Raw genomic sequence first — 91,950 nt, forward strand, 5'->3', positions numbered from 1 at the left:
CGGGACCGCGGGAGCCGGGGCCGCGCGGACCCGAGCCAGCGCCGGCCTCCCCGCGCGCCCCGCCCGCTCCGTTGCCGGAGGGGCCGCCGCCGGCGACCGCACCGCTCACGACCGGAACGGGCCCGGCCGCCACCCGTGACGGCTGCACGTAGTTGAGACCGTAGAAGTCGAGCGGCTGGTGGATCGTGCGCAGGTCCTCCGGCTCCGTCTCGAGCAGCAGCCGCAGCTCGGTCTCGTAGGGTTCCGGCGGCACCGGGTAGCTCCCGAGGAGGACGGCGTCGGCGAAAACGCGGTTGTGCAGCAGGTCGAAGAGCGCGGCGGCGACTTCGTCTGCCTCTCTGTCGCTCGCCGGCTGCACGGGCGAGTACGCGTTGGCGATTCCGATGCCGCCGCGCACGTCGGCGGCGCGCAGGCCCTGGACGGCGAGGCCGTGGCCGAGGAGCTGATGGTGCGCGGCCGGCAGTGCGGCGAAGAGGCGGGCCTCGCCGGGGGCATCCGTGCCGAGGGCGTAGCCGGCGAGCGTCACGGTCGCCGGCTCGTCGAGAGTGACCCAGGCATCGACCCGGTCGCCGAACACGGCCCCGAGCTCGTAGGCGTAGTCGGCGAAGCGCGAGGCGGTGTCGCGGTTCAGCCAGCCGCCGCGCAGGGCAAGCGGCAGGTCGCGCTGGTGCAGCGTCGCCATCGGGCGGATGCCGGCCGCGAGCAGCCCGTCGACGAGCCGGTCGTAGAACGCGAGTCCGGTGCGCGCGAGCGCCCCGCGTCCGTCCGGCTGCACCCGGGACCACGCGAACGAGAACCGGTAGGCGTCGACGCCGAGCTCGCCCAGGAGGGTGAGGTCCCCGGGCAGCTTGTTGTAGTGGTCCGCAGAAACGGATGCGTTCGACCCGTCCACGATGCGGCCGGCGGTCGCCGTGAACGGGTCCCAGGCCGACTCGGCGCGCCCGCCGTCGCGGGCGGCGCCCTCGATCTGGAACGCCGAACTCGCGACCCCGATCGTGAAGCCGTCGGGGAGCCGGTCGCCGAGTTCGCTGGCGCGGTGCGGCCAGGCCCGGCCGGCGACCGTGTTGGTGTTGATCGGCTTGCTGCTCATCTCGGAGGACTCTCTGTACTGTGTCGGTCGGGTGCTGTGCGGTCCGTCGGGTGCTGGGCGGTCGACCGGTTCGTGGAGCGGCCGTGGGCCGCGGTCACCAGCCTGTCACGCGCGGCGCGAGAATTCGCACCCCGAGGTCGCCCGGCCGGCCGGTTACCGCCCGAGGACCCGTTCGAGGTACCGGTTCGTGAAACGGCGCTCGGGGTCGAGCCTGTCGCGTACGGCGACGAAATCGTCGAAGTGCGGATAGGTCTCGCGAAGGGATTCGGCGTCCCTCGTGTGCATCTTCCCCCAGTGCGGGCGCCCGTCATGGGAGCGCATGATGGCCTCGACGGCGGTGAAGTACTCGGCCGGTTTCTCCCGGTAGAAACGATGCACGGCGATGTACCCGGTCTCACGGCCGTGGGCCGTGGACAGCCACACGTCATCCGCGGCTGCGGACCGCACCTCGATCGGGAACGAGATCCGCCAGCCGGAGCGCTGGATGAGTTCGCGGACCTCGCGCACGGCAGCCGGAATCGCGGCGATCGGGAGCGCGTATTCCATCTCGTGAAAACGCACGGCGCGCCGGCTCACGAAAATGCGCGTCGAGGCATCCGTGTAATCCCGCCGGGCCATGAAACGCTCGGCCACCCGGTTGATCGTCGGCACGGACTGCGGGAGCACGGCTCCGATCGTGCAGAGTGCCCCGAAGACGCCGTTGGCGAGCAGTTCGTCGTCGATCCAGCGGGAGACCGGCGCGAGCGGCGCGCGCCCGGCGGCCGGGTTTAGCCGGGTGTTCGTCTTGGTGAGGGCCTTCTCGGTGTGCGGGAACCAGTAGAACTCGAAGTGGTCGGCGGCGCGGCTGCGCTCGTCGAAGGTGTCGAGCACCTCGCCGAGCGGCTCGGCCTGTTCGACGGCGTGCAGGAGGAAGTCCGGGACGCACTGGATCGTCACGTCGACGAGGATCCCGAGCGCGCCGAGACCGAGGCGGGCGGCGGGGAAGATCTCCGCGTTCTCGGTCTCGCTCACGTGCAGGAGTTCGCCGTCGCCGGTGACGAGGGTGAGGCCGACGATCTGGGTGACGAGTCCGCCGAAGGCCGACCCGGTTCCGTGGGTTCCCGTCGAGGTCGCACCGGAAATCGTCTGCCGGTCGACGTCCCCCATGTTGGCGAGCGCCAGCCCGTATGGCGCGAGCAAGCCGCGGATCCGGTGCAGTCGGGTGCCGGCGGCGAGGGTGACACGGCCGGTGGCCGTGTCGACGCCGACGATGCCGGAGAGGTCGGCCAGGTCGAGGAGCACGCCGGGGGCGACGGCGATGCCGGAGAAACTGTGCCCCGATCCGACGGCCTTGATCGGCATCCCGGATTTCGCGGCGGCGATCACCGCACGCTGCACGGCCGCGACGCTCGTGGGCCGCTCAACCCTGGCCGGACGTACGGACTCGCTGCGCGCCCAGTTCTGCCAGAGAGCACCGGTGTTCGTCACAGGAACGCCTTTCCCTCGCCGCGGTAGCTGGGCAGCATGTCGACGACCCGCCCGTCGTCCACCACTGCGAATTCTGTCACGTGTTCGCTGAGCTCCCCGGACTTGGTGTGCCGCAGCCAGACCCGGTCGCCGACGTCCAGGGCCGCGGCTCCGGGGCCAGCGAGCGGGGTCTGCACCTCGCCGGCCGCTTCCCGCGTCACGACGGCGAGCCCGGGCGGCCAGGCGAGGGCAGGCATCCGGTCGGCACCCGGCGGTCCGGATGCGACCCAGCCGCCGCCGAGGAGCGTTGCGGTCGCCGCGCTCGGCTTCCGCACGACGGAGAGGGCGAATGCCGCGGCGGGAGCGGGCGTGAATGCCGAATAGTTGTCGAAGAGGTGGCCGCCGAAGAAGCCGCTGCCCGCGGCGATATCGGTGACCGAGGCATCCGCGTGGGTGCTCTCGAGGGAACCGGTGCCGCCACCGTTGACGAATTCCAGGGGCGCGACCTCGCGCACGGCCGCGACGGCGGCGGCGCGGCGCACTCCGAGCTCGGCGATCGAGTGGCGACGCACCCATCGGTTCACGATCCCGGTGGTGAGCGCACGGGGGCCGCGACCGGCCGGCCGGTCACCGAGGCCGGCGACCTGCGATTCGTATGCCATCAGGCCGACGAGAGCGAAGCCGGGGCGCGCGACGATGGCCGCCGCGAAGTCCCTGGCCTCCGCGGCGGTATGCACCGGCGAGCGCAGCACGCCGAGGTGCCCGAGCACCGGGTTCTTCCAGCCGGCGTCGAGCTCGACGCACAGTCGGATGGTCTCGCGCCGGTGCGGGGGGATCACCGTGTCGATGAGATCGAGCTGGGCGAGCGAGTCGACCATCAGGGCGACCCGGGAGGCGAGCAGTGCCGAGCGGCCGAGGACCCCGATCGCCCCCCGGTCCACGCTCGGATAGCCGACGACGATGTCGTCGAGGGATTCCGCGAGCCAGAGCGCCTCGGCGAGGGTGTACGCGAGCACGCCCTGGTAGCCGGGCACGGCGAGGATGGCCTCGAGCACGCCACGGACGCGGATCGACTTCGAAGCAACGCGGATCGGGGTTCCGCCCGCGCGTCGCAGCATGTCGTGGGTGTTGTGGCGGAGCGCTCCGAGGTGCAGCGCCGCGACGGGCGTGTCGAGATGGCGAGTGGCCTCGGTCAGGGCCGGCCAGTAGCTCTCCGGTCGGAGCCAGGGCGCTCCGGTGGCGGGAACGCGCAGGTCAGGAAGCGTCATGGCGAGATCGGGCCTGTCTCACGGAGGGGCGGCGAATCCGCCTCGTGTCCGTCAGTATGCCCTACGCCCGCGTCCCGCGCCGGATAACAATCCCGTGCGGGATCGTGCCTGTTGCGCGTTGCACGTTGACAATCGGGGAGATGACCCCTGAAATGGAGGCAGGGGGGACCTATGCATCGCTCACGTTTCGCTTGCCCCGGCCCGCCGCAGGCCCGTCATGGTCGACGGCCGCGGCGGATGCCCATCGCGCTTCGTCACGCCCGGTCACCGATCCGGCTGGTCGCGCCGGTATTCCTCGTCACCGCGGCGCTTCTGCTCCTGAGCCTCGGCGGTTTCCTGCCGGGCACGGATGCCGCCCGCGCCGCGACCTCCCCCGCCCCGCCCCCGAGCGGGCCGGCCGCAACCCCGCTTTCGCCATCCCCCACGATCGACAGTCCTCCGGCCCATACCTTCGTCGGCCGCTCGACCACGACGGTCTCCGGCACTCGCGCGGCCAATCAGGAGATCCAGCTCCTCAACCCCGGTGAGGGCGACCCGCTCTGCATCATCGAAGCCACCCCGTCGACGGACTGGTCCTGCCCCGCAAACCTCCCGAGCGGGCAGAACGTCCGGCTGAAGGTCGTCGTGACAGGCGATTCGAGCCTCACCGCCGAGGAGACCATCGACGTCCTCGGTGAACCCGTCGTGACGGGCGGGCCGCTCGGCAACCCGGCGTCGAACGGAACCGTCCGGGGGTCCGCGTACCCGGGGGCATCCGTCGTCGCCACGGTGTCGACCGGCGAGAGCTGCCCGGCGACGGCAGACACGGGAGGGGCGTGGGCGTGCACCTTCCCTGACCTGCCGAGCAGCGGCATCCACACCGTGACGGCAGCGCAGCAGACCGGGTTCAGCGCGCCCTCCTGGTCGAACGACAGTGCAGCGCTCAGTATCCGTTTCGACTTCGACCGGCCCGCCGCTCCCGTCGTCTCGTCACCGACCGCCGGCGCGCGGGTGGCCCAGACGGGGTCGACGTACACGGGGACGGGTGAGGACGGCGCCACCGTCACCGTGTTCGCCGGCCCGTACTCGCTGTGCACCGTCGCCGTCGCCGCGGGAGCCTGGGCCTGCACCGCGACAGGCACGGTCGCCGCGGGCAACCACCTCGTGATCGCCGCCCAACAGGATGCCGCAGGCAACCAGAGCCAGGGAAGCCCCGGCCTCGGCGTCGACTTCGGTCCCGCACCGGACGCATCACCGTCGGCCACCCCTCCGTCGTCGTCGCCCTCTGCCGAGGCAGGGAGCAGCTCCCCGACAGCCACGGCTCCGGCGTCGGCGCCCGGCACACCGTCCGAGAGCGCCACCGCCACCCCGGCACCCTCGGCGACCCCGACGGCGGTCGCACCGGCACCACCGGGCGGCGGTTCGTCATCCGGACATGATCCCGCCCTCCCCGGCGGCTGGAACGACCCCACCCAGTTCACGAGCGCGGTACTGCCGCCGGGCGCGAACGCCGACTTCTCCTGGCTCGAGGCCGTACTCTTCGCCATCGGCGCCCTCGTGCTCCTCGTCATTCCCGCCCGTTTGCTGAGCGGCACGATCGTGCGGGCACGGGACGGCCGCCCGCTCTGGAACACGGCCGCCCTCTCCGGCCGCAACCAGGCGAGGGAGGAATTCGACAAGGCCCCCACCGTGATCGTGAACCGCTGGCTCATCGCGGCCGCCTCGGTCGCCGCTGCAGCGACGCTCATCATGCTCTCCGGCACCGTGTCGAGTCAGCCGGCCTTCCTGCGACTGCTGCTCGCGGTCATGCTCGCCCTCATCGTCGTCAACACGGTCGGAGCCCTCGTGCCGCAGTGGTGGAGCTCGCGGGTGTGGGGCGTGCCGGCATCCGTCACATTCCTGCCGCGGTACCTGCTGCTCGTCGCGGTGACCGCGCTCGGCTCGCGCGCGTTCGAGATCCATCCGGCACTGCTCTTCGGGCTGCTCGGCAGCGTCGCCGTCTCGAGCGGCCACAGCGCGATCCATCGCGGCCAGCTTGCGGCGCTGCGTGCCGGAAGCCTGCTCGCGCTCGCGCTCCTCGGCTGGCTCGTGCTCGGGATACTGCCGACCGGCGCGGATTTCGGGGACCTGCTCGCCGCCGAGGTCGCCAACAGCGTCGTGCTGACCGCGATCGGATCGGCGCTTCTCGTGCTCATCCCGATCGGCAGCACGAGCGGGCGCAGCATCGTCGCCTGGTCGCCGCTCGCCTGGATCGGGTTGACCCTCGCCGCCTTCACGATCATGTTCGCCGTGCTGAACCCCGTCGTCGGACTGTGGCACGGCGAGGGCAGCGTGACCCTGATGTGGGTCGCCTCCGGTCTCTTCGCGGCCCTCAGCGTCAGCGCCTGGGCATGGCAGCGCTTCGTGGTCCCTGAGCCCACCCGGTAGGCGACGACGTGTCCTCCGGCTTGGTATCGTCAGACTGTGCGCCTCGGAGTCATTGACGTCGGTTCGAATACCGTCCACCTGCTCGTCGTCGACGCCCATGCCGGCGCCCAGCCGGTCCCGATGGCTTCCGACAAGGCCGTCCTCCGGTTGATGCGGTATCTCACCCCAGAAGGGGCGATCAGCGGGGAGGGCTGCGCTGCCGTGCTGTCCGCGGTGCAGCACGCGGCCGACGTCGCGAGCCGGCACCAGGTCGACGACCTGCTCCCCTTCGCGACCTCCGCCCTCCGCGACGCCACGAACGGCCCGGAACTGCTCGCGACGATCGAGAGGGAGACCGGCGTCGCCCTGCAGGTCCTCTCCGGCGAGGACGAGGCCCGCCTCACCTTCCTCGCGGTGCGACGGTGGTACGGCTGGTCGGCTCGGGACATCCTGCTGTTCGACATCGGCGGCGGGTCGCTCGAGATCGCCGCCGGCGCGAACGAGACACCGGCGGTGGCCCTCTCTGTCCCGCTCGGCGCCGGGCGCACGACCGTGGGATTCCTGCACCACGATCCCCCGCTCGCCGAGGAGGTTGCGGCCCTGCGCGCACACGCGGCCGACGTGCTCGCCGAGGCCGTCGCATCCTTCGCCGGACAGCCTGCCCCGCACCACGTCGTCGGCTCGTCCAAGACGATCAGGTCCCTGGCGAAGCTCGCAGGGTATACCTCGGACGGTTTCGGTTCGGGTGAGCGGATGCTGCTCAGCCGCGCCCAGCTTGCGGACTGGGTACCCCGGCTGGCCCGCATTCCTGCGGACGCCCGCCCCGCCCTGCCCGGTATCACCGCCAACCGCACATTCCAGATCGTGGCGGGCGGGATCGTGCTCCAGGCAGCGATGGCCGCCCTGAAGGTGGACGAACTCGAGGTCTCGCCCTGGGCCCTCCGCGAGGGCATCATCCTCCGCTACCTCGACCGGCTCGGCTGACCCGCCGCCCGAGTGTGATTGACTCGCCCCATGACCGAAACAGGGCGCGACCGCGTGACGACGGATGCCCGCGCCCGCGGACTCGACATCGACATCGTCCCCCGGCCGGCAGCCGACAGCCTCGAGAGCGCCGCGCGGCTGCTCGGAATCGAGCCATCGGGCATCGTGAAGTCGCTCGTCGTCAAGCGGCACGACGGCGACTACCTCTTCGCGCTCGTGCCAGGCGACCGGCAGATCAGCTGGGCGAAGCTGCGCGCGCTCGTCGGCGTGAACAAGCTCTCGCTCCCGCACGAGGACGTCGCCCTGGCGGCGACCGGCTACTCCCGCGGCACCATCACCCCGCTCGGCAGCACGACCCCCTGGCCCGTCTTCGCCGACGAACGCCTGCGCGGCAACCGGGTCGCGATGGGCGCGGGCGAGCATGGCTACTCCGCATTCGTCGACGCCGACGCCCTGATCGACGCTTACGGCGCAACCGTGGCCGATATCACCGACCCGCTCAAGCCGCGGGCGTAACCACTCGCGCGTAACCGCCCGCGCCGGCGACGGCCGGCTGCCGGCTACAGCTCGGTGCGTTCGATGAGGTCGATCACGGAGATGTTCAGGTAGCGACAGATCCGCTCGAGTTCCTCGACGTAGAACGATTTCTCCCCGGTGAGCCGTCGACGCAGAATGGCCATCGAGATTCCGGTCGCCGCCGACAGCTCCTTCAGGGTCCGGCCCTGGTACCCCATCTCGCCGCGGATCTCCTCGGCGATCCTGGCGCTTCGGCGCGGCGCATGCTCGAGCATCGGTTCCTCCCGCATCGCACGGTGGCTGGGTGACACAGCGGCTGTCGCGGACATTCAACCGCCATCTGTCGCGCTCCGAAAGAGCCTCCGACCGGAAGTGGAAGAATCGGGTCATGCGCATAGCCGATCTGACTCCGGCGGACTTCGGTAGCGCATCCGCGCTCTGGGACCAGGCCGGACTCACCCGACCCTGGAACCCGCCCGAGCTCGACTTGCTGCGCGCGCTGGCCGGGGAGACATCGACCGTGCTCGGGCTGTTCGACGGGAAGACCCTCGTCGGAACCGTGATGGTCGGCCACGACGGCCACCGAGGCTGGGTGTACTACCTCGCCGTCGACGACACCCACCGCGGTACCGGACTCGGACGGCGACTGATGGTCGCCGCGGAGGATTGGCTCCGGGAACGTGGCGTCGTGAAGCTGCAGCTGATGGTCCGCTCGGCCAATGCGGCAGTACTGTCCTTCTATGATCGCCTCGGCTACGAGGATGCCGATGTCCAGGTTCGCGCGAAATGGCTCCGCTGAAGCGATAGCCTGTCATCGATACCCCTATGGGTATGCCGGAATCAGCAACGAACGGAAGGCACCTGTGTCCAACGAACCGTCAGCCGCCGAGACCTCGCTGGCCGGGCAACCCGCCCACGGACCGCTGCAGCGCAAGGTCGTCGGCGTACTCGTCGCGGGGCAGATTCTCGGCGGAATAGGCATGGGGGCGACACTCTCCCTCGGTGCCCTTCTGGCGGCTCAGCTCTCCGGGTCGAGCTCCTGGTCGGGCATGGCCGCCACGATGAGCACTCTCGGCGCGGCCCTCGTCGCCGTGCCCCTCGCCCGGCTCGCCCAGGCCAGGGGGCGGCGACTTTCCCTTGCGACCGGTTCGCTCGTTGCCGGCGCCGGCGCCGTGCTTGCGATCACCGCGGTCTCCGTCAACGTCTTCGCTCTCCTGCTCCTGGCATTGATGATGCTCGGCGCCGGATCGGCCGCCAACCTGCAGGCCCGATTCGCCGCCACAGACCTGGCGAGCCAGGCCTTCCGGGCCCGCGATCTGTCGATTGTGGTCTGGTCCACGACGATCGGCGCCGTTCTCGGACCGAACCTGTTCGGCCCCGGCGAGGTCGTCGGCGCCTTCCTCGGCCTGCCCCCGATGACGGGTGCCTTCGCGTTCTCCCTGCTCGCCACGGTGGGCGCGGCGATCGTGTACACGGTCGGGCTCCGGCCCGACCCACTGCTGACGGCGCTCACGTCCCGGGGGACGGATTCCGCCGCGCCGCGCCCACGCGGCGGCCTGGACATCCTGCGCTCCACCCCTTCCGCGCGCTATGCCGTCGCGGTGATCGCCCTGAGCCACGCCACGATGGTCGCCCTGATGTCCATGGCTCCGGTGCACCTGCGCGAGCACGGCGCCACCCTCACCGTCGTGGGGCTCACGATCAGCCTCCACGTCGCCGGCATGTACGCCTTCTCCCCCGTGTTCGGCTGGCTGGCCGACCGGGTAGGACGGATGCCCGTCATCCTCGCCGGCCAGGCCCTGCTGTTGTCGTCGCTCACGCTTTTCTGGCTCGCGGGAGACTCGAGCACCGCCATGACCGCCGGCCTGATCCTGCTCGGCCTCGGCTGGTCGGCATCCGTCGTCGCGGGCTCAGCCCTCATCGGCGAGGCGGTCGGGCTGAATGACCGGGCGGCCCTGCAGGGCTTCTCCGACCTGTCGATGAACGCGGCCGGCGCCCTCGGCGGCGCCCTGGCCGGTCTGGTGCTCGGCGCCGTCGGTTATTCCGGCCTCGGCCTGGCCACCATGATCCTGGTGGGCGTCGTCGTGACCTGGTCGATCAACCGGGCCGCCGGCGCCCGCCGCACTCCCGCTGCCTGAGCATGTCGTGTCTACCGGCTGCTCGGCTCCGCTCGCAGTGAGGGATAGCCGCCCGCCCAGCTGCCGAGCAGATGCGCCGACTGACGGTCATCAAGAGTCAGGAACACGCTCGCTCCGAACATGATGTCGCCGACCGCCTCCGGGTCATCTTCGACGAACGAACCGGCCAGGTCCCGGCAGGCCGACTGTTCGCGCGCGAAGCCGGCTTCGACGTGCACATCGAAGTACCGGGCCACACTGTCGTCGAAACCGAGCCGCTGGAATCCATCGGAGTACAAGCGGCTGGGAATCGCCGACGTCATCTCGAAGGCGGCCAGGTGCCCGACGAGCGCGGCGCGCAGGCGCCGGTTGAGCCCGAACATCGAGATCGCGTTGACGGAAGCGAGCGTGACAGCCGGCACCGCGTCGACGGATGCGACGTAGTCCCCCTCGAGCCCCGCCGCCCTCAGGGCATCCGCGAAGAGGACCGAATGCATCCGCTCGACCCGGCCGCCGCCGTATTCACCGGCAAGGATTTCGATGAGTGCCGACTTGGACCGGCCGGCCAGGCGCGGGATTCCCCAGGCGTACGGATCCGCCTCTCTGAGCGCGTAGACCGAGCGGTGGACGAGGAACTCGACGGCCTGCTGCCCGGTGGCCGCGCGCGCCACGTAGAGTGCCAGGCCTGGGTTGTGCTCGTGCCCGGTCAGGGTGAAGAGTGCACGGGCGACGTCGTCGCGGGTCGCCGCGGGAATCGGAGGCTGCGGCGCCGAGGCCCGCAATGCGGCCTCGAAACCGCGCTCGAGGACGACACGTGCGGCCAGGAGGGCGGGATGCCATTCCCACTCGTCGTCGCCCGGCACGACACCGTCGTAGTGCAGGCGGTACAGCAGGAACAGAGTCAGCTGCAGGTCCTCGTCGACCAGGATGTCCGGGACTCGGCCGAGGGCACGTGCGGCCAGCGCCTCGAACCCGGCCAGGCCGGACCCTCCCGTTTCAGTGGACTCGGAGAGCGCGGCGAGGAGCCGCTCGCTGACCGGGCCGCGGGCCGACAGGGCCGCACGGGCAAGGGTGGAGGGGAGCATGAAGCCTCGTTCCAGTACTGCGATCGAGTCGCGCCGGCAGGCCGGCGGGACGATTCAAACGCCCTCCACCGTAGAGAGGGGGCAGGCGTGGACTGTTCGCCGGATCGGAATTGGGAACAGTCACTGATAGGACGTACCCCGAAGGCGAATCGTCACGATCATCCGAATGTTGCTTCCTCACCGACGCGTCATGCTCTGCGATACAGTCAGGGAATGCTGAGTCGTGTTCCGTTCTGCCGCGATACCCGAGCATGAAGCCAGAAACGGGTGCGCCGTCGCGCGGCCTGGATCCCCGGCGCAGAGGAGTCCTGCAGCGCCGGATCCGCTGGATCGTCGCTATCACGATCAGCTACAACGTGGTCGAGGCCATCATCGCCCTCGCCGCCGGAACCGTCGCCACCTCGGCCGCGCTGATCGGGTTCGGCCTCGATTCCATCGTGGAGGTCCTGTCCGCCGCCGCGATCGCGTGGCAGTTCTCCGCACCCGATCCGGAGAAGCGCGAACGGGTCGCCCTGCGGGTCATCGCTTTCTCGTTCTTCGGGCTCGCCGCCTACGTGAGTGTCGACGCCACCCTGTCCCTCTTCGGAGTCCGGGAGGCCGTGCACAGCCCGGTCGGCATCGGGCTCGCCATGGCCAGCCTGCTCGTGATGCCGTTCCTGAGCTGGTGGGAACGTCGCACCGGGACCGAACTCGGCTCGGTTTCAGCCGTGGCCGATTCCAAGCAGACCCTGATCTGCGCCTACCTCTCGGCCGCTCTTCTGATCGGGCTGTTACTGAATACCCTGCTCGGCTGGGCGTGGGCGGACTCGCTCGCGGCGCTGTTCATCGCCGGCTTCGCGGTCCGGGAAGGAATCGAAGCGTGGAAGGGCGACACCTGCGCCGTTCCCGTGGCCGCACTGACCGGCGAACGCACGGTCGATCCCTGCGACTGAGCTCTCTCCGACAGCCGAAGGGACCGGGTCCCCGAGGGGTCCCGGTCCGGGCACTGCGTTCAGTCGAGGTCTTCGACGCCGAGGGCGAGTGCCTGCTCGCGGCGCTTGCTCATCGACGGCGCTGCGAGCGCTGCGATGATCGCGACAACGGCCACGGCGGCACAGACCCAGAAGCCGATCGTGAAGGCGTCGTCCAGGGGCAGGCCCTGCGAGGTGCTGTGCGACGTGATCAACGCGGCGATCACGGCTGTGCCGATGCTGCTGCCGATGGTGCGCGCAATCGTGTTGACGCTGCTCGCCTCTCCGGTCTGGTGGATCGGCACGCTCTCGATGATCGCGTTGGACATCGCTGCGAAGGCCAGGCCGATGCCGGCACCGGTGAGCAGGCCCGACACGACGACCTGCCAGAGTTCGGCGTGGTTGAGTGCGGGAATCACGAATGCGGCGGTCACGAAGAGGGCGCCGAAGACCATCGGCGGCTTCGGGCCGATCTTGCGCACGAGGATGCCGGCGACGGGACCGAAGACCACCATCATGAGCACGGTGGGGAGCAGGAACAGGCCGGCAGAGGACACCGACTCGCCGAAGCCGTAGCCCGTCACGGTCGGCAGCTGGAGCAGCGTCGGCACGAGGACGAAGGTGCCGAACATGGCGAAACCGAAGACGAGTCCCACCACGTTCGCCGTCCACACGCCGCGGATCTTGAACAGGCGCATGTCGATCAGGGGTTCCTTCACCCGCAGCTCGACGAACACGAACACGACGAGGGCGAGGGCGCCGAGGGCCAGGAGGCCGATCGTGCTGCCGGAGTCCCAGCCCCAGGACTGTCCCTTGCTGATCGCCAGGAGAAGCGAAACGAGGCCGACCGTCAGGATGACAGCACCGAGCACGTCGAGGTGGCCGGGTCGCTTGACCGGTGACTCCGGCATCCCGAAGATGACACCGAGCAGGGCGATGACGACGAGGATTCCCGGCAGCCAGAACAGCCACGGCCAGGACAGGTTCTCCACAATGGGTCCCGCGGCGACGATGCCGACCCCGGCACCGACGCCGAAGATCGCCGACAGCAACCCGATGGTCACCCCGACCTTCTCGTGCGGAAGTTCATCGCGCACGATGCCGATCGAAAGCGGCATCACCGCACCGGCCGCACCCTGCAGCACGCGGGCCACGATCAGGACACCCAGGTTGGGGGCGAGCGCCGCCAATACGGTGCCCGCGAGGAGCAGGGCGAGCACGACGATCATGATCCGGCGCTTGCCGACCATATCGCCGAGACGTCCCAGGATGGGCGTCAACACGGATGCCGACAGCAGATACGCCGTCAGGATCCAGCTGACATCGGCGGTCGAGGCGCCGAGGTCTTTCCCGATCGTCGCGAGTGCCGGGGCGACGAGCGACTGCAGGACCGAGAAGGCCAGGCCACCGAGGGACAGGTAGAGGACGATGAGCGTGCTGTTTCGGCTATGGGCGGGCGTCGGAATCGAGCCCGTGGCCGGCCGTTCGGTTGTTTGGGACATATCTCTCCGGATGCTATGTAAACAGTTGGCGACTTAGGCCAGCATAGCCATGATCGCCCGTAAGTCAAAGCATGTTTACATCGGTTCTGCCGGCCTGTACCGTGGAGGGGAACGAAAGGATGCCATGACACCGGGTATGCCGACCATCGATGCCGCCCCCTCCGAGTCCGACGCCCCGGGCGGCGTCCGGCAGCGCGACGCCGCCAATACGCGGCAGTGCCTGCTGCAGGCGGCACGGCGTCGATTCGCGCACGACGGCTACGCGGCGACGACGGTCCGGGACATCGCCACGGACGCCGGCGTGAACGTGGCACTGATCAACCGGTATTTCACATCCAAGGAAGGCCTCTTCGAGGCGTGCCTGACCCGTGCCGTTGAAGAGCTCGACCGCCCGATCCCGGAGAGCGACACCGTTGAGCTGATGCTGCAGACCATGCTCAGGCACCTCGCGGAGCTGCCGAGCGGTGAGCATCCGCTCGGGCTCCTCCTGCTCTTGCGTTCCTCCGGGGATGAATCGGCGGAACGGATCCGCCGTAATACGTTCCGTCATTTCGCCGAACGGTTGGCCGCGGCCGCCGGCTGGCGGCCGGATGACGCCGAAACCGAGCATCTCATGCTGCGCGCCCAGATCGCCCTGTCCGTCGGCTTCGGCATCGTGCTGTTGCGAACCACCTCGGGATTGGAGGCCCTGTCATCGGCCTCCGCAGGAGACCTGGCCGGTCCACTCGGCGACGTTTTCGCCGCACTCCTGGAGCCTGCACCCGACGCCCGCCCCTGACTGCCGCCGGGTGGGGTCAGGTTTTCCCGAGAAGGCAACAGCTGGGAACGACGGCTCGTTGCGAGGCTGTCACCGGGCTCGCATCACACTCGGTTCAATGATCAGGGCGCGTCGCGACCGGGAGCCAGACGCGCATCGTGGACGGGCCACGGTTCGCCCAGTCGAAGTAGGGAATGAGCTCGACGTCACAGGCGGCATTCTCAGCCGTGAACCCGCCGTCGTGGCCATAGGGCCAGTCAGGATTCGGCGATTGGGCTGACTGCGCGTGCACCCGCGCTCCCCGCACGGTCTCGGTCAGGCCGACGCGATCGTTGATGGACACGCCTGCGAGGTCGTGTCCCTCCCGGAGGTCGCAGGATTCCAGGCACATCACGAGTGGGCCACGCTCGATGGCGACCGTTCCGCGGACCGCGTCGATCGACGGATGCGGGTGGGTCACCCGCGGCGCCATCGGCAGGTCGAGCGTCAGTTGATCACCTGCGCGGAAGGCGCGGCTGATGGTGACCGTCGATCCGGAGCAATCGACTCGTGCCCCGTTGAACGTGACGACGGCGCGGCCGATGGCCCACCGTGGGATGCGCAGGGAGACCGATGATTCCGCTTCCGGCGCCTCGCGGATGTGAACCGAGACGGTACCGTCGAACGGGTAGCCCGTTCTCACCTCGAGGGCGATCTGGCCGGTCGCAAGATTCGTCGCGACGTCATAGTCGCCGTACTGGTGCAGTTGCACCCCGATTTCCGTTGCGGTTGCGAAGTACAGGTTGACGCTGGCCAGGGTGCGGGCGATGTTCGTCGGGCAACACGACACCTCGAACCAGGGAGCACGAAGGCTGGACTGCGCGCGCGCGTTGATTTCATCCTCCTCCGGCACGGTACCGTCCACGCGCTGGTGAAGGGTGTTGGTGTAGAAGAACGCCCGGCCATCGGCGCGCGGGGAGGCGAGGATGTTGTTGAGGAGTGTGCGCTCGATGAGGTCCGCGTACTTGGCGTCGCCGGTCTGCAGCAACAGGCGCCAGCTCAGCATCACCGATGCGATTCCAGCACAGGTTTCCGCGTAGGCGCGGTCCGGCGGCAGCTCGTAGTCTTCGCCGAATGCTTCGTCGAGATGGTGTGATCCAACGCCGCCCGTGATGTACGTGCGCCTGGCCACGGTGTTGTCCCACTGCGCGGCCACCGCGCTCGCGAGCGCCGAATCGTCGGTCTCGACGGCCACGTCCAGGGCGCCCGAAGCCAGGTACAGCGCACGCACCGCATGACCGCGGAGAACGGTGGCGTCCCGCACCGGCATGTCATCGAGGAAATACTCTGCTCCGAACCTGTCGGGTACGAGCAGGCCGCGCCCACGACGTTCGACGAGGATGCGGGCGAGTTCGAGGTAGCGCGGCTCGCCTGTCGCTCGGGAGAATTCAACGAGGGCGACCTCGATCTCGGGATGCCCGCAGACGGCGTCACGACCGTCCGGCCCGAACTCGCCGTAGACGTGGTCGGCGAGACGCCGAGCCACCCGCACGAGCTCGTCATCGGAACCGGACCGTAGCCGCGCGACGGCAGCCTGGATGAGGTGCCCGAAGCAGTAGAGCTCGTGTCCCCATTCCAGGTTCGAATAGCGCGGCGGTTGCCCGGAGCGCCCGAAGCTCGTGTGCAGGTATCCGTCGGCCTCCTGGGCCGACTCGACACGGGCGACCAGGGCGCGGTATCTGAATTCGAGATCGGCGTCGGGCTTTCGTCCGAGTTCCCAGGCCAGAGCCTCAAGCAATTTGTACACTTCGGAGTCGACGAACTCGATCCCGGCGTGGTCGCTGCCGAGCGCGCCGTTGGCGGCGCGATCGAAGTTCCCGATCCACCCGATCCGCTCCATCCACCGCTGGCAGTGGTCAAGGATGACTTCGGAGTTCAGGGTTTGCTTCTCCTGCCAGAATCCCCCGGTGAGAGACACTTCGTCCGGTCCGAGTGCCCGCAGCGCGCTCGTCGACGGCCGCACGGGGCCTCCGCGGAGTGTCGGGGGTGCGATAAGAGAAGGCATGTGTCGTGTTCTTTCGGTCAGTTGTCGGACGCTCGGATGAACGCTTCGTGCGCGAGCAGGAGGTAGGAGCTCGCGGTCCAGGTGTATGCACGGTCGCGGAGACCGTCGCCGCTCAGCGCGTCAAAATTCTCAGCGAACCCCGACCTTTCGCAGAGGCGGCGAAAGCGCTCGCTGACGGTATCCGCGAGTGTCGTGAAGCCTGCCCTGCGTAACCCGTCTTCGACGATCACGGTGGAAGGCGCCCAGATCGGGCCCCGCCAATAGCCGTCGGATTCGTACAGCGGTGATGAGGGCAGCTCGGTCGCCGGTCCCCAATCGGTGAGATGACCCGCGATGGAATCGGCCACACGCTCGCGCACCTCCACCGGCAGGAAATCCGCCGCGACGATCGTCAACAGGTTGAGGAGGCTCGTCGTGGAACTCGTGCGCCCGCTCAGCGGGGCGCGGGCCACGAAGTGCTCGCCGTCCCAGAGCTCGGCCAGCAGGGCGGTCGCCATGGAGTCACGCTGGCCGCGCCTGCTGGCTCCGTCGTCCCGGCCCAGTTCGTCGGCGAGCCGCGCGAGAGTGTCGAGTTGCAGAATCAGGAAGGCGGCGAGGTCGGGGGCCTCGATGACGCGGTCGCGGTCGAAGGTCGAGGAATTGTCCCAACCGCTGTCATTGCCGTGCTGGTAGTGCGCGAGCTCGTGCCCGGCGATGCGCCGGGAGTTGAGCCAGAAATCCGTCCAGGCCGACAACTGGTCGTATACGGCCGCCAGGACGTCCACGGGAATGGCGTCGGGCATCCGCTGGCGCAGCTTGTCGAATGCCCAACCGTGAATCGGCGGCTTCACGAAGTTGTACAGGATTTCTGAGTGCGTCACGGAGTCGGGTAGAGCGCCGGAGGAGTCCTGGTGGTCGAAGATGAGCCGAAACTGGCCGAGCGCAGCGCCGGGATCGCCGGGGGCCAGGGCCAGCGCGTTGAAACAGTGGTCCCAGCTCCAGACCTTGTCCATCCAGTGCTTGGACATCAGGATGGATTCGTGCTCGAGGAAGCCGAGCGGGCGAACCGTCGCCGACCACATCACGTAGCCGGCGAGCGCAGCGGTCGGCGTGCGCGCGTCGCTCCAGCCCGCCACACGGTCCAGGTACCCCGCGAAGTCCTGGCGGGTCGACAGGACGACCTGGTCGAATGAGAGAGCCGGGCGATAGCTCGGCCGGGCGGACTCGAACTCCTCGATCGCCACTTCCCAGCCGTCGGCTCCGGAAACGACGACGTCACGGACATGCGCACCGAGGGCCTCGACGCCGTGCACGTCGAGCTCGCCGCGCAGGCTGGTGACCCGGTAGCGGCGACCCGTTTCGTAGGAGGTGAAGACGGCGGCGCCGTCCATCGGGTCGCGGAAGAGGTAGGAGCCCGTGAACGGAGTCAGCCCCGTCGACGCATCGCCAATCGTCAGGTCGACGCCGCGACCGCGGATGCGCAGGCAGGCCACCCCGTCGAAGGCCGCATCGATCTTTCCTTCTGCCGCGGTCCACGACAGGAGTGCAGGCGAGGCCGTGACGGTCGTCTCCGTCCGGACGCCGTCCACCTGCGGCACGAGAATGAAGACCGCGTGCATTCCGTTCTGGTGGGAGACCAGATGCAGGTCCTGATGCACGGTGTGCAGCGCAACGACGGGCGAGATGTCGAACCACGCTCCCCTCGCGCTGAAGGGAATGTCACGCACATCGAAGGCCGGCAGGTCAGGCCCCGACGGGGTCGGGTTGGGTGTGGGGACGGTGATGCTCTGGCCTGGAATGAGTCAGTCCTTTACTGCGCCGGCGGTCACGCCGGCGGCGACGTAGCGCTGGGCGACGATGAGCAGGATGGCCGCCGGTATGGACGCGACGACTGCGGTAGCCATGATCGCGTTCCATTGCGAGGTGTTGTTGCCGATGTACTTGTAGATGCCCAGGGTGATCGGCAGGAATTGCCCGCTCCGGGAGAGGGTCGACGCGAAGATGAAGTCGGACCACGCCCACAGGAAGGCGAACAGGGAGACCGTGATCGCGGAGTTCCGGCTCACGGGCAGCACGATCGACCGGAAGGTGCGCCACGGTCCTGCTCCATCGACCGTGGCCGCCTGGATGAGTTCGTTGGGGATACCGGACATGAAGGCAGTGAAGAGGAGGACACCGAACGGAACGGCGATCGTCGAATCAGCGAGGATCAGGCCACCGACGGTATTGAGGAGTCCGCTGTTCAGGTAGATGGCGTAGAACCCCATCGCCATCACGACACCGGGGATCATCTGCGCGACCAGCAGGATGAACGTGAGCGGGGCAGCACCTCGCAAGCGCAATTTGGCGAGCGCGTAGCCGGCAGGCGCGGAGATGACGAGCGTGACGACAACCGTGCCAAGGCCGATCAGGAGACTCGTGCCGAGGTATGGCAATTGCTGCGAAAGCACCGCGGTGTAGCCGTCGAGCGTCGGTGAGAATGGGAAGAGGTTGGGCGGTGAATCGCGCAGATCGCTTGTCTTCGTGAAGGAGACGTTGATCATCCAGTACACGGGAAAGAGCATGACAGCGGTGAGGAGGAGTCCGATCGCGGTCTTCCACCAGGAGCGTCGATGAGACATTATTTCTCCGTCCTGTTCTGAATGCGCAGATAGATGAACCCGAAGATCAGGGCGATCAGGATCAGGACGTTGCCCACGGCTGCAGCCGGGCTGAAGTCGGGGTTGCCCGTTCCGAAGGCCTCCCGGTACGACCAGGTGGCGAAGGTGGTCGAGGAATCCCCCGGGCCGCCGGCCGTCATGATCCAGATGATGTCGACGACTTTCAGCGTGTAGATCAGCCCGAGCAGGATCGTGATCAGCGAAACCGGACGCAGCAACGGGAAGGTGATCCGCCAGAATTTCTGCCACGCGTTCGCACCATCGAGGGAGGCAGCCTCGTAGAGGTCTTCGGGAATGTTTTGCAGACCCGAGTAGAGGACGACGAGGTTGAACGGGATCCCCAGCCAGATATTCGCGATGATCACGGACGCAAGCACCAGATCGGGCGAGGTCAGCCAGTTCACGGGTGCGACCCCGATCACGCTGAGGGCCGAGTTGATCACCCCGTTGTCCGAGTTCATCATGGACGACCAGGTCGACGCGGACACGATCAGCGGGAGCAGCCACGGGACCAGGAACAACCCTCGCAAGACGCCGTTGAGTCGGAAGTTGTTCCGGAAGAAGACGGCGAGGATGAGGCCGATGCCGAACTGGAACGCGATTGAGACGACGGTGAACAGCGCCGTGTTGGTCAGCGCCTTGGCGAACGTTTTCGATCCGAAGACGGCGACATAGTTTTCGATGCCGACGAACGCGGCATTGCCCTGCACGAAGGCGCGCGGGGTGTAGTCGTGGAGGCTCAGTTCGATGTTCCGATAGAGCGGGAACGCGTAGAAGATGATGAGGTAGGCGATGAGAGGGGCGACGAAGGCCAGGGCAACCCACTGGCTGGTGCCGAAAGAAGTTCGCCTCGATCTTTTTTTCGGGGGGAGTGGAGCGGATGTGCCGACCGCCCCACCCGCGTCGGGGCGTGCGGCCCCGACGCGGGCAGGAAGTGTGGTCATGGTGGGATGCCCTTCGTGTTCTCGGTGGGAGGCTTCGGTCTACTTGGCGATAGCTGCTGCGGCAGCGGTCTGGGCTTCCTTCAGCGCTTCCGTGGGCGTCATCGCACCGCTCAGTGCGTTCTGGATGGCGGTATAGACCTGCTCTGAGATCTTCGGGTAGTTCGCACCGAGGTTGTCGCTGGTGCGCCCCTTGGCTGCCTTCACGGCGTCGACCCACACCGAGAGTTCCGGGTGTTCGACAAGCAGGGCGGCCTGGCCTGCCGTGGTCGCGGGGATGTAGTACGCGAACGTGTCGGCGGTCTTGACCTGGCCTGCGGTGGTGCTCATGCATTCGACGATCTTCTTGGACACGTCGTAGCGCGCCGTGTCCTTCTGGGTCGGGATGACCATGAATTCGCCGCCGGTCGGTGCGGGAGCCGCTCCCCCGGCCTCGGCCGGGATGGTGATGTAGCCGGTCTTGAAGCTGGCCTTCGCTGCGCTGTTGACCTGCCACGTGCCGTTCACCGCGAAGCCGAAGTCACCGGTGAGGAATTCCTCCCAGTTGGTGTTCTGCGAATTCGTGATGACTGAGTTCGGCGCGAGGCCCTGGCTGACCCAGTCGGTCCACAGTGTCAACGCAGAAATCGCCTGGGTCGAGTCGAGCTTGTTGAGGTTGGCTCCGGCTCCCCAGAAGAACGGCAGGAACTGGAAGGTTCCTTCTTCGCTCGCGAAGCCGGCGAAGGTGATGCCCTTGTGACCGGCGGTCTTGACCTGCTGCAGGGCTGCGGTGAGGCTGGCCCAGTCCGTGACCGTCGCAGGATTGACGCCCGCCGCGTCAAGGACGTCCTTGTTGTAATAGAGCGCGAGGGTGTTGGCGCCGACGGGAATGCCGTACGTCTTGCCGTCGAGGACACCGGCCCCGAGGAGATTGGGGTCGATCGCGGATGTGTCGAGCCCGATGGACTCCATGTCGTTCAGGGCGCCAGTGTCTGCCAGGGTCGTCACGGCCGGGTTGTCGAGGAGGATGACGTCGGCTGCGGTGCCCTCCTGGGCGGCAAGAAGGGACTGGTTGGTCAGCGACTGGGAGTCGTACGCCGTACGTTTGATGGTCACGCCGGCGTCGACACCGCAGGCATCGATGCGCTTGGCCCAGTCGGAGCTGGCGTCGTGCTGGGGATACGGATCCCACACTGTGTACTCGGTGCTGCCGGCACTGCTGGAGCTGCCACCGGCAGCCGAGCATCCGGCCATGGCCAGTGCGAGGGTCGCGACCCCGGCGACGGCCATCGTGCTACGTACGAACTTCATTGTCATCACGTTTTTCCTTCATTGGAATAGGGCAGGAATATCAGAGCAGAATTGTGAAACAAATAAAACTAGTTTCAATAGGGCGAGGCTAGCACTGAGTTTCCCGGTACGTCAATCGGAATTTGTCTCTTTTGTCAGTGAATTGCGGGGCACGCGGGGTACAGTCTTTTCTCGTAGGGTTTCACGCGACTCGGCCGAACAATGATCGGCCTCGACATCGGTTTCAGAGGCGAAAGGACACCATGGGCAAGACGAATGACGCAGTCACCCTCGCCGACGTGGCGCGTGCCGCCGGCGTGTCCATTGCGACGGCGTCCAAGGCTCTCAACGGCAAGACCGTCGTGCGCGAGGCAACCCGGCAGCACGTCGAGGAGGTGGCCCGGAGCCTCGCCTTCACGCCCAACCCGTTCGCCCGCGCACTCAATTCGTCGATCACGGGCACCATCGGCGTCCTGACCGCAGACCTCGCCAACCGGTTCGTCGTTCCGATTCTTCTCGGCGTCGAGGACGCCTTCGGTGCGGACTCCACGTCGGTCATCCTCACGGATGCCCGGAACGACTCCATCCGGGAGTCGCACCAGTTGCGCACCCTCATGGCGAAACGCGTCGACGGCATCATCGTCCTGGGCGACAGTGACACGTCCCGCCCTTCGATCACGGAACAGGTGACGGTACCGGTCGCCTATGCGTTCGCCGCCAGCCAGGACCCGAAGGACTCCTCATTCACGACGGACAATTCCCAGGGCACCGACCTCGCCATCGACCACCTCGTCTCCCGGGGCCGACGCGGTATCGTCGCGATCAGCGGCGATCCCACCTTCTCGGCGGCCGTCGAACGGCTCACCGGCGCCACCCAGGCGATGAAGCGGCATGGCCTGCAGCTCGTCGGCGGTGAGAACCTGTACGGCGACTGGAGCGAGGACTGGGGCCGTCAGTGCGTGCATGCCCTCATCGAGGCCGGGCACCACTTCGACGCGATCTTCTGCGCCAGCGACCAGATCGCCCGGGGCGCCATCGAGCAATTGCGCGATGAGAACCTCCGCGTGCCCGAGGACGTCGCCGTCGTCGGCTACGACAACTGGGAACTGTTCAGCGTGCATTCACGCCCGCCGATCACCACGATCGACATGAATCTCCAGGAGCTGGGCCGGGCGGTGGCACGCGAACTCATCGACGCCATCAAGGGACAGCCGCATCCGGGAGTGCACCGTGTCCCGGTGCGCCTCATCCCGCGCGCATCCACGACGCGGCTCTGACCCCGTCGTTTCGCACACCGGCGACGCCGCGCCCTGTCGGTACCGGCATCCGCTCAGATCAGGCCATGGCGGCGGAAGGCGTTCCAGACCCCGTCGTCGAGCACGGCGGTGGTGACCTCGTCGGCGTGGGACTTGACCTCGTCGGTGGCATTGCCCATCGCGATGCCGACACCGCACACCTGGAGCATTTCGATGTCGTTGCTGCTGTCGCCGATGCCGATGGCGGATGCCGCGTCGAGGCCGAGCAGGTCGAGCAACTTCAGGATCGTGCTGCCCTTGTTCACCCCGCCCAGGGTCACCTCGCCGCTGCCGCGACCCATGTGGGGAATGGTGCCGGTGATGACGTGGAAATCGTCGCCGAGCGCGTTCGAGACTCGATCGAAGGCCCGAAGGTCACCGGCCAGGAAGACCGACTTGGCGATGCCCGTGAATGACAGCGGCCGCACGTCTCCGAAAGCCTTCAGGACCGGGTGTTCCTCGGCCCCGGTGACGGAGGCGAGGTCGGGCCGGGGATCACCCTTTCGTTCCCTGTCGTCCTCGAGGTAGGTCGCGAAGCGCGAGCGCACCCCGGGGCTCGGGTAGAGCGTGTCGTAGGACTGGAGGTAGAAGTCGTAGCCCGCGGCCTCGTAGAACCCGACCATTCGCGCCACCGCCGGTTCGGGCATCGTGCGGGAGATCACGACGTCGCCGCCGACTTCGGCGAACCCGCCGCCGGCGCTGATCGCCCCGTCGAAGCCGATGTCCCGGATCGCCGGGTAGATCTCCACCGACGCCCGCCCCGTGCTGAGGTACACGAGGTGACCGTTCTTCCGGGCGCTGCGCACCGCCTCGATCGACGATGGTGCGATCGCCTCGCCGGAGTCGATGAGGGTGCCGTCGACGTCGAGGAAGGCAATGCGGGGGGAAATCATGATCTGCTCCAGACGAGGCCGCCTCCGGGACAGTGCATCCAGGAGGCAGCCGACGGGACGAACCCGTTTGGTTCTACGCTATCGGGTGAGGCTCGCACCATTGGATCGGATGACCTCGGCGTACCAGTCGAACGACTTCTTCTTGAAACGGTCGAGGGTGCCCGTTCCGTCATCGTTGCGGTCGACGTAGATGAACCCGTACCGCTTGCTCATCTGTGCCGTGCTGGCGCTGACGAGGTCGATGCAGCCCCAGGAGGTGTAGCCCATCACGTCGACGCCGTCGGCGACGGCCTCGCCGACCTGCACGAGGTGATCGTTGAAGTACTCGATGCGGTAGTCGTCGATGACGGTCTTCCGGCCGTCGACCGTGACGAGCTCATCCTTCGCTCCGAGACCGTTCTCGACGATGAACAGCGGCTTCTGCCAGCGGTCCCAGAACTGGTTCAGCACGATGCGCAGGCCGACCGGGTCGATCTGCCAGCCCCACTCGGATGCCTTCAGCGTCGGGTTGGCGACCCCGGGGAAGATGTTCCCTTCGCCCGTGACACGATTCGATGTGTCGGCGGTTTCCGCCACGCTCACGTAGTAGCTGAAGGAGACGAAGTCGACGGTGTTCTCCTTGAGCAGTGCCCGGTCGTCGTCGGTGATCACCAGTTCGACGCCCTGGTCGCGCAGGCTGCGCAGGTAGTACCCCGGGTATTCTCCGCGCACGTGGATGTCGCCGAAGGCGAGGTTGGTGCGCTCGGTGGTGAGCGAGGCCATCACGTCGTCGGGATCGGGCGACAACGGATAGACCGGCATCGCGAGGATCATGCAGCCGATCAGGGCGGACGGGGCGAGCTCGCGGGCGGCCTTGGTCGCGAGCGCACTCGCCACCAGCTCGTTGTGCACGGCCTGATACAGGTCGGTCCGGGTGAGCTGGTCCTTCGGTGTGTTGATGCCGCCAGACAACAGCGGGGCGTGCAGCACGGAGTTGATCTCGTTGAAGGTGAGCCAGTACTTCACCCGGGCGCCGTATCGGGCGAAGAGCACCCGCGCGTACCGCTCGTAGAATCCGATCAGGTCACGGTTGACCCAACCGTCGTAGGTCTCCGTCAGGTGCAGCGGGGTCTCGTAGTGCGAGATGGTGACCAACGGTTCGATGCCGTGCTTCTCGCACTCGTCGATGACGCGGTCGTAGAACGCGAGGCCCTCCTCATTGGGCTCCGCCTCGTCGCCGAGCGGGAAGATCCTGCTCCAGGCGATCGAGAAGCGGAAGGTCCGGAAGCCCATGTCGGCGAACAGGGCGATGTCCTCGGCATAGCGGTGGTAGAAGTCGATGGCCACCTGCTTGAGGTTGTCGTCCGTGGGGCCCGCGGTGCGCGGCGTCGTGATTCCCTGCGGCATGACGTCCTGGATGGACAGGCCTTTGCCGCCCTCGTTGTATGCACCCTCGATCTGGTTCGCGGCGGTCGCACCGCCCCAGAGAAAGCCCTGCGGGAATGTGACGGGTGTTGAATCGGTCATTCGTGTACTCCTTTTACTACTGACTACGTATTACGCAGATGGCCGGTGGAGGAGCAGCCGAGCCGCTCCTCCACCGGGACGTACAAACCGCCCTCGCTTACTTCGCGGTGGCCAGTTCTTCCTCGGCGATCGCCAGGAAGAGGGGGTCTCCGTGCGCTACCGGGCCCGAGGCTGGTGAGCCGATGGCCGGATACTTCTTCGGGTTCGTGATGATGACCGGCGTCGTGATGTCGTATCCGGCTGCCGTGATCGCGTTGATGTCGAACTCGAGAAGGAGATCGCCGGCCTTGACCTGCTGGCCCTTCTCCACCTTCAGGGAGAAGTACTTGCCACCGAGCTTGACCGTGTCGATGCCGACGTGGATCAACACGTCCGCTCCATCCGCGTGCTGCAGCCCGATGGCATGCCCGGTCGGGAATGCGGCTACGACGAGAGCGTCGAACGGGGCGTAGACGGCGCCGACACGGGGAATGATCGCAACACCCTTGCCGAGGTCGCCGCCGGCGAAGACGGCGTCGGGAACCTCGCTCAGTGCAACGGCGGTGCCGTCGAGCGGGCTCAGCACCTCGAGGTCGGTGCCGTCCACGACTGCGGCGGCCTCGTTGGCCGGATCCTTGAATCCGAGGATCACGGTCAGGCCGAACGGCACGATGATGGCGACGAGAAGGCCCAGAATCAGCATCACGGTGTTTCCGGTACCGAACAGGGCTGGCAGCGCCAGCAGCGAGGGCAGCACGAAGGCGTTCGCGGCGACGCCGCCGGCCGAGATCAGGGCTCCACCGAGGACACCACCGACGACTCCGAAGACGAACGGCCGCTTGAGCGGCAGGTTCACGCCGTAGATGGCCGGCTCCGTGATACCGGCGAGGAAGCCCGACAGGGTGGCCGGGGCAGCGAGCGACTTCAGGTTCGAGTTGCGGGTGCGCACCCAGACCCCGGCGACGGCCGCAGCCTGTGCCAGCACCGCGGCGAAGAGCGGCGCGGTGATGTAGATCAACCCGGTGCTCTGCAGTTCGGCGGTCATCAGCGGGACGAAGCCCCAGTGCAGGCCGAAGATGACGAAGACCTGCCAGAGGCCGCCCATGATGGCTCCACCGAGCCAGGGCACGACCGTGAAGACCCAGCCGATACCGCCGGCCAGTCCCGTGCTGATCAGGTTGGAGAGCGGGCCGATCACCAGGAAGGTGAGCGGTACCAGGATGATCACCATGATCATGGGTGTCACGAATCGGCGGATCGCGGCCGGCAGTGCGGCGTACAGGAACCGCTCTCCGTGACTCTGCAACCACACGATGACGATGATCGGGATGACGCTCGAGACGTAGCTGACCATCGTCACCGGGATGCCGAAGAAGGTGATGTCGGGCACGCCGTTGAGCGCGACGATCGAGGGGTACACGAACGAACCGGCGATGGCGAGCGACGTGAACTGGCTCGCGTTGAAGTACTTCGCCGCGGTGATCGCGAGCGCCAGCGGCAGGAAGTTGATGAAGGCATCCGAGAGTGCGTTCAGGATCGTGTACGTCGTCGTCGTGTTGTCGATCCAGGCGAACGTGACCGCTGCGGCCAGGAAGGCCTTCAGGAGGCCGGTGCCCGCGAGCGCCCACACCAGCGGGGTGAAGATCGCCGAGATCATCGCGATGAAACGGTTGACGAGGTTGCCCTTCGGGCCGTCCTGGGCGGCCTGGCCGCCGGAGGAGGAGGCGCCGCCGAGCTTCGAGATCTTCGTGATCTCGGCGAAGACCTCGGGTACCTCATTGCCGATGACGACCTGGTACTGACCGCCGGCCTCGGCCGTCGCGATGACGCCGGGGGTGGCCTTGACCGCCGCCTTGTCGACCTTCGCGTCGTCCTTGATGACGAATCTCAGCCGCGTCGCGCAATGCACGAGCGACTGGACGTTTTCTTCGCCGCCCACACCCTTGAGGACCGCAGCTGCGGTCTTGGAGTAGTCCATCGGTCTCATTCACCTTCCGCCGCGACATCGCGACTTCCATGCTCAGGAAGCGATCAATCGGTGTTTTGGGCAAAAAAAAGACCTGAACTCATTCATCGCCGTACTGGCGATGCGAGTTCAGGTTTTGCCCGCTGATGCGGTAACAATCCGAAAATGCTTCCACAGAGCGTCGTCGCCCTGCGGTCTCAACGTAGCACACGATCAGGTGGCGGCGCCATCCACCATCTGGTTCGCCAGTCGCTCGACGTGCACGATCACGTACAGGAGCTCTTCGTCGGTGAGGTCGGAGCCGGTGGCGGCACTGACGTACGACTTGACGTCGGCGGCGATGGCGTAGGAGCGGGGGTAGCTGTGTTTGGCGAATTCGAAGAAGGACGTGTCCGAGCCGCGCAACATCGACTTCGCCACCAGCCGCTGCAGGAGGAATTGGATGTGCAGGATGAACCGCGCGTAGTCCGGGCTCGCCGTGTCCAGGTGCACGCCGAGGCCGCCCTCGACCGTCGTCACCACGTGCTGCACCCGACGGAAGAGCAGTGCCGCGGTTCCATTGGGCTCGTCCCTGGTCGCGTTGAGGAGATGCATGGTGAGGAACACCGCTTCCTCGTCCGGGAGGGCGGTGTCCAGGCTGGCGCTGACCGATCGGGCCATTGCCGTCGCGGCGTCGAACTCCTGCGGATGCAGGACGCGTAATTCGGGCATCGACGTCGTCGGGATGCGGATGCCTTTCTGCATCCGTTCGAGCACGAATTGGATGTGGTCGATGATGGCGAGCGGCAATCGGCGACCGAGGCTTCGGCCCAGGGTCCGTTCCGCCTCGTCGACCGCCCGCGTGACCGCTTCGATGACCGGGTACGGCACGGACGCGAGGAGTTGGCGGGCATGGTCGGCTTCACTGCCCTGATCGAGGACGAAGGTCTTCTCGACCTTGGCGGGATCGATCGTGTCGCTGGGAAGCAGTTGGAATCCCAGCCCGCGTCCCATCAGCACGCGTTCCTGACCGGACTCGTCGATCGAGATGACGACGTTGTTGTTGAGCACCTTGTGCACCACCTTGTCCGGTGTGCGTGCTGCCCCGTCTTGCCTCGCCATAACGCTAGTTTAGGGCGCTCGCCTTTTCGCGGCCGCCGTGCTCGACGGACACGGGCGCTAACCAACCGTGCGGGCCGAGAGCACGCAGAATTCATTGCCCTCCGGGTCCGCCAGGACTACCCAGGGGACGTCTCGCTGGCCCACATCGGCACGGGTCGCCCCGAGGCCGAGCAGGCGCCCGACCTCGGCGGCCTGGTCGTCGGGGACGAAGTCGAGGTGGAGCCGGTTCTTCACGGTCTTTCCCTCGGGGACAGCGCCGAACAGCAGGGTCGGGTGCGCACCCTCGGCCGCGGCGAGTTCGAGCTCGTCGTCGCTCTCGCCGACCACGATCCAGCCGAGAGCCTCCTGCCACCATCGCCCGAGCCCCTTCGGGTCGCGACAATCGACGACGACTTCTTCCCAGAACAGCGACATGCCGGACACACTACGCCGGGCCGCGACCCCAGGTCCAGACGCAGGGCATTCCGGGTGCAGCCGTAGCGGTACCGCGCTCGGCTCAGGCGGCCAGGTGAAACGTGCTCGCGAAGCGACCGAGGAGGGCACGGCGACCACGCAGCACCTCGACGACCCCGGTCTCGATCGCGCGCTCCGGGCCGAGCTCACCGGAAATGAGCCGGCGGATGCCCGGACCAGCGGCGAAGGCGAGGTCGACGGGCCCATCACCGCGCGTCACATCGAGGGTGGAGCCGTCAACCCGGATCAGAAGCTCGGCATGACCGAACCGCGCTGCGTACGCGGTCGCCGGGAGCTGCTCCGCGACCTGCGGACGAAACGCGGTCCGGAGGTCCATCGTCATGGCGTCAGGGGTGATGACCTGCTCCTCCCGCGGATCGCCCAGGGATTTGAATCCCCACGCCCCGAGTGCGAGCACCACGGGCTCGAGCTCGCGGCCGTACGGCGTCAGCTCGTAGACGATGACGCGCGAATGAGGCACCCGTCGGATGATGCCCGCCGCCTGCAGCTCCTTCAGCCGTGCGGCCAGGATGTTGCTCGGGATCCGAGCGAGTCCCCCGGCGAGTTCGCCGTAGCGCCGCGGCCCGACGAGCAGGTCGCGGACGATGAGCAGGGCCCAGCGCTCTCCCACAAGCTCCAGGCCTCGCGTGACGCCACCGTATTGACCATAGTCGCGTGCGGCCATCGACCTCAGTCCTGCTGATTCGCGAAGGCTTCGGGGCCCTGAGCGGCTGCTACCGGGTCCATCCAGCCGAACTCGAGGAAGTTGCCGTCGGGGTCGTTCAGCTGGCGCTGGTACATGAAGCCGTAGTCCGAGGCCGGTTTGGGCTCAGAGCCTCCAGCGGCGACGCCGTCGGTGACGGCCTTGTCGACCGCCTCGCGACTGTCCAGGAAGATCGCGGTCGACACGGAGGGGTTCACGGCCGGATCTCCGATCGGAAGGTCGGTGAAGGTCTGAAAGTACTCGCGGACAAGGATCATAAAGTAGCTGTGGTCTTCTTCGACGACGACGCAGGCCGCGTTGTGGTCCGAGAAGGCCGGGTTGATGGTGAATCCGAGCGCCGTGTAGAACGCCTTTGCGCGCTCCAGGTCGGTCACCGGCAGGTTGACGAACATCGCGGTCATCGTGTCTCCTTGTAGAGGTTCCCATGTGGACTGACGTCATACTTGCAAAAAACAAGTGTGCTGTCAAGGCCTCTGTCGTGCCCTTCCGGACGCGAGCGCTCAGCCCGCCCCAGCGCACCCCGGTCTACCGGGGTGGCGGCGTCGTGTCGTAACGTAGGCGATATGACGATCTCGCCCGGATTTCAGATTCCTGATTTCACCCATCCGGGCGTCGTCGGGTCGCTGCCGCCACATCATGACTGACACCACCATCCAGGCCGTCGTGCCCACGAGTCACCCGATCCGACGCCTCCTCGCCGACTGGACCGTCACCGCGCTCGACGGCCCTGTCCCCCGGGCCGTGCGCCAGCACACAATTCCGGCAAGCGTTCCCGGGTCGGTGCACACCGACCTCCTCGCCGCGGGCCTCATCCCCGACCCGTACCTCGACGGCAATGAGCAGTTGCTCGGCTGGATCGGACTCACCGACTGGCGATACACGACGACCTTCGTCTGGCAGCCGAACAGCAGCACCCAGAGCGAGATCGTCTTCGACGGTCTCGACACGATCGCGACGGTTGAACTCAACGGCCACCGGATCGGCGTGACCAGGAATATGCACCGCCGTTACCGATTCGACCTGCGCACCCATCTGCGCGCCGGCCTGAACGAGCTCGCCGTCACGTTCTCCTCTCCGATCCGGGCCGCGGATGCCGCCAGCCTCGAACTCGGCTATCGCCCGCACGTGAACCACCACCCGTACAACGCGATCCGCAAGATGGCCTGCAGCTTCGGCTGGGACTGGGGCATCGACACGAGCACATCGGGCATCTGGCGCCCGGTCGCCCTCGAATGCTGGGCGACGGCGCGGATCGAGTCCGTGCGCCCGATCGCCACCGTGGACACCCTTGTCCGGGCAGACGGGACGGCCCGGCACTCGGGCACGGTCGCCGTGCACGTCGAGGTCGCCCGGGCGAGCGACGCAGATCTCATCGTGACGGCATCCGTCGGAGGCGTGACCGGCTCGGCCACTCTGAACGCGGGCCAGACGAGCGCGGTCGTGACGCTGCAGGTTGCCGAGGTGTCGCGGTGGTGGCCGCGGGGCTACGGCGAGCAGCCGCTCTATGCCGTCGACGTGACGTTGCACGATTCGGGCGCGGACGACGCCGAAGCACTCGAACTCGATTCGGCACACCGGCGCGTGGGCTTCCGTACCGTGTCGTTCGACACCGAGCCGGATGCCACAGGGACACCGTTCACGATCGCCGTCAACGGGCACCCGGTCTTCGTTCGCGGGGCCAACTGGATCCCCGACGACTCCTTTCCGCACCGGGTCGACCGGGACCGGTACCGGGACCGCATCGAGCAGGCCGAATTCGCCAACATCAACCTGCTCCGGGTCTGGGGCGGCGGCATCTTCGAGGCCGACGACTTCTTCGAGCTCTGCGACGACCGCGGCATGCTCACGTGGCAGGACTTCCTTCTCGCCTGCGCCGCCTACTCCGAAGAGGCGCCCCTGTTCGGCGAGATCGAAGCGGAGGCCCGCGACAACGTGGCCAGGCTGGCGTCGCACCCATCGCTGATCGTGCTCAACGGCAACAACGAGAACCTCTGGGGCCACGAGGAGTGGAACTGGAAGACGAGACTGGATGGCAAGACCTGGGGCGCGGGCTACTACTACGAGCTCTTCCCGCGCATCGTGGCCGAACTGGCGCCGCACATCGGATACACGCCGGGAAGCCCGTTCACCCCGGGCGGCATCGACGGTCTCGGCCGTGACGGAACACTCACGCCGAACGATGCGAACAACGGCACGATGCACATCTGGGACCTGTGGAACCAGCGCGACTACCCCGCCTACCGTGAGTACACGCCCCGCTTCGTAGCGGAATTCGGCTGGCAGGGCCCACCGACCTGGTCGACCATGCGCGCATCGATCAGCGACTCCCCGCTCACTCCCGAGTCCCCCGGCATGCTGGTGCACCAGAAGGCGATGGAGGGCAACGTGAAGCTCACCGACGGCCTGCTCGCCCACTACCCGTTGCCCGACGACATCGACGACTGGCACTGGGCGATGTCGCTCAACCAGGCCAACGCCATCGGCACCGCCATCGAACACTTCCGTTCCCTGCAACCGCACTGCATGGGCAGCGTCGTCTGGCAGCTCAACGACTGCTGGCCGGTCACGTCCTGGGCGGCCGTCGACGGCTATGGGCGGCCCAAGCCGCTGCTCTACGCGATCCGCCACGCCTACGCCGACAGACTGGTGACCATTCAACCGCGCGCGGGGGGAACGCTGGCCGCGGTCGTCGTCAACGACGAGGCTTCACCCTGGTCGGGCGAGCTCATCGTCCGACGCCTCACAGACGCGGGAATCGTGCTGGCCGAGCACGCGGAACGGGTCACCCTGCCCGCGCGGTCCACGGTGACCGTGCCGCTGCCCGCATCCGTCTCCGCGACAACGGATGCGGCAGCGGAACTCCTCCGGGCCGAGCTCAGCGGGGTGCGTGGCCACTGGTTCTTCGCCGAGCCCCGCGACACCCGGCTCGGTGCCCCGTCGTTGTCTTCGTCACTCGAACGGGTCCCGAACGGCTACCTGCTCACGGTGACGGCCGCAACGCTCACCCGCGATCTTGCCGTCCTGGTGGACAAGGTAGACCAGTCCGCCCGGGTCGACGACATGCTGATCACACTGCTCGCGGGCGAAAGTGCGGTGTTCAGCATCCGCTCCACGGTCGAGCTGGACTGTGCGACCCTGACGGCACCGACGGTGCTGCGCAGCGCGAACCAGCTTGTGCGGCCGAGATCCCGCCGACGAGGATGAGTGCCGCCGCTGGGACTCAGACCCACACTGTGACGATTTCAAGTCGTCTGCCTCTGCCATTGGGCTACGGGGCGCGTCCGAGTGCATCCGCGCTGAGCGAACTCAGTCCGAACAGACTCCGACGCTTCAAGCGCAGGTACCGCCGGAGCAGCCGCTTACCAGGCGGGCGTGGCCGGGACCCAAGACTGGCCAGGGCCAGCCCGAAGCAGTCGTCGGAACCGGGCATCCGCGGTCGTTCCGGAGCAGACAAGCACCCCTACTGCCGCGCGCCCAGCGCACTGAACGGAGCCGGGGCAGACGTTGGCCACCTGTCCTGGTGACGTCGTCGATCCAGGTGGATTCCGGCGAGCATACACCGGATGGAACCGCCGGCCAGTTCTATCGTCGGCACGTCCACGGGCACAAGACGGCAGGACTCCTCGAGTGTTTCCCGCTGGCGTTCCGTCAACGCCGTGAACGCCCGACGGGACAGCGCGAGGATCCTGCCCCGGTCTCCCTCGAGTTCGATGGCGTTACCGCAGAATTCCTTGATCTGGGCGGACGACAATTCGATGACGGTGCGGCCCGAAGACGTCAGACGCTCAACGACCTCGTCACGACGATCGCGCGAAGTCATGAGCTCAAGCCCGATCAATGCGAACCGGGTCCCCACACACATCATCACGTTGGTGTGGTAAATCGGGATACCCGAATCATCGACGGCGTCGAAAACCAACGGTTCGTAGCCGAAGTTGGTGCAGAAGCGTTCGAGGGCGACAGGATCCGCACGCTGTGACCTGGCCACATAGGCGACTCTGCTGACGTGGTCGAGTACCATCGCACCGGTGCCTTCGAGGTAGATCCCGTCGAATTCGAGGCCGGAGTAGTCGATCACGTCCTGCACGCGATAGTTCTGTTTGAGCAGTTCCAGGATGTCCTGGCGACGTTCCGTGCGGCGGTTGGGCGTGCGCATCGGATAGACGGCGATATGGCCGCCGGCGTGGGTGGAAAACCAGTTGTTGGGGAAGACGCTGTCGGGACGGCCCTCGTGCTCGTCCTCGAAGAGGTGCACGGTGATTCCATTGGCGCGCAGGGTCTCGGCCACGACGGTCACTTCGCCGTGGGCCGTGTGGTGATGTTCGTTCAGGTTCGACAGGTCGACGAGCGGCTGGAACGTGTTGTCATCGGCGGTTTGAGAGTTGGGCGTGAACCGGTGCGGACGGATGAGGACGACCGTGCCCGGTGACTGAACCGACACGACGGTCAGACCCTGGTGAAGACGTGGGCTGGAATGGGTAGACTCCCGGACACGCGGCTCCGGGAGCTGTTGGTCATTTCTGCGCACTGCACCACTCGGCGCCTCCTTCGATCAGGATTCCAACGCTACGGTGCGCGAATACGTCATCGATAGTGGATTTTCCCACTAATTACGATGAGGAATTGCACACTTTGCATACCCGAGCCGTACTCTATGCGTATGCCCCTGGATGACCTCGACCACAGGCTGATCAGTCTGCTCCGGGTGAACGGGCGAGAACCAGTCGCTGCACTCGCTCGTGAGCTCGGCGTGACCCGCTCCACCGTCGACAATCGATTGGCCCGTCTTGTGCAGTCGGGCACTGTCGTGGGGTTCTCCATCCGGGTGCGTGAGGACCAGGATCCGGGCGTGGTGCAGGCCATCTCGTTCATCGAGGTAGAGGGTCGGGCGACGAGTGACGTCATCCGGGCCCTGCGCGGCTATCCGGAGGTCAGTTCGCTGCACACGACCAACGGGGCCTGGGACCTCGTCGCCGAGTTGCGCACCGCTGACCTGGGCGAGTTCGACCGGCTCCTTGGACGAATCCGTTCCATCCCCGGTGTCCTCAACAGCGAGACCAGTCTCCTGCTCAGCTCCGTCTCCGAGCGTGCCGTCGGCGCCTGACCCGCCGATCGCCTTCGACGTCATCGTCGGTGGAGAGAAGCGTGTCGGCCTGGGAGAGTCCGCCGAGTCCGGCCTCAGTCGGAAGTTCGGTGCCGGATGATGGTGCCCCCGCTGGGACTCGAACCCAGACTGTGACGATTTTAAGTCGTCTGCCTCTGCCATTGGGCTACGGGGGCGCGTCCGAGTACATCCGGGCTGAGCGAACTCAGTCCGAACAGACTCCGACGCTTCAAGCGTAGGTGCTGCCGGAGCAGCCGCTTACTTGACGGGCGTGGTCGCCTCGGTCGCGGCATCCGCTGCCACGATCGCCGGTGCGGCGGCGGGAGCCTTGACCGGCGTCTTGCGCGGCGCGCGGGGCGCCGTGACCTTGGCGGCGGGGGCTGCCGCGGCAGCCGCTGCCGGCACGGTGACCGGTGCCGGGGGCGTGACCGCAGCGGATGCGGCCTTCGCCGGCGCCGCGGCACCCGCGGCGGGCTTCGGGCGGGAGGCGAACTCGACGAACACGGCGCGCGGGGTCTCGACGGCGGCGAGGGACACGATGTCGCGACCGAGGAAGAAGTTGTTCACCCAGCCCCAGACGACGCGCAGCTTGCGCTCCCAGCTCGGCATGGCGAGGCCGTGGTAGCCGCGGTGCGCGATCCAGGCCAGCGGGCCCTTGATGGCCAGTTTGCCGGACTGGAAGACACCCTGTCCGACACCGAGACCGGCGACGGCGCCCAGGTTCTTGTGGATGTAGTCCTTGGGGCCCTCGCCGCGGAGGACGGCGACGATGTTCTTGGCCATGAGCTTGCCCTGACGCACGGCGTGCTGGGCGTTGGGAACGCAGAAGCCGCCCACTCCCCCGCCACTGAGGTCGGGGACGGCGGTGATGTCGCCGGCGCCCCAGGCGTCTTCGATGATCTCGTCTGCGGTGCCGACGCGGAGGTCGGGGCGCACCTGCAGGCGGCCGCGCTCCTCGATGGGGAGGTCGGTGTGACGCACGATGCCGGGGTTCGCCATCACGCCAGCAGTCCAGACGATCAGGTCGGTCTCGAACTTCTCGCCGGTGGAGAGCTCGACGACACCGTCGACGGCGCTCGTCAGCTGGGTGTTGAGGTGGATCTTCGCACCGCGCTTGTCGAGGTTGTCGATGACCCAGAGGCTCGTCGGCACGGACACCTCTGGCATGATCCGGCCCATCGCCTCGACGAGGTGGAACTGGATGTCGTCGAACCCGATCTGCGGGTAGGACTTGAGCAGCGAGGTCGCGAACGAGCGCAGTTCGGCGAAGACCTCGATGCCGGCGAAGCCGCCGCCGATGACGACGAAGGTGAGCAGGCGGTCGCGCTCGGGTCCGGCGGGGAGCAGGGAGGCCTTGTCGAAGTTGGTGAGCACGGTGTCGCGGATGGCGACGGCTTCCTCGATGGTCTTGAGTCCGAGCGCCTGGTCGGCGACCCCGGGGATCGGGAAGGTGCGCGAGACGGCTCCTGCGGTGACGACGACGATGTCGTAGTTGAACTCATACGGCTCGCCGACCGGCGGGGTGATCGTCGCGGTCTTCGACGCGTGGTCGATGTGGGTGACCTTCGCGGTGACGACGTTCGTCTTCGAGAGGTGGCGACGGTGCGCGACCACGGCGTGGCGGGCTTCGATCGAGCCGGCGGCAACCTCGGGGAGGAAGGGCTGGTAGGTCATGTACGGGAGGGGGTCGACCATGGTGACCTCGGCCTCGCCTTTTCGCAGCCACTTCTCAAGCTTCCAGGCGGTGTAGAAGCCCGCGTAGCCGCCACCGACAATGAGAATTTTTGGCACGATAAGGGTCCTCCTACATGATGGAATATGCGAAAACTTACCGATTCGATCGATTTCGCTTGAGCCGCCGAAGAGCACCTATGCCGAACAGCGTTACTAGGATAGCAAACCCCAACAGAACGAGAAGCGGAACGGTGATATAGGTCAGGGTCAGCTCGGTCGGCAGCCAGGGACTCGCGGCGGTGTCGGTCGGCAGCGGCGGGTCGCTGCTCGGCACGGCGCGGGCAACGGGTGCGGCCGTCGGCGCGGCTGTCGGGACGGTGTCGATGCGCCGATGCAGGTGAATCCAGTCCTGGAGCAGGGCCGTCGGCGTCGGAGACGTCGAGGGCGCCACGGACGCGGTGACCGCGGCGGCCGCGTCGATCAGGCCGTTGCCGTAGACGGGGCTGGGGACGACGTGGCCGTTCGGGTTGGCGGTCGCGATCACCCGGTTCATCACCTCGGCGGCGTTGAGCTTCGGGTAGGCGGCGCGCACGAGGGCGACGAGGCCGGAGACGATCGGGGCGGAGGCGCTCGTGCCGCTCCACTGCACGTACCCGCCGTTCGGCACCACGCCGACGAGTTGTTCGCTCGGGGCGGCGACGGCGATCGTGATGCCCTGTGAGGAGGCGTCGAAGCTCGCGGTCTTGTTGCGGTCGACGCCCCCGACGGTGAGCACGCCGGGGATCGTCGCCGGGGCGCCGACCTCCGTGGTGCCGCTCCCCCGGTTTCCGGCCGCGGCCACGACGACGACGTCATGCTGGAACGCGTACAGGAAGGCGTCGTCCCAGCTCGACGGCCAGTCCAGGGTGTTCCGGGTCAGCGACATGTTGATCACGTCGGCGCCGTGGTCGACGGCCCAGCGGATGCCTGCCGCGATCTGGTCGTCGTTGCTGAGCTTTGCGCCGCTGCTCCCGAACGCGACCGACACCGCGAGAATGGACGCCTCGGGTGCCACGCCGATGACTCCTGTCCCGTCCGCGGAACCGCGGCCGGCCATCAGGGAGGCGACCAGGGTGCCGTGCTCGCTGCCGTCCCCCACGGGGGTCTGGCCGTTACTCGAGCCCAGGCCCGAGACATCCGTGCCACCGACGACGGCGCCGGCGAGTTCGGGGACGCTCGTGCTCACCCCGGTGTCGATCACGGCGACCGTCACGCCGGCGCCCTTGGTCGTCGCCCAGGCCTGCGTGAAACCGTAATCGTTGAGCCAGTACTCGAGGTCGCGCACCTGGTCGGCGTGCGCGGGTGCCGCGTCGCCGACGACGGAGGCGCCTCCCAGAACAATGGTCAGCGCCACCGCGAGCGCGGCGCCGAGGCGCCGCTGCAGCAGGGAACGGGTCACGCGTCCGCCGCGGAATAGTCGAGGCACTCGCAGACGGCCGGGGTCCAGGCTGCCCGCGCGAGCGCGAGGTCACCGATCGGGTTGACGCCCGGGCCTGCGGCGAGCGAGTGTGCGGCGAGGGCGTGCAGACACTTGACCCGGTCGGGCATGCCGCCCGAGGAGATGCCGGCGATCTCGGGTACGTCGCCGAGCATGGCGCGATCGGCGAGGAATCCCGCGTGGGCGCGGCGGTACTGGTCGTGGACGGCCTCATCGTCGGCGAGCAGCTGGTTGAACTCGTTCATCACCTGGGTCGCCTCGAGGAAGGAGAGCGCAGCGGTCGCGGCCGGGTGGGTCAGGTAGTAGAGAGTGGGGAACGGCGTGCCGTCGCTCAGCCGGGGTGCGGTGGCGACGACGGTGGGAGCACCGCACACGCAGCGCGCCGCGATGCCGACGGCGTCGCGGGCCGGGCGGCCGAGCTGTGCGCTGACGATCTTCAGGTCGTCGGCGGTGACGGGCGCGAACGGCGGCCGGGTCACTGGGTGGCCTGGGGGGCGAGGCCGGCGGTCATGACGGAAGCGAACATGGACGATACCCAATCGATGTCGGTGTTCTGGATGGCCGTGGTCGCGGCGGGCGCGGCGGCAGCGGCGGCCGGCAGCGGCAGGTCGTTGATAACGAGGAAGCTCACGTCGCCCGGCAGCACATAGGACAGCCGGGCGCGGGCCTGGGTCGTGACGTAGGTGCGGTCGTTCCAGCGCTCCCGCTCGGTCTTGAGCTGGTCGACGGTGGTCTGCTGGGCAGACACGTCGGCGGTGAGCCGGCTGATTTCCTGCTGCTGCTCACCGTAGGTGCGGAGGCCGGGGGCGAGCACGACGACCGCGAGGATGAGGATGCCCATCATCATGAGCGAGAACCCGGACAGGCGCAGGCCGCGAAGCCAGCCACTCATCGGGGTCTCGTCGAGGCCGAGCGCGACGGGCTGCCGTTCAGTGCGTTTCGCGGCCATGGCAACTCCTTTCGCCGGATCCTCGCCGGTTCTCACCGGATAAAAAACAGAGCTCTCGAAGCGCGGGATTCACCCCGCGCTTCGAGAGCTCCAGTCGAAACTAGGCCTTGAAACGGGGGAAGGCAGAGCGGCCCGCGTACACGGCGGCCTCGCCCAGCTCTTCTTCGATCCTCAGCAGCTGATTGTACTTGGCAACGCGCTCGGAGCGGGCAGGCGCTCCGGTCTTGATCTGGCCGGCATCCGTCGCGACCGCGAGGTCGGCGATGAAGGTGTCTTCGGTCTCACCGGAGCGGTGCGAGATGACGGTCGTGTAGCCGGCGCGCTGCGCGAGGGCAACGGCGTCGAGCGTCTCGGTGAGGGTACCGATCTGGTTGACCTTGACGAGGATGGAGTTGGCCGTGCCGAGGGCCAGGCCCTTGGCAAGACGCTCCGGGTTGGTCACGAACAGGTCGTCTCCGACGATCTGCACGAGGCCGCCGATTTCGGCGGTGAGGTGCACGTAGCCGTCCCAGTCGTCTTCCTCGAGCGGGTCTTCGATCGACACGAGCGGGTAGGACTTGACGAGGTCGACGTAGTACGCGGACAGCTCCTGGGCAGAGAGTTCCTTGCCCTCGAAGTGGTAGACGCCGTCCTTGTAGAACTCGGACGCGGCGCAGTCGAGTGCCAGGCCGATGTCCTTGCCGGGCGTGTAGCCGGCGTTGGTGATGGCTTCGACGATGAGGTCGAGTGCCGCACGGTTGCTCGGGAGGTTCGGAGCGAATCCACCCTCGTCGCCGAGGCCGGTGGAGAGGCCCTTCGACTTGAGCAGGGCCTTCAGGGCGTGGTACGTCTCGGTGCCCCAGCGGAGGCCCTCGGCGAAGGACTCGGCACCGAGCGGGACAACCATGAATTCCTGGATGTCCACGTCGTTGTCGGCGTGCGAGCCACCGTTGATGATGTTCATCATCGGGACCGGAAGGGTGTGCGCGTTCGGGCCACCGAGGTAGCGGAACAGGGGCAGGCCGGCCGAGGTGGCTGCGGCCTTGGCGACGGCCAGGCTCACGCCGAGGATGGCGTTGGCGCCGACGCGGTGCTTGTTCTCGGTGCCGTCGGTTTCGATAAGTACGGCGTCGACGATGCGCTGGTCGGTGGCGTCGAGGTCCTCGACTGCCGGGCCGAGCTCGTCGATAACGGCGTCGACGGCCTTGAGGACGCCCTTGCCGAGGTAACGCGACTTGTCGCCGTCGTGAAGTTCATAAGCTTCGAACGCACCGGTGGATGCGCCCGACGGAACGGCGGCACGGCTTACGGAGCCGTCATCAAGCAATACCTCGACCTCGACGGTCGGGTTGCCTCTGGAGTCGAGAATCTCGCGCGCTACTACTGCCTCAATGAGAGCCACAGCTATCTCCTGTTTCCTGTTATTTCCTAATGGGTGGGGTGTTGGTATGGGGGGAACGTGCAGGAAGACGACACTGTGTTCCAATCATGTAACAGTCTAGCGACGGAGGCTCCGAGCGCGGGAATCAGCCCGCGAGCGGGCGGAAGTCGAGCGTCGCGGCATCCGCTGTTTCATCGGTGACGAAGGCGTACCGCCCATAGCCCGCCTCGGCGGCGCGACCGAGCAGGGCCTTGAGGTTCTTGGTGCGGTGCTCGAGCCGCACCCGCAGGCCCTCGGCGACGAGTGCGGTCTTCAGGGCGACGAGGCGGCCGGGAGCCGCGTCCTTCTCGTGAATGAGCACAACGGCGTTCTCGGCGGATGCGCCGGTGCCGCCGAGCAGGTCGACGATGCGTTCGAAGCCGATCGAGAAGCCGCACGCGGGAACGTCGACGCCGAGGAATCGGCCGATCATGCCGTCGTACCGGCCGCCGCCGCCGAGCGAGTAGCCGAGATCGGGGTGCGCGATCTCGAAGATCGTGCCGGTGTAGTAGCCCATGCCGCGCACGAGCGTCGGGTCGAAGACGAGGTCGGCGCCGGGGAGCGCGTCGCGGAGGGCGAGCAGGTCGGCGTATGCGACCGGGTCGAGCCAGGCGGGTGCTGCGGACGCATCGGGCTCGCCGGCCGAGCCGAGCAGGTCCCAGCCGGCGGAGGCGATCGAGCGGAGGGTCTCCGCGATGCCGTCGGTGGGGATGCCGAGGCCGTCGAGTTCGGTGACGACGCCGTCGACGCCGATCTTGTCGAGCTTGTCGATCGTGATCAGGGCCCGCTCGAACAGATCCGCAGGGACCTGCCAGTACGCGAGCAGGGCGGTGAGGATGCGGCGGTCGTTGATGCGCACCGAGCAGCCGGTGAGGCCGAGGGCGTCGAGGGCGGCCATCGTCGCCGTGATGAGTTCGATCTCGGCGAGCGGGCCCGCCTCGCCGATGATGTCGATGTCGCACTGCACGAACTGGCGGTACCGGCCCTTCTGCGGGCGTTCGGCCCGCCAGACCGGGGCGATCTGGATCGCCCGGAACACCGTGGGCAGGGCGGCGCGGTGCGTCGCGTAGAACCGGGCGAGCGGGACGGTGAGGTCGAAGCGGAGGCCGAGGTCGGCGAGGCCGAGCAGGTCGCCGGACTCCGCGGCGGCGAGGGCGTCGGCAGGGGCGAGGCCGCGCTTGAGCACCGCGAAGCCGAGCTTCTCGTTGTCGCCGCCGAGGCCGGAGTGCAGCCGGGCGGAGTCTTCCATGACCGGGGTCTCGATCTCGTCGAAGCCGTGCGCGGCGAAACTGCGCCGGATCACGCCGAGCGCGTGCTCGCGACCGGCCTTCTCAGCGGGGAGGAAGTCGCGCATGCCGCGCGGCGGGGTCACCTGTGTTGCCATGGAATCCATTGTCTCAGGTCGGGCCGGGCGGCCCGGCCCGGTGGCGGTCAGTCGTTGTCGGCGGGGAGGCCGATGATGCCGGCATCCGAGAAGTCGGTCGCGGCATCCGCTGCACCGTCGAGCCCCGCGCTGTCGAGCTCAGCGGAACGGATCTCGTCCTGGAGCCCACGCACGGCGGTGCGCAGGGCGCGTTCGGAGTCGAGGCCGCGAGCCTTCGCCGCGGAGACGATTGCGAGCAGCAGGGGGCCGAGCTCGTCCTCGCTCTCGAGCGGGAGCGGGAAGTCGGCGCCGTCCGCATCGAGCAGCCCGATCTTCTGGGCGCGCCCGAGCACCTTGTCAGCGAGGGCGAGAGCGGGCATGCCCTGCGGGATGCCGTCGAGCACGCTCGTGCGGCCGGGCTTCTCGGTGGCCTTGAAACCGTCCCAGGCCGCGGCGACGTCGTCGGCGGTCGCGAGGTCGAGGTCTCCGAAGACGTGCGGATGCCGGCCCTCGAGTTTCCGGGTGAGGCTCGCGGCGACATCCTGCAGGTCGAAGTCCTCGCCGGCGGTGTGCGCGGCGAGGTCGGCATGGAAGAGGACCTGGTAGAGCACGTCGCCGAGTTCCTCGAGGAGTTCCTCGCGGCCACCGGCCTCGATCGCCTCGACCAGCTCGTGGCTTTCCTCGAGCAGGTAGGGCACGAGGGAGGCGTGGGTCTGCTCCATGTCCCAGGGGCAGCCGCCGGGAGCGCGCAGCCGCGCGACCGTCCGGACGAGGACGTCGATCGGGGTATCGGTCCGCGGGTCGATCGGGGCGTCGATCGGGTTGGCGTCGGTCACGACTTCCTCCTGGGGTTGGGGTGCTGCGTGGTCGTCGGTGCGGCCTTGGGTGCGGCACCCGGCGCAGCGGGCTCCTCGACGGGACGGGGGAAGATCGCGGCGAGCAGGGAGCCGGCCCAGGCGATCAGGGCGGCGTCGCCGAGCGGTTCGTCGTTGATCCGCGGCATCGGCACCATGATGGCCCCGGTTGCGACGGTGTACCGCGAGCCGGGGTACATCCGCTTCAGGCGCACCTGCATCGAGTCGGCGAGGTCGGCAGAGGCGACCCGCAGGTTGGAGCCCATCGCGACGACCTCGCTCAGGCCGGCCTGCTGGGAGAGCCAGCGCAGCCGGGAGACCAGGATCAGGTTCTGCACCGGTTGCGGGGGTTCGCCGTAGCGGTCGGTGAGTTCCTCGAGCACGAGGTCGATCTGGTCCCTGGCCGCGGTCGGCGAGCTCGCCGCGGAGAGCTTCTGGTAGGCCTCGAGGCGGAGGCGCTCGCTGTCGACGTAGTCCTCGGGGATGTGCGCGTCGACGGGCAGCTCGAGCCGGAGCTCGGTCTGGCCCTCTGCGACGTCGCCGCGGAAGGCGCTCACCGCCTCGCCGATCATCCGCAGGTAGAGGTCGAAACCGACCCCGGCGATGTGCCCGGCCTGTTCGCCGCCGAGCAGGTTGCCCGCCCCGCGGATCTCGAGGTCTTTCAGGGCGACCTGCATGCCGGCGCCGAGCTCGTTGTTCGCGGCGATCGTGGAGAGCCGGTCGTGGGCGATCTCGGTGAGCGGCTTGTTCTCGTCGTAGAGGAAGTATGCGTACGCGCGCTCCCGGCCGCGGCCGACCCGGCCGCGCAGCTGGTGCAGCTGGCTCAGCCCGAACTTGTCCGCCCTGTCGATGATGATGGTGTTCGCGTTGGCGATGTCGAGGCCGGTCTCGATGATCGTCGTCGAGACGAGCACGTCGAACTTGCGCTCCCAGAAGTCGACGACGACCTGTTCGAGCTGCGCCTCGGGCAGCTGCCCGTGTGCGACGGCGATCCGGGCCTCCGGTACGAGTTCGGCGATGTGAGCGGCGATCCTGTTGATGCTCGACACCCGGTTGTGCACGACGAAGATCTGGCCTTCGCGGAGCAGCTCGCGCCGGATGGCCGCGGCGACCTGCCGGTCGGAGTACGGCCCGACGAACGTGAGGATCGGGTGCCGGTCCTCCGGCGGGGTCGCGAGGGTCGACATCTCGCGGATGCCCGTGACCGCCATCTCGAGGGTGCGCGGGATCGGCGTCGCGCTCATGGCGAGAATGTCGACGTTGGTCTTGAGCTTCTTGAGGGCGTCCTTGTGCTCGACGCCGAACCGCTGCTCCTCATCGATGATGACGAGGCCGAGGTCCTTGAAGATGATCGACCCGGTCAGGAGCCGGTGGGTGCCGATCACCAGGTCGACCGTGCCGTCGAGGATGCCGGCGACGGTCTCCCGGGATTCCTTCTCGGTCTGGAACCGGCTCAGGGCGCGGATGTGCACGGGGAACCCGGCGAATCGCTCCTGGAAGGTCTCCATGTGCTGGCGCACCAGCAGGGTCGTCGGCACCAGGATCGCGACCTGCTTGCCGTCCTGGATCGCCTTGAATGCTGCGCGCACGGCGACCTCGGTCTTGCCGAAGCCGACGTCGCCGGAGAGGAGCCGGTCCATCGGGATGGGCCGTTCCATGTCGGCCTTGACCTCGTCGATCGTCGTGAGCTGGTCGGGGGTCTCCGCGAACGGGAACGCCTCCTCGAGCTCGCGCTGCCAGGGCGTGTCGGGCCCGAAGGCATGGCCCTTGCTCGCCATCCGTGCCGAGTAGAGCTTGACGAGCTCGACGGCGATGTCCCGCACCGCGTGCCGGGCCTTCGACTTCGCGCTCGACCAGTCGCTGCCGCCCATCTTGCTGAGCGCGGGCGCCTCACCGCCGATGTACCGGCTGACGAGGTCGAGCTGGTCGGTGGGCACGAAGAGCTTGTCGCCGGGGTGCCCGCGCTTGGACGGCGCGTACTCGAGCACGAGGTACTCGCGCTTGGTCTTGACCGGGTTGCGGCCGCCGCTCGACACCTCGCGCTGGGTCAGTTCGACGAACCGGCCGATGCCGTGGGTCTGGTGCACGACGTGGTCGCCGGTCTTGAGCTGCAGCGGGTCGACGACGTTCTTGCGCCGGCTCGCGAGCTTCTTCACCTGGCGGGCGTCGTAGCCGACCGTGCGGCCGTAGAACTCGGACTCGCTGACGAGGGTGAGCTTCGTCTCGGCGAGCTCGAAACCGTGGTCGACGGATGCCTTCAGCAGGTACGCGATGCCGGGTTCCGGTTCTGACGGCCATTCGGTCACGATCCGGGCGGGGAGTTCGTGCTCGGCGAGCACCGCGGCGGCTCGTTCGACGAGCCCGGCACCCTGGGCGAGCACGCCGACCGTCCAGCCGTCCTTCATCCGGCTGCTGAGGTGCCCGATGGCGCCCTCGACGCTGCCCTGGAAACTGGGGACCGCCTCGCCCTCGACCCTGAGGGTGAGGAGGTCGTCGATTTCGCGGTGCTCTGGCAGGACCGGGGCATCCGTCGGGGCGGCCTGGAAGGAACTGAAAGTCCACCAGACGTGCGCGGAGGCCGGCGCGCCGGGAGCGGTGTGCGTGACCGAGTCGCGCAGCCGGCCGAGGGTGAGGAAGTCGCCGGACTCGAGGTCGATCGGGGCGTCTGCACCCGCGGTCGCTGCGCTCCAGGCCGCCCCGAGGAACTCGCGGTTCGTCTCGGCGAGGCTGATCGCCCTGCTGGCGACGCGTTCGGGCGAGACCACGGCGACGGCGGCTTCGGCGGGGAGGTAGTGCGTGATCGGCACGAGCCGGTCGACGAGGGCGGGCGCGAGGCTCTCCATGCCCTCGACAGGGATACCCTCCGCGATCTTCGCGAGGAGGCCGGCGAGGCTGGGGAACTCGTGCTGCATCTCGCGGGCGCGCTGCCGCACGGCGGGGCTCAGCAGCAGCTCGCGGCTCGGCGGCAGACTCACCGAGGCGACCGGTTCTGGCAGGGAGCGCTGGTCGGCGACGGAGAAGGCGCGGATCTGTTCGACCTCGTCGCCGAAGAACTCGACGCGGGACGGATGCGGGGCGATCGAGGGGAACACGTCGAGGATGCCGCCGCGCACGGCGAACTCGCCGCGGCGGGTCACCATGTCGACGCGGGTGTACGCGAGTTCGACGAGCTGCACGGCGAGCGCGCCCAGGTCGTTGCCGCGGGCGCCGGCCGTGAGCACGATGGGCGCGAAGTCGGTGAGGTTGTCCGCGACGGGCTGCAGGGCTGCGCGCACGGATGCGATCACGATGAGCGGGCGGCGAAGGGCCGGGTCGATCTCCTCCCACTCGCGCATCCGCCGCAGTGCGAAGAGCCGCTTGCCGACGATCTCGGCACTCGGGCTCAGCCGCTCGTGCGGGAGCGTCTCCCAGGCCGGGAAACCGATGATCTCGGCGTCTTCGGTGAAGCAGTCGAGGTTGTCGTGCAGGTATTCGGACTCACGCCCGGTGGCGGTGATGACCAGCAGGGCCGGGGCCTTGCCGAGCCGGGCGCGCTGTTCGAGGAGCGCGGCGAGCACGGGAGCCCTGAGGCCTTCGGTGAGCGAGAAGTCGGCGTCGCGGCCCGCGCACGCGAGGGCTCGGTCGAACGTGGAGGCGCGCGAAAGTGTGGCAATTACGCCGTGGAGGGTCACCCGGCAATTCTACGCAGCACCGCCGACAGTCGCCTTTCCGGTCGACAGTCGCCGCCACACCGGTGACTCTCGACCGGAACGGCGATTCTCGCGGTCGGGACGGTCACTGTCGCGGACGGTCACTGTCGCGGGCGGGTCAGGGCGCGTGGAACTTCTGCTGGGCGACGGTGACGCCCTCCGCCGCGATCAGCTGGATCGCATCCGCTGCGTCTTCGAGCAGGTTCGGCAGGGTCTCGCGCTCGACCTTGGAGAAGTCGTGCAACACGAAGTCGGCCGGCGCCTGGCGACCGGGCGGGCGGCCCAGGCCGAGGCGGATACGCACGAAGTCCTTCGTGCCGATGGCCGCGATGATGTCGCGGAGCCCGTTGTGGCCCCCGTGACCGCCGCCGACCTTGATCTTGAGCGTGTCGAATGGCAGGTCGAGCTCGTCGTGCACGACGATCAGGCGATCCGGTTCGAGCGAGTAGAACCGCAGCAGGGCGGCCACCGGTCCGCCGGACACGTTCATATAGGTGTTCGGCGTCGCGAGCACGAGCCCGGGGCCCCCGGGGAAACTGCGCCCGGAAGCAACCGTCGAGTTGGTCTTGTGGGTCTTGAAATTCGCCGACAGTCGGTCGGCGAGCACGGCGGTCACCATGTGGCCGACGTTGTGGCGGTTTCCGGCGTAGTCGGGCCCGGGGTTACCGAGCCCGACTACGAGCCAGAGATTCTCGTCCAGGGAAATCCTCCTTGTTCGACGAGATCAGGCAGAAAGCGTGAAGCGAATGCTACTCGGCGGGGGCTTCCTCGACAACGGCCTCGGCGTCGGCGTCGGCAACGGCCTCTTCCTCTTCCTCGGCCTCGGGCAGGTGCACGCTGATGACGACGGCGTCTGCATCGGAGATGAGCACGGCACCGTCGGGAAGGACGATCTCGCCGGCCTTGATCTGGGCACCCTCGTCGAGGCCATCGACGTTGACAACGATGTTCTGCGGGATGTTGGTCGCTTCGACCTCGAGCAGCAGGCTCTTGATGTCCAGGTCGATGACGTTTCCGGCGATGATCTCACCGGTCAGGTGCACGGCGACGTCAACCTGGACCTTTTCACCCTTGCGGATGACGATGAGGTCGAGGTGTTCGATGATCTGACGGACCGGGTCCTTCTGGACGTCCTTGACGAGGGTCAGGTGGGTCTCGCCGTTGACCTCGAGCTCGAGCACCGCGTTGGCGCGACGCAGGATCAGGCCGATCTGGTGGGACGGAAGTGCAACGTGCACCGGGTCGGTGCCGTGGCCGTAGATGACGGCCGGAATCTTGCCGAGCACGCGCAGCTTGCGGGCCGCACCCTTGCCGAACTTGGTACGCAGGTCGGCATCGATCTTGTTGTCGATGACCTTTTTGTCCTTGGCCTCAGCCATGATGTGTCTCCTTGTCAGGCCGCTACGGCCCAGATCAGTTGCGCAGCCGATGGCCGCGCGTATGGGTGCTGGTTCAACTCGAACGCGTGTCGCGTGAGGAAAGGCCGTGAAGCATTTCGCCGCGTCGATAACGGATGCCGAGCGTGCGTGACACGCCTGGCAGCCCTCGCCGAAGTTCAACTGCTAAGTCTAGCGGAGTGTGCGGGAACCGCGCACCAGCATCCGCCCGCCCCCGTCGGGCAGGTGCCCAGCCCGACCGACTAACCTTGAACATGGTTCTAGACCAACCATTTTGAAGGAGCGAACGTGACCGAAACCGGTACAGCACAGGCAAATATTGGCGTCGTCGGACTGGCGGTGATGGGCTCGAATCTCGCCCGCAACCTCGCCAGCCGGGAGGGGAACACCGTCGCGGTCTACAACCGCTCGTACGTGCGCACCCAGACCCTCATGACGGAACACCCCGAGGCCGGCTTCGTCGCCTCGGAGACCATCGAGGACTTCGTCGCGTCGCTGAGCCGCCCGCGCACCGCCATCATCATGGTCCAGGCCGGAAAGGGCACGGACGCGGTCATCAGCCAGCTCGCCGAGCTGTTCGAGCCCGGCGACATCATCGTCGACGGCGGCAACGCGGACTTCCACGACACCATCCGCCGCGAAAAGGCGATCAGCGCGACCGGCATCAACTTCGTCGGCGCCGGCATCTCCGGCGGCGAAGAGGGCGCGCTCAAGGGCCCGAGCATCATGCCCGGCGGCTCCGCGCTCGCCTACGAGACCCTCGGCCCGATCCTCGAGTCGATCGCCGCCGTCGTCGACGGCGTGCCGTGCGTCACCCACATCGGCACCGACGGCGCAGGCCACTTCGTCAAGATGGTGCACAACGGCATCGAATACGCCGACATGCAGCTCATCGCCGAGGCGTACGACCTGCTCCGTCATGTGACCGGCCACTCCCCCGCCGCCATCGCCGACGTGTTCACCGAGTGGAACAAGGGCGACCTCGAGAGCTACCTGATCGAGATCACCGCCGAGGTGCTCCGCCAGGTCGACGCCGAGACCGGACTGCCGTTCATCGATATCGTCCTCGACGAGGCCGGCTCCAAGGGAACCGGCGTCTGGACCGTGCAGAACGCGCTCGACCTCGGCGTGCCCGTCGCCGGAATCGCGGAGGCCGTGTTCGCACGCGCCGTGTCGAGCCACCCCGAGCAGCGCGGACCGGTGCGCGCCTCGATCAGCGCCCGCCCCGAGATCGCCGTCGTCGGCCACACCTTCGTCGACGACGTGCGCCAGGCGCTCTACGCGTCGAAGGTCGTCGCGTACGCGCAGGGCTTCGACGAGATCATCGCCGGTGCCGCCAAGTACAACTGGAGCATCGACAAGGGTGCCGTCGCCACGATCTGGCGCGGCGGCTGCATCATCCGCGCCCAGTTCCTGAACCGCATCGTGGATGCCTACGCGAACGACCCGTCGATCCCGACGCTGCTCGTCGACCCGTTCTTCGCCGCGGCCGTCGCCGCCGGCGAGTCGGCCTGGCGTCGCGTCGTCTCGACCGCTGCGCTCTCCGGCATCCCGGTTCCCGGCTTCGCCTCGGCGCTGAGCTACTTCGACTCGCTCGCCGCGGAACGCCTGCCCGCCGCCCTCGTGCAGGGCCAGCGCGACTTCTTCGGAGCGCACACCTACAAGCGCGTCGACAAGCCCGGCGTGTTCCACACCCTGTGGTCGGGCGACCGCACCGAAATCGCCACGGAGGCCTCGACCCACTAGTCGCGGCATCCACCTCTCTCCGCGAGAGCGTAAAAAGTGCCCCTTCCCGCTGCGGGAAGGGGCACTTTTTACGCTCTCGCGGAGAATGGGAGCGCAATTTGCGATACTGGACCCCACGATGAACGACGACGACGGTAGCGAGCAGCACGAGCACCCCGAGCTCGCCGGGTATGAGCCGCACGACAGCGCGCGGCCGCTGCGCAGCAGGCGGATGCTGCTGGTGATGCGCCTCGCCGTCGTACTCGGGCTCGTGGCGCTGATCGTGCCGGGGATCCTCACGTCGATGCAGATCGCATCCGTCACCGCCACGAACGGGTGCTCCGTTGCGGTCGCTCACTACTACCCGCTCGCGGAGGGGTCCACCGCGCGCTTCGACCTGGCCGGGCCCGGCGGGTTCGGCTGGCAGTGTTACGCGATCGACGTGCACGAGCGGGAGACCTGGGTGATCTCGCTCGGCCTGATCCCCCGCGCGCCGGGGTTCGGCCCACCGGTCGTGCCGGCCTAGGCATCCGCTGCCCGTGCGCGCCCCACAGGGTGTCGCGGCGGTTAACGACGGATGCCCCGCTCGGGTGAGCGGGGCATCCGTCGGTCGGGGCAGCGTGGGTTACGCGGCGCCCTCGAACATCGACGTGACGGATCCCTCGTCGAAGACCTCGTGGATCGCGCGGGCCAGAAGCGGGGCGATCGGCAGAACGGTCAGGGTCGGGAAGCGCTTCTCCGGGGGGATCGGCAGGGTGTCGGTGACGACGACCTCGGTGATCGCCGGGTTCTGCAGCAGCTCGAGCGCGGGGTGGCTGAACACGGCGTGGGTCGCGGCGACGACGACGCCGATCGCTCCGGCGGCACGCAGTGCCTCGGCGGCGAGGACGATGGTGCGTCCGGTGTCGATCATGTCGTCGACAAGCAGGCAGACGCGACCGGAGACCTGGCCGACGATCTCGTGCACGGAGACGCGGTTCGGCACCAGCGGGTCACGGCGCTTGTGGATGATCGCCAGGGGGGCGCCGAGCTTGTCGCTCCAGATGTCGGCGACGCGGACGCGGCCCATGTCGGGCGACACCACGGTCAGCGTTGCGGGGTCGAGCTTCTCCTGGAAGTGCTCGAGCAGCACCGGCATCGCGAAGAGGTGGTCGACGGGGCCGTCGAAGAAGCCCTGGATCTGGGCGGCGTGCAGGTCGATCGACATAATGCGGTCGGCGCCGGCGACCTTGAACAGGTCGGCGACGAGGCGGGCCGATACCGGCTCGCGGCCGCGGCCCTTCTTGTCCTGGCGGGCGTAAGGGTAGAACGGCGCAACAACCGTGATGCGCTTGGCGGAGGCCCGCTTGAGCGCGTCGACCATGATGAGCTGTTCCATCAGCCATTCATTGATCGGGTTGGTGTGCGACTGGATCACAAAGGTGTCGCTGCCGCGCACGCTCTCGTCGAAACGGGCGTAGATCTCGCCGTTCGCGAAGGTACGTGCGTCGGTGTGCACGAGTTCGGTACCGAGCTCCTTGGCGATGTCCAGTGCCAGTTGCGGGTGTGCTCGCCCCGAAACCAATACAAGTCGTTTCTCGCCGCTGGCATTGATTCCAGGCACCTAGTCTCCGCTCTTAGCCGCGGCTTCCGCCGCGTCGGTTCCCGGGCGGTTGGTCTGAACCCAGCCGTCCATATTGCGTTGTGGGGCCACGGTGAGAGCCAAAGCTCCGGCCGGCACGTCCTTGCGGACGATGGTACCGGCACCGGTGTAAGCCCCGTCCCCAATCCTAACGGGCGCGACGAAGACGTTGTGCGACCCGGTGCGCACATGCGACCCCACGACGCTCGGCGATTTCGTCACACCGTTGTAGTTCGCGAAGATCGTCCCCGCCCCGATGTTGGAGTGCACACCGACCGTCGCGTCGCCGACGTAGCTCAGGTGCGGCACCTTGCTGCCCTCGCCGATGACGGCGTTCTTGGTCTCGACGAAGGTGCCGATCTTGCCGTCCGCGCCGAGAATCGTGCCGGGCCGCAGGTACGAGAACGGGCCGACGGATGCGCCGGCACCGATCACCGCGAGGGTCGCGTCCGTGCGCTTCACCTCGGCGTTCGCGCCGATCTCGCAGTCCACGAGGGTCGTGTCCGGTCCGACGACGGCGCCGGTCTCGATGACCGTCGCCCCGAGGATCTGGGTGCCCGGCTTGATCGTGACGTCGGGCGCGATCGTGACGGCGAGGTCGATCCAGGTCGTCGCAGGGTCCTGCACGGTCACGCCGGCGAGCTGCCAGCCGCGCACGATGAGCGCATTGAGCTGCCGGGCGGACTCGGCGAGCTGGGCCCGGTCGTTGATGCCGGCCACGAGCCAGGCATCCGCTACCGGAACGGCGCGCACATCGGAGCCGGACTCGCGGAGCAGGCCGATCACGTCGGTGAGGTACTTCTCGCCCTGGACGTTCTCGGTCGTGATGCGGGCGAGCTGCGCACGCAGTTCGGTGATGCCGAAGACGTAGACGCCGGCGTTCGTCTCCGTGATCAGGCGTTCCTCGGGGCTGGCGTCCTTCTGTTCCACGATGCGGTCGAAGGCTCCGGCTTCGTCGCGCACGATGCGGCCGTAGCCGGTGGAGTCGTCGGGGAAGGCGGACAGCACGGTCGCCGCGACGGCGCGTTCGCGGTGCGCGGTGATGAAGCTCGCGAGGGTCGCCGCGTTCAGGAGGGGAACGTCGCCGCTGACGACGAGCACGTCGCCCTCGAAGTCGGCGGGCAGGGCCTCGATGGCCTGCTCGACGGCCCGGCCGGTTCCCGGGACCTCGTCCTGGTCGACGACGATGCTCTCGGGCAGGTCGGCCTCGACGATGTCGACGAGCCGGTCGCGTTCGTGGCGCACGACGGTCACGACGTGCGCGGCGTTCAACGCGGATGCCGTCGCGAGCACGTGGCTGAGGATGGGCAGCCCGGCGAGGGGGTGCAACAGCTTGGGAGTCGCGGATTTCATCCGGGTGCCCTGGCCTGCGGCCAGGACGACGATGGCGAGACGGGAATCGGTCACGGGGTCCTCGTGCTTCTGTGTTGCCGGCCGGGAAGACCGGGTGCGGGCGCCACTGGAATGCAGCACTGGTAATGATCTACGGCTCCGCCGCCAGGACTCGAACCTGGACCTAACAGCTCCAAAGGCTGTCGTGCTGCCATTACACCACGGCGGAATTCGCCGGCCGGAGCCGACCAACGCTGATAAGTCTGCCAGAAGTATCGGCTGCGGCGCGCAGCCGGGCGTACCGATGACCCGTGCTGTGCAGGCGGATGCCCCGGCTGGCCGGATAATAGGACGATGCCCGGCAATGACGAAGTAGACCGCATCGTGGATGCCTGGCTGCGCGAGCGGCCGGACCTCGATTTCGCCCCGTTGCAGGTGCTCAGCCGGGTCGGTCGCCTCGCCAAGCACCTTGACCGGGCCAGGCGCACCGCGTTCTCCCGCTCCGAACTGGAGTCGTGGGAGTTCGACGTGCTGTCGGCGCTCCGCCGCGAGGGCGCACCGTACGAACTCAGCCCCAAGGCGCTGCTGCAACAGACGCTCGTGTCGAGCGGAACCATGACGAACCGGATCGACCGGCTCGTCGAGCGCGGCCTCGTCACCCGGCGCACCGACCCCAACGACGGCCGCGGCATCTTCGTCGTGATGAACCCCGACGGGCTGATCCGGGTCGATGCCGCGATCACCCGCCTCGTCGACGCCGAGGCCGAGCTGCTCGCGACGCTCACGGCCAGCGAACGCGAACGCCTCGCCTCCCTGCTGCGCAAGCTCAGCCTCGACTTCGACTGAGCTCGCGCGCACCGCAAGAATCGCGGCGGAGCCCTGACCGGGGTCGACGGCGTCAGAGCACGGACTTGGGGAAGCTTTTCCACGCCGACCGGAACCGGCTCTCGAGGTGCGCACCCCGGAACTGTTCGGTCGCGTGGAGGCGGCCGTACGTGAACGAGTTCTCGTTGTCGATGAAGGCGCGCATGCCGAGGGTGAGCAGCACCCCGCGGGCGACGACGCTGTCGTGGTGCTCGCCGAGGATGTCCTGGACCAGTCGGGCGGCGGCCACAAGCCTGGCCGCACGTTTCGGACTCAGGATGAGCGCAGACTCCGTCGTATACCGCAGGCGCTTGGCGATCTTGCGCACCTCGTGCAGGGCTGCGTCGTGATCGGGGCCCTGCGGCACGGTGCGAGCGTCGCGAACGGCCTTGCGCAGTCGGGCGCCATCACGCTTGACGAGACCAGGTACCACCGACTTGGCCGACTTCTTCGCGAGCGCGGTGAACGGCGGCTCCGCGATGAGGGCGTCGAGTGCGTCGAGCAGCCGGAAGTAGCGTGGGCTGTCGAGCACGACATCCGCCGCCTGCTGCGCCGTGGCGAGGTCGGCCGCGAAGTGCGCGTCCAGGCGCTTCCTGACGTGCCCGACCACGAGCTTCGCCGGCTCGGACGAGAGCGACCTGGCGAGGTTGTGGTGCAGGACCTCGTTGTCGCGGGCGGCGCCGAGCACACGGGCGATCCACTGGAGTTCGTCCCCGAGGGTGTTGGCCAGCCCGTTCGGAAGCAGGTCGCGATAGGTGGCCAGCACCGAGCGCATCCGCCGGGTCGCGACCCGCATCTGGTGCACGGCTTCGGCGTCGTCGCGCCTCACGAGCGGGTCCTGGTGGACGAGTACCCGCATCTGGGCGTCGAGGTAGGCGAGCAGCAGGGCCCCCGTCGTACTCGACCGGGTCGGCGTCGCCGGTGGGGCCGGCGGGGCTGCGGGAATGCGGTCGCCGAGGGCACGGCCGAGCTTCGAGGGGTAGCCTGCGCGACGGACTCCCCCGGCGGCGAAGGCCTCCGCGACGGCGTCGAGCAGCTCGGGGGCGCCGTCGACGAGTTCGATCTCCCATTCCCGCCATTCCTGGCGGAGCGGGTCGACACCGAGGCGGTCGGCCAGGACACTGTCGTCGCAGACCTCGGCGAGCACGGCGCCGTTGTCCCCGCGCAGCACGTGCACGATCCGGTGGTTGCGGAGCCGCACGACGGGCACGAGCACCCGGTCGCGCACGAGGACGCGAACCCGCTGCTGGAGGCCGGCCGGCACGAGCTCGGGGTCGCTGCCGAGGGGTTCGTGCACCTCGCGGCGTTCGTCGGGGCCGCGACCGTCGACGCCGGACGGGAGCTTGAGGTGCCAGCCGGCGTCGTCCCCGCCGGTGCGGCGCCGCAGTGTGATCCGGTGCGCGGCAAGGGTGAGGTCGGCCGTGTCGAAGTAGACGGCGTCGAGCGACTGGTCGACAGGGGCATCCACCCAGGTCACGCCGGGGAGCTCATGCAGCGGCGGGAGAACGGATGCCGCGTCGACGTCGTATTTGCGCTCAACCTCGGAAAAATCCACGGCATTCATGCCCGACAGTGTACGCCCGGGCGCCTCCCGGCCCGCGCCACACGCGGCTAGACGGTGGGCTTGACCGCCTTGACGATGGCGCTGTGCATGTCGGGGGCGACCTCGTGGGTGTAGTCGACGCTGATCCCGGTGAATCCCGCCCCGGCCAGGGTGTCTAGGTATTCCCGGGGGGAGAGCGCGCCGGCGATACAGCCGGCGTAGCTGCCGCGCTCGATGCGGTCCTGCTCGCTGAGGTGGTCCTCCGCGACGACGTCGGAGATCCCGAGCCGCCCGCTGGGCTTGAGGACCCGGAACATCTCCGTGATGACGGCGGTCTTGTCGGCGGAGAGGTTGATCACACAATTGGAGATGATGACGTCGACGGATGCGTCGGGCAGCGGGATCTCCTCGATCCGGCCCTTGATGAATTCGACGTTCGTGGCGCCGGCCTTGTCCGCGTTGGCCCGGGCGAGGGACAGCATCTCGTCGGTCATGTCGAGGCCGTATGCAAAACCGGTGGGGCCGACCCGCCGCGCGGAGAGGAGCACGTCGATGCCGCCTCCGGAGCCGAGGTCGAGCACGGTTTCGCCGGCGCGCAGGTCGGCGACCGCCGTGGGGTTGCCGCAGCCGAGGCTCGCCAGCAGCGCTTCCTCGGGCACTTCGGACCCCTCCCCGCCCGTATAGAGGACCGATCCGAAGACGTCGCCGTTCCCGAGGTCGGTGGGAACGCAGCACGAGCCGGATGCAGCCGACACGTCGGTGAGCTGCAGCGCCGCGGCGGCGTAGCGTTCGCGGACGAGCTCGGTGATGTCTGTCTTTTCAGTCATGGGTGGTTCCTTCCTTCGGATGATCGCTGCGAGGTCATGCGCTGGTCAGCAGCCGCGCGACCGAGTCGAGCGCGCCGGGTACGAGCGCAAAATGGGCCCAGTTGCCGCGCTGGGTGCGGCTGAGGAATCCGGCGTCGGTCAGGACTTTGAGGTGGTGGGACACAGTGGGCTGGCTCAGCCCGACCGGTGCCGTCAGGTCGCAGGCGCAGGCTTCCTGACCTTCGGATGCGGCCACGATCGAGATCAGGCGCAGCCGGGTCGGGTCCGCGAGGGCCTTGAGCGAGCGCGCGAGGTCAACGGCATCCGCCGCGGCGAGCGTCGCGCGCGTCAGCGGCGCGCAGCACGCGCCACGCGAGGCGATGGGGAGCAGGGAGGTGATCGACATGGGCCCAGCATAGTCGCGTATTGACACTTGTCGATATAGAGGGTCATACTGGGGGTATCGATGAATGTCGATATAGTGAATTGAGGAGTACGAGATGGCTGCCATTCGAATCTACGAGCCGGCCCTGTGTTGCGAGTCCGGGGTCTGCGGAACCGACACCGACGCATCCCTGGTCACCGTGACCGCCGACGTGCGCCGGCTCAAGGACCTGGGCGCCGACATCGAACGCCACAACCTCGCCACCGACCCGACCGCCTTCACCACCGACGAGACGGTCCGCGGCTTCATGCACACCGTGGGCTCGAAGGGCCTCCCCCTGACCGTCGTCGACGGCGTCACCGTCGCGACCGGCACCTATCCGAGCCGCGACGAACTGCTCGGCTTCGCCGGCCTCGGTGACTCGTCCAACGTCGCGTCGAAGGTCGCGTCGACGGTCGCGTCGCAGGTCGAGCCGGCCCGGTCCGAGCTGGGCCTCACCGCAAAATCGGGCGGATGCTGCGGCGGCGCCTCCGGCTGCTGCTAAGCCGCCCCGATGCGATTCCTTGAGGACCCACCCCGCTTCCTGTTCTTCACCGGCAAGGGCGGCGTCGGAAAGACCTCGGTCGCCTGCGCCACCGCCCTCGACCTCGCCGGCCGGGGCAGGAAGGTGCTGCTGGTCAGCACCGACCCCGCCTCCAACGTCGGCCAGGTATTCGGCCTGACGATCGGCAACACGGTCACTCCCCTCGCGAGTGTGCCCGGCCTCTCCGCCCTCGAGATCGACCCGGAACAGGCCGCAGCGGCCTACCGGGAGCGCATCGTCGCGCCCGTGCGCGGCCTGCTTCCGGAGGACGAACTCGCTGGCATCATCGAGGGCCTGTCCGGTTCCTGCACGACCGAGATCGCGTCCTTCGACGAATTCACCGGCCTGCTCGCCGACGAAGCCGTCTTCGGGCAGTACGACCACATCGTCTTCGACACGGCACCGACCGGGCACACCATCCGCCTGCTGCAGCTGCCGGGCTCCTGGACCGACTTTCTCGAGGCCGGCAAAGGCGACCCGTCCTGCCTCGGCCCGCTCTCGGGGCTCGACAAGCACCGTTCGATGTACGCCGCCGCTGTCGCCGCGCTGACCGACCCGGCGCGTACGCGACTGGTCCTCGTCGCCCGGGCGCAGGCATCCTCGCTGGCCGAAATCGAACGCACCTACCTCGAGCTGAATCAGATCGGCATCGGCGGCGGTTTCGTCGTCGTCAACGGACTGCTGCCCGCTGCCGCCGGCGACGAGGACCTCACCCGGGCCGTCCGCGCCCGCGAGGGAGCCGCGCTGGCCGCCATGCCCGCCGCCCTCTCCCGCCTCCCGCTGGACGTGCTCGAGCTCAAGGCCGCCAACATGGTCGGCATCCCGGCGCTGCAGTCTCTCTTCTCGGCGAGCGCCGGGACGGGCGAATCCGACGAGATCGTTGAGGCCGGGGAACCCCTCCCCGACGCCCCGCTCGCGGCCCTCGTGGATGCGATCGAACGGGACGACCACGGCCTGGTGCTCTGCATGGGGAAGGGCGGGGTGGGCAAGACCACGATCGCCGCGGCCATCGCGGTCGCACTCGCCGAACGCGGCCACGCCGTGCACCTCACCACCACCGACCCCGCCGCTCACCTCACCGAGACCCTGCACGGCAGCGTGCCCGGGCTCGCGGTGTCCCGTATCGACCCGGCCCTGGCCGTGCAGACGTATCGCGACCACGTGATGGCCACCAAGGGCACGGCCCTGGACGCGGAGGGTCGCGCGGCACTGGCCGAGGACCTCCTCTCCCCCTGCACCGAGGAAGTCGCCGTCTTCCAGCAGTTCTCCCGGGTCGTCCATGAGTCGCGCCGGAAATTCGTCGTCGTCGACACCGCCCCGACCGGGCACACGCTCCTCCTGCTGGATGCGACCGGTTCCTATCACCGCGAAATGGCGCGGCAGATCGGCGACTCGCTTCCGTTCACGACACCATTGATGCGTCTGCAGGACCCGGCCCTGACCAAGGTCATTCTGGTTACCCTCGCGGAGACGACCCCGGTGCTCGAGGCCGAAGGTCTGCAGGACGACCTCGAACGTGCCGGCATCCACCCGTGGGCCTGGGTCGTCAACGCCTCCCTGGCCGCGGCCCGCCCGGCGTCACCGTTCCTTCGAGCACGCGCTTCGAGCGAGGTCGAACAGATCGACCGGGTGCGTCTCCTCGCGGATCGAATGGCCATCGTCGCCCTCCTGCCGGCGGAGCCCATCGGACAGGAGAAGCTGGCGGCACTGACCGCACTCAGCCCCCAACCGGCACGGTGACCGTGAATCGACATTCGTCGATAGAGTGGGAACGCGTCATATCGACGTTCATCTATTCATTTTCTGATGGTGCGGAGCCCCATGCCCTTCCCTGAAACCCCGACCGTTCCATCCGTCGCCACCCCGATCACCGCTCCGGCCCGTCTCGGGTTCACCGACCGGCTCCTCCCGGTCTGGATTCTCGCGGCGATGGGTTTCGGCCTCCTGCTCGCGGTCGCCGCCCCCGGCATCGGCACGCTGCTCGGCGCGTTCACGATCGGCTCGGTCAGCGTGCCGATCGCCATCGGCCTGCTCGTGATGATGTATCCGGTGCTCGCGAAGGTGCGGTATTCGGATGCCCGCGCCGTGGCCGGCGATAAGCGCCTTCTGGTCTCGTCGCTCGTGATGAACTGGCTCGTCGGGCCCGCGCTGATGTTCACGCTCGCCTGGATCTTCCTGCCCGACCTGCCCGAGTACCGCACCGGGCTGATCATCGTCGGCCTCGCCCGCTGCATCGCGATGGTGCTGATCTGGAACGAACTCGCCTGCGGGGACCGCGAGGCCGCCGCCTTCCTCGTCGCCATCAACTCCGTCTTCCAGGTCTTCGCCTTCGCGGCGCTCGGCTGGTTCTACCTGCAGATCCTTCCGGCCTGGCTCGGCCTGTCCACCACGAGCGCGGACTTCTCGATCTGGGCCATCACGGCGAGCGTGCTCGTGTTCCTCGGCATCCCGCTCCTGGCCGGATACCTGTCCCGCCGGGTGGGCGAGGCCACCCGCGGCCGGGACTGGTACGAGGCCCGGTTCCTGCCGAAGGTCGGGCCGTTCGCCCTCTACGGGCTCCTCTTCACGATCGTGCTCCTGTTCGCCCTGCAGGGCAGGCAGGTCATCGACCGGCCGCAGGACGTCGCCCGCATCGCCCTGCCGCTCCTCGTCTACTTCCTTGTGACGTTCCTCACCGGCTTCCTGCTCGGGAAGCTCATCGGCCTGCCGTACGAGCGCACCGCGACCCTCGCCTTCACTGCGGCGGGCAACAACTTCGAGCTCGCGATCGCGGTCGCGATCGGCACCTTCGGTGCCGGCAGCGGTCAGGCCCTCGCGGGCATCGTTGGCCCGTTGATCGAGGTCCCCGTCCTCGTCGCCCTCGTCTACGTGGCGCTCTGGCTCCGGCCCCGCCTGTTCCCGGCGCCGCGCAGCTAGCGCTCAACCACGACGAATCCCGCCAAGAGCGCAGGCCGAAGTGGCCACCCGAGCAGCGGCACCCGTCGTGGCCGTCGGCTTAGACGCTCGCGGGCAGGAGCTCGGCGAGGAGGGCCTCGACGCGCGCCTTGATGTCGTCGCGGATCGGGCGCACCTCGTCGATGCTCTTGCCCTTGGGGTCGACGAGCTCCCAGTCCTCGTAACGCTTGCCGGGGAAGATCGGGCAGACGTCGCCGCAGCCCATGGTGATGACGACGTCGGACTCGCGCACCTGCTCGGTGGTCATCAGCTGCGGAACGGCCTGGGAGATGTCGATGCCCTCTTCGCTCATGGCCTGGATCGCCATCGGATTGATCTGGTCACCCGGCTCCGAGCCGCCGGAGCGCACCTCGACGGCGCCGCCGGACAGGGCGCGCATATAGCCGGCGGCCATCTGCGAGCGACCGGCATTGTGGATGCAGACGAACAGGACGGTGGGCTTCTCAGACACGGGGGTTCCTCACTCTCGATGTCCTCAAAGTATAGACGTTTGTCTATGCTTTGAGAATCCCCCATCGTTTCTTTACCCGGCCGGGGCTAGCCGAAACGGCCGTTGACGTAGTCGGCGGTGCGGCTGTCGATCGGGTTGCCGAACATGGCGTCGGTCGGCCCGTGCTCCACGATGCCGCCGGGCGTGCCCTGGGCGGCGAGGAAGAACGCGCAGTTCTGCGACACGCGCTGTGCCTGCTGCATGTTGTGCGTCACGATCACGATCGTGACCTCGTGGGCGAGCTCGAGCATGGTCTCCTCGATCACCCGCGTGGAAGTCGGGTCGAGGGCCGAGCACGGTTCGTCCATCAAGAGGATGCGCGGGGTCACCGCGAGCGACCGCGCGATGCACAGACGCTGCTGCTGCCCTCCGGAGAGTCCGGAACCGGGCGCGCGCAACCGGTCGCGCACCTCCTTCCAGAGCCCGGCCTTGGTCAGGCAGCTCTCGACGAGGAAGTCTTTCTCATCGTTGGAGGCACGCTTGCCGGTGAGGGTGAGCCCGGCGATGACGTTGTCGTAGATCGACATGGCCGGGAACGGGTTGGGCTTCTGGAACACCATGCCGATGCTCTTGCGGGCGTCGACGAGCTTGCGTTCGGGGTCGTAGATGTCCTCACCGTCGAGGAGGACTTCACCGGCGAGGCTCGCGGACGGCACGAGCTCGTGCATCCGGTTCAGGATGCGCAGGAACGTGGACTTGCCGCAGCCGGACGGGCCGATCAGGGAGGTGATGATGCCGGCCGGCATGGTGAGGTTGACCCGGTCGAGCACCTGGCGTTCGCCGAACCAGGCCGAGACGTTGCGGCCCTCGAGGGTTGCGAGTGGTGCGATCTCGCGCACCGGCGGGCTGAAGCTCGCGTAGACCCCGGCATCCGCGGCAGACGGCCGCTTCAGCCAGGGCGCGCTGAAGCCTCCGAGCCGGGGAGCCTTGACCGGCGCGTCGGCCACGACCTCGGGCCGGGCCTCGGTCCTCGCCTGCGCGCGCTGCTTGCGGTCACGCCGGACCGGTCCCTTCACCGGCGGCAGCACCTGGGTGAGCTCGTCGTTCTGCACATTGTCGGTCATGACACTCGTTTCATTGGTCTACAGCAGTTTCGGGACTGAAGCAGGTTCGGGACTACAGCAGGTTCGGGAGGAGGCGCACGAGTTGGTCGGCCACGAAGAGCCCCCCGACAGTGACAACCGGAAGGAAGACGATCCAGGTCTTGCGGAGGCCGACCCGGCGGAACGCCCAGACGGCGGCGAGTTCGATGACCAGCAGGAACTGCAGGGCGAAGACGAGGGCCCACACCGTTGTGGTGTCGGTCGCGAGTTCCTTGTCCTGCAGGGGCAGGGTCGCGAAGGTGGTCTGGCGCTTGCCGGCGGGCTTCGTCTCGGAGACGAGTTCGGCATCCACGCGCACGACGCCGCTCGGCACGTAGGCCGGCCCGCGGGCGCTCTCGAGGATCAGTCGGCTCTTGCCTGCACCGAGGCTTGCGGGTGCGGGGTCGCCGGCGTAGCGCAGGCCGAGCACCGAGAACGTCTGCTCGCCCTGGCCGGTGATCACGGTGAACTGCTGGCCGGGGCGCAGTTCCTGCAGCCGGGCGAACGGACCACCGTAGGCGGCGGCGCGGCCCATGAGCACGCTGATGCCGGACTGGCCGGGTAGCGGCGTGTCGCGGCGATGGCCGGGGCCGGCGCGCAGGGTGCCGGAGTCTGTGCCCTCGACGACGATCTCGTGCACGTCGATCGAGGGGATGTCGAGCACGGCCACGGGTGTGCCGGAGGTGAGCAGCACCTTGTCGACGGTGCCCTCGCTGACCGGGGCCGTTCCCTGGGCGAGCTCGTACCGGAAGGTGTTCGTGAGCTGCTGCTGGGACACGATGTGCTGCAGCTGGCCGAGCACGGTCAGGTTGGCGAGGAACCCGAAGATGAGGATGGCGAGAATCGCCAGGGTCGAGCGGATGACCTGGTCGCGCTGGGTGAGCACGACCGGCGGCCGAGGGGGCGGCGGGCTACGCCGCGGCGGCGTCGGGATCTTCGGTGGTTTCGGCGGCTTGCCCTGGCGGCCGCGCTCCGGCGGTGTGCCGGGGAGTCCGCCACCACCGCCCAGAGTGCCCGGGCCGGGCGGTGACCAGTCCCGGGGTCCCGCGGACTGTCCCGCGAGGGGGTGGACCGCCTGCATCTCGGAAACGCCGGGCGAAACCGGCGGGACCCAGCCTCGCGGCATTCTCGGCACCTTCGGCACCGTGGGGCGTTGGGGACGACGGGGCAGCCTGGCTGTCGTCATGACGCCACCTCTTCCGCGAGTTTGGGGGTGGGCCGCGGTACGAGGAGCACGAAGCGGAGGATCAGGGTCAGCGTGCCGGCGATCGCGAGCGCGATCAGGGCGAAGTAGGGCGGGATGATGCTGAACGAGTCCCGGGTGACGGGCGAGAGCGCCGTGCCGCCGATGTCCGCGGGAGGCGTCATGGTGACGTGACCCTTGAACCAGGCCCACTGGCCGACGTCCCGAATGGTGGCCGAGACGGTGCGGGTCTCATTGGGGGCGAGGCTGTCGATACTGACCTTGTCGACGATGGCGACGGGGAGGTCGACCGCGTTGTCGAGCCAGAAGCGCAGGCTCGAGGTGATCGGGGCATCCGTGATGTTGCGCATCGTGAAGTCGAGCACCATGGTGCCGCCGCCCGGCCCGGCCTCAGAATCGATGCGTGTCGTGAGGCCGCTCACGTAGAAGACGCCCGCGATCTTGGTCGGGTTCGCGCCGAGCGCCGAGGCCGCGGCGGCGGTGTCCTTGATCGTCGTTTGGGTCACCGCGGGCACGGCCACGGATTTCACCGGGTTCGTGACGGCCGGGGTCGTCGTCGCCCGGCTCGACGGCCCGACGACACCCACGCTGATGCCCACACCGTTCGGGTCATCCGTCGCCGCCTGTGCACTCATGGCGAGTCCGGCCAGGCCCGCCACCGGCGCGAACGCGATGAGGGCCACGACCAGAATCAGGCGCGCGTGAGCGGATGTGAGCACAGTCAAGTTAGTCCATTCGAGGTTTCGGCGAGCTGACGGGCGGGCAAACAAGAGGCAAACACAGCAGGAAACCGAGCCTCGCTCATTCCGTGCCGTACGAGCGCGACAGGATAGAGTCGGCGACCGGCCGGCTACTGGGAAACGAGGGTGAGGGAGAGGGTGGATCGGTAGGTGCCGACTGACTTCTCGGGCGGCGCGACGAAAGTGAGGCCGGCGTTGAGCACGGTCGTGCCCACGGTCTGGGCCGGGGCGGCCACGGCGAGGTTCATCGGATACGTCGCCGAACCCGCGGTCTGGGCGGTGACGAGGCTCACCCCGGTGGCGTCGGTGCTGACCAGCTGCGGCGCGAGCCCGAGCTGGGAAGCACCGATCACGCTGCCGTCCGCGGCGTTCACGAAGTCGGCGACATCGGCCGACAGGATCCAGCCTTCCTGGGTGAGCACCCGGGAGTCGCTGACCGCGAAGCTGCCCAGGACACCGGTGGTCGTCGACCGGTTCGAGACCAGCACCGGGGCATTGAACGCGGCGACGGCAGCGGCGGGCACGACGAGGCTGAGCACGCCGTTGGTGTCGCTCGTCGTTGCAGATCCGATTGTTCCGGCGTCCGTCACGGCGAAGGATGCCGCCACCTGGCTGAACGGGTCGTCCGCGGCCGTGGTGCCGATCACCTCGATGGTGTGTCCTCCGGCCTCGAGGTCGGGGGGAAGGGTGCCGCTGCCTGCGAAGTCACCGGCAGCGTCGGCGTTTCCGCTGATCAGCAGGAACGGAGTGGAGTGCACCCAGACCTCGACGTGCGAAAACGGCTTGAGCCCGCGGATGGTGACGTACACCGGCGCCGAATCGACCCGCGAGCCGACCGGGAGCACACAGTGGATCTCGACGGGCCCGTTCGGAAGCTTGTCGGCCACACTCACCGTGAGCGCGACCCCCCCACTGTCATCGGCCTGCGCCACGGACGAGATGGAGACCGTCCCGACCAGAGCAAGCAGGGCGACCAGTGCGCCGGTGATGAGAGTCGAACGGATGGGCAGTTGGAACATGTGTTTCCCCGATGGATCCTGGTGCGGTGGAGCTGCGGTGCCTGGGTGAAACTGCAGGGCAGTGGAGCAAGGCGTGCGGAGGTGCAGTGGTTACGGTGTCGGGTTGTGCGCGGCGGCGCCGTCCGCGCTGGCGCCCACGAGGGCCTCTTCGCGAGCCTTGCGGCGCGCTTCCGCCTCGGTGTATTCGATCCACGCCGCAGCCCGGGTCGAGTCGCGCTTGCGGCTGAGCCTCACGATGAGCCAGGTCACGGCCGCGACGAGAAGGAGGAGCAGGAAGGCCCACGGCACCACGACGAGGCTCGAGTCGCGTTCCGCGGTCGGCAGGGCTCCTGGGTTGAGTGCGTCGGGGTCGATCGTGCCGACGAGGGAGACATGCGGGTTGAGGTAGACCCAGGCGCCGACGCCGGAGACGGTCAGCGTCACGGTGCGGGAACTTCCCGGAAGCATCTCCGAGATCTCCTGGTCAGTCAGCCCGGACAGGGGGATGCCGAAGATGCCCTTGACCTGGGAGACCGTATTGGCCCCAAGGGACACGTTGCCGGTGTTGGTGAGGCTCACTCGGATCTTCGTGTCGCCGGCGAAGGGGTTGATGCTGCCCTCATAGGCGGATTCAATGCTGCTGATCGTCAGCGCCGGCTGCAGGAGACCCTTGACGCGCACATACAGGCGGATGGCGACGCGCCGGTCGACCGAGACCTGCCCGGCCGGGGAGAGGGCCGAGACGACGATGCCGCCGGCGTGGTCGCCGGGCTTCGCCTCGGCCGGGGTCTTCATTGTGAACGGGAGCACCTGCTGGGCGCCCGGTTCCAGGGTGACCGAGACACGGCCGGTACCGTTCTCGAAGGTGACCCAGCTGCCGGCATCCTTGGGGGCTTCACTGCCTTCGAGGAGGGCGAACGTGCCGTCCTCGGCGTTGTACGCGTCGGTGGCGTAGACGGTGACGGCCTGCGTGGTCGTACCGGTGTTCTCGACGAGGTATTCGTCGTTGATGACCTGGCCCGGATCGACCTGGTAGGTGAAACGCGATCGGTCCTGGTCCACGCCGCCGTTGGACGACGGGGCCCCGGCGATGCCGTCGGAACCGTCCGCGGCCCAGGCACCCGCGACTCCGAGGGTCAGGGTCAGTCCGAGGGTTACCAGCACTCCGGCGGCACCGAGGGCGACGCTGCGGGAGAGGGAGTGGCGGGGAATCACGATCGGCGTTCTCTTTTCTGCGGGCGGATCCGAAATCTTGGGGGTGGAGCGGAATGCGGAGTGGTGCTGAGGAAAGGGAGGGACGGCGCGGGCGCCGCCCCTCCCCCTCTACTCGGGTAGCGCTACTACTTCGAGACGACCGTGAGGGTCAGCGTCGACGTGTAGGTGCCGGCCGCCTTCTCCTGCGGTGCGACGAAGGTCAGGCCGGCGTTGAGAACGCTGTCGCCGACCGTGTTGGCTGCCGCGCCGGAGGCGAAGGCGGCCGGGTAGGACGCCGAACCGGCGACCTGGGCTGCGGCGGCGGTGACGCCGGTCGCGGAGGTGCCGGCAACGGTGACCGACGGGGCGAGGCCGAGCTGGACCTTGCTGATGGTGCTGGTCGCGTCGGTTGAGTTGACGAAGTTCGCAACGTTCGCGGACAGGTCCCAGCCGTTGCGGGAGACGACGCGGCCGTCGTTGACCGTGACGGCACCGAGGGTACCGACCGTGGTCGACTTGTTGTTCACGAGCGACGGAGCGGAGAACGTCGCCGCGGCGCCGGCCGGAACCGTGAGGGCGAGCGCACCGTTGGTGGCGTTCGCGGTGGTCGGCGCGAGAGCGACGGTACCGGTCGTGCCGGCCGGGGCGGTCGGGGTCGGGGTCGGGGTGGCGGTCGGCGTCGTGACGACGTCGGTCGTGGCGGAGGCCGTGAAGGCACCGGTCACCGGCGTGACCGAGATCGAACGGAAGAACGCGGAGGTGACCGCGACACCGTTCAGGTTGGTGCAGGCAATGCCGAGGCTGTAGTTTCCACCGGCGGCCTTAGCGGCGCCCTGGGCGCCGTTGTACAGCGAAACCGGGGTGATGAACGGGTTCAGCACGTTGAGGGTGGCACCGTTGAAGCCGAGGGGGGCGTATGCCTTCCAGGTGCCAGGGACCGTCTCTGTGCCGGGGGCCGAGAGGAACGCGAAGATTCCGGTGGTGCCGACGGGGCAGGCGAACTCTCCGCTGGGGTCGTTGTTGACCGAGGAACCGATCATGTCATCGCCCCACCCCAGGCTGGCGCCGTCGACAAGCGGAATGCCGTTGCCGTCGTAGAGGTAGAGGGGTGCTGCGGAGCCGTTGGTCTGGGTGGTGGCCGAGGCGACCATGGAGGCGCCGGCAACGAGGGCGAGGGAGACGACGCCGACAGCGGCGAAGCGGAGCTTGTTGTTGAGCTTCATGAGATTCAAATACCTTTTCTAGAAGTAGGTCGGGCTACTTGGAGATGCGGACAGCGGTGGTGGTGGAGGGTGCCAGGATGCCGAACTTCTTCTTCAGCGAACCGGCCTTGGAGGCGAGGGAGGTCTGCGAGTTGGTCAGGCTGGTGCTCTTGGTCGGGTCAAGCAGGCCGGCCAGTGTGGCGTCGTAGGAGGCGTTGGTCGGGTCGACGCGGGCGTACTGCACGACCAGGTAGGTGTCGCGACCCCAGACGGAGTCAGCATAGTAAGTGGCGTTCGGGACCATCGAGGTGCCGGTGCCGGTGACGGGGGTGGTGCCGGCAACGAGCGAGCCGAGAACCGTGGTGTCCTTCTTCTTGGGGTAGCTGGCACCGGTGTTCATGGCGACCCAACGAGAGACCGACATCGGCATGATCTGGTTGATGCCGAGGTTGGACGCGTCGTGCTCCTGGCCGGTCTGGACACAGGAACCGAGAGTGGCGTCGGTGACGCCGATCTTGGACATGAAGTCCTTGCGGGTGCCGGAACCGGCCTGCGGGATGATCGGGGTGACCGTGACGCCGCCGAGGGTGGTGACGCTGCAGGTGTAGAGGCTCGTCATGGTCGCGGTGTCGATCGTGTCGATGCCGGTCGCGGTAGAGCCATTGTCGTAGGCGTAGGCGATGGCGTCACGGCCGAAGGGAACCTGGATCAGGCTTCCGGCGGCGTCGACGGTGCCGGAGCCCGAGGAACGCGCGATGTCAACCTGACCGCTGATCACGACAGCGGCAGGCGCGCCGACCGTACCAGACGTGTATGCCGCGCCATCGATGGAGCGGAGGAGCGCCGTGCGACCGTCACCCGACCCGTTCGGGCGTCCAAAGCGCACGCCTGAGGATTTCGTGGTGATGTAGGCCGTGCCGGTCGCGTCGAACGATCCGATGGTCGCGCCACCTGCGGTCGTCGAGCGAACCGAAGATCCGGAGAGCGAGGATCCGTTGGCCAGGGCGCTGACCACGTCTTCCAGGGTGTCCGAGCCGACGGCGACGTAGCTGTTGGAAACGGGCTCGGCGTTGGCCGGCGTCGCGATGGCGAAACCGGTGAGGGCGACGCCGACGGTCGCGCAGAGCGCAATTGCCTTCTTCGAAATCACTGTGATGATGCCTTTCGGGTGTACTGCATGAGACGAACCCGGGCGGGAACGTCTTTCCTGATGTCTGGTCCCAAGCCGAAACCCGGAATCTGGACGTCAAGCTGTGCGCGCATCAGGATCGTCTCCGGACACGCGAAATCAGGGGGACTCCACCGGCTGCGAGCAGCCCGGAGAGGAATCCGACAGGGATGGCTGCCGGAATGGGGCCGATGACCGGATCGGAAGGCGTCGGCTTGCCGACGAGGGGTCCGGCCGACGCGCCGGTAGCCGCAGGGTCGGTCGCGGTCGCGGTCCCGGCGACGGCGGCGGCGACGGCCGCGACCGCTGCCGTTCCACTGCCTGCGTTCGGGTTGACGTAGGCCGCCGCAGGGGCGGCGGCAGTGGCCGCGACGGTCGGTGAGGGAGTGGGTGTCGGAGTCGCCGAGACGATCGGGCTGATGCCCTTTTCGATGGCTGTCGCGGCTGCGAGGGCCTGGGCGACCCAGCTGGCCGGAATCGACGCGTACCCCTCGGGGAGCTGGCCGATCGCACTGCCGGGAACCTGACCGGCGGCAACGGCGTAGCGGATCATGTTGGCGTAAATGGCGCGGGCGGAGGCATCCGTCTGCAGTGGGTTGAGCGCCGCGTAGACCGGCATGGTCATCGGGTAGGCCGACGCCGCCGCCCTGGCGCTCGCGCTCGTGGGGTTGTATTCGAGCACGGCCGCGTTCTCGGTGGTCGGGGTCATCGCCGCGGCCGCGGCCAGCAGGGATGCGGAGTTCGCGGCAACGAAAGTGCCCGCCGAGTTTCGCAGTGACGCCGTCACCGTCTGGTACCGGGCTGCTGCCGCCGTTGTCGTGAGTCCGAGCACCCGCTGGGTGCCGACGAGGTTGCGAACGCTCTTGCCCCATTTCGGCGGAACCGTGTTCGGGCTCCAGTCGCCGAGCTCCTGGCCGTCACCGCGCAGGGTGAGGTAGGCGCCGTTCTCGAAGTCGCTCGCGTACGGGCGCCAGGTGACGAGGTTGACTTCGGTCTGGCCGTCGGCCGTGGCCACCCGTGCGATTGGGTCAGCCTTGGGGAAGTTGGTGCGGGGCACGGTCATTTTTGTGCCGGAGGAGTTGACGGCGTCCTTTGTTGCGTACCAGGGGTTGACCTTCATGCCCCACTTGTCGGCTTCGCCGTTGAGGAAAGCCACGGCATCCGGATCTGAGAGCACGTAGCGCCACAGCTGTAGGGCCTCGTCGGAGCGCCCCGAGGGCAGGAGCATGTCGCCGAGGGACGGACCCGTCAGGTCCTGGTACTGCCATTCCGCGTCGTTCACGGCGAGGAAGTCGGGGTCAACGGTCAGGTTCCTCGCGTTGTGGTTTACCTTCTCGGGGTTATCGACGAAGAACGCGAGCGATTTGGAGGTAGCGGGGGCCCCCGTCGGCAAGGAGTCCAGATATGAGTTCGTCAACAGCTTCGCGATCAGGCGCGGGGTGAGGTTCATCGAGGTGAAGGACTCGGTGTTCTTGTCCTTGTATTCCTGAGGCACGGCGCCGACGGGTTTCACCCTCCGGTCGATCGAGAAGGACACGGCGAGTCCGGAGAGTGCGATCGGCGCGTACTGCACGGGATCCGCCTTCGTCGTCTGTAGGGCACGCGATGTCAGGGCGAGAGGACTCGGGGTCTTCTGGCTTGCGGAGAGGAGAGAGTCTTCCTCGTTGCCGGTGCTGAGCACGAAGGAGGATCCGGTCGAGCCGGTGCAGAGGTTGGGCTGCCAGGACGCGACGGCCGCCGAGGCGAGTTCGCTTCCGGAGAGTTGCTTCTCGGCCGAGCCGATGGAGCAGCGCAGACCGATCGGCTTGAAGTCGAGCTTGACGGCCACACTGTGCTGCCAGGCGTCCCAGAACAGGCCGGACTTGGTGATGTACGACTCGCCGACGTCGTTGGTGCCGCGCGGGATGACGACGAGCCAGCAGGACTTGCCCGTGACCGTGCCGTCCGTGGCCGTGACCGGCATACCGCAGCCGAGGCCGGGAGACTGCATCGCGGTCTGGACCTCGAACTTGACGGAGCCGGCGCCAGTGTCACTCGACCCCACCCACGGCACCTCGTTGGTCGTGTACTGCGTGTAGAACTCGTTCGTGGCGAGGTCGACGCCCACGATCGGGGAGGGCAGGGTCACGCCAGTGGCAGCCGGCGTGCCGTTCGCGGTCTGAACAAGCCCTGTCAGGGGATCGAGGATGTAATGGGTGAGGACGCCGGCGCCATTCTTGAAGACGGACGAGATCGTTCCGCCCGTCGAGGCACGGTACGGGATCGCCGTGACCGCCGGGATCGTGAAGCCGTTCGAGGGCGATGTGTATTGGGTGTCCTTGGCGTTGACGAATTCGTCAGAAACCGAGGTGTCGCGCGTGGACGCGGCCTTGCCGGGAAAACCGCCGTACTGGCAGGTGGTGCGGTCGGGATGCCCGGGGTTCAGCGGGTCCTCACCCCAGCACTGCGCGATCTGCAGGAAGTTCTGGCCGCCCGAGCTGGCGTCAGGCCGGACCGACTTCGCGCCCGAGCCGGTCCAGTTGACGACGATTCCCTGCGAGACGAGGTCCTTCGTCTGAGAGACTGTCACCTTGAGGTCGGGGAACGGTGCCGTCGAGATGTCGAGGTCATAGCCCTTGGCGGCCACCGTGACGGCGCTCGAGGTGTCCGCGGATGCTGCGGGCGGGGTAATGGAGGCCAGCATGGACACTCCGATGCCGACGACAACGCCCACGACGATGCCGCTTGCGCCGGCGCGGGTCCACATCGAGTCCGTGGACAGGATCAGGCGCTTCACTTGGTGCCCGCCTTCGGACCGCGTGGCTTGAGCCGGCGCCAGAGCACCGGGGGCAGCACGGCAGAGCCGATGAGCAACACGCCGGCGAACAGCATGATCGACTGCTGCGCACCCCAGCCGTTGTCGGCGAGGGTGAAGGGCGACGCCACCGCGGACCCGGCCACTCCGGTCGAGGCCGTGCCACCGGTGCCGCCTGAGACGAGAGCACCGTTCTCGTCGTAGACCGCGGCCGCGGCATCGCCCGTGCCCGCTGCCCCGGCGTTTGCCGTCGTCGCCGCCGCTCCGGCCCCTGCTCCTGCGGCGGCCGCTGCCGCCGCGGCCGTGTCGGCCGTGGCTGCGGAGCCGCCGGTACCGGTTCCGGTCGTCGCCGTGTCATCGGGCGCCCCTCCTGTTCCGGTGACACACTGGCTCGTGCCGACCTTGTCACAGTCGGCGGGCTTGAGTGCGTTGGTCGCGAGCAGGTTGCTCGATGGGGAGTCGCCGGCCTTGAAGGTCGGGTTGTTGCAGTTGTTGATGTCGACGCCCGAGACATCCGCTCCCGGCACTCGTTTGATCTGGTCGAACCCGGCGAGCACAAGGTTCATCGGGAGCGGCGAGTAGCCCAGGGCCGCCGCTTGCTGCTGGCCCTCGCAGAGCATGTAGTTCGCGAACGCGCCGAGGGTGAGGCCCTTCTTCGCGGTGAAGACACCGCCGACCTCGGTCGGCACGATCATGTAGGAGTAGCTCGACAGCGGGTACGTGCGCGGGTCGGGGTTGTTGTAGACGCCGTCGAGGATCTGGGTGAGGTAGTCGGGGCTCGAGACCGGGACATCCGTCTTGATCTTTGCCTGCAGCAGGGCAACGGCGACGGAGTTCGCGGTCGGCTCGACGTAGTATCCGGCGGTGTTCAGGACCTTGGCGACCGGGAAGCCGGCCTTGAGCGCGTAGGAATACTCGACGTACGTGATGGCGCCTTCGCCATAGTCCTGGGCGACATACCCGGCGACGCCCGCCGAACCGCTCTGGGCCTTCGCGTTGCCGTAGGTCGGGTACTGCGAGGTGAGGCCGCAGGAGGCCGGTTTGCCGACCTTGACGCAGAAAGCGCCCCAGAGGGAGTTGTACTGCTTGGACATCCAGAGGCTGAACTGGGCGGTCGAGCCCGAGCCGTCCGACCGCACGACAGGGACGATGCCCTTGTCCGGCATCTTCAGTCCGGGGTTGTCCGTCTGGATCGCCGGGTCGTTCCACTTGGTGATGACGCCGGTGAAGATCTTGGTGACGACCTCGCCACTCAGGCGCAGGTTGGAGACGCGGGCACCGTTGATCTTGAGGTTGTACATGAACGAGGTGCCACCGGCGACGATCGGCATGTACGCGTAGCCGCGACTCGGAACCTCGGGCGCTGAACCGTCTTCGGGAGCGGTCTGGAACGGGATCTCGCTGACGGCGAAGTCGACGTTTCCGGCCACGAAGTCCCGGCGGCCCGCGGAGGAGCCGACACCGGAATAGTTGACGGTCATGCCGTAGTTCGAGGCCACGTTCTTGCGCCACTGGTCGAGGGCGTTCTGGGACCAGGTCGAGCCGGTTCCGGTGATGGGGTCGTAGGAAACGGCCTGGGCAGACAGCGTTCCGGACAGACCGAGAATCACCACGACGGCGAGGGCGAAGAGGGCGCGGATCGCACGGATCCAACGGGGCTGCGGCGTCACGAGGACGGCTCCTTTGTGCTGAGGTCGATCGTCGGCGCTGGGCTGCTGGGGTGGTTCGGTGGTGCCGTCGGCGGCGGCCAGGCCCCCGAGGTGTTCGCCTCGAGGAGGATGCGGCGGTCGGCGGCAACGGTGATCCGCTTGAGGTCGCGCCCGGAGGCCGCGACGACCCGCTGCTGCTGGGCGCGGGACAGGTCGCCCGGCCCCTTGCCGCCGATGAGGCGGGCGATCGCGAACAGGGTGAGCACGAGGAGGATCAGCACGGCCGCCGCCCCGAAGCCACGGGCGATCATGTTCGGTTCCGGCGACTTGACGAAGTCGAAGACCTGCAGCGGCAACGAGATCATCGGTCCCTCGAAGGGGTTGAGGTTGACGACGGCGGTGACGCCGGACGTGAGCAGCACGGGGCTGGTCTCGCCGATTCCGCGGGCGGTGCCGAGGATGACGGCGGTCGCGAGCCCGGGGCGGGCGGTCGGCAGCACGACATGCCAGACCGTGCGCCAGCGCGTGGACCCGAGCGCGTACGCGGCTTCGCGAAGGTTTCCCGCGACGAGACGGAGGACGATGTCGGAGGCGCGGATCACGATCGGGAGCATCATCACCGTGATGGCCATCGAGGCGGCGAACCCGCTGCGCTGGTGGGTGATCAGCACGATGATCGCGGAGTAGACGAAGAGGCCGGCGACGATCGAGGGCAGCGCCGTCATCGCGTCCGAGATGGTGCGCACGAAGCGGGCGAACTTTCCGCCGACCTCGTTGAGGAACAGGGCCGTGAGGATGCCGAGCGGAACGGTGACAATGAGCGCCATCGTGATCTGCATCAGGGTACCGAGGATGGCGTGGAAGATTCCGCCGAGTTCGAGGCCGTCGAGCGGGCCGGCGAGCTCCATGCTGTCGGTGAAGAAGTTGAGGTGCGGGAGGGCTTCCTGGCCGCGCACGAGGGTGTACGCGACGACGAAGACGAGGGCGCCGAAGAGCAGCACGCCGGCGCTCGAAAGGACAACCGACATGACCCGGTCCTTGACCTCCTGCCAGTCGCTCTTCAGGCTGACGAGCAGGGCGTAGAAGCCGATGAAGGCGATGAACGCGACGATCACGAAGCCGACATAGCCGGAGAGCGGTCCGAACCAGCCGAACAGCAGCACGGCGACGGCCACGCCGGCCGCTGCAGCACCGAGGATGTTGAACTGGTCGTCGACCCTGGCGGCGCGCATCCGGCGGCGCGGGCCGATCTCGATGCCGACCGAGGAGGGGATGTTCGTGGTGTGCCGGACTGCTGCGGCCTGGAGTTCGAGCTCGGCCTCGAGCTCGACGGCCGTCTCGGTCATCACGAGGGTCGAGGGGCCGGCGGATGCCGCGGGATCCGTCGCCTGGGTGCTGTGTGCGCTGGTCATCAGTCGCTCTCCGCCCCGGAGCGGGACCGCGCCACGATCGACGAGGCCGTGAAGTTGATCACGAGAGTGATCAGGAAGAGCACGAGGCCGGCGGCCATCAGTGCGGAGAGGCCGAAGGAGCTCGACTCGCCGTAGCGGAGCGCGATGAGCGCGGACACCGAGTTCGTGCCGGTCTTGAGCACCTCCCAGTTGATCGTGAAGATCGGGGAGATGATCATGTAGACGGCGATGGTCTCGCCGAGGGCCCGGCCGAGGCCGAGCATGGTGCCGCCGATGATGCCGCCGCGGCCGAACGGGAGCACCACGGACGTGATCATGCCCCACCGGGTGGAGCCGAGAGCGAAGGCCGCCTCGCGTTCACCGATCGGCGCCTGGGAGAAGGCTTCGCGCATCACCGAGGTCTGGGTGGGCACGACCATGAGGCCCACCACGATTCCGGCGATGAAGGCCGAGGAGGTGAAGGCGCTTGCCTCGGTGAGGGCCTGGCCCGTCGCATCCGTCACGCTGAAGAACGGGATCCAGCCGAAGTAGGTGGAGATCCAGGTGGCGACCGGGATGACGTTCGCCTGGAGGAAGAACACGCCCCAGAGGCCGAACACCACGCTGGGAACGGCGGCCATCAGGTCGACGAGGGTGACGAGCGTGGACTTGAGCCGCCCCTGGGCGACCTCGGAGATGAGGAGCGCCGTGCCGAGGGCGAGGGGCACCGCGACGCACATTGCGATGACGGCGATCGTGATGGTGCCGAAGAGAACGGATGCGATGCCGAACTTCTTCGTTTCCGGCGACCAGTCCTGCTCGAAGAGGAAGTTGAACCCAGCGACCCCGAGGGCGTCGCCGGCGCGCAGCGAGAGGAAGACACCGACCGCGAGCATGATCAGCACGGTGATCGTGCCCGCGCTAAACGCGACCGAGCGGAACACCGAGTCGGAGATCGACGGGCGGGAGACCAGGGAGCGCCGCGGCCGGGAGTCGGGGTTCGACGGGTCGAAAACGGCCGGGTCTGTCCCGAAGGCGTCGCCCAGGGGCGAGTCGCCCAGGGGCGGCGAGACGAGGCTCGAAATCGGCATGGCTGTCCTTGGAAAAGACTCGGGAGGGGGTGAACGCACGGGTGGGGGTAACGCGTCCGAAACATATGTTCGGGGCGGTTGGTGAACGATTGGCGTCGATTTCTCAACCGAGATGTGGACGCCGCGTGGAGAGTTGTGGCGGTCGATTCGGGAGCCGTCAGCCCGTGGGCGCCTGCGTCGGAGCGGGGGTCTGTGTCGGGCCCGGCGGGGGCGTCGACGTGGCTGTGGGGGCGGCAGACGGCTCGGGCGCCGTGGCCAGGGTGAGGGTGATGGAGGTGCCGAGACGCAGGGTCTTCTGACCGGACGGGGCGACCGCGATCACGGTTCCCGGCGTCGCGGCGGCGTCGGGCCTCGAGTCGGTGAGGACCAGGAATCCCGCGTTTTCGAGGGCGGCGATCGCCTCCGCCTTGCTGAGACCGACGGTGTCCGGCACCGTGTTCGAGCCGGACGCCACGGTGAGGTCGACCGGGTCTCCGGGGTCCAGGAAGGTACCGGCCGCCGGGCTGACGCCGAGCACCGTGTCGAGGGGGCGCCCCGAGTCCTGGAGGGTGAGCGCGCCGAGGCGGAGCCCGAGGGCGGCGAGCGCGGCCCGTGCCCCGTCGAGGGTCATCACGGAGACCTCCGGCACCCGGATGGTCTTCGGCGCCGCCGTGGCGTGGGCGGTGATCATCGGCTCGGGGGTGGCGCTCGCGGGCGCGGGCGTGCTGCTCGTGACGGCCACCGACGTCGGCGCCGCGCCGCCGGCAGCGAGGACCCAGGCGAATGCTCCCCCGATCACGAGGATCATCGAGACGGCCCAGAGCCCGCCGCCGCGACGGCGGCTGCGGCCGCTCCGCACCCAGGCCGGGTTGTCCGGCGGGACGACGACCGCGGCGGATGCCGTTCCCGCGCGTGCGTTTCCGGTCGCGTGCACGATCGTGGCCGGGGCGGGATGGGCGGTCGGGATCGGGTGCGGAACAGGCACAGGATCCGGGACCGGTACCGGTACCGGTACCGGTACCGGTACCGCACCGAGCACCATCGTGCGCTCAGCGAGCTCCGCGAGGTCGCCCGGCCGGAACAGTCCCGTGGTGTCGTCCGCGGGCAAGACGCGACCGCCGCCGGGCAGGGCCCCCTCTGGCGGGGCCGCGGCGCGACCCGGCACTCCCCCGGCCCCGATGCGGTCCAGGGCCGCGTCGACGGCCGCGCCCATCGCCGCGGCGGAGGGGAACCGGGCGTCCGGGTCTTTGAGGAGCGCCTTGACGACGAGCCGGTCGACACTCCGCGGGATGCCGGAGTGCTGCACCGACGGCACCGGCGGCGGAGACTGCACGTGGGCGCGCATCACCGCGGCGACGGAATCCCGGACGAACGGCGCCCGTGCGGTGAGCGCGAAGTACAACACCCCGCCGAGTTGGTACACGTCGCCGCGTTCGTCGACGGCGTCGCCCCGCGCCTGCTCCGGCGACATGTAGTTCACGCTCCCGAGCACGCTCTGCACGACCGGGATTTCCTGCGTTGTCGCATCGGGTGCGCTGCGGAGGACGTCGGTGCCGAGGGCGGGGCGACCGGCGGCATCCGCGAGGCCGAAGTCGAGCAGGCGCACTCCGTCGATACCGACGTTACCGGCCGGGTCCGGGTCGACCATGATGTTGGCCGGGGAGACGTCGCGGTGGACCAGGCCGATGTCGTGCGCGGCCTCGAGGGCGCGCAGCACCGCGGACGCGACGGTGAGCGCCTGCCCGACGGGCAGCGCCCCGCGATGCTCGACGTATTCGGCGAGGCTGATCCCCGGCGCGCGGTCGAGCGCGATCCAGGCCTGCGGCTCCTCGGCGTTCGCACCGGTGCCTGTGCCGGTGCGGGGCTCGGTCCCGGCGCCGATCCCCGGGCCGTGACCGGTGTGGTGCACGCCGACGCCGAGCACCGCGACGATGTTCGGGTGCCGCAACACGGCCGCGGCCCTGGCCTCCGCAAAGAACGCTTCCCTGGCCCGGTCGGAGCGGGACAGGTGCGGGTGCAGGATCTTGAGGGCGATCTCTCTGACTGCGCCCTCCCCTGCCTGCGTGTCCACGGCGGAGAAGACGGATGCCGACCCGCCCGTCCCCAGGAGTTCACCGAGCCGGTAGCGGCCCGAGATCAGCCCCTCGCCAGCGCCGACCGTGCGCCGGCCTGCCGGTGCACCGGAGGCAGCCGTCGTCTCGGCGGGATCGATCGTGCCTGTCACAGAGGGCTACTTCGCCCGGGCGGCGTAGGTGTTCGCGTAACCGGCGACGGCGGTGACATAGGAGTCGACGTGGTTGTACGCGAAGACGGCCGCGCGCCAGCGGTCGGGCAGCGCGAGGTCGCCGTAGTTGCACAGGTAGCGCCCGGCTGCGAGGGCGGCGTCGTCGATCTGCTGCGGGTCGTCGACACCGTCCCGGTTGCCGTCGGCGCCCCAGCGCTGCCAGGTCGCGGGGATGAACTGCAGCGGGCCGACCGCACGGTCCCACGCCGCACTGCCGTCCCAGGCGCCGCCGTCGGTGTCGCTCATCGCTGCGAAATCAGAGCCGTCGAGGGCCGGACCGAAGATGCCGGGCCGGGCGGTACCGTCGGTACCGAGCACCGAGCCCGCGTGGGTGCCGTGCCCGGACTCGATGTTGCCGAGGCCGGCGAGGGTGCTCCAGCCGAGTCGGCAACCGGGCTGTTCGGCGGCGAGGGCGAGCGAGGCACCCGCATAGCCGAGCATGGCCCGCCGCGGGATGCCGGTGGCCGCGGCCACGCGGGCAGCCCAGTCCGCGTCCACGAGCGCAGCGTTCCCGGTGAGCAGCGCGGTTTCCCCTGTCGACGCGAGGGACGAGCCGGCGGCGGACTGGTCGGCCGCCGGAGCGGGAGTCGCCGGCGTCACGGTCACGGTCGCTGCGGCATCCGCTGCCGTGGGAACGGAGGGAACAGCGTCGGCGGCCACGGCCGCCACGCTCGCCCGGATGCCTTCCGGTGCGGTGAAGCCGGGTACGAGCCAGCCGAAGACGACCCAGCAGAGCAGCCCGGCGGTCGCTGCGGCACCGATCCAGCCGCGCAGGCCGCGGAGCCGTGTGCCGCTCACCACGCCTGGGCCCGTTCGGCCTCGCTGAGCACCCGGCTGCCCCGGCGGCCGGCCTCGGTCGCGTGGCGGGCGTCTTCGGCGACGAGCGCGACGCGGAAGGCTTCGATCGTGCCGGCGGCGGCTTCCCGGCTCGCGGAGGCGGCGCCGTACCAGCGTCCCGCTGTCATCACGATGCGTTCGCCGATGGTGACCACCCAGCCATGGGTGCCTGCCGACGGCCCGGTGACGACGGTCGCGACCATCGCGTCGCACTGGTCCTTGAGTTCGAGGACATGAGCCCGCGCGCCGGCGAACGAGCCGTAGACCGAGGAGCTGCGGCCGAGCTCGCGGCTGTTCGAGGCGAGCAGCCGCCAGATGCCGGAGTGGCCGGAGTCGGCGACGGTGGCGAGGCCACGGGAGCGATCCCGGCCCTCGGCCACCCGGTCGGTCGTTCCGGTGCGGGCGAGTTCTCCCGTGCGAGCGAGTTCGCCGGCGCGTGCGAGTCCGCTGACGCGGGCGACGTCGCCGCCGCGGGCACCGGACTGAACGCTCTCCCGGAAGGCGACCCAGCCCTGCAGGCGCGGGTCCGCGTTGGAACGGAAGGCCGAGAAGACCACACTTGGGCGGGGCGACACAGCGACTCCAACGGCCTGAACCAAACAGCGACGGGTGCAGTCGAGACTGTGTGCCGGCTCGGGTGGGCCAGCCCCGGCAATACTGTGCTGGCCTCAGGTGTCCGGCCCGGGAGTGTCACCTTGCCGGGGGGTGAACGGAAGCTGTCCGGCCCGGCAACAGTTTCGAGAACGCCTAGCGGCGGAACGCCTTTCGCGCCAGCGTGTTCCCGAGGTACTGCACCAACTGGACGAGCACGATGATCAGCAGCACGGCAGCCCAGGTCACGATCGGGTTGAACTGGCGGTACCCGTAGAGCAGGGCGAAGTTACCGAGGCCGCCGCCACCGACGTACCCGGCGACCGCCGACATGTCGACGAGCGCGACGAAGATGAACGTGTAGCCGAGGATCAGCGGACCGAGCGCCTCGGGCAGGAGCACGGTGAAGATGATCCGGGCCGTTCCGGCGCCCACGCTGCGGGCGGCCTCGATCACGCCGGGCGTCACGGTGAGCAGGTTCTGCTCGACGATACGGCCCATCGCGAAGGATGCCGCGAGCGAGATCGTGAAGATGATCGCGTTATTGCCGATTCCGGTTCCGACCACGAGCCGGGCGAGCGGCTGCGCGGCGGCGAGGAAGATGATGAACGGGATGGGCCGCACGAAGTTGACCAGCAGGTTCAGCACCACGAACACGGGTTTGTTGGCGAGCAGGCTGCCGCCGCGGGTCAGGTACAGGCCGAGGCCGACGATCAGGCCGCCGAGGCCCCCGAAGAACAGGGTGAGGCCGACGATGTAGAGCGTCTCCCCTGCGGCCTTCCAGAGCTGGGGCAGCAGTTCGATGAGGGATTCCATCAGCGCACCTCCGTGACGGTCGTGAGTGTTCTGATCCGATCGAGGACCGCATCGATGCGGTCGTCCGCGCTGCCGGCAGACGCTGTGCGGGCATCCGCCGCCGTGGCGTCGCTGAGCGCGAGGGTGAGATGCCCGAAGGAGCGGCCCTGCACTTCGTTGATGCCGCCGAAGACGACCTCGAATGCGACGCCGGCGCGAGCCAGTTCGCCGAAGACACGGGCCTGGTCGACCGTGTTGTCGCGGAAGGCGAGGGACACGATCCGCCCGGGGTGGCGTCTGCGCAGCACGGCGAGCTCGTCGGCGCTCGGGATGCCCTTGACGACGGTTGAGACGAACCGGGCGGATGCCGGCTGCTGCGGGTTCGAGAACACATCGAACACGTCACCGCGTTCGATGACCCGGCCCTGGTCCATCACCGCGACCTTGCTCGCGATCGTCTGAATCACGTCCATCTCGTGCGTGATCACGATGATCGTCACACCGAATTCCCGGTTGACCCGGGTCAGCAGGTCGAGCACTTCGTGGGTCGTCTCGGGGTCGAGGGCGCTCGTGGCCTCGTCGGCGAGGAGGATGGCGGGCTGGCTCGCGAGGGCGCGGGCGATGCCGACGCGCTGCTTCTGGCCGCCGGAGAGCTGGTCGGGGTACGCGCGGGCCTTGTCGGCGAGGCCGACGAAGTCGAGCATCTCGGCGACCCGCTTGGCGCGTTCGGCCTTGGGCCGGTGCGCCACCTCGAGCGGATAGGACACGTTGGCCGCGACGCTGCGCGAGCCGAGCAGGTTGAACTGCTGGAAGATCATGCCGATGCCGAGACGCACGCTGCGCAGTTCGCGCTCTGCCAGGCCGGCGATGTCCCGTCCGTTGATCAGGATCTCTCCGGACGTTGACCGTTCGAGCGCGTTCACGAGGCGCACGAGGGTGCTCTTGCCGGCTCCCGAGTAGCCGATGATCCCGTAGACGTCGCCGGCCTCGACGGCCAGGCTGACGTCGTCGATCGCGACGACGTCGCTGCCGCCCTTTTCGTGGGGTGGGTAGATCTTGCTGACACCGCGCAATTCGACGATCGGCATTCAACTCTCCTGGAATTCTCTGGTTTCACACCGGATGCCCGCCTCGCGAGTGCGAAGCGGGCATCCGGGCAACCGGGGGCGACTACTTCTTGTTGGCCTTGGTGTCCGCGACGACCGTGGCGAGCGAGGAGACCAGGTCGGCGACCGGGGTCTTCACGAGAACACCGGAGCCGCCGGAGACGGCGAGCACGCCGTCCTGCACGGCCTGGGTGTCCTGATAGATCTGGACGAGCTTCTGGTAGGTCGCGTTGTCCTTGTCCGCGGCGCGGGCGACGAACACGTTGACGTAGGGGATGGCGGTCGGGTCGGCCGGGTCATCCTTGGCGAGGGCGTCGGTGAACTTCAGTCCGGCCTTCTCGACGAAGTCGTTGTTGATGATCGCGCCGGCGACGTCAGGAAGCGAAGTCGCGGTGAGGGAGGCCTCGAGCGCGGTGACGGTGACCTTGGAGGCCGACGTGTCGATGTCGTCGAGGGTCGAGAAGATCGAGCCGCCGTCCTTCAGCGTGATGAGCTTGGCCGACTGCAGCACGAGGAGCGCGCGGGCCAGGTTGCTCGCGTCGTTCGGCACCGCGATGGTGTCGCCCTTCTGGATCTCGCTGACCTTCTTGTACTTCGTCGAGTACAGGCCGAGCGGGTAGATCGCCGTCGAACCGATCGGGGTGAGGTCCGCGTTGCTCGCCGTGTTGTACTGCGCGAGGTAGACGAGGTGCTGGAACTGGTTGAGGTCGATCTCACCGGCGGTCAGCGCGGGGTTCGGCTGGTCGTATGCGGAGAAGTCGACGATCTCGACCTTGATTCCCGCATCGGCGGCGGCCTTCGTGTAGACGGCCCAGTACGGGTCGCTCGCGCCGACGACGCCGATCTTGACAGTCTTGTCGCTGCCGGCATCCGCCGTGCCGCCGGCGCACCCGGCGAGCAGGGCGAGGAGCGGGACGGTCGCGAGAGCCGCGAGCAAGCGCTTGGACAGAGTTGACTTTTTCACGTGGTGAATCCCCTTGGGTGTGCTGCGGGTGAGAGCCGCGAGTGCTGTCTCGTGGACGAGCCCCGGCAATCGACGGCACAGCAAAGCCACGGCACGAAGGGGTGGGAGTCTGTGCCGCTGCATCGCGAGGCACACCTTCAGGTTAACAAAGGATGCTGCGCCGCGCACGCCGCTGCGTAACACGCGGTCACAGCATCCGCGGTTTTAACCCTCGATCAGCGTCGAAAGTTCGAGCCAGCGAGTTTCGAAGCTCGAGATGGAGGATTCGAGACCCTGCAGCTCGGTGCCGAGCTCGCCGAGGCCTGCGTAGTCGTTCTGGTCGTGGCTGACCATGTTCTGGTTCAACACCACGATCCGGGACTTCTGCTTGGCGACCTTGCGCTCGATGGAGGCGAGCTCCTTCTGCGCGTTGCGGAGCTCTGCGCCGCCGATGGCCAGGTTCCTGGCCGGCTTGCCGCCGGAGGTGTTCGAGGCGTTCGCCTCTGCGGGCTTGTCGGAGTCGTTGATCTGCTGCTTGCGCATCTCGAGGTACTGGTCGACGCCGCCGGGCAGGTGGCGGAAGCCGCCCTCGGTGACCGCGTACTGGTTGTCGGTGACGCGTTCGATCAGGTACCGGTCGTGCGAGACGACGAGCAGGGTGCCGGGGAAGGAGTCGAGCAGGTCCTCCATGGCCGCGAGCATGTCGGTGTCCAGGTCGTTGGTGGGCTCGTCGAGGATGAGCACGTTCGGCTCGTCGAGCACGATCAGCAGCAGCTGCAGGCGGCGCTTCTGGCCACCGGAGAGGTCCTTGACCTGGGTGACGAGCTGGGCGCTCATGAAGCCCATCCGCTCGAGCATCTGGCCGGGGGTGATCTCCTTGCCTCCGGCGATGTAGCTCGTCTTCTGGCGGCCGATGACCTCGCTGACCCGGTCGTTCTGGATGCCCTCGAGCTCGAAGAGCTGCTGGGTGAGCACGGCGACCTTGATGGTTTTGCCGCGCTTGACGTGGCCGCTCGTCGGCTGGAGGGTACCGGCGACGAGGTTCAGCAGCGTGGACTTGCCCGCGCCGTTGACGCCCATGATGCCGGTGCGTTCCCCTGGGGCGATCCGCCAGGTGATGTCCTTCAGCACGTGCTTGTCCTCGAAGTCCACCGAGACGTCGATGAGGTCGACGACGTCCTTGCCGAGGCGCTGCATCGCCATCGACTGCATCGTGACGGTGTCGCGGGGCGGCGGCTCGTTCTCGATGAGCTCGTTGGCCGCGTCGATGCGGAACTTGGGCTTGGCGGTGCGGGCGGGGGCGCCGCGGCGGAGCCAGGCGAGCTCCTTCTTCATCAGGTTCTGGCGCTTCGACTCTGTCGCGGCGCTCATCCGGTCGCGCTCGACGCGCTGCAGGATGTACGCGGCGTAGCCGCCCTCGAAGGGTTCGATCAGACGGTCGTGCACCTCCCAGGTCTGGTTGCAGACCTCGTCGAGGAACCACCGGTCGTGGGTCACGACCACGAGGCCGCCGGAGTTCGTCGCCCAGCGGTTGCGCAGGTGCCCGGCGAGCCAGGTGATGCCCTCGACGTCGAGGTGGTTGGTGGGCTCATCGAGGAAGATCACGTCGTGGTCGCCGATCAGCACGGCGGCGAGGGCGACCCGGCGGCGCTGGCCACCGGAAAGGTCGTCGACGAGTGCGTCCCAGGGGATGTCGCGCACGAGTCCGCCGATGACGTCGCGGACTTTGGCGTCCCCGGCCCAGAGGTGCTCGTCCATGGTGCCGACGACGGTGTGGCCGACGGTCTGGCCTGAGGCGAGGGCGTCGGACTGGTCGAGCACGCCGATCGTGACGCCGCGGCGGCGGGTGACGCGGCCGGAGTCGGGTTCGATGCGTCCGGCGAGGAGGCTCAGCAGGGTGGACTTGCCGTCACCGTTGCGCCCCACGACTCCGATGCGGTCGCCCTCGTTGAGTCCGACGGTGACGGAGTCGAAGATGACGCGGGTGGGGTATTCAAGGTGCAGGGACTCGGCCCCGAGCAAATGTGCCATAGCTTACAACTTTACCGTGCGCGGCTGGGAGCCCGGCGCGCAGGTCGGGGCAGGCGGATGCCGCGGCTCAGTCGTGGACGAGACGGGCGCCGTGGACCGGGCCCGTCGCCCGCACCACGTGCAGGCGGGAGGCGCTCAGCGCGACCTGGAGCTCGAGCGCGCTGTCGGCATCCGCCACGAGGAACGCGACCGTTGGACCGGACCCGGAGACGATGCCGGCGAGGGCGCCGTTCTCCTCGCCGAGCTCGATGACCTTGCCGAGGCCGGGGGCGAGGTGCAGCGCCGGGGCCTGGAGGTCGTTGTGCAGGGACTCGGCGAGCATCCGGGCGTCGCCGGCGCGCAGGGCCTGGAGCACGTTGGCGTCGACCGTCGGCTGCGCCTGCGCCGGGAAGATGTCCTGGGCATGGCGCTCACGGTGGCGGTCGAGTTCCTGGTACACGCCGGGGGTGGACATGCCGAAGTCGGCCAGGGCGAGCACCCAGTGGAACTGGCCCTTGGCGAGCGCGGGGCTCAACTGGTCGCCGCGGCCGGTGCCGACGGCGGTGCCGCCCGTGAACGCGAAGGGGACGTCGGCGCCGAGAGTCGCGGCGATGGCGAGCAGTTCCTCGCGGGTCGCCTCGGTGCCCCAGAGGGCGTCGCACGCGAGCAGGGTTGCGGCGGCGTCGGCCGATCCGCCGCCCATTCCCCCGGCGATCGGCACGTTCTTCTCAAGTTTGAGATGAACGCCGCCGCGGTAGCCGGACCGGCGGGCAAGGGCGCGAGCGGCCCGGATCGCGAGGTTGCTGCCGTCGGTCGCAAGGCCGGAGGTGTCGATCGAGCCGGTGAATTCGCAGGAGAAGTCGTCGGCGGGATAGGCGCGCACGTCTTCGCTGAGCGACACGGCCTGGTAGGCGGTCGCGACTTCGTGGTAGCCGTCTTCGAGCACGGCACCGACCTTCAGGAAGACGTTGATCTTGCCCGGCGCCCGCGCGTGCACAACGTGAGATGTGGCCGCGTTGGTCATGGTTCTAACCTAGCTCAGCCGCACAGCCCCCTCGTGCGCGGGGTCAGGACGGGTCGGCGGCGGTCCAGGACCTGGCGATGGCGAGGAAGGCGTCGACGGTGAGCTGTTCGCCGCGCTCGGTGGGGTCGATGCCCGCGGCTTCGAGGATCGCGGTCGCCGTTGCCGAGTCGCCGAGCACGGTCGAGAGCGACTGGCGGAGCATCTTGCGGCGCTGCTGGAAGGCGCCGTCGACGAGCGCGAACGTCGCGAGGCGCAGGTCCTCGCTCTCGAGCGGGCTCTCGCGGCGCTGGAACGCGATCAGGATCGAGTCGACGTTCGGCACCGGCCAGAACACCTGGCGGCTGACCTTGCCCGCGGTGCGGAAGGCCCCGTACCAGGCGGCCTTGACGCTCGGGCTGCCGTAGACCTTCGAGCCGGGGGGCGCGGCGAGCCGTTCGCCGACCTCGGCCTGCACCATCACGACGCCGGCGCGGATCGACGGGAAGTGCTCGAGCATGTGCAGCAGCACCGGCACCGAGACGTTGTACGGCAGGTTGGCGACGAGCCGGGTCGGCTCCCCCGGCAGGTCGGTGATCTTGAGCGCGTCGGCGCGGAGCACGACGAGCGGCGCGTCCGGGTGCATCAGCTCGACGGTGAGCGGGAGCTGCTCGGCGAGGCGGTCGTCGATCTCGACGGCGACGACGCGCGCACCGGTCTCGAGCAGGCCGAGGGTGAGCGAGCCGAGGCCGGGTCCGACCTCGACGACGGTGTCCTCTGGGGTGATCGCGGCGACCTTGACGATGCGGCGGACGGTGTTGCCGTCGATCACGAAGTTCTGGCCGAGCTTCTTGGTCGGGTTCACGCCGAGCATCTCGGCGAGGTCGCGGATCTCGGCGGGGCCGAGCAGTGAGCGCGGTGTGGGCGCGGCGGATGCCGCGGGCTCGACGGGCAGGGCGGCATCCGTGGCCGGGGTCACCGGAGTGTTCTCGGCGTCGCTCACCGGAGTCCCCCGAGGCTGACGGTCGGCGCGGACGGCGCCGGCACGACGGGTTCGGCATCCCAGCGCCCGTAGACGCGTTCGGTGGTGGTGGAGATCTGGGCGGCCAGCATGGCGACATCCGTTTCGAGGTGGTTGGCCATCGCGCGCAGGGTGTGCGGCAGCAGGTACGGCGCGTTCGGTCGGCCGCGGAAGGGCATGGGGGTGAGGAAGGGGGCATCCGTCTCGACGAGCAGCAGCTCGCGGGGAGCAGCGGCGAGGGCCGCGCGGAGCATGCCGGCGTTCTTGAACGTGACGTTGCCGGCGAAGGAGAGGTACCAGCCGTGTTCTGCACAGATCGCGGCCATCTCGGCGTCCCCGGAGAAGCAGTGGAAGACCGTGCGCTCGGGGGCGCCGACCCGCAGCAGGGTCGCGATGACCTCGGCGTGCGCGTTGCGGTCGTGGATCTGCAGGGCGAGGCCGTTCTGCTTCGCGATCTCGATGTGCGCCTCGAAGCTGCGGTACTGGGCGGCGAGCCCCTCCGGCCCGGTGCGGAAGAAGTCGAGCCCGGTCTCGCCGATCGCGACGACCCGCGGGCGCCCGGCGAGTTCGCTGATCTCGGCGAGGGCGTCGTCGAGCGTGCCGGCCTGTTCGTAGTCCGGTGCCTCGTTCGGGTGGATCGCGACCGCCGCGAGCATGCGTGGCTCGCTCGCGGCGGCCTCGGCCGACCAGCGGGAGGTCTCCCGGTCGCCGCCGACCTGGATCACGCCCTGCACGCCCACGCTCACGGCCCGGTCGAGCTGTTCGGCGAGGCTGAGCGGATGCTCGCCGTCGCTGATCTCGAGATGGGTGTGGTTGTCGTACACCGGCACGGGGAGCGACTCCGGCGGGGCCGGGTAGCTCAGGTCGCGGCCGGCGGTCTGCTCACGCTGGCGGACGGGTTCGTTAGCCAACCGTCGCCTCGATGCGCGGGAAGAGCGCCTCGAGCGGGGAGACGTGGGTGCCTCCGGTCCACTCCCACGCGCGGTCGATGCGCTGGTCGGTGACGAGGCCCTCTCCGCCGAGGGCGGACCAGAGCTTGGCGCACGCCTCGGGGACGACCGGGGAGAGCAGCACGGCGAGGGTGCCGAGGCCGCGCACGGCGGTGAACAGCACGGCGTCGAGCCGGTCGCGGTCGGCGGGGTCCTTGGCGAGGCCCCACGGTTCCTGGCTCGTGATGTAGCCGTTGAGCTCGTCGACGAGTTCCCAGACGGATGCGATCGCCTCGTGGATCGCGAGGCGGGAGATGGCCTCGCCCGCGGCATCCGTCACCCGGATCTCGGTGGCCCGGATGGCCGCGTCCGCCTCGGTGAAGGCCGTCGTGACCGGGATCTCGCCATCGCAGTAGCGCACGACCATGGCGATGACGCGGGAGGCGAGGTTACCGAAGCCGTTGGCGAGCTCGGACTGGTACCGGGCGGAGAGGTCCTCCCAGGAGAACGAGCCGTCCTGTCCGAAGCTGATGGCGCGCATGAAGTAGTAGCGGAACGCGTCGGAGCCGAAGGTGTCGGTGATCTGGCTCGGGGCGATGCCGGTGAGCTTGGACTTGCTCATCTTCTCGCCGCCGACGAGCAACCAGCCGTGGCCGAAGACCCGGCGCGGCACCGGGAGCCCGGCGGCCATCAGCATGGCGGGCCAGATCACGGCGTGGAACCGGAGGATGTCCTTGCCGACGATGTGCGTGGCCGGCCAGAGCCTGCTGAACCGCTCGTCGTCCTGCCCGTAACCGGCGGCGGTGATGTAGTTGAGCAGCGCGTCGAACCAGACGTAGACGACGTGGCTGTCGTCCCACGGCACCTTGATGCCCCAGTCGAAGCTCGAGCGCGAGATCGACAGGTCGGAAAGGCCCTGCTTCACGAAGGAGATGACCTCGTTGCGGGCGCTCTCGGGCTGGACGAAGTCGGGGTCTTCCTCGTAGAGGGCGAGCAGGCGCTCGGCGAAGGTGCTCATCCGGAAGAAGTAGTTCTTCTCGTGGAGCAGCTCGACCGGGAGGGAGTGGATGGCGCAGACCTGCTGGCCGATGAACTCGCCGGTGCCCTCGATCAGGTCGCTCGGCTGCTTGTATTCCTCGCAGCCGACGCAGTAGAAGCCCTCGTACTCGCCCGTGTAGATATGGCCGGCGTCGTAGAGGTGCTGCAGGAACTTCTGCGCGTTGACCTCGTGGCGTTCGTCGGTCGTGCGGATGAAGTCGTCGTTGCGAATGTCGACGGTCTTGAGCAGCGGCTTCCACGCGGTCTCGACGAGGCGGTCGGCCCATTCCTTCGGGGTGACGCCGTTCGCGGTCGCGGTCCGCAGGATCTTCTGGCCGTGCTCGTCGGTACCGGTGAGCAGCCAGGCGTCCTCGCCGGCCTGCCGGTGCCAGCGCGCGAGGAGGTCTGCGGCCACTTCCGTGTACGCGTGACCGATGTGGGGCACATCATTCACATAGAAAATGGGCGTGGTGATGTAAAAGGATGCTCCGGCGGACATGCCCCCAGTCTATTGGGAGCAACGGATGCCCCGGGCCGGGTTACGTCCCGCCTCGGTTCGGGTCAGAACGGCAGGGGCGGATGCTGCGGCGCGGCTGGTGCACGCGCCCCCGGCTTCTGCGCGAGGGCGGCCTCGTAGAGGTCGCGCTTGCCGAGACCGGACACCGCGGACACGTCTGCTGCGGCCTCCTTGAGCCGGGCGCCGGCCGCGACCTGGGCGAGCACCTCCGCGACCCCGGTCGCGAGGTCGAGCACGCGCTTCTCGGCCCCGGCGACGACGATCGCGATCTCGCCCTTGACGCCCGCTGCCGCCCACTCGGCCAGTTCGGCGGCGGTGCCGCGCTTGACCTCCTCGAAGAACTTGGTGAGCTCGCGGCAGACCACGACGCGGCGGTCGGCGCCGAGCACCTCGGCGAGGTCGATGAGGGAGGCGGCGAGGCGGTTCGGCGACTCGAAGAAGACCATGGTGCGGCGTTCGTCGGCCACCTCGCGGAGGGCAGACATCCGGTCGCCGTGCTTGCGGGGCAGGAAGCCCTCGAAGGTGAACCGGTCGGTCGGCAGCCCGGAGACGGCGAGGGCGGTGAGCACTGCGGACGGGCCGGGCAGCACGGTGACCGTGACGCCGGCGGCGACGGCGGCGTCGACGAGGTGGAAGCCGGGGTCGGAGACGGTCGGCATGCCGGCGTCGCTCAGCACGAGCAGGTCGGTGTCCCGGGCCAGCTCGACGAGCTCAACCGCCTTCACCCGTTCGTTGTGGTCGTGCAGGCTGATCAGCTGCGGACGGTTCTCGATCGCGAGGGCCTTGAGCAGATGCACGGTGACGCGGGTGTCCTCCGCCGCGATGACCGTGGCGGTCGTGAGCGCCTCGACCAGCCGGCGCGAGACGTCGCCGAGGTTTCCAATCGGGGTGGCAGCGAGGATGATCATTCCCCCAGTCTCGCAGTCCGCGCATAACCACCGCTCACTACGATGGTCAGCGTGCTCCTCATACGCCGCTGGTTCCCGTGGGCCGGCCCCCTGTTCGTGGTCGTCGTGGCCGCCGTTCTCCGCCTCTGGAACCTCGGCTCCCCGCACGCGCTCGTCTTCGACGAGACCTTCTACGTCAAGGATGCCTGGAGCCTCTTCAACAACGGCTACGAGTCCACCTGGCCGGACAAGGCCGACGAGATCTTCGCAAACGGCAATGCGAATATCTTCACCGACGTCGGATCGTTCGTCGTGCATCCGCCGCTCGGGAAGTGGCTGATCTCACTCGGGATGGCCGCATTCGGGCCGGGAAACAGCTGGGGCTGGCGCATCGTGACGGCCCTGATCGGCATTCTCGCGGTCGTGCTGCTGATGCTCATCATCAGGAAGCTGTTCGGCTCGACCCTGCTCGCGGTCATCGGCGGGTTCCTGTTCGCGATCGACGGCAACGCGATCGTGATGAGCCGGGTGGCGTTGCTCGACAACTACGTGATGTTCTTCGCGCTTCTCGGGTTCGGGGCGATCCTGCTCGACCGGGAGTGGCACGCGACCCGCCTTGCCGCCTGGATGGCGAAACGGGCGGAGACGGGCGAGTGGCCCGGCTGGGGGCCCGCGATGTGGTTCCGGCCGTGGCTCCTCGCCGCGGGCCTCGCCTTCGGGTTGACCATGAGCGTCAAGTGGTCCGGCCTGTACTTCCTCGCCGCTTTTGGCGTCTACGTCGTGGTCGTGGACGCCCTCGCCCGCCAGCGGGCCGGCATCCCGTTCTGGGCGAGCGGTGCCATCCTCAAGCAGGGTCCGATCAGCTTCCTGCTGATGGTGCCGATCGCGGTCGTGACCTTCCTCAGCTCGTGGACGGGCTGGTTCGTCACCACGGGCGGCTTCTACCGCACCTGGGCAGACTCACCCGAGACGGCCTGGACCGGGGCATTCGCCTGGGTGCCGCATGTCGTCCAGAGTTTCTGGCACTACCAGGTCGCCGCATACACCTATCACGTCGGCCTCGTCACGCCGCACCCGTACCAGTCGAACCCGCTGACCTGGCTGTTCATGGTGCGCCCGACGAGCATGTATTACCAGTCGTCTGCGGCCGGTGAGGGCACCTGCAGCTTCTCGACCTGCTCAGAGGCGATCACCGAGATCGCCAACCCGCTGATCTGGTGGGCCGGGACCGCCGCCGTGCTCTACCTCGTCTATCGCCTCGCCCGGTACCGGGAATGGCGGGTGGGCCTGATTCTGATGGGCATGGTCGCCGGGTACCTGCCCTGGCTGATGTACACCGGCCGAACGGTCTTCCAGTTCTACTCGATCGCCTTCGAGCCGTACCTGATCCTCGCCCTCACGTTCGTGATCGGTCTCGTGCTCGGACTCGCGCCGGGCACCGGCGGGGTCGGGGCGGACGCCGTGACGCGCGAACCGGACCGGACCGTCGGCATCCGTGTGCTGATCGGCTACCTCGTGGCTGCGGTGCTGGTCAGCGCCTTCTTCTACCCGCTCTGGACGGGAATGCAGATCCCGTTCTCGTTCTGGCAGATGCATATTTGGCTGCCGAGCTGGCGATAGCCGCGCCCGGATCCCCGGAATTCCGGGCGAAGGAGACCCTGCGGTTTCGTGCCGTTTCGGCGATTTGAGGACTCTTCATATGCCGTTTGGGCCATATAGCGACTGGGAAACCGTTGTGAATCCGACCCACGGACCGGGGGTGCGCCCGTAGGATACTTCTATCTGCACCACGAGTGATTGCTCCAGAACCGACTGAGAAGTCCAGATCCAAACCAAAGGCCTCATGTCGGAAGCATCCGTCGCACCCACGGTGCGCATCGTCAAGACCCGTCGGGGTGGCGACTCGAAGAATCCCACCACCGAGTACTCCTCGCTGCTGCACACTGTCCGCAACCTGGGCCTCCTGAAGCGCGCGACCGGGTTCTACTGGTTCGTCTTCGGCATGCTCATCCTCGCAACTGCGGGTCTCGGCACCGGTTTCGTGCTCCTCGGCGACAGCTGGTACCAGCTGATCATCGCCGGCGTGCTCGGCATCATCCTCACCCAGTTCGCGTTCCTCGCCCACGAGGCCTCGCACCGGCAGGTGTTCGAGTCCGGACCCGCCAACGACAAGGCCGGCCGTATCCTCGCGAACCTGTTCGTCGGCATCAGCTACGCCTGGTGGATGAACAAGCACAGCCGCCACCACGCCAACCCGAACGTGATCGGCAAAGACCCCGACATCGACCCCGACTTCATCGTCTTCCGCGAGGAGGACGCCGCGAAGGTGTCCTGGCTCGGCTCGTTCGTCACGCGCAAGCAGGGCTACCTGTTCTTCCCGCTCCTGATGGCCGAGGGCTTCAACCTTCACGTCCAGGGCTTCCGCACGGTCTTCGGCCGCGGCAAGGTCGACAAGCGCTGGCTCGAGATCACCATGCTCACGACCCGTATCGTGCTCTACGTCGCCGTGATCTTCTACTTCCTGCCGCTCGGCATGGCCTTCGCCTTCATCGGCGTGCAGCTCGCCGTCTTCGGGGTCTACATGGGCGCATCCTTCGCCCCGAACCACAAGGGGATGCCGCAGCTCCCCCACGACAGCAAGGTCGACTTCCTGCGCCGCCAGGTCCTGACCTCGCGCAACATCCGCGGCGGCACCTTCATGGATACCTTCATGGGCGGCCTGAACTACCAGGTCGAGCACCACCTGTTCCCGAACATGGCCCGCCCGCACCTGCGGAAGGCGCAGGAGATCACCAAGGAATACTGCCAGTCGCACAACATCCTGTACACGGAGACGGGCCTGTTCCAGTCGTACGGGATCGTCATCGAGTACCTGAACACGGTCGGCCTCGCCGCCCGCGATCCGTTCGACTGCCCCATGGTCGCGCGCTTCCACCACCGCTGACGGCTTTCCGCCGAGCGCGGGTGTTCTGCCGTTGCGCGGGTGGTGCACCACCAGCGGAGCGGCGCAACGCCAGCGCTCGGCGTGAGGGACCGGCGCCGGTGACGCGGGAGTAGGCTCGAATCCATGTGGCTGCCGGGCGTGCTCGTCGCGGTCGCCGCCGCACTCCTTGCCGGGCTCGTGCACGCCCTCGTCCCCGGGATCCCGCTTCTCACGGCCGCCGTGGTGTTCGGAATCGTCGCCGGCCAGCTGCCGGTTGCGCGCCGGCAACTCACCGGAGTGCTCGCGCCGGGCCTCTCGGTCGCCTCCAAACGCATCATGCGCCTCGGAATCGTGCTGCTCGGCCTCAAGCTCAGCCTCGTCGACATCCTCGGCCTCGGCTGGGTGACCATCGCGACGACCGTCGCGATCGTCGTTCTCACGTTCTTCGGCACACTGTGGTTCGGCCGCAGGATCGGCCTCCCGGGGCACCAGCCCCTCCTGATCGCGACCGGGTTCTCGGTCTGCGGCGCGTCCGCGATCGGCGCCATGAGTGCCGTGGTGCACGCGGACGACGACGACACCGCAACACCGATCGCCCTCGTCACCCTCTGCGGAACCCTCGCGATCGCGGTCCTGCCCGCCCTGTGGCATCCGCTCGGCCTCGACGCCCTGCAGTACGGCCAGTGGGTCGGCGCGAGCGTGCACGATGTCGGCCAGGTCGTCGCCACCGCCCAGGTCGCCGGGCCGGCCGCCCTCGCCGTGGCGATCGTCGTCAAGCTCACCCGGGTGCTCATGCTCGCGCCTATCGTCGCCGGGGTGTCCCTGCAGGAGCGCCGCAGAGACGGCAGCGCGGCAGCCTCGACCTCGGATGCGGTGCCCCTGCGGACCGGCACCCTCGCTGCGGTGTCCCCGGATGCCTCGACGCGGCATCCCCCGATCGTCCCGCTTTTCGTCGTGGGCTTTCTGGCTGCCGTGATGCTCCGCACCCTTGTGCCGTTGCCCGAGGGCGTGCTCCTCGTCGCTGACACCCTGCAGACCTATTTCCTCGCGACCGCTCTCTTCGGCCTCGGCGCGGCGGTGCAGCTCGGGGTGCTCGTGCGCACCGGCGGTCGCGCACTCACCGTCGGCCTCGGTTCCTGGGCGCTCATCGCCGCCCTCGCCTACGGCGCCGTCGTCCTCGCCTGACCGGTCGCCTGCCGCGGGTCGACCGCCGCGGTTCGCGCAGGTCGGGTCGCGCCGCAGCGATACCACGTGTCGCACGCTTCGGGTCCCGCGAGAGTACACTTTTGGCCCTTAAACCGCGAGTTTGAGGGCCAAAAGTGTACTCTCGCGGGTGCTGCGAGCGCGGGTGCTGCGAGCGCGGGTGCTGCGAGCGCGGGTGCCGCGAGCGCGGGTGCCGCGCGGGCTGGTCGGGCAGGGGCGCGCGTGGCGCCGCGCGGATCAGCCGCGGGCGAGCC

77 protein-coding genes and 3 tRNA genes are annotated in these 91,950 nt (G+C 68.3%); 19 read left to right on the forward strand and 61 right to left on the reverse strand.

Features of this window, described 5'->3' with window-relative positions; genetic code table 11:
- From E3O46_RS15230 to E3O46_RS18500, 3 genes are all read right to left on the reverse strand, one after another.
- Window positions 1-1,090 (reverse strand): glycoside hydrolase family 1 protein (locus E3O46_RS15230; RefSeq protein WP_134562005.1); only part of this gene is annotated, 1,090 nt, incomplete at its 3' end.
- A 153-nt stretch (window positions 1,091-1,243) separates the two neighbouring features.
- Window positions 1,244-2,557 carry a D-arabinono-1,4-lactone oxidase gene (locus E3O46_RS15235; RefSeq protein WP_134562006.1) on the reverse strand — a complete coding sequence of 438 codons (1,314 nt, stop codon included), beginning with the start codon at window positions 2,555-2,557 and terminating at the stop codon, window positions 1,244-1,246.
- On the reverse strand, window positions 2,554-3,804 hold the full coding sequence (locus tag E3O46_RS18500) for an alanine racemase (protein ID WP_194088519.1): 1,251 nt from the start codon (window positions 3,802-3,804) through the stop codon (window positions 2,554-2,556). Before E3O46_RS18500 ends, E3O46_RS15235 begins: the two co-directional genes overlap by 4 nt.
- A gap of 237 nt (window positions 3,805-4,041) precedes the next feature.
- Here E3O46_RS18500 and E3O46_RS15245 point away from each other — a divergent pair, with 237 nt between their 5' ends.
- Genes E3O46_RS15245 through E3O46_RS15255 form a run of 3 tightly spaced genes read left to right on the forward strand, consistent with a single transcriptional unit; the run spans window position 4,042 to window position 7,689 of the window.
- Window positions 4,042-6,210, forward strand: a complete 2,169-nt coding sequence (locus tag E3O46_RS15245) for an Ig-like domain-containing protein (protein ID WP_134562007.1) — start codon at window positions 4,042-4,044, stop codon at window positions 6,208-6,210.
- A gap of 36 nt (window positions 6,211-6,246) precedes the next feature.
- Entirely contained in the window at window positions 6,247-7,173 is a 927-nt protein-coding gene (locus tag E3O46_RS15250) for a Ppx/GppA phosphatase family protein (protein ID WP_134562008.1), read from the forward strand.
- Window positions 7,174-7,203: 30 nt separating this feature from the next.
- Complete coding sequence (locus E3O46_RS15255; protein WP_134562009.1) at window positions 7,204-7,689, forward strand: aminoacyl-tRNA deacylase; 486 nt, start codon at window positions 7,204-7,206, stop codon at window positions 7,687-7,689.
- Window positions 7,690-7,733: 44 nt separating this feature from the next.
- Here E3O46_RS15255 and E3O46_RS15260 read toward each other — a convergent pair whose 3' ends face one another.
- Window positions 7,734-8,018 (reverse strand): helix-turn-helix domain-containing protein, encoded by a 285-nt coding sequence (locus E3O46_RS15260; protein ID WP_134558272.1) that lies wholly within the window; start codon window positions 8,016-8,018, stop codon window positions 7,734-7,736.
- Window positions 8,019-8,077: 59 nt separating this feature from the next.
- On the opposite strand from E3O46_RS15260, the gene E3O46_RS15265 reads away from it, so the two are divergent.
- Together E3O46_RS15265 and E3O46_RS15270 are read left to right on the forward strand one after the other, a co-directional pair.
- Entirely contained in the window at window positions 8,078-8,488 is a 411-nt protein-coding gene (locus tag E3O46_RS15265) for a GNAT family acetyltransferase (RefSeq protein ID WP_241987440.1), read from the forward strand.
- Window positions 8,489-8,552: 64 nt separating this feature from the next.
- Window positions 8,553-9,827, forward strand: a complete 1,275-nt coding sequence (locus E3O46_RS15270) for an MFS transporter (protein WP_241987441.1) — start codon at window positions 8,553-8,555, stop codon at window positions 9,825-9,827.
- 11 nt (window positions 9,828-9,838) lie between these two features.
- Here E3O46_RS15270 and E3O46_RS15275 read toward each other — a convergent pair whose 3' ends face one another.
- Window positions 9,839-10,891, reverse strand: coding sequence for an iron-containing redox enzyme family protein (locus E3O46_RS15275; RefSeq protein ID WP_134562011.1), 1,053 nt, complete (start codon window positions 10,889-10,891; stop codon window positions 9,839-9,841).
- Window positions 10,892-11,142: 251 nt separating this feature from the next.
- Between E3O46_RS15275 and E3O46_RS15280 the strand changes: the two genes are divergently transcribed.
- Window positions 11,143-11,823 carry a cation efflux transmembrane domain-containing protein gene (locus E3O46_RS15280; protein ID WP_134558269.1) on the forward strand — a complete coding sequence of 227 codons (681 nt, stop codon included), beginning with the start codon at window positions 11,143-11,145 and terminating at the stop codon, window positions 11,821-11,823.
- 59 nt (window positions 11,824-11,882) lie between these two features.
- Here E3O46_RS15280 and E3O46_RS15285 read toward each other — a convergent pair whose 3' ends face one another.
- A complete protein-coding gene (locus tag E3O46_RS15285; protein WP_134562012.1) occupies window positions 11,883-13,343 on the reverse strand; it encodes an MFS transporter in 1,461 nt (486 codons plus the stop codon).
- Between the two features lie 124 nt (window positions 13,344-13,467).
- Between E3O46_RS15285 and E3O46_RS15290 the strand changes: the two genes are divergently transcribed.
- A complete protein-coding gene (locus E3O46_RS15290; RefSeq protein ID WP_198413436.1) occupies window positions 13,468-14,121 on the forward strand; it encodes a TetR/AcrR family transcriptional regulator in 654 nt (217 codons plus the stop codon).
- Window positions 14,122-14,215: 94 nt separating this feature from the next.
- Here E3O46_RS15290 and E3O46_RS15295 read toward each other — a convergent pair whose 3' ends face one another.
- The 5 genes from E3O46_RS15295 to E3O46_RS15315 form a co-directional block, all read right to left on the reverse strand.
- Window positions 14,216-16,144, reverse strand: a complete 1,929-nt coding sequence (locus E3O46_RS15295) for a glycoside hydrolase family 127 protein (protein WP_134562013.1) — start codon at window positions 16,142-16,144, stop codon at window positions 14,216-14,218.
- 17 nt (window positions 16,145-16,161) lie between these two features.
- Window positions 16,162-17,850 carry an amylo-alpha-1,6-glucosidase gene (locus tag E3O46_RS15300; protein WP_241975232.1) on the reverse strand — a complete coding sequence of 563 codons (1,689 nt, stop codon included), beginning with the start codon at window positions 17,848-17,850 and terminating at the stop codon, window positions 16,162-16,164.
- A gap of 75 nt (window positions 17,851-17,925) precedes the next feature.
- Window positions 17,926-18,744: a carbohydrate ABC transporter permease gene (locus E3O46_RS15305; protein WP_134448293.1), complete on the reverse strand. Its 819-nt coding sequence runs from the start codon at window positions 18,742-18,744 to the stop codon at window positions 17,926-17,928.
- Entirely contained in the window at window positions 18,744-19,727 is a 984-nt protein-coding gene (locus E3O46_RS15310; protein WP_134448291.1) for a carbohydrate ABC transporter permease, read from the reverse strand. The genes E3O46_RS15305 and E3O46_RS15310 overlap by 1 nt, the downstream gene beginning before the upstream one ends.
- 39 nt (window positions 19,728-19,766) lie before the next feature.
- Window positions 19,767-21,014, reverse strand: a complete 1,248-nt coding sequence (locus E3O46_RS15315) for a sugar ABC transporter substrate-binding protein (RefSeq protein WP_134558264.1) — start codon at window positions 21,012-21,014, stop codon at window positions 19,767-19,769.
- A 242-nt stretch (window positions 21,015-21,256) separates the two neighbouring features.
- On the opposite strand from E3O46_RS15315, the gene E3O46_RS15320 reads away from it, so the two are divergent.
- Window positions 21,257-22,270: a LacI family DNA-binding transcriptional regulator gene (locus E3O46_RS15320; RefSeq protein WP_134448289.1), complete on the forward strand. Its 1,014-nt coding sequence runs from the start codon at window positions 21,257-21,259 to the stop codon at window positions 22,268-22,270.
- A gap of 53 nt (window positions 22,271-22,323) precedes the next feature.
- On the opposite strand, the gene E3O46_RS15325 is transcribed toward E3O46_RS15320, so the two are convergent.
- The 7 genes from E3O46_RS15325 to E3O46_RS15355 form a co-directional block, all read right to left on the reverse strand.
- The gene (locus E3O46_RS15325) at window positions 22,324-23,181 is read right to left on the reverse strand and encodes a Cof-type HAD-IIB family hydrolase (RefSeq protein ID WP_134562014.1); all 858 of its coding nucleotides are present in this window, start codon (window positions 23,179-23,181) and stop codon (window positions 22,324-22,326) included.
- 78 nt (window positions 23,182-23,259) lie between these two features.
- Window positions 23,260-24,687, reverse strand: coding sequence for a glycoside hydrolase family 1 protein (locus E3O46_RS15330; RefSeq protein ID WP_134562015.1), 1,428 nt, complete (start codon window positions 24,685-24,687; stop codon window positions 23,260-23,262).
- Window positions 24,688-24,784: 97 nt separating this feature from the next.
- A complete protein-coding gene (locus tag E3O46_RS15335) occupies window positions 24,785-26,644 on the reverse strand; it encodes a beta-glucoside-specific PTS transporter subunit IIABC (RefSeq protein ID WP_134562016.1) in 1,860 nt (619 codons plus the stop codon).
- A gap of 201 nt (window positions 26,645-26,845) precedes the next feature.
- Complete coding sequence (locus tag E3O46_RS15340; protein WP_134448283.1) at window positions 26,846-27,733, reverse strand: PRD domain-containing protein; 888 nt, start codon at window positions 27,731-27,733, stop codon at window positions 26,846-26,848.
- A 57-nt stretch (window positions 27,734-27,790) separates the two neighbouring features.
- Complete coding sequence (locus E3O46_RS15345; RefSeq protein WP_134448281.1) at window positions 27,791-28,147, reverse strand: VOC family protein; 357 nt, start codon at window positions 28,145-28,147, stop codon at window positions 27,791-27,793.
- Between the two features lie 82 nt (window positions 28,148-28,229).
- Window positions 28,230-28,871, reverse strand: a complete 642-nt coding sequence (locus E3O46_RS15350) for a winged helix-turn-helix transcriptional regulator (RefSeq protein WP_134448280.1) — start codon at window positions 28,869-28,871, stop codon at window positions 28,230-28,232.
- A 5-nt stretch (window positions 28,872-28,876) separates the two neighbouring features.
- On the reverse strand, window positions 28,877-29,311 hold the full coding sequence (locus E3O46_RS15355; RefSeq protein WP_134448278.1) for a VOC family protein: 435 nt from the start codon (window positions 29,309-29,311) through the stop codon (window positions 28,877-28,879).
- Window positions 29,312-29,546: 235 nt separating this feature from the next.
- Here E3O46_RS15355 and E3O46_RS15360 point away from each other — a divergent pair, with 235 nt between their 5' ends.
- Complete coding sequence (locus E3O46_RS15360) at window positions 29,547-32,114, forward strand: glycoside hydrolase family 2 protein (protein ID WP_134558261.1); 2,568 nt, start codon at window positions 29,547-29,549, stop codon at window positions 32,112-32,114.
- A gap of 1 nt (window position 32,115) precedes the next feature.
- On the opposite strand, the gene E3O46_RS15365 is transcribed toward E3O46_RS15360, so the two are convergent.
- A tRNA-Ser gene (locus E3O46_RS15365) sits at window positions 32,116-32,187 on the reverse strand.
- A gap of 183 nt (window positions 32,188-32,370) precedes the next feature.
- A complete protein-coding gene (gene ctlX / locus E3O46_RS15370; protein ID WP_198413729.1) occupies window positions 32,371-33,351 on the reverse strand; it encodes a citrulline utilization hydrolase CtlX in 981 nt (326 codons plus the stop codon).
- Between the two features lie 219 nt (window positions 33,352-33,570).
- On the opposite strand from ctlX, the gene E3O46_RS15375 reads away from it, so the two are divergent.
- Window positions 33,571-34,014: an Lrp/AsnC family transcriptional regulator gene (locus tag E3O46_RS15375; RefSeq protein WP_134558260.1), complete on the forward strand. Its 444-nt coding sequence runs from the start codon at window positions 33,571-33,573 to the stop codon at window positions 34,012-34,014.
- Between the two features lie 100 nt (window positions 34,015-34,114).
- Here the strand turns inward: E3O46_RS15375 and E3O46_RS15380 are convergent.
- From E3O46_RS15380 to E3O46_RS15430, 11 genes are all read right to left on the reverse strand, one after another.
- Window positions 34,115-34,190, reverse strand: a tRNA-Leu gene (locus tag E3O46_RS15380).
- A gap of 82 nt (window positions 34,191-34,272) precedes the next feature.
- Entirely contained in the window at window positions 34,273-35,805 is a 1,533-nt protein-coding gene (locus E3O46_RS15385) for an NAD(P)/FAD-dependent oxidoreductase (RefSeq protein ID WP_134448274.1), read from the reverse strand.
- 37 nt (window positions 35,806-35,842) lie between these two features.
- Window positions 35,843-37,126, reverse strand: coding sequence for a S8 family peptidase (locus E3O46_RS15390; RefSeq protein ID WP_241975209.1), 1,284 nt, complete (start codon window positions 37,124-37,126; stop codon window positions 35,843-35,845).
- Window positions 37,123-37,644, reverse strand: coding sequence for a DUF501 domain-containing protein (locus tag E3O46_RS15395; protein ID WP_134448272.1), 522 nt, complete (start codon window positions 37,642-37,644; stop codon window positions 37,123-37,125). The genes E3O46_RS15390 and E3O46_RS15395 overlap by 4 nt, the downstream gene beginning before the upstream one ends.
- Window positions 37,641-38,114 (reverse strand): FtsB family cell division protein, encoded by a 474-nt coding sequence (locus tag E3O46_RS15400; protein ID WP_134448270.1) that lies wholly within the window; start codon window positions 38,112-38,114, stop codon window positions 37,641-37,643. The genes E3O46_RS15395 and E3O46_RS15400 overlap by 4 nt, the downstream gene beginning before the upstream one ends.
- A gap of 100 nt (window positions 38,115-38,214) precedes the next feature.
- Window positions 38,215-39,495, reverse strand: a complete 1,281-nt coding sequence (eno, locus tag E3O46_RS15405) for a phosphopyruvate hydratase (RefSeq protein ID WP_134448268.1) — start codon at window positions 39,493-39,495, stop codon at window positions 38,215-38,217.
- A 124-nt stretch (window positions 39,496-39,619) separates the two neighbouring features.
- A complete protein-coding gene (gene hisS / locus E3O46_RS15410) occupies window positions 39,620-40,897 on the reverse strand; it encodes a histidine--tRNA ligase (protein ID WP_134448266.1) in 1,278 nt (425 codons plus the stop codon).
- Window positions 40,898-40,944: 47 nt separating this feature from the next.
- Window positions 40,945-41,712 carry a nucleoside triphosphate pyrophosphohydrolase gene (locus tag E3O46_RS15415; protein WP_241987442.1) on the reverse strand — a complete coding sequence of 256 codons (768 nt, stop codon included), beginning with the start codon at window positions 41,710-41,712 and terminating at the stop codon, window positions 40,945-40,947.
- Entirely contained in the window at window positions 41,709-45,401 is a 3,693-nt protein-coding gene (gene mfd / locus E3O46_RS15420) for a transcription-repair coupling factor (protein WP_134562017.1), read from the reverse strand. Before mfd ends, E3O46_RS15415 begins: the two co-directional genes overlap by 4 nt.
- 136 nt (window positions 45,402-45,537) lie before the next feature.
- Entirely contained in the window at window positions 45,538-46,119 is a 582-nt protein-coding gene (gene pth / locus E3O46_RS15425) for an aminoacyl-tRNA hydrolase (protein WP_134448262.1), read from the reverse strand.
- Between the two features lie 49 nt (window positions 46,120-46,168).
- Window positions 46,169-46,798, reverse strand: a complete 630-nt coding sequence (locus tag E3O46_RS15430; RefSeq protein ID WP_134448261.1) for a 50S ribosomal protein L25/general stress protein Ctc — start codon at window positions 46,796-46,798, stop codon at window positions 46,169-46,171.
- A 360-nt stretch (window positions 46,799-47,158) separates the two neighbouring features.
- Here E3O46_RS15430 and gndA point away from each other — a divergent pair, with 360 nt between their 5' ends.
- Together gndA and E3O46_RS15440 are read left to right on the forward strand one after the other, a co-directional pair.
- The gene (gndA, locus tag E3O46_RS15435; RefSeq protein WP_241975212.1) at window positions 47,159-48,562 is read left to right on the forward strand and encodes an NADP-dependent phosphogluconate dehydrogenase; all 1,404 of its coding nucleotides are present in this window, start codon (window positions 47,159-47,161) and stop codon (window positions 48,560-48,562) included.
- A 118-nt stretch (window positions 48,563-48,680) separates the two neighbouring features.
- Entirely contained in the window at window positions 48,681-49,067 is a 387-nt protein-coding gene (locus E3O46_RS15440) for a hypothetical protein (protein WP_134448257.1), read from the forward strand.
- Window positions 49,068-49,166: 99 nt separating this feature from the next.
- Here E3O46_RS15440 and E3O46_RS18455 read toward each other — a convergent pair whose 3' ends face one another.
- The 3 genes from E3O46_RS18455 to E3O46_RS15450 form a co-directional block, all read right to left on the reverse strand.
- On the reverse strand, window positions 49,167-50,144 hold the full coding sequence (locus E3O46_RS18455; protein ID WP_134448255.1) for a ribose-phosphate diphosphokinase: 978 nt from the start codon (window positions 50,142-50,144) through the stop codon (window positions 49,167-49,169).
- The gene (glmU, locus tag E3O46_RS18460; RefSeq protein ID WP_134448253.1) at window positions 50,145-51,569 is read right to left on the reverse strand and encodes a bifunctional UDP-N-acetylglucosamine diphosphorylase/glucosamine-1-phosphate N-acetyltransferase GlmU; all 1,425 of its coding nucleotides are present in this window, start codon (window positions 51,567-51,569) and stop codon (window positions 50,145-50,147) included. It abuts the gene before it with no gap.
- 82 nt (window positions 51,570-51,651) lie between these two features.
- Window positions 51,652-51,723, reverse strand: a tRNA-Gln gene (locus E3O46_RS15450).
- A 125-nt stretch (window positions 51,724-51,848) separates the two neighbouring features.
- On the opposite strand from E3O46_RS15450, the gene E3O46_RS15455 reads away from it, so the two are divergent.
- Complete coding sequence (locus tag E3O46_RS15455; protein WP_134448251.1) at window positions 51,849-52,340, forward strand: MarR family winged helix-turn-helix transcriptional regulator; 492 nt, start codon at window positions 51,849-51,851, stop codon at window positions 52,338-52,340.
- Between the two features lie 52 nt (window positions 52,341-52,392).
- Here E3O46_RS15455 and E3O46_RS15460 read toward each other — a convergent pair whose 3' ends face one another.
- Genes E3O46_RS15460 through E3O46_RS15470 form a run of 3 tightly spaced genes read right to left on the reverse strand, consistent with a single transcriptional unit; the run spans window position 52,393 to window position 55,113 of the window.
- Complete coding sequence (locus tag E3O46_RS15460; RefSeq protein WP_134562018.1) at window positions 52,393-53,922, reverse strand: CYTH and CHAD domain-containing protein; 1,530 nt, start codon at window positions 53,920-53,922, stop codon at window positions 52,393-52,395.
- Between the two features lie 47 nt (window positions 53,923-53,969).
- Entirely contained in the window at window positions 53,970-54,728 is a 759-nt protein-coding gene (arsM, locus tag E3O46_RS15465) for an arsenite methyltransferase (RefSeq protein WP_134562019.1), read from the reverse strand.
- A gap of 34 nt (window positions 54,729-54,762) precedes the next feature.
- Window positions 54,763-55,113 carry an ArsR/SmtB family transcription factor gene (locus E3O46_RS15470; RefSeq protein WP_134562020.1) on the reverse strand — a complete coding sequence of 117 codons (351 nt, stop codon included), beginning with the start codon at window positions 55,111-55,113 and terminating at the stop codon, window positions 54,763-54,765.
- 94 nt (window positions 55,114-55,207) lie between these two features.
- On the opposite strand from E3O46_RS15470, the gene arsD reads away from it, so the two are divergent.
- The 3 genes from arsD (at window position 55,208) to arsB (ending at window position 58,591) form a co-directional block, all read left to right on the forward strand.
- Window positions 55,208-55,636 (forward strand): arsenite efflux transporter metallochaperone ArsD, encoded by a 429-nt coding sequence (arsD, locus tag E3O46_RS15475; RefSeq protein WP_134448243.1) that lies wholly within the window; start codon window positions 55,208-55,210, stop codon window positions 55,634-55,636.
- A 9-nt stretch (window positions 55,637-55,645) separates the two neighbouring features.
- A complete protein-coding gene (gene arsA, locus E3O46_RS15480) occupies window positions 55,646-57,415 on the forward strand; it encodes an arsenical pump-driving ATPase (protein WP_134558194.1) in 1,770 nt (589 codons plus the stop codon).
- A gap of 81 nt (window positions 57,416-57,496) precedes the next feature.
- The gene (gene arsB / locus E3O46_RS15485) at window positions 57,497-58,591 is read left to right on the forward strand and encodes an ACR3 family arsenite efflux transporter (RefSeq protein ID WP_134558193.1); all 1,095 of its coding nucleotides are present in this window, start codon (window positions 57,497-57,499) and stop codon (window positions 58,589-58,591) included.
- A gap of 79 nt (window positions 58,592-58,670) precedes the next feature.
- On the opposite strand, the gene E3O46_RS15490 is transcribed toward arsB, so the two are convergent.
- From E3O46_RS15490 to rsmI, 24 genes are all read right to left on the reverse strand, one after another.
- Window positions 58,671-59,081: an arsenate reductase ArsC gene (locus tag E3O46_RS15490; protein ID WP_134558192.1), complete on the reverse strand. Its 411-nt coding sequence runs from the start codon at window positions 59,079-59,081 to the stop codon at window positions 58,671-58,673.
- 86 nt (window positions 59,082-59,167) lie between these two features.
- Complete coding sequence (locus E3O46_RS15495) at window positions 59,168-59,950, reverse strand: phosphate ABC transporter ATP-binding protein (protein WP_198413438.1); 783 nt, start codon at window positions 59,948-59,950, stop codon at window positions 59,168-59,170.
- A gap of 286 nt (window positions 59,951-60,236) precedes the next feature.
- Window positions 60,237-61,388, reverse strand: coding sequence for a sortase (locus tag E3O46_RS15500; protein WP_241975207.1), 1,152 nt, complete (start codon window positions 61,386-61,388; stop codon window positions 60,237-60,239).
- Complete coding sequence (locus E3O46_RS15505) at window positions 61,385-62,125, reverse strand: hypothetical protein (RefSeq protein WP_134562021.1); 741 nt, start codon at window positions 62,123-62,125, stop codon at window positions 61,385-61,387. The genes E3O46_RS15500 and E3O46_RS15505 overlap by 4 nt, the downstream gene beginning before the upstream one ends.
- Window positions 62,126-62,256: 131 nt before the next feature.
- A complete protein-coding gene (locus tag E3O46_RS15510; RefSeq protein WP_134562022.1) occupies window positions 62,257-63,165 on the reverse strand; it encodes a hypothetical protein in 909 nt (302 codons plus the stop codon).
- A gap of 90 nt (window positions 63,166-63,255) precedes the next feature.
- Window positions 63,256-64,359 (reverse strand): WxL protein peptidoglycan domain-containing protein, encoded by a 1,104-nt coding sequence (locus E3O46_RS15515; protein WP_166790584.1) that lies wholly within the window; start codon window positions 64,357-64,359, stop codon window positions 63,256-63,258.
- Window positions 64,360-64,484: 125 nt separating this feature from the next.
- A complete protein-coding gene (locus tag E3O46_RS18375; RefSeq protein ID WP_166791092.1) occupies window positions 64,485-65,570 on the reverse strand; it encodes a hypothetical protein in 1,086 nt (361 codons plus the stop codon).
- 25 nt (window positions 65,571-65,595) lie between these two features.
- The gene (locus E3O46_RS15525; RefSeq protein WP_134448229.1) at window positions 65,596-66,690 is read right to left on the reverse strand and encodes a hypothetical protein; all 1,095 of its coding nucleotides are present in this window, start codon (window positions 66,688-66,690) and stop codon (window positions 65,596-65,598) included.
- A 112-nt stretch (window positions 66,691-66,802) separates the two neighbouring features.
- Window positions 66,803-69,484, reverse strand: coding sequence for a hypothetical protein (locus E3O46_RS15530; protein WP_134448227.1), 2,682 nt, complete (start codon window positions 69,482-69,484; stop codon window positions 66,803-66,805).
- Window positions 69,481-71,172: a phosphate ABC transporter substrate-binding protein PstS gene (gene pstS / locus E3O46_RS15535; protein ID WP_241975206.1), complete on the reverse strand. Its 1,692-nt coding sequence runs from the start codon at window positions 71,170-71,172 to the stop codon at window positions 69,481-69,483. Before pstS ends, E3O46_RS15530 begins: the two co-directional genes overlap by 4 nt.
- Window positions 71,169-72,563 (reverse strand): phosphate ABC transporter permease PstA, encoded by a 1,395-nt coding sequence (pstA, locus tag E3O46_RS15540; protein WP_241975205.1) that lies wholly within the window; start codon window positions 72,561-72,563, stop codon window positions 71,169-71,171. The genes pstS and pstA overlap by 4 nt, the downstream gene beginning before the upstream one ends.
- Window positions 72,563-73,633 carry a phosphate ABC transporter permease subunit PstC gene (gene pstC, locus E3O46_RS15545; protein WP_134448225.1) on the reverse strand — a complete coding sequence of 357 codons (1,071 nt, stop codon included), beginning with the start codon at window positions 73,631-73,633 and terminating at the stop codon, window positions 72,563-72,565. Before pstC ends, pstA begins: the two co-directional genes overlap by 1 nt.
- A 157-nt stretch (window positions 73,634-73,790) precedes the next feature.
- Window positions 73,791-75,836, reverse strand: coding sequence for a protein kinase domain-containing protein (locus E3O46_RS15550; RefSeq protein ID WP_134562023.1), 2,046 nt, complete (start codon window positions 75,834-75,836; stop codon window positions 73,791-73,793).
- A 6-nt stretch (window positions 75,837-75,842) separates the two neighbouring features.
- Window positions 75,843-76,694 (reverse strand): lytic transglycosylase domain-containing protein, encoded by an 852-nt coding sequence (locus E3O46_RS15555; RefSeq protein WP_134448221.1) that lies wholly within the window; start codon window positions 76,692-76,694, stop codon window positions 75,843-75,845.
- Window positions 76,691-77,308: a hypothetical protein gene (locus E3O46_RS15560; RefSeq protein WP_134448219.1), complete on the reverse strand. Its 618-nt coding sequence runs from the start codon at window positions 77,306-77,308 to the stop codon at window positions 76,691-76,693. The genes E3O46_RS15555 and E3O46_RS15560 overlap by 4 nt, the downstream gene beginning before the upstream one ends.
- A 172-nt stretch (window positions 77,309-77,480) precedes the next feature.
- Window positions 77,481-78,140 carry a methionine ABC transporter permease gene (locus E3O46_RS15565; RefSeq protein ID WP_134448217.1) on the reverse strand — a complete coding sequence of 220 codons (660 nt, stop codon included), beginning with the start codon at window positions 78,138-78,140 and terminating at the stop codon, window positions 77,481-77,483.
- Complete coding sequence (locus E3O46_RS15570; protein ID WP_134558184.1) at window positions 78,140-79,207, reverse strand: methionine ABC transporter ATP-binding protein; 1,068 nt, start codon at window positions 79,205-79,207, stop codon at window positions 78,140-78,142. The genes E3O46_RS15565 and E3O46_RS15570 overlap by 1 nt, the downstream gene beginning before the upstream one ends.
- Before the next feature lie 82 nt (window positions 79,208-79,289).
- Window positions 79,290-80,174, reverse strand: a complete 885-nt coding sequence (locus E3O46_RS15575) for a MetQ/NlpA family ABC transporter substrate-binding protein (RefSeq protein WP_134448331.1) — start codon at window positions 80,172-80,174, stop codon at window positions 79,290-79,292.
- Between the two features lie 219 nt (window positions 80,175-80,393).
- Window positions 80,394-82,199: an ABC-F family ATP-binding cassette domain-containing protein gene (locus tag E3O46_RS15580; protein ID WP_134448213.1), complete on the reverse strand. Its 1,806-nt coding sequence runs from the start codon at window positions 82,197-82,199 to the stop codon at window positions 80,394-80,396.
- A gap of 67 nt (window positions 82,200-82,266) precedes the next feature.
- Entirely contained in the window at window positions 82,267-83,202 is a 936-nt protein-coding gene (locus E3O46_RS15585; RefSeq protein ID WP_134448211.1) for a 4-(cytidine 5'-diphospho)-2-C-methyl-D-erythritol kinase, read from the reverse strand.
- A gap of 43 nt (window positions 83,203-83,245) precedes the next feature.
- Entirely contained in the window at window positions 83,246-84,052 is an 807-nt protein-coding gene (gene rsmA, locus E3O46_RS15590) for a 16S rRNA (adenine(1518)-N(6)/adenine(1519)-N(6))-dimethyltransferase RsmA (protein ID WP_241975210.1), read from the reverse strand.
- A gap of 125 nt (window positions 84,053-84,177) precedes the next feature.
- Window positions 84,178-85,110: a TatD family hydrolase gene (locus E3O46_RS15595; protein ID WP_134558182.1), complete on the reverse strand. Its 933-nt coding sequence runs from the start codon at window positions 85,108-85,110 to the stop codon at window positions 84,178-84,180.
- Complete coding sequence (gene metG, locus E3O46_RS15600) at window positions 85,103-86,665, reverse strand: methionine--tRNA ligase (protein WP_134558181.1); 1,563 nt, start codon at window positions 86,663-86,665, stop codon at window positions 85,103-85,105. The genes E3O46_RS15595 and metG overlap by 8 nt, the downstream gene beginning before the upstream one ends.
- A 62-nt stretch (window positions 86,666-86,727) precedes the next feature.
- Window positions 86,728-87,591, reverse strand: coding sequence for a 16S rRNA (cytidine(1402)-2'-O)-methyltransferase (gene rsmI / locus E3O46_RS15605; RefSeq protein ID WP_134562025.1), 864 nt, complete (start codon window positions 87,589-87,591; stop codon window positions 86,728-86,730).
- A gap of 51 nt (window positions 87,592-87,642) precedes the next feature.
- On the opposite strand from rsmI, the gene E3O46_RS15610 reads away from it, so the two are divergent.
- The 3 genes from E3O46_RS15610 to E3O46_RS15620 all read left to right on the forward strand — a co-directional run bounded on the left by E3O46_RS15610 (window position 87,643) and on the right by E3O46_RS15620 (window position 91,678).
- Complete coding sequence (locus tag E3O46_RS15610) at window positions 87,643-89,190, forward strand: dolichyl-phosphate-mannose--protein mannosyltransferase (protein WP_241975204.1); 1,548 nt, start codon at window positions 87,643-87,645, stop codon at window positions 89,188-89,190.
- A gap of 223 nt (window positions 89,191-89,413) precedes the next feature.
- Window positions 89,414-90,514: a fatty acid desaturase family protein gene (locus E3O46_RS15615; RefSeq protein WP_134562026.1), complete on the forward strand. Its 1,101-nt coding sequence runs from the start codon at window positions 89,414-89,416 to the stop codon at window positions 90,512-90,514.
- A 123-nt stretch (window positions 90,515-90,637) separates the two neighbouring features.
- On the forward strand, window positions 90,638-91,678 hold the full coding sequence (locus tag E3O46_RS15620) for a YeiH family protein (RefSeq protein WP_134562027.1): 1,041 nt from the start codon (window positions 90,638-90,640) through the stop codon (window positions 91,676-91,678).
- Window positions 91,679-91,950 lie beyond the last annotated feature (272 nt).

The sequence above is a fragment of the Cryobacterium glucosi genome (genome assembly GCF_004402235.1).
Taxonomy (GTDB): domain Bacteria; phylum Actinomycetota; class Actinomycetes; order Actinomycetales; family Microbacteriaceae; genus Cryobacterium; species Cryobacterium glucosi.

Excerpts from the sequence above, each read along its gene's own strand:
- E3O46_RS18500 (WP_194088519.1), bottom strand. The coding sequence starts at position 3,804 with ATGACGCTTCCTGACCTGCGCGTTCCCGCCACCGGAGCGCCCTGGCTC.
- E3O46_RS15245 (WP_134562007.1), top strand. The coding sequence starts at position 4,042 with ATGCCCATCGCGCTTCGTCACGCCCGGTCACCGATCCGGCTGGTCGCG.
- E3O46_RS15255 (WP_134562009.1), top strand. The coding sequence starts at position 7,204 with ATGACCGAAACAGGGCGCGACCGCGTGACGACGGATGCCCGCGCCCGC.
- E3O46_RS15260 (WP_134558272.1), bottom strand. The coding sequence starts at position 8,018 with ATGTCCGCGACAGCCGCTGTGTCACCCAGCCACCGTGCGATGCGGGAG.
- E3O46_RS15265 (WP_241987440.1), top strand. The coding sequence starts at position 8,078 with ATGCGCATAGCCGATCTGACTCCGGCGGACTTCGGTAGCGCATCCGCG.
- E3O46_RS15275 (WP_134562011.1), bottom strand. The coding sequence starts at position 10,891 with ATGCTCCCCTCCACCCTTGCCCGTGCGGCCCTGTCGGCCCGCGGCCCG.
- E3O46_RS15280 (WP_134558269.1), top strand. The coding sequence starts at position 11,143 with ATGAAGCCAGAAACGGGTGCGCCGTCGCGCGGCCTGGATCCCCGGCGC.
- E3O46_RS15285 (WP_134562012.1), bottom strand. The coding sequence starts at position 13,343 with ATGTCCCAAACAACCGAACGGCCGGCCACGGGCTCGATTCCGACGCCC.
- E3O46_RS15290 (WP_198413436.1), top strand. The coding sequence starts at position 13,468 with ATGACACCGGGTATGCCGACCATCGATGCCGCCCCCTCCGAGTCCGAC.
- E3O46_RS15295 (WP_134562013.1), bottom strand. The coding sequence starts at position 16,144 with ATGCCTTCTCTTATCGCACCCCCGACACTCCGCGGAGGCCCCGTGCGG.
- E3O46_RS15305 (WP_134448293.1), bottom strand. The coding sequence starts at position 18,744 with ATGTCTCATCGACGCTCCTGGTGGAAGACCGCGATCGGACTCCTCCTC.
- E3O46_RS15310 (WP_134448291.1), bottom strand. The coding sequence starts at position 19,727 with ATGACCACACTTCCTGCCCGCGTCGGGGCCGCACGCCCCGACGCGGGT.
- E3O46_RS15315 (WP_134558264.1), bottom strand. The coding sequence starts at position 21,014 with ATGAAGTTCGTACGTAGCACGATGGCCGTCGCCGGGGTCGCGACCCTC.
- E3O46_RS15320 (WP_134448289.1), top strand. The coding sequence starts at position 21,257 with ATGGGCAAGACGAATGACGCAGTCACCCTCGCCGACGTGGCGCGTGCC.
- E3O46_RS15325 (WP_134562014.1), bottom strand. The coding sequence starts at position 23,181 with ATGATTTCCCCCCGCATTGCCTTCCTCGACGTCGACGGCACCCTCATC.
- E3O46_RS15330 (WP_134562015.1), bottom strand. The coding sequence starts at position 24,687 with ATGACCGATTCAACACCCGTCACATTCCCGCAGGGCTTTCTCTGGGGC.
- E3O46_RS15335 (WP_134562016.1), bottom strand. The coding sequence starts at position 26,644 with ATGGACTACTCCAAGACCGCAGCTGCGGTCCTCAAGGGTGTGGGCGGC.
- E3O46_RS15340 (WP_134448283.1), bottom strand. The coding sequence starts at position 27,733 with ATGGCGAGGCAAGACGGGGCAGCACGCACACCGGACAAGGTGGTGCAC.
- E3O46_RS15345 (WP_134448281.1), bottom strand. The coding sequence starts at position 28,147 with ATGTCGCTGTTCTGGGAAGAAGTCGTCGTCGATTGTCGCGACCCGAAG.
- E3O46_RS15350 (WP_134448280.1), bottom strand. The coding sequence starts at position 28,871 with ATGGCCGCACGCGACTATGGTCAATACGGTGGCGTCACGCGAGGCCTG.
- E3O46_RS15355 (WP_134448278.1), bottom strand. The coding sequence starts at position 29,311 with ATGACCGCGATGTTCGTCAACCTGCCGGTGACCGACCTGGAGCGCGCA.
- E3O46_RS15360 (WP_134558261.1), top strand. The coding sequence starts at position 29,547 with ATGACTGACACCACCATCCAGGCCGTCGTGCCCACGAGTCACCCGATC.
- E3O46_RS15375 (WP_134558260.1), top strand. The coding sequence starts at position 33,571 with ATGCCCCTGGATGACCTCGACCACAGGCTGATCAGTCTGCTCCGGGTG.
- E3O46_RS15400 (WP_134448270.1), bottom strand. The coding sequence starts at position 38,114 with ATGGCCGCGAAACGCACTGAACGGCAGCCCGTCGCGCTCGGCCTCGAC.
- hisS (WP_134448266.1), bottom strand. The coding sequence starts at position 40,897 with ATGGCAACACAGGTGACCCCGCCGCGCGGCATGCGCGACTTCCTCCCC.
- E3O46_RS15430 (WP_134448261.1), bottom strand. The coding sequence starts at position 46,798 with ATGGCTGAGGCCAAGGACAAAAAGGTCATCGACAACAAGATCGATGCC.
- gndA (WP_241975212.1), top strand. The coding sequence starts at position 47,159 with ATGGGCTCGAATCTCGCCCGCAACCTCGCCAGCCGGGAGGGGAACACC.
- E3O46_RS15440 (WP_134448257.1), top strand. The coding sequence starts at position 48,681 with ATGAACGACGACGACGGTAGCGAGCAGCACGAGCACCCCGAGCTCGCC.
- E3O46_RS15455 (WP_134448251.1), top strand. The coding sequence starts at position 51,849 with ATGCCCGGCAATGACGAAGTAGACCGCATCGTGGATGCCTGGCTGCGC.
- E3O46_RS15460 (WP_134562018.1), bottom strand. The coding sequence starts at position 53,922 with ATGAATGCCGTGGATTTTTCCGAGGTTGAGCGCAAATACGACGTCGAC.
- arsM (WP_134562019.1), bottom strand. The coding sequence starts at position 54,728 with ATGACTGAAAAGACAGACATCACCGAGCTCGTCCGCGAACGCTACGCC.
- E3O46_RS15470 (WP_134562020.1), bottom strand. The coding sequence starts at position 55,113 with ATGTCGATCACCTCCCTGCTCCCCATCGCCTCGCGTGGCGCGTGCTGC.
- arsD (WP_134448243.1), top strand. The coding sequence starts at position 55,208 with ATGGCTGCCATTCGAATCTACGAGCCGGCCCTGTGTTGCGAGTCCGGG.
- arsA (WP_134558194.1), top strand. The coding sequence starts at position 55,646 with ATGCGATTCCTTGAGGACCCACCCCGCTTCCTGTTCTTCACCGGCAAG.
- arsB (WP_134558193.1), top strand. The coding sequence starts at position 57,497 with ATGCCCTTCCCTGAAACCCCGACCGTTCCATCCGTCGCCACCCCGATC.
- E3O46_RS15500 (WP_241975207.1), bottom strand. The coding sequence starts at position 61,388 with ATGACGACAGCCAGGCTGCCCCGTCGTCCCCAACGCCCCACGGTGCCG.
- E3O46_RS15510 (WP_134562022.1), bottom strand. The coding sequence starts at position 63,165 with ATGTTCCAACTGCCCATCCGTTCGACTCTCATCACCGGCGCACTGGTC.
- pstA (WP_241975205.1), bottom strand. The coding sequence starts at position 72,563 with ATGACCAGCGCACACAGCACCCAGGCGACGGATCCCGCGGCATCCGCC.
- pstC (WP_134448225.1), bottom strand. The coding sequence starts at position 73,633 with ATGCCGATTTCGAGCCTCGTCTCGCCGCCCCTGGGCGACTCGCCCCTG.
- E3O46_RS15565 (WP_134448217.1), bottom strand. The coding sequence starts at position 78,140 with ATGGAATCCCTCATCGAACTGCTGCCCCAGCTCTGGAAGGCCGCAGGG.
- E3O46_RS15570 (WP_134558184.1), bottom strand. The coding sequence starts at position 79,207 with ATGCCGATCGTCGAATTGCGCGGTGTCAGCAAGATCTACCCACCCCAC.
- E3O46_RS15580 (WP_134448213.1), bottom strand. The coding sequence starts at position 82,199 with ATGGCACATTTGCTCGGGGCCGAGTCCCTGCACCTTGAATACCCCACC.
- E3O46_RS15585 (WP_134448211.1), bottom strand. The coding sequence starts at position 83,202 with ATGACCAACGCGGCCACATCTCACGTTGTGCACGCGCGGGCGCCGGGC.
- rsmA (WP_241975210.1), bottom strand. The coding sequence starts at position 84,052 with ATGCTCGGCGTGAACCCGACCAAGAAGCTCGGCCAGAACTTCGTGATC.
- metG (WP_134558181.1), bottom strand. The coding sequence starts at position 86,665 with ATGTCCGCCGGAGCATCCTTTTACATCACCACGCCCATTTTCTATGTG.
- rsmI (WP_134562025.1), bottom strand. The coding sequence starts at position 87,591 with ATGATCATCCTCGCTGCCACCCCGATTGGAAACCTCGGCGACGTCTCG.
- E3O46_RS15615 (WP_134562026.1), top strand. The coding sequence starts at position 89,414 with ATGTCGGAAGCATCCGTCGCACCCACGGTGCGCATCGTCAAGACCCGT.
- E3O46_RS15620 (WP_134562027.1), top strand. The coding sequence starts at position 90,638 with ATGTGGCTGCCGGGCGTGCTCGTCGCGGTCGCCGCCGCACTCCTTGCC.